This is a genomic window from Frigoribacterium sp. VKM Ac-1396 (assembly GCF_015350895.1).
Taxonomy (GTDB): Bacteria; Actinomycetota; Actinomycetes; order Actinomycetales; family Microbacteriaceae; genus Frigoribacterium.
The window spans coordinates 617,252-731,392 of record NZ_JADKSD010000002.1 but is presented as its reverse complement, the minus strand read 5'-3'; the positions used below and the strand labels follow the sequence as shown (position 1 = coordinate 731,392).

100 protein-coding genes, 2 tRNA genes and 1 pseudogene (2 of these 103 only partly in view) are annotated in these 114,141 nt (G+C 71.8%); 43 read left to right on the top strand and 60 right to left on the bottom strand.

What is annotated here, in order from left to right; genetic code table 11:
* From ITJ55_RS10480 to ITJ55_RS10465, 5 genes are all read left to right on the top strand, one after another.
* Positions 1 to 1,213, top strand: the 3' portion of a protein-coding gene (locus ITJ55_RS10480; protein ID WP_194595300.1) for an MFS transporter. Its footprint begins 101 nt before the window's first position; 1,213 of the gene's 1,314 nt are visible here — the last part of the coding sequence; the start codon falls outside the window, past its left edge; it ends in the stop codon at positions 1,211 to 1,213.
* Positions 1,213 to 2,004, top strand: a complete 792-nt coding sequence (locus tag ITJ55_RS10475; protein WP_194595299.1) for an SDR family NAD(P)-dependent oxidoreductase — start codon at positions 1,213 to 1,215, stop codon at positions 2,002 to 2,004. The genes ITJ55_RS10480 and ITJ55_RS10475 overlap by 1 nt, the downstream gene beginning before the upstream one ends.
* Positions 2,005 to 2,019: 15 nt before the next feature.
* Positions 2,020 to 3,048, top strand: coding sequence for a ketopantoate reductase family protein (locus tag ITJ55_RS16030; protein ID WP_228498113.1), 1,029 nt, complete (start codon positions 2,020 to 2,022; stop codon positions 3,046 to 3,048).
* Positions 3,045 to 4,199: a M20 family metallopeptidase gene (locus tag ITJ55_RS16025; protein WP_370544118.1), complete on the top strand. Its 1,155-nt coding sequence runs from the start codon at positions 3,045 to 3,047 to the stop codon at positions 4,197 to 4,199. Before ITJ55_RS16030 ends, ITJ55_RS16025 begins: the two co-directional genes overlap by 4 nt.
* Positions 4,200 to 4,366: 167 nt before the next feature.
* Positions 4,367 to 4,852, top strand: a complete 486-nt coding sequence (locus ITJ55_RS10465) for a DUF1877 family protein (RefSeq protein WP_194595298.1) — start codon at positions 4,367 to 4,369, stop codon at positions 4,850 to 4,852.
* A 193-nt stretch (positions 4,853 to 5,045) separates the two neighbouring features.
* On the opposite strand, the gene ITJ55_RS10460 is transcribed toward ITJ55_RS10465, so the two are convergent.
* Positions 5,046 to 5,627, bottom strand: a complete 582-nt coding sequence (locus tag ITJ55_RS10460) for an LON peptidase substrate-binding domain-containing protein (protein WP_194595618.1) — start codon at positions 5,625 to 5,627, stop codon at positions 5,046 to 5,048.
* 87 nt (positions 5,628 to 5,714) lie between these two features.
* Entirely contained in the window at positions 5,715 to 6,788 is a 1,074-nt protein-coding gene (gene ychF, locus ITJ55_RS10455) for a redox-regulated ATPase YchF (protein WP_194595297.1), read from the bottom strand.
* 119 nt (positions 6,789 to 6,907) lie between these two features.
* Between ychF and ITJ55_RS10450 the strand changes: the two genes are divergently transcribed.
* A complete protein-coding gene (locus ITJ55_RS10450; protein ID WP_194595296.1) occupies positions 6,908 to 7,537 on the top strand; it encodes an exonuclease domain-containing protein in 630 nt (209 codons plus the stop codon).
* Between the two features lie 101 nt (positions 7,538 to 7,638).
* The gene (gene rmuC / locus ITJ55_RS10445) at positions 7,639 to 8,907 is read left to right on the top strand and encodes a DNA recombination protein RmuC (protein ID WP_194595295.1); all 1,269 of its coding nucleotides are present in this window, start codon (positions 7,639 to 7,641) and stop codon (positions 8,905 to 8,907) included.
* A gap of 145 nt (positions 8,908 to 9,052) precedes the next feature.
* On the opposite strand, the gene glpX is transcribed toward rmuC, so the two are convergent.
* Positions 9,053 to 10,051, bottom strand: coding sequence for a class II fructose-bisphosphatase (glpX, locus tag ITJ55_RS10440; RefSeq protein ID WP_056262104.1), 999 nt, complete (start codon positions 10,049 to 10,051; stop codon positions 9,053 to 9,055).
* Positions 10,052 to 10,143: 92 nt separating this feature from the next.
* On the opposite strand from glpX, the gene ITJ55_RS10435 reads away from it, so the two are divergent.
* Positions 10,144 to 13,527, top strand: coding sequence for an SdrD B-like domain-containing protein (locus ITJ55_RS10435; RefSeq protein ID WP_194595294.1), 3,384 nt, complete (start codon positions 10,144 to 10,146; stop codon positions 13,525 to 13,527).
* A 107-nt stretch (positions 13,528 to 13,634) separates the two neighbouring features.
* Complete coding sequence (gene fbaA, locus ITJ55_RS10430) at positions 13,635 to 14,663, top strand: class II fructose-bisphosphate aldolase (protein ID WP_194595293.1); 1,029 nt, start codon at positions 13,635 to 13,637, stop codon at positions 14,661 to 14,663.
* Positions 14,664 to 14,757: 94 nt separating this feature from the next.
* On the opposite strand, the gene ITJ55_RS10425 is transcribed toward fbaA, so the two are convergent.
* Complete coding sequence (locus ITJ55_RS10425) at positions 14,758 to 15,327, bottom strand: DUF6264 family protein (RefSeq protein ID WP_194595292.1); 570 nt, start codon at positions 15,325 to 15,327, stop codon at positions 14,758 to 14,760.
* Positions 15,324 to 16,397: a 4-hydroxy-3-methylbut-2-enyl diphosphate reductase gene (locus ITJ55_RS10420; RefSeq protein ID WP_194595291.1), complete on the bottom strand. Its 1,074-nt coding sequence runs from the start codon at positions 16,395 to 16,397 to the stop codon at positions 15,324 to 15,326. Before ITJ55_RS10420 ends, ITJ55_RS10425 begins: the two co-directional genes overlap by 4 nt.
* Positions 16,398 to 16,532: 135 nt before the next feature.
* Here ITJ55_RS10420 and xseA point away from each other — a divergent pair, with 135 nt between their 5' ends.
* The 5 genes from xseA to ITJ55_RS10395 all read left to right on the top strand — a co-directional run bounded on the left by xseA (position 16,533) and on the right by ITJ55_RS10395 (position 20,940).
* A complete protein-coding gene (xseA, locus tag ITJ55_RS10415) occupies positions 16,533 to 17,822 on the top strand; it encodes an exodeoxyribonuclease VII large subunit (RefSeq protein ID WP_194595290.1) in 1,290 nt (429 codons plus the stop codon).
* A 9-nt stretch (positions 17,823 to 17,831) separates the two neighbouring features.
* The gene (locus ITJ55_RS10410) at positions 17,832 to 18,062 is read left to right on the top strand and encodes an exodeoxyribonuclease VII small subunit (protein ID WP_194595289.1); all 231 of its coding nucleotides are present in this window, start codon (positions 17,832 to 17,834) and stop codon (positions 18,060 to 18,062) included.
* Complete coding sequence (locus tag ITJ55_RS10405; protein ID WP_194595288.1) at positions 18,059 to 18,751, top strand: DUF4245 domain-containing protein; 693 nt, start codon at positions 18,059 to 18,061, stop codon at positions 18,749 to 18,751. Before ITJ55_RS10410 ends, ITJ55_RS10405 begins: the two co-directional genes overlap by 4 nt.
* A gap of 112 nt (positions 18,752 to 18,863) precedes the next feature.
* Positions 18,864 to 19,454, top strand: a complete 591-nt coding sequence (locus ITJ55_RS10400) for a carbonic anhydrase (protein WP_194595617.1) — start codon at positions 18,864 to 18,866, stop codon at positions 19,452 to 19,454.
* Between the two features lie 85 nt (positions 19,455 to 19,539).
* Entirely contained in the window at positions 19,540 to 20,940 is a 1,401-nt protein-coding gene (locus ITJ55_RS10395) for a class II fumarate hydratase (protein WP_370544117.1), read from the top strand.
* A 393-nt stretch (positions 20,941 to 21,333) separates the two neighbouring features.
* Here the strand turns inward: ITJ55_RS10395 and ITJ55_RS10390 are convergent, their stop codons facing one another.
* The 5 genes from ITJ55_RS10390 to ITJ55_RS10370 form a co-directional block, all read right to left on the bottom strand.
* Complete coding sequence (locus tag ITJ55_RS10390) at positions 21,334 to 21,984, bottom strand: hypothetical protein (RefSeq protein ID WP_194595287.1); 651 nt, start codon at positions 21,982 to 21,984, stop codon at positions 21,334 to 21,336.
* Between the two features lie 236 nt (positions 21,985 to 22,220).
* Positions 22,221 to 23,324, bottom strand: a complete 1,104-nt coding sequence (locus ITJ55_RS10385; protein ID WP_194595286.1) for a hypothetical protein — start codon at positions 23,322 to 23,324, stop codon at positions 22,221 to 22,223.
* Positions 23,325 to 24,302: 978 nt separating this feature from the next.
* Positions 24,303 to 25,646 carry a PhoH family protein gene (locus tag ITJ55_RS10380; RefSeq protein ID WP_370544153.1) on the bottom strand — a complete coding sequence of 448 codons (1,344 nt, stop codon included), beginning with the start codon at positions 25,644 to 25,646 and terminating at the stop codon, positions 24,303 to 24,305.
* Between the two features lie 283 nt (positions 25,647 to 25,929).
* On the bottom strand, positions 25,930 to 27,057 hold the full coding sequence (locus ITJ55_RS10375; RefSeq protein ID WP_194595284.1) for an aminotransferase class V-fold PLP-dependent enzyme: 1,128 nt from the start codon (positions 27,055 to 27,057) through the stop codon (positions 25,930 to 25,932).
* A 198-nt stretch (positions 27,058 to 27,255) separates the two neighbouring features.
* Positions 27,256 to 28,044 carry an isoprenyl transferase gene (locus ITJ55_RS10370; RefSeq protein WP_370544116.1) on the bottom strand — a complete coding sequence of 263 codons (789 nt, stop codon included), beginning with the start codon at positions 28,042 to 28,044 and terminating at the stop codon, positions 27,256 to 27,258.
* 85 nt (positions 28,045 to 28,129) lie between these two features.
* Between ITJ55_RS10370 and ITJ55_RS10365 the strand changes: the two genes are divergently transcribed.
* Positions 28,130 to 28,870 (top strand): hemolysin III family protein, encoded by a 741-nt coding sequence (locus ITJ55_RS10365; RefSeq protein ID WP_194595282.1) that lies wholly within the window; start codon positions 28,130 to 28,132, stop codon positions 28,868 to 28,870.
* Positions 28,871 to 28,928: 58 nt separating this feature from the next.
* Here the strand turns inward: ITJ55_RS10365 and ITJ55_RS10360 are convergent, their stop codons facing one another.
* Complete coding sequence (locus ITJ55_RS10360) at positions 28,929 to 29,324, bottom strand: hypothetical protein (protein WP_194595281.1); 396 nt, start codon at positions 29,322 to 29,324, stop codon at positions 28,929 to 28,931.
* Entirely contained in the window at positions 29,321 to 30,211 is an 891-nt protein-coding gene (gene mca / locus ITJ55_RS10355; protein WP_194595280.1) for a mycothiol conjugate amidase Mca, read from the bottom strand. The genes ITJ55_RS10360 and mca overlap by 4 nt, the downstream gene beginning before the upstream one ends.
* Before the next feature lie 69 nt (positions 30,212 to 30,280).
* Here mca and ITJ55_RS10350 point away from each other — a divergent pair, with 69 nt between their 5' ends.
* Positions 30,281 to 30,703, top strand: a complete 423-nt coding sequence (locus ITJ55_RS10350) for a DUF4307 domain-containing protein (protein WP_370544115.1) — start codon at positions 30,281 to 30,283, stop codon at positions 30,701 to 30,703.
* A gap of 142 nt (positions 30,704 to 30,845) precedes the next feature.
* On the top strand, positions 30,846 to 31,337 hold the full coding sequence (gene greA / locus ITJ55_RS10345) for a transcription elongation factor GreA (protein WP_194595278.1): 492 nt from the start codon (positions 30,846 to 30,848) through the stop codon (positions 31,335 to 31,337).
* Positions 31,338 to 32,059: 722 nt separating this feature from the next.
* Here the strand turns inward: greA and ilvA are convergent.
* Together ilvA and ITJ55_RS10335 are read right to left on the bottom strand one after the other, a co-directional pair.
* Positions 32,060 to 33,298: a threonine ammonia-lyase gene (ilvA, locus tag ITJ55_RS10340; RefSeq protein WP_194595277.1), complete on the bottom strand. Its 1,239-nt coding sequence runs from the start codon at positions 33,296 to 33,298 to the stop codon at positions 32,060 to 32,062.
* Positions 33,291 to 34,472, bottom strand: coding sequence for an AI-2E family transporter (locus tag ITJ55_RS10335; RefSeq protein WP_194595276.1), 1,182 nt, complete (start codon positions 34,470 to 34,472; stop codon positions 33,291 to 33,293). Before ITJ55_RS10335 ends, ilvA begins: the two co-directional genes overlap by 8 nt.
* 132 nt (positions 34,473 to 34,604) lie before the next feature.
* Between ITJ55_RS10335 and ITJ55_RS10330 the strand changes: the two genes are divergently transcribed.
* Positions 34,605 to 35,876, top strand: coding sequence for a winged helix-turn-helix domain-containing protein (locus tag ITJ55_RS10330; RefSeq protein ID WP_370544114.1), 1,272 nt, complete (start codon positions 34,605 to 34,607; stop codon positions 35,874 to 35,876).
* Here the strand turns inward: ITJ55_RS10330 and ITJ55_RS10325 are convergent.
* Together ITJ55_RS10325 and ITJ55_RS10320 are read right to left on the bottom strand one after the other, a co-directional pair.
* Complete coding sequence (locus ITJ55_RS10325) at positions 35,873 to 36,781, bottom strand: M48 family metalloprotease (RefSeq protein WP_194595274.1); 909 nt, start codon at positions 36,779 to 36,781, stop codon at positions 35,873 to 35,875. The two genes, ITJ55_RS10330 and ITJ55_RS10325, sit on opposite strands and share 4 nt — an antisense overlap.
* Positions 36,782 to 36,810: 29 nt before the next feature.
* Complete coding sequence (locus tag ITJ55_RS10320) at positions 36,811 to 37,392, bottom strand: LemA family protein (protein ID WP_194595273.1); 582 nt, start codon at positions 37,390 to 37,392, stop codon at positions 36,811 to 36,813.
* A gap of 353 nt (positions 37,393 to 37,745) precedes the next feature.
* Here ITJ55_RS10320 and ITJ55_RS10315 point away from each other — a divergent pair, with 353 nt between their 5' ends.
* Complete coding sequence (locus ITJ55_RS10315) at positions 37,746 to 39,854, top strand: hypothetical protein (protein WP_194595272.1); 2,109 nt, start codon at positions 37,746 to 37,748, stop codon at positions 39,852 to 39,854.
* Positions 39,855 to 40,129: 275 nt separating this feature from the next.
* Here ITJ55_RS10315 and ITJ55_RS10310 read toward each other — a convergent pair.
* From ITJ55_RS10310 to ITJ55_RS10250, 13 genes are all read right to left on the bottom strand, one after another.
* Positions 40,130 to 40,203, bottom strand: a tRNA-Leu gene (locus tag ITJ55_RS10310).
* A gap of 97 nt (positions 40,204 to 40,300) precedes the next feature.
* On the bottom strand, positions 40,301 to 41,812 hold the full coding sequence (locus ITJ55_RS10305) for an FAD-dependent oxidoreductase (RefSeq protein WP_194595271.1): 1,512 nt from the start codon (positions 41,810 to 41,812) through the stop codon (positions 40,301 to 40,303).
* A gap of 39 nt (positions 41,813 to 41,851) precedes the next feature.
* Entirely contained in the window at positions 41,852 to 43,099 is a 1,248-nt protein-coding gene (locus ITJ55_RS10300; protein ID WP_370544113.1) for a S8 family serine peptidase, read from the bottom strand.
* 5 nt (positions 43,100 to 43,104) lie between these two features.
* Positions 43,105 to 43,662, bottom strand: coding sequence for a DUF501 domain-containing protein (locus tag ITJ55_RS10295; RefSeq protein WP_194595270.1), 558 nt, complete (start codon positions 43,660 to 43,662; stop codon positions 43,105 to 43,107).
* Positions 43,659 to 44,216 (bottom strand): septum formation initiator family protein, encoded by a 558-nt coding sequence (locus ITJ55_RS10290; RefSeq protein ID WP_194595269.1) that lies wholly within the window; start codon positions 44,214 to 44,216, stop codon positions 43,659 to 43,661. Before ITJ55_RS10290 ends, ITJ55_RS10295 begins: the two co-directional genes overlap by 4 nt.
* Positions 44,217 to 44,301: 85 nt before the next feature.
* On the bottom strand, positions 44,302 to 45,582 hold the full coding sequence (gene eno / locus ITJ55_RS10285) for a phosphopyruvate hydratase (RefSeq protein ID WP_194595268.1): 1,281 nt from the start codon (positions 45,580 to 45,582) through the stop codon (positions 44,302 to 44,304).
* A 101-nt stretch (positions 45,583 to 45,683) separates the two neighbouring features.
* Positions 45,684 to 46,925, bottom strand: a complete 1,242-nt coding sequence (gene hisS, locus ITJ55_RS10280; RefSeq protein ID WP_194595267.1) for a histidine--tRNA ligase — start codon at positions 46,923 to 46,925, stop codon at positions 45,684 to 45,686.
* Positions 46,926 to 47,127: 202 nt separating this feature from the next.
* Positions 47,128 to 47,709: a TetR/AcrR family transcriptional regulator gene (locus ITJ55_RS10275; RefSeq protein ID WP_194595266.1), complete on the bottom strand. Its 582-nt coding sequence runs from the start codon at positions 47,707 to 47,709 to the stop codon at positions 47,128 to 47,130.
* Between the two features lie 345 nt (positions 47,710 to 48,054).
* Complete coding sequence (locus ITJ55_RS10270; protein ID WP_194595265.1) at positions 48,055 to 48,954, bottom strand: MazG nucleotide pyrophosphohydrolase domain-containing protein; 900 nt, start codon at positions 48,952 to 48,954, stop codon at positions 48,055 to 48,057.
* A 2-nt stretch (positions 48,955 to 48,956) separates the two neighbouring features.
* The gene (mfd, locus tag ITJ55_RS10265) at positions 48,957 to 52,568 is read right to left on the bottom strand and encodes a transcription-repair coupling factor (RefSeq protein WP_194595264.1); all 3,612 of its coding nucleotides are present in this window, start codon (positions 52,566 to 52,568) and stop codon (positions 48,957 to 48,959) included.
* A gap of 90 nt (positions 52,569 to 52,658) precedes the next feature.
* The gene (gene pth / locus ITJ55_RS10260) at positions 52,659 to 53,249 is read right to left on the bottom strand and encodes an aminoacyl-tRNA hydrolase (RefSeq protein WP_194595263.1); all 591 of its coding nucleotides are present in this window, start codon (positions 53,247 to 53,249) and stop codon (positions 52,659 to 52,661) included.
* 60 nt (positions 53,250 to 53,309) lie between these two features.
* Entirely contained in the window at positions 53,310 to 53,945 is a 636-nt protein-coding gene (locus ITJ55_RS10255) for a 50S ribosomal protein L25/general stress protein Ctc (RefSeq protein WP_194595262.1), read from the bottom strand.
* 276 nt (positions 53,946 to 54,221) lie between these two features.
* Positions 54,222 to 54,755 carry a gluconokinase gene (locus ITJ55_RS10250; protein WP_370544112.1) on the bottom strand — a complete coding sequence of 178 codons (534 nt, stop codon included), beginning with the start codon at positions 54,753 to 54,755 and terminating at the stop codon, positions 54,222 to 54,224.
* Positions 54,756 to 54,898: 143 nt separating this feature from the next.
* Here ITJ55_RS10250 and gndA point away from each other — a divergent pair, with 143 nt between their 5' ends.
* Entirely contained in the window at positions 54,899 to 56,356 is a 1,458-nt protein-coding gene (gndA, locus tag ITJ55_RS10245) for an NADP-dependent phosphogluconate dehydrogenase (protein ID WP_082486811.1), read from the top strand.
* Positions 56,357 to 57,327: 971 nt separating this feature from the next.
* Here gndA and ITJ55_RS10240 read toward each other — a convergent pair.
* From ITJ55_RS10240 to ITJ55_RS10225, 4 genes are all read right to left on the bottom strand, one after another.
* Positions 57,328 to 58,305, bottom strand: coding sequence for a ribose-phosphate diphosphokinase (locus ITJ55_RS10240; protein ID WP_056262005.1), 978 nt, complete (start codon positions 58,303 to 58,305; stop codon positions 57,328 to 57,330).
* A 41-nt stretch (positions 58,306 to 58,346) separates the two neighbouring features.
* Positions 58,347 to 59,780: a bifunctional UDP-N-acetylglucosamine diphosphorylase/glucosamine-1-phosphate N-acetyltransferase GlmU gene (glmU, locus tag ITJ55_RS10235; protein WP_194595260.1), complete on the bottom strand. Its 1,434-nt coding sequence runs from the start codon at positions 59,778 to 59,780 to the stop codon at positions 58,347 to 58,349.
* Between the two features lie 126 nt (positions 59,781 to 59,906).
* Positions 59,907 to 60,398 (bottom strand): DUF4126 family protein, encoded by a 492-nt coding sequence (locus ITJ55_RS10230; RefSeq protein WP_194595259.1) that lies wholly within the window; start codon positions 60,396 to 60,398, stop codon positions 59,907 to 59,909.
* Between the two features lie 90 nt (positions 60,399 to 60,488).
* A tRNA-Gln gene (locus ITJ55_RS10225) sits at positions 60,489 to 60,560 on the bottom strand.
* 127 nt (positions 60,561 to 60,687) lie between these two features.
* On the opposite strand from ITJ55_RS10225, the gene ITJ55_RS10220 reads away from it, so the two are divergent.
* The gene (locus tag ITJ55_RS10220) at positions 60,688 to 61,182 is read left to right on the top strand and encodes a MarR family winged helix-turn-helix transcriptional regulator (RefSeq protein ID WP_056261994.1); all 495 of its coding nucleotides are present in this window, start codon (positions 60,688 to 60,690) and stop codon (positions 61,180 to 61,182) included.
* Between the two features lie 134 nt (positions 61,183 to 61,316).
* On the opposite strand, the gene ITJ55_RS10215 is transcribed toward ITJ55_RS10220, so the two are convergent.
* From ITJ55_RS10215 to glp, 6 genes and pseudogenes are all read right to left on the bottom strand, one after another.
* The gene (locus ITJ55_RS10215) at positions 61,317 to 62,651 is read right to left on the bottom strand and encodes an ABC-F family ATP-binding cassette domain-containing protein (RefSeq protein WP_370544152.1); all 1,335 of its coding nucleotides are present in this window, start codon (positions 62,649 to 62,651) and stop codon (positions 61,317 to 61,319) included.
* 11 nt (positions 62,652 to 62,662) lie between these two features.
* Positions 62,663 to 63,065: pseudogene (locus ITJ55_RS16535) on the bottom strand (ATP-binding cassette domain-containing protein); the annotation flags it as partial.
* A 120-nt stretch (positions 63,066 to 63,185) separates the two neighbouring features.
* On the bottom strand, positions 63,186 to 63,737 hold the full coding sequence (locus ITJ55_RS10210) for a molybdenum cofactor biosynthesis protein MoaE (protein WP_194595257.1): 552 nt from the start codon (positions 63,735 to 63,737) through the stop codon (positions 63,186 to 63,188).
* On the bottom strand, positions 63,734 to 64,309 hold the full coding sequence (locus ITJ55_RS10205) for a molybdenum cofactor biosynthesis protein B (protein ID WP_194595256.1): 576 nt from the start codon (positions 64,307 to 64,309) through the stop codon (positions 63,734 to 63,736). The genes ITJ55_RS10210 and ITJ55_RS10205 overlap by 4 nt, the downstream gene beginning before the upstream one ends.
* The gene (gene moaC / locus ITJ55_RS10200; protein ID WP_255521276.1) at positions 64,306 to 64,731 is read right to left on the bottom strand and encodes a cyclic pyranopterin monophosphate synthase MoaC; all 426 of its coding nucleotides are present in this window, start codon (positions 64,729 to 64,731) and stop codon (positions 64,306 to 64,308) included. Before moaC ends, ITJ55_RS10205 begins: the two co-directional genes overlap by 4 nt.
* 134 nt (positions 64,732 to 64,865) lie before the next feature.
* Positions 64,866 to 66,143: a gephyrin-like molybdotransferase Glp gene (gene glp / locus ITJ55_RS10195; protein ID WP_194595254.1), complete on the bottom strand. Its 1,278-nt coding sequence runs from the start codon at positions 66,141 to 66,143 to the stop codon at positions 64,866 to 64,868.
* 38 nt (positions 66,144 to 66,181) lie between these two features.
* Here glp and ITJ55_RS10190 point away from each other — a divergent pair, with 38 nt between their 5' ends.
* Together ITJ55_RS10190 and ITJ55_RS10185 are read left to right on the top strand one after the other, a co-directional pair.
* Positions 66,182 to 67,096: an MTAP family purine nucleoside phosphorylase gene (locus ITJ55_RS10190; RefSeq protein WP_370544111.1), complete on the top strand. Its 915-nt coding sequence runs from the start codon at positions 66,182 to 66,184 to the stop codon at positions 67,094 to 67,096.
* 89 nt (positions 67,097 to 67,185) lie between these two features.
* Positions 67,186 to 68,241, top strand: a complete 1,056-nt coding sequence (locus ITJ55_RS10185; RefSeq protein WP_194595614.1) for an NAD(P)-dependent oxidoreductase — start codon at positions 67,186 to 67,188, stop codon at positions 68,239 to 68,241.
* A 102-nt stretch (positions 68,242 to 68,343) separates the two neighbouring features.
* On the opposite strand, the gene ITJ55_RS10180 is transcribed toward ITJ55_RS10185, so the two are convergent.
* Positions 68,344 to 68,763 carry a type II toxin-antitoxin system VapC family toxin gene (locus tag ITJ55_RS10180; protein ID WP_194595252.1) on the bottom strand — a complete coding sequence of 140 codons (420 nt, stop codon included), beginning with the start codon at positions 68,761 to 68,763 and terminating at the stop codon, positions 68,344 to 68,346.
* Positions 68,760 to 69,074 (bottom strand): hypothetical protein, encoded by a 315-nt coding sequence (locus ITJ55_RS10175; protein WP_194595251.1) that lies wholly within the window; start codon positions 69,072 to 69,074, stop codon positions 68,760 to 68,762. The genes ITJ55_RS10180 and ITJ55_RS10175 overlap by 4 nt, the downstream gene beginning before the upstream one ends.
* A gap of 112 nt (positions 69,075 to 69,186) precedes the next feature.
* On the opposite strand from ITJ55_RS10175, the gene ITJ55_RS10170 reads away from it, so the two are divergent.
* From ITJ55_RS10170 to ITJ55_RS10160, 3 genes are read left to right on the top strand one after another with little or no spacing between them, the layout of a single operon-like run.
* Positions 69,187 to 69,855, top strand: coding sequence for a glycosyltransferase family 2 protein (locus ITJ55_RS10170; RefSeq protein ID WP_194595250.1), 669 nt, complete (start codon positions 69,187 to 69,189; stop codon positions 69,853 to 69,855).
* Entirely contained in the window at positions 69,852 to 70,553 is a 702-nt protein-coding gene (locus ITJ55_RS10165) for a DUF2064 domain-containing protein (protein ID WP_194595249.1), read from the top strand. Before ITJ55_RS10170 ends, ITJ55_RS10165 begins: the two co-directional genes overlap by 4 nt.
* On the top strand, positions 70,550 to 71,260 hold the full coding sequence (locus ITJ55_RS10160; RefSeq protein WP_194595248.1) for a bifunctional 2-polyprenyl-6-hydroxyphenol methylase/3-demethylubiquinol 3-O-methyltransferase UbiG: 711 nt from the start codon (positions 70,550 to 70,552) through the stop codon (positions 71,258 to 71,260). The genes ITJ55_RS10165 and ITJ55_RS10160 overlap by 4 nt, the downstream gene beginning before the upstream one ends.
* Here the strand turns inward: ITJ55_RS10160 and ITJ55_RS10155 are convergent.
* Positions 71,209 to 71,715 carry a hypothetical protein gene (locus tag ITJ55_RS10155; protein WP_194595247.1) on the bottom strand — a complete coding sequence of 169 codons (507 nt, stop codon included), beginning with the start codon at positions 71,713 to 71,715 and terminating at the stop codon, positions 71,209 to 71,211. The two genes, ITJ55_RS10160 and ITJ55_RS10155, sit on opposite strands and share 52 nt — an antisense overlap.
* Entirely contained in the window at positions 71,712 to 73,070 is a 1,359-nt protein-coding gene (locus ITJ55_RS10150; RefSeq protein WP_194595246.1) for a molybdopterin-dependent oxidoreductase, read from the bottom strand. The genes ITJ55_RS10155 and ITJ55_RS10150 overlap by 4 nt, the downstream gene beginning before the upstream one ends.
* Positions 73,071 to 73,136: 66 nt before the next feature.
* Here ITJ55_RS10150 and ITJ55_RS16530 point away from each other — a divergent pair, with 66 nt between their 5' ends.
* A complete protein-coding gene (locus ITJ55_RS16530) occupies positions 73,137 to 74,594 on the top strand; it encodes a glycosyltransferase 87 family protein (RefSeq protein WP_194595245.1) in 1,458 nt (485 codons plus the stop codon).
* Between the two features lie 37 nt (positions 74,595 to 74,631).
* Here ITJ55_RS16530 and ITJ55_RS10140 read toward each other — a convergent pair whose 3' ends face one another.
* Genes ITJ55_RS10140 through ITJ55_RS10125 form a run of 4 tightly spaced genes read right to left on the bottom strand, consistent with a single transcriptional unit; the run spans position 74,632 to position 77,758 of the window.
* Positions 74,632 to 75,696 carry an ATP-binding cassette domain-containing protein gene (locus ITJ55_RS10140; protein WP_194595244.1) on the bottom strand — a complete coding sequence of 355 codons (1,065 nt, stop codon included), beginning with the start codon at positions 75,694 to 75,696 and terminating at the stop codon, positions 74,632 to 74,634.
* Positions 75,693 to 76,538: an ABC transporter permease gene (locus ITJ55_RS10135; protein WP_370544110.1), complete on the bottom strand. Its 846-nt coding sequence runs from the start codon at positions 76,536 to 76,538 to the stop codon at positions 75,693 to 75,695. The genes ITJ55_RS10140 and ITJ55_RS10135 overlap by 4 nt, the downstream gene beginning before the upstream one ends.
* On the bottom strand, positions 76,535 to 77,350 hold the full coding sequence (gene modA / locus ITJ55_RS10130) for a molybdate ABC transporter substrate-binding protein (protein WP_194595243.1): 816 nt from the start codon (positions 77,348 to 77,350) through the stop codon (positions 76,535 to 76,537). Before modA ends, ITJ55_RS10135 begins: the two co-directional genes overlap by 4 nt.
* A 3-nt stretch (positions 77,351 to 77,353) precedes the next feature.
* A complete protein-coding gene (locus tag ITJ55_RS10125; protein WP_056261950.1) occupies positions 77,354 to 77,758 on the bottom strand; it encodes a molybdopterin-binding protein in 405 nt (134 codons plus the stop codon).
* Positions 77,759 to 77,943: 185 nt separating this feature from the next.
* Here ITJ55_RS10125 and ITJ55_RS10120 point away from each other — a divergent pair, with 185 nt between their 5' ends.
* From ITJ55_RS10120 to ITJ55_RS16525, 5 genes are read left to right on the top strand one after another with little or no spacing between them, the layout of a single operon-like run.
* Positions 77,944 to 78,369 (top strand): lactococcin 972 family bacteriocin, encoded by a 426-nt coding sequence (locus ITJ55_RS10120; protein WP_194595242.1) that lies wholly within the window; start codon positions 77,944 to 77,946, stop codon positions 78,367 to 78,369.
* A 35-nt stretch (positions 78,370 to 78,404) separates the two neighbouring features.
* On the top strand, positions 78,405 to 80,306 hold the full coding sequence (locus tag ITJ55_RS10115) for a hypothetical protein (protein ID WP_194595241.1): 1,902 nt from the start codon (positions 78,405 to 78,407) through the stop codon (positions 80,304 to 80,306).
* Positions 80,303 to 81,028 carry an ABC transporter ATP-binding protein gene (locus ITJ55_RS10110; RefSeq protein WP_194595240.1) on the top strand — a complete coding sequence of 242 codons (726 nt, stop codon included), beginning with the start codon at positions 80,303 to 80,305 and terminating at the stop codon, positions 81,026 to 81,028. The genes ITJ55_RS10115 and ITJ55_RS10110 overlap by 4 nt, the downstream gene beginning before the upstream one ends.
* A gap of 9 nt (positions 81,029 to 81,037) precedes the next feature.
* Complete coding sequence (moaA, locus tag ITJ55_RS10105; protein WP_157490248.1) at positions 81,038 to 82,132, top strand: GTP 3',8-cyclase MoaA; 1,095 nt, start codon at positions 81,038 to 81,040, stop codon at positions 82,130 to 82,132.
* A 1-nt stretch (position 82,133) separates the two neighbouring features.
* Positions 82,134 to 82,526, top strand: a complete 393-nt coding sequence (locus ITJ55_RS16525; protein ID WP_370544109.1) for a MoaD/ThiS family protein — start codon at positions 82,134 to 82,136, stop codon at positions 82,524 to 82,526.
* A gap of 50 nt (positions 82,527 to 82,576) precedes the next feature.
* Here ITJ55_RS16525 and ITJ55_RS10095 read toward each other — a convergent pair whose 3' ends face one another.
* Complete coding sequence (locus ITJ55_RS10095; protein ID WP_370544108.1) at positions 82,577 to 83,788, bottom strand: ThiF family adenylyltransferase; 1,212 nt, start codon at positions 83,786 to 83,788, stop codon at positions 82,577 to 82,579.
* A 94-nt stretch (positions 83,789 to 83,882) separates the two neighbouring features.
* Here ITJ55_RS10095 and ITJ55_RS10090 point away from each other — a divergent pair, with 94 nt between their 5' ends.
* The gene (locus ITJ55_RS10090; RefSeq protein WP_194595238.1) at positions 83,883 to 85,556 is read left to right on the top strand and encodes a glycosyltransferase family 39 protein; all 1,674 of its coding nucleotides are present in this window, start codon (positions 83,883 to 83,885) and stop codon (positions 85,554 to 85,556) included.
* Between the two features lie 144 nt (positions 85,557 to 85,700).
* On the opposite strand, the gene ITJ55_RS10085 is transcribed toward ITJ55_RS10090, so the two are convergent.
* From ITJ55_RS10085 to rsmI, 7 genes are all read right to left on the bottom strand, one after another.
* Positions 85,701 to 86,639, bottom strand: coding sequence for a 4-(cytidine 5'-diphospho)-2-C-methyl-D-erythritol kinase (locus ITJ55_RS10085; protein WP_194595237.1), 939 nt, complete (start codon positions 86,637 to 86,639; stop codon positions 85,701 to 85,703).
* A 13-nt stretch (positions 86,640 to 86,652) separates the two neighbouring features.
* Positions 86,653 to 87,297, bottom strand: coding sequence for a hypothetical protein (locus tag ITJ55_RS10080; protein WP_194595236.1), 645 nt, complete (start codon positions 87,295 to 87,297; stop codon positions 86,653 to 86,655).
* 3 nt (positions 87,298 to 87,300) lie between these two features.
* Positions 87,301 to 88,203: a 16S rRNA (adenine(1518)-N(6)/adenine(1519)-N(6))-dimethyltransferase RsmA gene (gene rsmA, locus ITJ55_RS10075; protein ID WP_194595235.1), complete on the bottom strand. Its 903-nt coding sequence runs from the start codon at positions 88,201 to 88,203 to the stop codon at positions 87,301 to 87,303.
* On the bottom strand, positions 88,203 to 89,207 hold the full coding sequence (locus tag ITJ55_RS10070) for a TatD family hydrolase (protein ID WP_194595234.1): 1,005 nt from the start codon (positions 89,205 to 89,207) through the stop codon (positions 88,203 to 88,205). The genes rsmA and ITJ55_RS10070 overlap by 1 nt, the downstream gene beginning before the upstream one ends.
* Positions 89,204 to 90,772, bottom strand: coding sequence for a methionine--tRNA ligase (gene metG, locus ITJ55_RS10065; protein ID WP_194595233.1), 1,569 nt, complete (start codon positions 90,770 to 90,772; stop codon positions 89,204 to 89,206). The genes ITJ55_RS10070 and metG overlap by 4 nt, the downstream gene beginning before the upstream one ends.
* A 96-nt stretch (positions 90,773 to 90,868) precedes the next feature.
* Positions 90,869 to 91,861 (bottom strand): NADP-dependent oxidoreductase, encoded by a 993-nt coding sequence (locus ITJ55_RS10060; protein WP_194595232.1) that lies wholly within the window; start codon positions 91,859 to 91,861, stop codon positions 90,869 to 90,871.
* Positions 91,862 to 91,968: 107 nt separating this feature from the next.
* A complete protein-coding gene (gene rsmI, locus ITJ55_RS10055; protein ID WP_194595231.1) occupies positions 91,969 to 92,796 on the bottom strand; it encodes a 16S rRNA (cytidine(1402)-2'-O)-methyltransferase in 828 nt (275 codons plus the stop codon).
* A gap of 46 nt (positions 92,797 to 92,842) precedes the next feature.
* Here rsmI and ITJ55_RS10050 point away from each other — a divergent pair, with 46 nt between their 5' ends.
* The 4 genes from ITJ55_RS10050 (at position 92,843) to ITJ55_RS10035 (ending at position 97,632) form a co-directional block, all read left to right on the top strand.
* The gene (locus ITJ55_RS10050; protein ID WP_194595230.1) at positions 92,843 to 94,570 is read left to right on the top strand and encodes a dolichyl-phosphate-mannose--protein mannosyltransferase; all 1,728 of its coding nucleotides are present in this window, start codon (positions 92,843 to 92,845) and stop codon (positions 94,568 to 94,570) included.
* A gap of 152 nt (positions 94,571 to 94,722) precedes the next feature.
* Positions 94,723 to 96,015 (top strand): O-acetylhomoserine aminocarboxypropyltransferase/cysteine synthase family protein, encoded by a 1,293-nt coding sequence (locus ITJ55_RS10045; RefSeq protein WP_194595229.1) that lies wholly within the window; start codon positions 94,723 to 94,725, stop codon positions 96,013 to 96,015.
* Between the two features lie 6 nt (positions 96,016 to 96,021).
* Positions 96,022 to 96,588 (top strand): CoA-binding protein, encoded by a 567-nt coding sequence (locus ITJ55_RS10040; RefSeq protein ID WP_370544107.1) that lies wholly within the window; start codon positions 96,022 to 96,024, stop codon positions 96,586 to 96,588.
* A gap of 141 nt (positions 96,589 to 96,729) precedes the next feature.
* Complete coding sequence (locus tag ITJ55_RS10035; protein ID WP_194595228.1) at positions 96,730 to 97,632, top strand: sulfurtransferase; 903 nt, start codon at positions 96,730 to 96,732, stop codon at positions 97,630 to 97,632.
* Between the two features lie 12 nt (positions 97,633 to 97,644).
* On the opposite strand, the gene ITJ55_RS10030 is transcribed toward ITJ55_RS10035, so the two are convergent.
* The 4 genes from ITJ55_RS10030 to ITJ55_RS10015 all read right to left on the bottom strand — a co-directional run bounded on the left by ITJ55_RS10030 (position 97,645) and on the right by ITJ55_RS10015 (position 103,575).
* The gene (locus tag ITJ55_RS10030; protein WP_194595227.1) at positions 97,645 to 99,681 is read right to left on the bottom strand and encodes a thioredoxin domain-containing protein; all 2,037 of its coding nucleotides are present in this window, start codon (positions 99,679 to 99,681) and stop codon (positions 97,645 to 97,647) included.
* Between the two features lie 17 nt (positions 99,682 to 99,698).
* Positions 99,699 to 100,883: a bifunctional 2-methylcitrate synthase/citrate synthase gene (locus ITJ55_RS10025; RefSeq protein WP_194595226.1), complete on the bottom strand. Its 1,185-nt coding sequence runs from the start codon at positions 100,881 to 100,883 to the stop codon at positions 99,699 to 99,701.
* Positions 100,884 to 100,969: 86 nt separating this feature from the next.
* Positions 100,970 to 101,932: a DMT family transporter gene (locus ITJ55_RS10020; RefSeq protein WP_194595225.1), complete on the bottom strand. Its 963-nt coding sequence runs from the start codon at positions 101,930 to 101,932 to the stop codon at positions 100,970 to 100,972.
* A gap of 47 nt (positions 101,933 to 101,979) precedes the next feature.
* On the bottom strand, positions 101,980 to 103,575 hold the full coding sequence (locus tag ITJ55_RS10015; RefSeq protein WP_194595224.1) for a long-chain fatty acid--CoA ligase: 1,596 nt from the start codon (positions 103,573 to 103,575) through the stop codon (positions 101,980 to 101,982).
* 98 nt (positions 103,576 to 103,673) lie between these two features.
* On the opposite strand from ITJ55_RS10015, the gene hrpA reads away from it, so the two are divergent.
* From hrpA to ITJ55_RS09985, 6 genes are all read left to right on the top strand, one after another.
* Positions 103,674 to 107,567, top strand: a complete 3,894-nt coding sequence (gene hrpA, locus ITJ55_RS10010; protein WP_194595223.1) for an ATP-dependent RNA helicase HrpA — start codon at positions 103,674 to 103,676, stop codon at positions 107,565 to 107,567.
* Between the two features lie 26 nt (positions 107,568 to 107,593).
* Positions 107,594 to 108,622 carry a LacI family DNA-binding transcriptional regulator gene (locus ITJ55_RS10005; RefSeq protein WP_194595222.1) on the top strand — a complete coding sequence of 343 codons (1,029 nt, stop codon included), beginning with the start codon at positions 107,594 to 107,596 and terminating at the stop codon, positions 108,620 to 108,622.
* Between the two features lie 204 nt (positions 108,623 to 108,826).
* The gene (locus tag ITJ55_RS10000; RefSeq protein WP_194595221.1) at positions 108,827 to 110,197 is read left to right on the top strand and encodes an extracellular solute-binding protein; all 1,371 of its coding nucleotides are present in this window, start codon (positions 108,827 to 108,829) and stop codon (positions 110,195 to 110,197) included.
* Between the two features lie 70 nt (positions 110,198 to 110,267).
* On the top strand, positions 110,268 to 111,242 hold the full coding sequence (locus ITJ55_RS09995) for a carbohydrate ABC transporter permease (protein ID WP_194595220.1): 975 nt from the start codon (positions 110,268 to 110,270) through the stop codon (positions 111,240 to 111,242).
* Positions 111,239 to 112,150: a carbohydrate ABC transporter permease gene (locus ITJ55_RS09990; protein ID WP_194595219.1), complete on the top strand. Its 912-nt coding sequence runs from the start codon at positions 111,239 to 111,241 to the stop codon at positions 112,148 to 112,150. The genes ITJ55_RS09995 and ITJ55_RS09990 overlap by 4 nt, the downstream gene beginning before the upstream one ends.
* Before the next feature lie 72 nt (positions 112,151 to 112,222).
* The gene (locus ITJ55_RS09985) at positions 112,223 to 113,758 is read left to right on the top strand and encodes an alpha-N-arabinofuranosidase (protein WP_194595218.1); all 1,536 of its coding nucleotides are present in this window, start codon (positions 112,223 to 112,225) and stop codon (positions 113,756 to 113,758) included.
* Between the two features lie 99 nt (positions 113,759 to 113,857).
* Here the strand turns inward: ITJ55_RS09985 and ITJ55_RS09980 are convergent, their stop codons facing one another.
* A protein-coding gene (locus ITJ55_RS09980) for a hypothetical protein (RefSeq protein ID WP_194595217.1) crosses the window boundary here: on the bottom strand, positions 113,858 to 114,141 show its 3' portion. The gene runs 145 nt beyond the window's last position; the window shows 284 of its 429 coding nt (coding positions 146-429); the start codon falls outside the window, past its right edge; its stop codon occupies positions 113,858 to 113,860.

The following is a 114,141-nucleotide window of genomic DNA, read 5'->3' as shown; positions in this document are numbered from 1 at the left end:
CGACTGGGCGTTGTACTCGACGTTCTCGTCGATCTTCGCCCATCACTTCTTCCCGCCGGGCGACGACGTCGCCGCCCTGCTCTCGACCCTGGCGATCTTCGCCGTCGGCTTCGTCATGCGGCCCGTCGGCGCGGCCGTCATGGGCAGCTACGCCGACCGCCACGGTCGCAAGAAGGGCCTGCTGCTGACCATCACCCTGATGGCTGTGGCGACCCTCGTGATCGGCATCTCGCCGACCTTCCAGCAGGTCGGCTACCTCGCGCCGGTGATCCTCGTGCTCGCACGTCTGGTCCAGGGGTTCGCGGCCGGCGGCGAGTTCGGCTCGGCGTCGGCGTTCCTCGTGGAGTCCGCCGCCCCTCGTCGCCGGGCCTTCGCCGGTTCGTGGCAGCAGGTGTCGGTCGCCGCCGGCGTCCTCATCGCCTCGGCGCTCGGGTTCGTCATCACGACGGCACTGCCCGACGACGCCGTCGACAGCTACGGCTGGCGCCTGGCGTTCGTCTTCGCCGCGTCGCTCGGCTTCGTCGGGCTGTGGCTCCGCCGCTCCGTCGAAGAGACGACGTCGTTCACCACCGGCAAGGACCGCGTCGAGGGCTCCGACCTGGCCACCCGTCGCAACCCCTTCGTCCGCATGATCAAGGAGCACCCCCGGGCGACCCTCCGGGTCTTCGGCATCACGATCGCCGGCACGTTGCTGTACTACCTGTGGGTCAACTTCATGCCGACCTACGCGGCGGTGACGACCGGCATCCCGCTGAACCTGGCCCTGCTCGCGAACGTCATCGCGATGGTCGTCTTCATCTGCCTGCTGCCCTTCGGCGGCATCCTCTCGGACACCATCGGCCGCAAGCCGACCATGGCGGCCTTCGCCGGCGGGTTCCTGCTCTTCGCCTGGCCCGCCTTCACCTTGCTGAACGGCAACTTCTGGACCCTCCTCGCCATCGAGCTCGTCGGGATCGTCCTGCTCGTGGGGTACTCGGCGAACTGTGCCGTCATCATGGCCGAGCAGTTCCCGCCCGAGGTGCGCGCCACCGGAATCGGCCTGCCCTACGCCCTGGCGGTCGCCATCTTCGGCGGCACCGCGCCCTACATCACGACCTGGATGAACACGAGCGGCCTCGGCGGATGGGTCTGGGCCTACGCCGCGGCGGCCGCCGCGGTCGGCCTCGTCGTCTACCTCACGATGCCCGAGACCAAGGGCAAGGTGCTCGACTGATGCGGCACGTGCTCGTGACGGGCGCCGGGTCCGGCATCGGCCGGGAGGTCGCGCTCACCTTCGCCCGGGCCGGTGACGCGCTCACCCTCGCCGACCTGCACGCCGAACCGCTCGAGCAGACCGCCTCGCTCGCCCGGTCGGTCGGAGCCCCCGCCTGCGGCACGACGACGATCGACCTCCGCCGCGACGACGCTCACGAGACCCTGATGGCCGCCGCCTGGGCGACCGCGCCCGTCGACGTCCTGGTGTCGAGCGCCGGCGTGTACCCGGCGACGCCCTTCCTCGACCTCGACGCGACCACCTGGGACGTCGTCCTGGACGTCAACGCGCGAGCACCCGTCCTGCTCACGGTCGCCCTCGCCCGCCGTGCGATCGCGGCGGGTCGAGGCGCGAGCGTCGTGAACATCTCGTCCGGGGCCGCGCTCCGGGCCCGCCCGGGAGCGGCACCCTACTCGACGTCGAAGGCCGCCCTCGAGGCCGCCACCCGCGCCTCCGCGCTCGAACTCGGTCGCCACGGCATCCGCGTCAACGCCGTCGCACCCGGATTCGTCACGGTCGACTCGGCCGTCAACCCGGTCACCGACGAGTACGCGGATGCGGTCGGTGACAACCCCCTGGGCCGTCGCGGCAGCCCGGCCGACGTCGCCCGTGCCGTCGCGTGGATCGCCGGCACGGACGCCGACTGGATCACGGGCGAGGTGCTTCGCGTCGACGGAGGTTCGTCGACGGGCGCCTGGAACCTGCCCCAGCACTGGACCGCCACGACGTCGACAGACGTCCCCGCCACCTGACGAACGGAGAACCACATGATCCCGACCTACACCGTCGTCGGCGCCGGAGCGATCGGCGGCACCCTCGCCGCGCACCTCCACCTCGCCGGGGTCGACGTCCACCTGGTCGACACCGACCCCGAGCACGTCTCCGCGATCCGCGAGCACGGCCTGCGGATCGAGCACCCGGACGGCGAGCTCACCGCCCGCCTGCCGATCTCGACCCCCGACGAGGCACCCGGGCAGCTCGGGGCGGTCGTCCTCGCGGTGAAGGCACAAGCGACGGACGGCGTCGCCGCGTGGATCGCGCCCCGCCTCGCCGCCGACGGCTGGGTGGTCTCGATGCAGAACGGCCTCAACGAGGCGACCATCGCCCGGCACGTCGGCGCCGAACGCACGGTCGCGGCGTTCGTCGACCTGTTCGCCGACGTCGTTGCGCCCGGCGTCGTCAGGGACGGGGGCATCGGCGACATCGCCCTCGGCGAGTACTCCGGAGGCACGAGCGAGCGCGTGCGCACCCTGGCCGACGACCTCCGGCACTGGGGCCGGCCGGTGGTCTCCGACAACGTCCAGGGCTTCCTCTGGTCGAAACTCGGCTTCGGCGCCATGCTCGTGGCATCGGCCCTGGCCGACGACGACATGGGCGACCTCGTCGACCGTCACCGGACGGGCATGCATGCGCTGGTCCGCGAGGTGCTGACGGTCGCCCGGGCCGAAGGCGTCACGCTCGAGGGCTTCGACGCCTTCACGCCGGACGCCTACCTGACCGCGACGCCGGGCGATGCCGGCGCCGCTGACGCGACCGACGCTGCCACCGACGGACTCGTCGCGTGGCTCGCTCGACAGACGAAGAAGCGATCGGGCATCTGGCGCGACATCGCCGTCCGTGGGCGTCGCACCGAGGTGCCGACGCAGTACGCCCCGGTGCTCGCCGCAGCCGAGCGTCACGACCTGCCCGTGCCCTTGACCCGGTGGCTGGTCGAGTCGATCGTCGAACTCGAGACGGGGCGCATCACCATGAGCGAGGACCACCTCGACGAGCTCGACCGACTGGCCGTCGCGTGAACCCCCTGGTCGAGGCGGCCGAGGCGCGTCGCCGAGCACTCGTCGACGATCTCACCGCCTACGTGCAGCTCGAGACGCCGTCCGACGACCGGGCGGCCCTCGACGAGGGGCTCGCCTGGGTGCGCACGTACCTCGAGGCGCACCTGGGAGCGCCCGAGGCCGAGCGCGCCGTCGACGGCGCGCCGCACGGCGACGTCGCCGTCCTCGACTGGGCTGCCGTGAACGGTGGGTCCGGGGCCGTGGCCGTGCTCTGCCACTACGACACGGTCTGGCCCCTCGGCACCCTGGTCGACTGGCCGGTCTCGATCGACGGCGACCGGTTGACCGGGCCGGGCGCCTTCGACATGAAGGCCGGCCTCGTGCAGGTGGCGCACGCCCTCGCCATCGCCCGTGAGCAGGGCCTGCCCCTGCCTGCCGTGCGCTTCGTCCTGAACGGCGACGAAGAGATCGGCTCGCCCGCGTCGCGTCCCGTCATCGAGGCGTCAGTCGCTGGCCACGACGCGGTCCTCGTGTTCGAGGCGAGCGCAGGAGGCGCGCTCAAGACGGCGCGGAAGGGCGTCGGTCTCTTCACGGTCACCACCGAGGGCGTCGAGGGGCATGCCGGACTCGATCCCGAGAACGGCGTGAGCGCCGTCGACGAGATGGCACGGGTGATCGTGGCGCTGCACGACTCGGCCGACCTGGCCGCCGGGACGAGCGTCAACGTGGGCACGATGTCGGGCGGTTCGCGGGCGAACGTCACGGCGGGCAGTGCTCGCGCACTCGTCGACGTCCGCGTGACCGACGTCGACGAGATGCGTCGGATGGACGCCACCTTCGCGGCCCTGAGACCTCGCCGGGAGGCCGCCGGCATCGAGGTCGACGGCGGCTGGAACCGCCCCGTCATGTCGCGGGGGCCCGGGACGGCCGCGCTCTTCGCCATCGCCCGGGAGGTCGCCGCCGAGCAGGGTCTCGTCGTCGAGGAGACCTCCGTCGGAGGCGCCAGCGACGGCAACTTCGCCGCGGCCCTGGGGCTGCCCGTCCTGGACGGCCTGGGGGCCGTCGGCGACGGAGCCCACGCCCGGCACGAGTGGATCTCGATCGACGGCCTCGTCGAGCGGACCGCCCTCGCGGCAGGCCTCCTGTCGCGGCTCGGCGGCGGCACCGCCTGAGCGGTGTCACCAAGCCACGGGATGCCTCATGTCGAGATCGCGAGAAGGAGGGCGCCGCTGGTGATCGCCTCCAGAGGTTTCCTCCCCACGTTCCAGGTCGGCCCCGTTCTCCCCAGCCTCGGGTTCCAAGGGACGAGCAGCAGGGTGGTGTCGCGAGGATCGTCTCCATGGGAATCAGATACAGCGCCTGTCCGGTAGCACCCGCGGATCTCGAGCTCGCTCGCGCCGCTCCTCTTGCGTACATGAACGATCACTGTCCCGACGCACCCTGGGACGATCCGTCGTGGACCCGTTCCTGGCTCGACCTCGACAAGTCGTGGCGAGACCTCCAACGACTCTTCGTCATGCCGAATCAGTCACCGGCCGAGATGGGTCTCGACCTCGTGAGAGGCGACGTTCGGTATCCGAGGGGCGTGATCCACGGGTACGAATGTCACTACGAGGTGCTCGATCCGAACCAGGTCGAGGTCGTCGCGAGACACATAGCGCGGTACGACAAGGCTGACGTACTGGCCCTCTACATCGCCAGCGGCCGCCTCGACGACAGGCTGAGAGGCGACGTCAACTACGTCGGGCACTACCTCGCGGCCGCACAAGAGTTCACGGCACGCCAGGCGGAGGCCGGCAACGGCCTGGTCTATCGGATCGGCTGAGCGCCACCCGGTCGCTTCATGACGAAGCCCGAGAAATCGGCCAGCGACCCCGACTAGTTGTTGAAGCGGAACTCCACCGAGTTCCGACCATCCGAAGCATGACCTGTGAATGTCCTTGCGAAGCATGAACACCTGGGCCGACCAGCATGAGTTGCCGCGGAACCCCGGAGGTGGTGAACGGTGGTGACAAGCCTCACTCGGCGGACCAGAGCTCCTCGGCCTCGAGGACCAGATCGATCAGTTGACGCAGGAGACCCTCCAAGGTCGTCGACCTCAACAGGGTGTAACTGTCGTAATCACCCAGCGGGGCGATCGCCGCCAGTTGCCAGACGGCTGCGACTGGATCGTCCGACAGCTCGATGTCGTCATCCGACTGGGGCCCCGCGGCGCGAACGATTAAGCGGCGGACAGCTGCTTCGGCCTGGTCCCGAAGGGGTGCGAGCTTCTCGGACCATTCGAGATCCGGCAGCATCGAGAGCTCGGCCCGCGGGAACGGATCCTCGTCGACCCAACGTTCGACCGTGAACCGCCGGGTCCCCAGGCCGACGATGAACAGGTCGTCGGCGCCCGCGGCGGCGCTCACGAGACGCGCCATCGTCCCGACCGAGGCACGCTGGTCGCCACCCCCGGCTTCTGATCCGCGCTCGATGAGGACGACGCCGAACTCGGGCTCATCCTCGTCGAGCAAGCGGCCGACCAACGTGAGGTACCGAGGCTCGAAGATACGCAGCTGGATGGGCACGAACGGGAACAGCACTGATCCCAGCGGGAACATCGGCGAGACGGCCATAACCCAGTGAAGCACCGCGGACAAAAAGTTCACAGGTGCCCAGAGAGCACTCGTCCACACCGCGAAGAACGCCTAGTTGTTGAAGCGGAACTCCACCACGTCGCCGTCCTGCATGACGTACTCCTTGCCCTCGATGCGGGCCTTGCCTGCCGAGCGAGCCTCGGCGATGGAGCCGGTCTCGACCAGGTCGTCGTACGAGATGACCTCGGCCTTGATGAAGCCCTTCTCGAAGTCGGTGTGGATGACACCGGCCGCCTGAGGGGCCTTCCAGCCCTTGCCGATCGTCCAGGCGCGGGTCTCTTTCGGGCCAGCCGTCAGGTAGGTCTGCAGGCCGAGCGTCTCGAAGCCGATGCGGGCGAGCTGGTCGAGGCCGGACTCGTCCTGCCCGAGCGAGGCGAGCAGTTCGGCGGCGTCGTCGTCGTCGAGGCCGATCAGCTCGGACTCGACCTGTGCGTCGAGGAAGATCGCCTCGGCCGGCGAGACGAGGGCCTGCAGTTCGGCCTTGCGCGCCTCGTCGGTCAGCACGGCCTCGTCGACGTTGAAGACGTAGATGAAGGGCTTCGCGGTGAGCAACCCGAGTTCGCGGATCGGCTCGAGGTCGATGCTGGTGGCCGAGAGGGCCTCGCCTCGTTCGAGCGCCTCCTTGGCGGCGACGGCCGTCTCGTGCACGATCGGCTCGACGCGTTTCAGGCGCAGCTCTTTCTCGTAGCGGACGAGCGCCTTCTCGACGGTCTCGAGGTCGGCGAGGATGAGCTCGGTGTTGATCGTGCCCATGTCGCTCTCGGGGTCGACCTTGCCGTCGACGTGCACGACGTCGGGGTCGTCGAAACCACGCACGACCTCGGCGATGGCGTCGGCCTCGCGGATGTTCGCCAAGAACTTGTTGCCGAGCCCCTCGCCCTCGCTCGCGCCCTTGACGATGCCGGCGATGTCGACGAACGACACCGGTGCCGGCAGCGTCTTCTCGCTGCCGAACAGGCCCGCCAAGACCTGGAGGCGCGGGTCGGGCAGGTTGACGATGCCCACGTTGGGTTCGATGGTCGCGAACGGATAGTTCGCCGCCAGCACCTGGTTCTTGGTCAGGGCGTTGAACAGGGTGGACTTGCCGACGTTGGGCAGTCCGACGATCGCGATAGTGAGAGCCACGAGGGTCAAGCGTACCGGGCCTGTCGAGCCGTGCCGTCGGGGCCGCGTCGCCTGGGGACGGAACGGTGCGCGTCCGCGGCCGTGGAGGCGGTGTCGGAGGCGCGTGAGAGCATGAGTCAATGCCCATCGACTTCACCGCGATCGACTTCGAGACCGCGAACTCGAGCAGCGCCAGTGCATGCTCCGTCGGCCTCGTCAAGGTCCGCGACGGCGTCGTCGTCGACAAGGTCGGCTGGTTGATCTCTCCCCCGGCCGGGCACGACGAGTTCTCGGAGTGGAACACCCGCATCCACGGGATCGTCGCGAGCGACGTGGTCGGCGCCTTCGGCTGGGCCGAGCAGTTCGAACTGCTCGCCGACTTCGCCGGCGACGACGTCTTCGTCGCGCACAACGCGGGCTTCGACATGGGCGTCATCAAGGCCGCCTGCGCGGCGACCGGGCTCACCCCTCCCCCGTGGTCCTACCTGTGCAGCCTGCAGGTCGCCCGCAAGACCTACTCACTCGACTCGTACCGACTGCCCGTCGCCGCGACCGCCGCGGGCTTCGACGCCTTCTCGCACCACGACGCCCTCGCCGACGCCGAGGCGTGCGCGGCCATCGTCGCCCACGCGGCCCTCTTCCACGGCGCAGCCGACGTCGCCGAACTCGCGTCGATCGCCGCCGTCAAGGTCAAGGTGCTGCAACCCGCCACCACGCCCGTGGTGCCGGGCGTCGCCCGGGTCGACCGTCGCCCCATGGCTCTCGGCTGACGTGATCCGCCCCCAGGGGCGGCTCGAGGGGCGGCGCTGGGGGCTGCCCGAGGGGCAGGGTCGCGACGCACGCTGTCGGTGGTCGCTGCCACACTCGCCCCATGTCGTCATCGGTGGCCCTGTTCCTCGCCCTCTTCCTCGGTCTCGTCATCGGTGCCCTCGTGGGCGGGATGGTCGCACGCTCCCGTTCGATCGAGACGTCGTCCCGACTGGCCGCCGACCTGGCTGCCGCCCGCGCCGTCGCCGACGGCGCCCGTGAGCGCCTCGACGCCCAAGACGACCAGTACCGGCGGCAGATCGCCCAACAAGAAGACCGCCTGCGCGAGTTCCAGGACCGCCTCCGCGACGTCCGCATCGCCGAGGCCGAGAGGGCCCGGTCGGACGGCCAGGTGCTCGTCGCTCTCAGTCCGGTGGCCGAGAGCCTGCACGCCGTCCAGCAGAAGGTGGCACAGCTCGAGGCCGAACGAGCCCGGCAGTACGGCGCCATCAGCGAGCAGCTCCGCGCCACCGCCGAGTCCGGCGAGCGCCTGCGCGGGACGGCCGAGACCCTCGCGTCGGCACTGAAGGCGAACAACACACGCGGCGTGTGGGGCGAGACGCAACTGCGCAACGTCGTCCAGGCGGCCGGCCTGATCGAACGGGTCGACTTCGACGTCCAGAGCTCCGTCACGTCGGACGCCGGGTCCGGTCGGCCCGACATGGTCGTCCACCTCCCGGGCGGCAAGAACATCGCGGTCGACGCCAAGGTGCCGTTCTCGGCCTACCTCGAAGCCAGTGCGATCCCGTCGTCCGCCACCGGAGACGAGGGGGCCCGGCGTGATCAGCTCGTCCGCCGGCACGTCAAGGCCCTGCGAGCGCACGTCGACGCCCTGGCGGGCAAGACCTACTGGGCCGGGCTCGACTCGTCACCCGAGTTGGTGATCGCGTTCATCCCGAGCGAGTCGCTCGTGTCGTCCGCACTCGAAGCCGATCCGTCGCTGATGGACTACGCCTTCCAGAAGCGCGTCGCCCTCGCCTCACCCGTGACCCTCTGGTCGGTGCTCAAGACCGTGGCGTTCAGCTGGCAGCAGGACGTCGTCACCGCCGAGGCGAAAGAGCTCTTCGACCTCAGCCGCGAGTTGTACGGCCGCCTGTCGACCATGGCCGGACACGTCGACAAACTCGGCCGGTCGCTGAGGGCGGGTGTCACCGACTACAACCGCTTCGTCGGCTCGCTCGAACGGACGGTCCTGCCGTCGGCCCGCCGGCTCACCATGCTCGACGAGTCGAAGGTCCTGGCGAGCCCCACGACGATCGACGAGACCCCTCGCGAACTCACCGCCCCCGAACTGGCCTCGGCGTTGGCCGACGGCGAGGCTCGCGGCGACTGAGGTCACGGCTGCGCCAGGCCGTGGCCTCTTCGGTTCGCGACCCTGGGGGTCACGGCCGCACGACGGTCACCCCGGCTGAGCTCTGCTCACGGCGCGACGACGAACGCCCGGCCGAAGCCGGGCGTTCGTCGTCGTCTCGTCGGGGTCAGGCCTGTTCGCCGTACCACTTCGAGACGAGGTGGTCGGCCTCGACCCGGCGGATGGTGCCCGAGTGCGACCGCAGCACGATGCTCGACGTGCGGATCATGCCCTGCTTGCGCGTGACGCCCGCGACGAGGGCACCGTCGGTGACGCCGGTGGCGACGAAGTACGCGTTGTCGCCCGTGACGAGGTCGTCCTGGTCGAGCACGCGGTCGAGGTCGTGACCGGCGTCGATCGCCTTCTGTCGTTCGGCGTCGTCCTTGGGTGCCAGACGGGCGAGGATGAGACCATCGAGGGCCTTGACCGCGCAGGCGGTGATGATGCCCTCGGGGGTGCCGCCGACGCCGACGCACATGTCGATGCGCGAGTCGGGGCGCGCCGCGTTGATGCCGCCTGCGACGTCGCCGTCGAGCAGGAGGCGCGTCGAGGCGCCCACGGCCCGGATCTCGGCGATCAGGTCGGCGTGACGCGGGCGGTCGAGCACCGCGATCTGCATGTCCTCGACGGCGATGCCCTTGGCCGCCGCCAGGGCGGTGATGTTCTCACCGATCGGACGGTCGAGGTCGATGATGCCCTTGCCCTCGGGGCCGGTGACGATCTTGTCCATGTAGAACACGGCGCTGGGGTCGTACATGCTGCCCCGGTCGCTGACCGCGATGACCGAGAGGGCGTTCATGCGACCCGCTGCGGTGAGGCTCGTGCCGTCGATCGGGTCGACGGCGATGTCGCAGGCCGGGCCGAAGCCGTTGCCGACGTGCTCGCCGTTGAAGAGCATCGGCGCTTCGTCCTTCTCGCCCTCGCCGATCACGACGACGCCGTCGAAGGCGACCGTCCCGAGGAACTTCCGCATCGCGTCGACGGCGGCCTTGTCGGCGGCGTTCTTGTCACCCTTGCCGATGAACGGCGCCGACCGGATCGCCGCAGCTTCGGTGGCCCTCACCAGCTCCATGCCGAGGTTGCGGTCGGGGTGCGCGTACAGGGTTCCAGAAGACGAGTCGGCCATGTCCACGAGCTTAGCCCCCGGGGTTGTCCAGACGGATGTCATGCGATATGTTTCATGACCAACAGTGCATTTATGCACGAAGAGAGGTGCTCATGAAACCAAACACACGGCTCCGCCGACCAGTGGCCGTCGCCCTGGCACTCAGCGCGAGCCTCTCCCTCCTCGCCGTCGACGCCGCGAACGCCGCGCCCGAAGCCCCCACGTCCGACAACCTGAGCCTGTCGGTGCGGCTGGCGTCCGACGGCATCGGCCCGTTCACCCCGAACGACGTACCCGGTGGCGACAGCGGGCCACAGAACGGCATCGTCAGGACGAACGACGCCGTCGTCTACGGCGTCACCGTGGGCACGACGACGGGTGACGCCGTCGGGGGCGAGATCATCGCGACGGCCCCCGACGGCCTGACCTGGTCGACGCTCCCCGGCGAGTGCCTCCCCGGCTCGGCCGTGACGGGGCAGACCCTGCGCTGCTCGCTCGCCCCTCTGTCGACCGGCGTTCGCACCCTGAGCATCGTCGCCTCCGTCGACCGTGACGTCCCCGCGGGCAGCATGCTGCGACCCACGTTCCAGCTCGAGGCGCCCGATCGAGACCCCGTCACCGCCCCCGTGTCCGACGTCAGGGTCTCGGCCGTGCCACGCTTCAACGTCTCCATGAACCGGACCGTCACGTCGTTCGCTGCCGCGACGGGGCCGGACGGCTCCACACCCGGCTTCCGCATCGTCTACCCGCTGCAGATCGACTGGCAGTCGCTCGTCCCGGGCGACGGCCTCCTCGGCTACGAAGGCCTCCAGGGCGACATCACGCTGATCGACGACGTCTCGGCCATGTACGGCGGCGAGCCGAGCCCCGCCGTCCTGTTGGCAACCGACACCGACGCCGCGTGCGGGGTCAACACGGGCCAGATCCCCGCGGCACCGGGCGGGGTCGGCGGAGGCGAGCGCAACGTCGTCGACTCGGGGACGATCACCTGCACCCAGAACGCTCCGGGCGAGCCCGTCGGCATCACCATCTCGGGAGCCGACACGAGCCTGTCGTCCATCCCGACCCGGAGCGTCTCGGGCGGACAGATCACCGGTGGCGTGTCCCCCTACGTCGTCTCGGCGTACGTCAGCCTGTGGGTGCCCACTCCTCCCCTGGGTCAGTCCCTCACGACCCGCAACACCTACCGCGATCTCGCGGCCACCTCGGTCAGCGGGCAGGCCAACTACGACGGGGCATCCGAGCCGACCGAGGACAACTCCGCCGACCGGAACATCCTCGAGAGCGCGGGCGTGAGCGGTTCCCTCCGCTACCTGGGCTGGAACGACGAGACGATGACGTCGTTCACGATGTCGGGCAAGTACGACGAACCGTACGTCACCCCCGCGCAGACCCTCTTGAGCAGCACGTCGCTGAACAACCGCGGGTTGTCGACGTGGTCGGGTTCGCAGGTGTGCGCCGTGTTCGACAACACGACGCAGACCCTCCGCGAGAACACGCCGGGGACGTGGGCGTCGTCGAACCGATCCGGCGTCACGGGCCGCCCCCAGTACGCGGCCTTCGACGGGTCCGACCCCGAGGTCGCACGTGACGCCACCTGCGACGACGCTCTCGGCTGGTACGACGACCCCCGCGACGTCCCCGGAGGGCCCTCGGCCGTCGGGGCGGTCCGGTGGAGCTACGACCACCCCGGCAACACGAGCATCACGTTCAACGTGCACCTGACCGCCGTCGACCGTCTCGCCAACGACACGCGCCTCCGCATCTTCTCCAGCGTCCGGCGCGACCGGGCGAGCCGGTGGACGCACGACACGGGCGACCCCGTCGCCGCGAACGGCAACTGGGCCGACTTCCTCAGCGTGACGAGCAACGCGGCCCGCATCACCAGTGCCGTCGTCGACCCCGGGCACGACGCATCCGACACCCCCGACGAGACGACGTACGTGACCGCTGGCGGAACCCTCACCTACGCCCTCTATCCCACCCTGACCAACGCATCGGACGACCGCGTCCCCGAGAAGCTGATGATCCGCGACCTCCTGCCCGTCGGTTCGATCTACGTCCCGGGCTCCGCGTCGACGGAGCCCGTCATCGACGAGATCGTGGTCGACGGCGTGACTCGCCAGCGCCTGACCTGGTCGTTCGATCCCGTCGAGGTGAACGACGCGCTGGCCCCCCTCACGTTCTCGGCCCGCTTCACGACGGCGACGCCGGGGATCGACGCGACGAACTCGGCGACCATCGAGTCGCTGCGCGACGTGTCCTCACCCGACCGACGCGTGACCGACCGTGCGGTGCACGTCCTGGCCAGCAGCGGCTTCGACGTGGACGAGACGGTCGACCACGACGTGCGCATCGTCGGCGACCAGGCGACCTTCCGACTGACGTACACGAACATCGGGTCCGAGTCCCTGACCGACACCTCGCTCATCACGACCCTGCCGCACGACGGCGACGACCGCGGCACGGAGGCGACGGTCCGACCGGTCCTCACCGCGCCGGTCGCGACGGTCCACGACACCGAGGCCGTCCTGTACACGAACACGCCCCCGACGTCCGTCGTCGAGGACCCCGACGACGCCTCGAACGCGCCGGGCGGCTCGACCCGCTGGTGTGCGCAGGGCGACTTCGGGTCGACGGGCTGCCCGGGCGCTCTCGCCGAGGTCACGGCCGTCCGCATCGATCGCGGTTCAGCCGTCCCCGCCGGAACGGCCGTCAGCCACGAGCTCGTCCTGGCCGCCGACGGGCTGGACGGTGCCGGCGACGTCTGGGCGTCGTCCTTCGGCATGCGGGCCCGCGGCATCGACTGGCTCGCGCACTCCCCCGTCGCCCGGACGACTGCCGTCGGGGGCAGCATCGGTCGCATCGTGTGGCAGGACGCGAACTCCGACGGCGTCCGCCAGGACGACGAGGCCGGCCTGGCCGACCACCCCGTCCGACTGACCGGGTCCGACGACCGAGGCGAGCCGGTCGCGAGAGCCGTCTCCACCGACGCCGACGGGGTCTACCAGTTCGACTCGCTGCGCCCCGGCGACTACGTCGTCGACTTCGGAGCCGTCGAGGGCGGATGGACGACTCCGCACGTCGGCGACGACCCGAGTCGCGACTCGGACGCCGGAACCGACGGCGACGCCGAGGCCGAACTGACCCGCGTCGACGACGCCGGCGGTGCGCTCGTGGGCGTCTCCGACGTCGATGACGTCGACGCCGGCGCCCTGCCGGCCCCGGAGGTCGTCGACCCGCCCGGCGAAACCGTCGATCCGCCCGTCCAAGGCGGTTCGACGCCAGGCGGCGACCAGGGCACCGACCCGGCAGCCGACTCCGCCGACGGCCGCCCGCGTCTCGCCTTCACCGGGGCGGCACCGGCAGCCGCCGTGGCCGCAGCCCTCGCCGTGCTCGCTCTCGGCCTCGTGATGGCCCGGCGACGACGTCGACTGGACGACACGGTCGTCCCGGCCCCCGGGTCTCCGGACTCGGGCGGTCCCGGCACGGACTGACGTGACGGCGGGGCCGCCCCCGGGCGGCCCCGCCCTCACGGCACGCGCCCGTCGAGCCCTGACTAGGCTGATCGGAGCAGACCGCAGTCGTGATCGAAGGAGATGCCATGCCCGTCGCAACCCCCGAGCAGTACGCAGAGATGCTCGACAAGGCGAAGACCAAGGGCTTCGCCTACCCCGCCGTCAACGTGTCGTCGTCGCAGACGATCAACTCCGTCCTGCAGGGCCTCACCGAGGCGGGTAGCGACGGCATCATCCAGGTGACCACCGGCGGCGCCGACTACTTCGCCGGCCACACGGTCAAGAACCGCGCCGCCGGTGCCATCGCGTTCGCGAAGTTCGCGACCGAGGTCGCCAAGAACTACCCCGTCACGGTCGCCCTCCACACCGACCACTGCCCGAAAGACGCCCTGGACGGCTTCGTCCTCCCCCTCATCGCGGCCTCCGAAGAAGAGGTCCGGGCCGGTCGCAACCCGCTGTTCCAGTCGCACATGTGGGACGGTTCTGCCGTTCCCCTCGACGAGAACATCTCGATCGCCCAAGACATGCTGAAGCGCACCAAGGCCATCAACGCCATCCTCGAGGTCGAGATCGGCGTCGTCGGCGGCGAAGAAGACGGCGTTCAGCACGAAGGCACCAACGACGCGCTGTACACCACGGTCGGTGACGTCACCCGCGTCGTCGAGGCCCTCGGCCTCGGTGAGCACGGTCGCTACATCGCCGCCCTGACCTTCGGCAACGTCCACGGCGTCTACAAGCCCGGCAACGTGAAGCTGCGCCCCGAACTGCTCGGCGAGATCCAGCAGGGCATCCGCGAGAAGTTCGGCACCGCCGAGAAGCCCCTCGAGCTCGTGTTCCACGGCGGCTCGGGGTCGTCCGACGCCGAGATCGCCGAGGCCGTCTCGAACGGCGTGGTCAAGATGAACCTCGACACCGACACGCAGTACGCCTTCAGCCGGTCCATCGCCGACACCGTGCTCAAGAACTACGACGGGTTCCTCAAGGTCGACGGCGAGGTCGGCAACAAGAAGCAGTACGACCCCCGCGCCTGGGGCAAGGTCGCCGAGACGGCGATGGCCGCCCGTGTCGTCGAGGCGACCAAGCAGCTCGGGTCGTTCGGTCAGTCGGCCAGCTGACCCGCGCCTCCTGCAGGTACGACGAGACCCCCGGGCGATCGCCCGGGGGTCTCGTGCGTGGGGGCACGCTGACGTGGTGCGGACGCGGCACGGACTACGAGAAGAAGCTGTCGGTGATCTTCTGCATGGACGCGGCGAAGGCCGGGTCGGACATCAACACGGCGGCCGCGCCGAAACCCTGCACGAGGCTGAACACGACACCGGCGACGAGGGGCACGACGAAACCGAGCCGGCCCGCCCGGAGGCGACGCAGCGTCCACCAGGTCGAGAACGCGAAGAGCGCCACGGCGAAGACCGCCATCACGACGCCGAAGGTCTGCAGGGCACCCGACGACGAGAACCCCGACAGGTCGGCGTCGAACTGCGCGAACTGGGCGAGCTGGTCCTCGGCGTAGCGAGGCGCCCGGGCGACGGCCTGGATCGCTCCGAAGGCTCCGAGCCCGATCAGGGCGAACGTCGCCACCCGGTCGACACGGCGACCGGTGGTGAGGGCGGGAGGCGCGGTGAGGGTCCCGTCACCGGAGCGGGCGTCGGCCGTGACCGTGGGCCGTGCGTCCTGTTCGGCGACCCGCGCCTCCTGGGCGGCGTCGTCGGTGGCGACGGGGTTGACCCAGCCCTCGGGGGCGTACTCGCCGTAGCGGGGCCGGGGCCGATCGTCGGTCATCGGGTGCGACCGCCCAGGCCACGGGCGTCGACCTGGCCCGTCGCGTCCTTGCGGAGCTCTTTCGGCAGCGAGAACATCAGGTCTTCTTCGGCCGTGACGACCTCTTCGACGTCGACGTAGCCGGCGTCGGACAGGTCGGCCAGCACCTCGTCGACGAGGACCTCGGGCACGGAGGCACCCGAGGTGACCCCGACCGTCTCGACGCCGTCGAGCCACTCTTGACGGATCTCGTTCGTGTAGTCGACCCGGTAGGCAGCCTTGGCGCCGTGCTCGAGGGCGACCTCGACCAGGCGGACGCTGTTCGAACTGTTCGCCGACCCGACGACGATCACGAGGTCGGCACCCTGGGCGACCTTCTTGATGGCCACCTGGCGGTTCTGCGTCGCGTAGCAGATGTCGTCGCTCGGGGGGTTCTGGATGCTCGGGAACCGTTCGCGGAGGCGGCGCACGGTCTCCATCGTCTCGTCGACGCTGAGGGTGGTCTGCGACAGCCAGACGAGGTTCTCGGGGTCGTCGATCACGAGGTCGTCGACCTCGCCGGGGTTCTGCACGAGCGTGGTGCGATCGGCCGCGTGGCCCATCGTGCCCTCGACCTCTTCGTGACCGGCGTGGCCGATCAAGATGATGTGACGGCCCTGGTTGCCGAAGCGCACGGCCTCGCGGTGCACCTTCGTGACGAGAGGGCAGGTCGCGTCGATGGCCTGCAGCTCGCGGTCCGCCGCGCCCTTGACGACCGCCGGCGAGACGCCGTGGGCACTGAAGACGATGTGCGAGCCCTGCGGGACCTCGTCGACCTCGTCGACGAAGATCGCGCCCTGGCTCTCGAGGGTCGCCACGACGTGGACGTTGTGCACGATCTGCTTGCGGACGTAGACGGGCGCGCCGTAGTGCTCGAGCGCCTTCTCGACGGCGATCACGGCACGGTCGACGCCTGCGCAGTAACCGCGGGGCGCTGCGAGCAGCACCCGCTTGCGTCCGGTGACGGGGGTATCCTTTAGCCTGTTCCGCACCGCAGGAACACGCGGTGTCGGCAGGTCGATGGCGAGGGCGCCGTTGGTGATGTGGCTCACCCGACGAGTCTAGGTGCGACGGACTGGTCGCGTACTGAGAGCGGTCGCCCGGGCCGTGGATCACCCGGCCCACCGGGCCCACGGTGGCCCTGCACACCGCCGCCTGTCGCCGACGACCACCACGAACGGAGCCCCATGACGATCGTTCCCCCACCGCCCACCGCCGAGGCCCCGTGGCCGGTCGGACTGCTCGCCAGCAAGGTGCGTGACTGGATCGACCGCCTCGGCACCGCCTGGGTCGAGGGCGAGATCACGCAGTGGAACGTCTCGGGGGGCAACGTCTACGGCAAACTCCGCGACCTCGAGCAAGACGCCACGGTCTCGTTCTCCATCTGGTCGAGCGTCAAGTCGCGCGTTCCGGCCGACCTGAAGCAGGGCGACCGGGTCATCGCCGCCGTCAAGCCCAACTACTGGGTCAAGGGCGGCAGCCTCACGATGCAGGTGTTCGACATGCGTCACGTGGGCCTGGGCGACCTCCTCGAACGACTCGAACGGCTCCGTCGCCAGCTCACGTCCGAGGGGCTCTTCTCGGCCGATCGCAAACGTGCGCTGCCGTTCCTGCCCGGGTGCATCGGCCTCGTCACCGGCAAAGACAGCGACGCCGAGAAAGACGTGCTGCGCAACGCCCAGCTGCGCTGGCCGTCGGTCTCGTTCCGCGTGGTCCACGCCGCGGTGCAGGGCGACCGCATGGTGGGCGAGGTCACGGCGGCGATCCAGCGTCTCGACGCCGACGACGAGGTCGACGTGATCATCGTCGCCCGGGGCGGCGGGGACTTCCAGAACCTCCTCGGCTTCAGCGACGAGGGCCTGGTCCGCGCCGTCGCGGCCTGCACCACCCCCGTGGTGAGCGCCATCGGCCACGAGGCCGACCGGCCGTTGCTCGACGACGTCGCCGACCTCCGCGCGTCGACGCCGACCGACGCGGCCAAGCGGGTCGTCCCCGACGTCACCGAAGAACTGTCGCGCGTGCAACAGGCCCGCACGCGCATCGGCGTCCGCCTGACGTCGCTGGTCGCCACCGAGATCGACCGGCTCGAGCAGATCCGCAGCCGCCCCGTCCTTGCCTCTCCGCAGACCCTGGTCGACGTGCGGGCCGACGAGGTCGTCCGCGCCGTGGCCCGTGGCGAAGAACTCGTCGGGCGGGCCGTCGAGCGGGCTCACACCCGGGTCTCAGAGCTCACGGCCCAGCTGCGCGCATTGTCGCCGCAGGGCACCCTGCGGCGCGGTTACGCGATCGTCCAGCTCCCGTCGGGCAGCGTGCTGCGCTCGCCCGACGAGGCGCCGGCCGAGACCCGTCTGCTGGTGACCACCGACGGAGGCGCGGTGGGCGCCGTCAGCACCGGCGCCTCCTCCCCAGGCTCCGCCCCGTCCGATCCGTTCCCGGCCGCCAGTTCTGCGGCGACCTCTGTCAGCGCCCGTCGTTAGGATCGTCCCGTGGACAGCACCTCGACCAGCACCCCGCCCGACGTCGCCTCGCTCAGTTACGAGCAGGCCCGTGACGAGCTGGTGTCCGTCGTGTCCGAGCTCGAACAGGGTGCGTCGACCCTCGAGCGGTCGCTCGCGCTGTGGGAACGCGGCGAGGCCCTCGCCCGCCGGTGTGAAGAGTGGCTGATGGGCGCGCGTGAGCGGCTCGAGGCGGCACGTCGTCAGGCGCCGGCCGAATGACCACCCCCTCCGATCCCTCAGGCGGCGGCACCCGCGGGGCACGTCGTCCCCGCGAGCCCCGGGTCGTGGCCGAACTCGGCAGGCCCGAGACGCCCGACGAGACCGCCGCCCGCAAGGCCGAGAACACCCGCAAGCACTACGCGAACCAGACCGCGATCAACCTGACCCTGTCGATCGTCGCCTCGCTCGGCATCGTGCTCTTCCTCGTGCTCGTGGTCGTCCGTCCGAACGGCACCGTCAACCGGCAAGAGATCGACTACGTCCAGGTGGCGTCGCAGGCGCAGGCGAGCGTCGACGCCCCCCTCGCCGCGCCTCCCCTGCCCAGCGGCTGGACGTCGAACGCGGCCGAGGTGCGCTCGTCGACCCGAGACGACGTGCCGACCTGGTACGTCGGGCTCATCACGCCCGACCAGCAGTTCATCGGGCTCGAGCAGGGCATCGACGCCAACCCGACCTGGGTCAGCCTGCAGGTGCAGAACGCGGCGGCGACGTCCACGCGATCGATCGCCGGCCTCACCTGGGACGTCTACGACCGACGCGACGCCGACGACCCGGGCAACTACGCCTACGCCCTGACCACCACCGTCGGCCGCAGCTCGTACGTGCTCTACGGCACGGCGGACGACGCCGAGTTCGACGTCCTGGCCACCTCGCTGGCCCAGCAGATCGCCAGTCAAGAAAGCGAGTGACGTGACCCGACACGACTCGGCAGCCGACACCCCGGCCGCGACCGTCCCCTCCACCTCGGCCCCCACCTCCGGCTCCGTCGACGGCTCGGCCCCAGGCACCGCCTGGAACCGCATGGTCGAGGGCAACCACCGCTTCGTCGACGGCGCCCCCCGTCATCCCCATCAAGACAGCGATCGCCGCTCGTCGCTCGCTGCCGGTCAAGAGCCCGTCGCCGCCTTGTTCGGGTGCGCCGACTCCCGCCTCGCGGCCGAGATCATCTTCGACGTCGGCCTCGGCGACCTCTTCGTCGTGCGCAACGCCGGGCAGGTGGTCGGCGACACGGTCATCGCCTCGCTCGAGTACGCCGTCTCGGTGCTGCACGTGCCCTTGATCGTCGTGCTCGGCCACGACAGCTGCGGTGCCGTCGCCACGGCCATCGATTCCATGGCCTCCGATGCCGCCCCGGGGTCGGCGTTCCTCGGCGGCCTGATCGACATGATCATGCCGTCGGTCGAACGCGCTCAGCTCGACCTCGAGAACGGCGCCGACCTCGATCCGCGCGCCGTGGGGCAACTGCACATCGAGGCCTCGGTGCGAACGCTCGTCGAGCGGTCGGCCCTCATCTCGTCCGCCGTCGAGGACGGTAGGTTGGCCGTGGTCGGCGCGAACTACGACCTCGCCAACGGGCGGGTCGACCGTTCGGTCGTCGTCGGCCGACTCTGAACCGAGTCGGGGCGCACGCTCCGACGCCCCGCGCCCTCGACGGGCGCAGCAGCCCGGCAGGGCCCGAGGAAAGGACCACGACGTCGTGACCACATCCGAGACCGACTACCGCATCGAGCACGACACCATGGGCGAGGTGCGCGTGCCCGCGTCGGCTCTGTACCGCGCCCAGACGCAGCGTGCCGTCGAGAACTTCCCGATCAGCGGGGCCGGGCTCGAGCCGGCCCAGATCGTCGCGCTGGCCCGCATCAAGCGGGCGGCGGCCGTCGTCAACGGTGAGATGGGCATCATCGGGCAGCCGATCGCCGACGCGATCGTCTCGGCCGCCGACCAGATCATCGGCGGCAGCCACCACGACCAGTTCCCGGTCGACGTCTACCAGACCGGCAGCGGCACGTCGTCCAACATGAACATGAACGAGGTGCTCGCCACGCTGGCCGGCACGGTCGACGGGGTCGCGGTCCACCCGAACGACCACGTCAACGCCTCGCAGTCGTCGAACGACGTGTTCCCGACGTCGGTCCACGTCGCCGTCACCGGGGCCCTGCTGCACGACCTCGTGCCTGCCCTCGACCACCTGGCCGCCGCCCTCGAGGCCAAGGCATCCGCCTGGTCGGACGTCGTCAAGGCCGGCCGGACGCACCTGATGGACGCGACCCCGGTCACCCTGGGTCAAGAGTTCGGCGGCTACGCCCGCCAGATCCGCCTCGGCATCGAGCGGGTGCAGAGCGCCCTGCCCCGGGTCGCCGAAGTCCCCCTCGGCGGAACGGCCACGGGCACCGGCATCAACACGCCCCTCGGCTTCCCGCAGCGGGTGATCGCCGCCCTCGCCGACGACAGCGGCCTGCCGGTGACCGAGGCGCTCGACCACTTCGAGGCCCAGGGGGCGCGTGACGGGCTCGTCGAAGCCTCGGGGGCCCTGAGGGTGCTCGCCGTCAGCCTGACCAAGATCAACAACGACATCCGGTGGATGGGCTCCGGCCCCAACACGGGCCTCGGCGAGCTGCACATCCCCGACCTGCAGCCGGGCTCGTCGATCATGCCGGGCAAGGTCAACCCGGTCATCCCCGAGGCCGTGCTGATGGTCTCGGCCCGCGTCATCGGCAACGACGCGACCATCGCCTGGGCTGGTGCGTCCGGCGCCTTCGAGCTCAACGTCGCGATCCCCGTCATGGGCACGGCGTTGCTCGAGTCGATCCGCCTGCTCTCCAACGCCACACGCGCCCTGGCCGACAAGACCGTCGACGGGCTCGAGGCCAACGTCGAGCACGCCCGTGCCCTGGCCGAATCCTCACCGTCGATCGTCACGCCCCTGAACCGGGTCATCGGTTACGAAGCCGCGGCGAAGGTCGCCAAGCACGCCGTCGCCCAGAAGCTGACCGTCCGCGAGGCCGTCGTCGACCTCGGGTTCGTCGAACGGGGCGAGGTCACCGACGAGCAGCTCGACACCGCGCTCGACGTGCTCAGCATGACCCACCCCGGCTGAGTCAGCCTCACCGGCCGACCTGGGTCGCGCGCTCGCGATCCACCCGATGCATCGCTTCGGGGGCCCTCGAGGAGGCGCAAATCCGTTGCTGACGGACGCGCGCCTCCTCGTCGCCCCAGCTGACCAAGTCCATCGCCAGGTCGTCACCTGGCCGGAAACGCGGCCGCCCCGGCTCGGCTCGACGCCGTCGAAGACTCCGACCTGGTCGTCAGCCCCGAGACGGTGACCAGCTCCGATGCAGACGCCAGCTCCGATCTGGTCTCCGACCCCGAGCCGGTGGCCAGCTCCGACCGGTCGCCAGTCCCGATCCGGCCGCCAGCACCGAGCCACGGCGGGCTCGGCCCACCCCGCGGCGTCGCCTGCTCGGCTTCAGGACTCGTCGCCTGGCAGGTCTCAGGACGGTGTCGAGCCACCGACGAGCGTCGCCAGCACCGGACGAGCGACGACCACCGCCCAGTAGGCCCCGAGCAGGCACGGCCCGAAGGGCACCCCCGCGGCGACCGAGGTCGGTTCAGCACCCGGCTGCGGGCGACGCAACCTGATTCGCACCGTCCTGGCCATGGCCGACACCACGCCCGACGCCCCTGCGAGTCCCCACAGACCGAGCAGGGCGATGCCGCCCCACGGCGAGACGAGGCCGGTCAGCAAGGCCCCGAGCTTGACGTCGCCCATGCCCATGCCCCCGGCGAGCGCCATGACGACCCCAGCCAGCGCCGTGACGGCCACGAAGCCGATGCTCCTGACGGCCAGGCCGACGTCGCCTACGGCCAGCGACACGACGATCGACGCTACCCACGCCACGGCGACGACGCCGACCAGGACGTTCGGAAGACGGCGCTGCCCGACGTCGATCCGGACCAGCGCCGGCGTCACGGCGGCGACACCGAAGCACCCCATGAGCGTCGCCGCGGCCGGATGCGGAATCAGGTCGGCGTCCATGTGGAGCGGGCCGCCGCCACCCGCAGTCACGCTGCACGCCACGACGGCCGACGCCGTCAGCCCGATGACGATCAGGGCTTCGCGGGCCTGGTCGTGCTCGGTCACGTGGCCGACGCTCGGGGGCGCCCCGTGCCGTGCTCGCACCGCTGCGTCGACGGATGCCGCCTCGCCCGTCTCGGACGCCTTGCCCGTCCAGGACACCTTGCCCGTCCCGGACGCCCGGCCTGGCTCGGACGCCCCGCTCGTCCCAGACGAGCGGCCCGTCTCGGACGCCCCGCTCGTCCCGGACTCCCCGCTCGTCCCGGACTCCCCGCCCGGCGTGCCCGGCTCGCCCGTCACGCTCACGGGGCCTCAGGCGCCCGGAACGGTCGCTCGACAGGCCCACGGACCTCTCCGATCGTCGACGTCTTGCCGACGGCAGTCGAGACCGCACGAGACGACGTCACCCTGGTCGGTCGGACGAGGTGCCACGGACGTCGCCCGCGTGCACGGCGGACGCCAGGATGGTGGACCTGTCCGCGGAAAACCAGCACGCGCCTCCGGGGACGTCTCGCCTCGTCGAGCACGGTTCGGACGGCGGCGACGAGGAGCGGCCGATGATCGCGCACCATCTCGTAGCTCGCCCGGAGGGCCGTTCGGCCCCGGATCGTGATCGCGAGGTCTTTCATCCGGTCGGCGTCGAACGTGTCACCATGCCAGCTGCGACCGTCGAGCTCGAGTGCGACGACGCCGTCGACGACGAGGTCGATGCGACGGCGGTCCCCCGGGCCGACCCGCACCTGACTGTCGACGTGATGCCCCAGGCGGGCGAAGGTCACGCGCACCACGCTCTCGATGAAGCTCTCGCATCGGGGGTCCACCCATTCGACGATGCCTCGGACGTCCGAGGGCGCCGCAGCGAAGGCGGCGTGCAGACCGGGCATCGAGAAGTGCCCGGTCGCGAGGGCCCAGTCGAGGAGCGCCACGGCCTCGTCGAGCGGCGCCGCCACGACGGCGTCGACGAGGGCCGTGCGGAGGGGCACCGCCCAGGCCGACCGCATCGCGTCCTCCCCGGCGTGCTCGTCGTCGCCGTCGAGTGGGGACGCCGGTCCGTCCAGCGGACGCGGCGGCACGAGCCCGTCCGCCCGCCAGAGCACGCTGGCTCCGCGCCGCGGCCGCAACCGGGACGCCGTCGGAGCCACGACGACGGTGACCGGCGGCACCGACCACATCCAGGCCCCGAGAAGTGCCAGGAGTGCCGCCCCGGTCAACCTCCCTCCGATGCGCACGGCCTCGTGCCGGGCGTCACCGGGCGGGAACGTCGTGTACCAACCCCGCCGCGGGCGGTGCAGGTGCGCCGACCGCACGGCTGCGGTCAGCATCCGGTCGGTGGCCCCGAGGGCGACCAGATCGCGTTTGTGCAGGACTCCGCCTGCCTGTCGGACGTGGGTGGCGATCTGCTGCATGTCGACACGATGACTCGACCCGCACCTCCTCCGGGGCCCGTACCGACGCTTCGTGGAGAACAGCGCCCCTCCGCGGCCTGAGGACGAGTCGTGACGGGTGCCGGCCGCTCCCGCGGCAGCCGCCCCGACCCAGGACTCGCAGCAGCGGCCCCGACCCCGAACTCGCGGCGGCTTCCCCGACCCCGGACCCACTGTCGCCTTGATGCACCCGCCGTCGCCACGCCCGCCCCACCTGCGCCCGCCCCTGCGCCCGCCCCTGCCCCTGTTCGTGTTCGTGTCACTGCCGGCAAATCAGGAGATCGCCCTCCTCGGGGGGCGCCTGCATCCACGGACGAGGTCGATCTCCTGACTTGTCGGCGCATCGGACTCCGACCGTCTCGTGCGTGCTGTCGTCGAAACCTCGCTGCGAGGGCGCGTCGAGCACTGATGTCATCCCGGCCTCGAGCTCGTCCCGACGTCGGAAAGTCAGGAGAAAGACGGCGTCATCGGGCGGTCGACGCCGCGAGCGTGCCGATCTCCTGAGTTGCCGACGACGCCGGGTCGGTCAGCGGACAGGTGGGCCGTGGGGGCGCGCGAGCCTCGGGCAGCGGTCAGCTGTCAGCTGTCAGCTGTCAGCTGTCAGCTGTCAGCGAGCCTCGGGCAGCGAGCCAGCGGTCAGCAGGCAGCGAGCCAGCGGTCAGCAGGCAGCGGTCAGCGGGCAGCGGGCAGCGGTCGGATGGTGCAGGGACGCGTGGGCCAGGCGCGGCGGGCCCTGCAGACGCCGGGACCGACACCAACGCCGACGCAGAACAACAGGGAGCGCACACAGGAGGCGCGGGCCGGGCAGCCCGTTCTTCCGTCGGACACGCAGGAGGCGCGGCCCGGGCAACCCACGCTTCCGGCGGACACGCAGGAGGCGCGGGCCGGGCAACCCGCGCCTCCAGGCCGTCCGCACGCAGGAGGCGCGGGCCAGGTGACCCGCGCCTCCTGCGGCATCGGCTAGGCCAGGTCGTTCGACTCGAGCATCTCGGTGACGAGTGCCGCGATGGCCGACCGCTCGGAGCGGGTCAGGGTCACGTGGCCGAAGAGCGGGTGGCCCTTCAGCGTCTCGATGACCGAGGCGACCCCGTCGTGACGACCGACGCGCAGGTTGTCGCGCTGGGCCACGTCGTGGGTCAGCACGACGCGCGAGTTCTGGCCGATGCGGCTGAGCACGGTCAAGAGGACGTTGCGCTCGAGCGACTGGGCCTCGTCGACGATGACGAACGCGTCGTGCAGCGACCGACCGCGGATGTGCGTCAACGGCAGCACCTCGAGGATGCCCCGCTCGACGACCTCGTCGAGGACGTTCTGCGACACGATCGCCCCCAGGGTGTCGAAGACGGCCTGCGCCCAGGGGTTCATCTTCTCGCCGGCGTCACCGGGCAGGAACCCGAGGTCTTGACCGCCGACGGCGTAGAGCGGCCGGAACACCATGATCTTCTTGTGCTGCTGCTTCTCGAGCACGGCCTCGAGCCCCGCGCAGAGCGCCAGTGCCGACTTGCCGGTGCCCGCACTGCCGCCGAGCGACACGATGCCGACCTCGTGGTCGAGCAGCAGGTCGATGGCCAGCCGCTGCTCGGCAGAGCGACCGTGCAGCCCGAACACGTCACGGTCGCCGCGGACGAGGCGCGCCTCGCCCCGCGCGACGACGCGTGCGAGTGCCGACCCTCGCTCGGAGTGCACGACCACGCCGGTGTTCACGGGCACGTCGCCCAGAGCCCGGCTCGACAGTCTCTCGGTCTCGTAGAACGAGGCCATCTGCTCGCTCGAGACGTCGATCGAGGTCTGCCCCGTGTAACCGCTGTCGACGACCTGCTCGGCCCGGTACTCTTCGGCCGCCAGGCCGATGGAGGCGGCCTTGACCCGCAACGGCAGGTCTTTCGAGACCACCGTGACGGCGAGCCCGTCGGCGGCCAGGTTGGAGGCGACCGCCAGGATGCGCGAGTCGGCGTCGTTCAGCTGCAGGCCCGAGGGCAGCACGGACATGTTCGAGTGGTTGAGCTCGACGCGCAGCGACCCCCCGTCGCCGACCGCCACGGGGAAGTCGAGTCGGTCGTGTTTCACCCTGAGGTCGTCGAGCAGGCGGAGGGCCTGGCGGGCGAAGTACCCCAGCTCGGGGTCGTGACGTTTGCCCTCGAGCTCGCTGACGACGACGACGGGCAGAACGACGTCGTGTTCGGCGAACCGGAAGAGCGCCTGGGGGTCGGACAGCAACACCGAGGTGTCGAGCACGTAGGTGCGTTGGGCGACCGCCTGGTCACCCCCCGTGGCTGATGCGGTGTTGCGTTCGGTTGAGGTGATGTTCGACGCGGTCACGACCACTCCGTCCTCGGGCGACTGGGCACCCGGGTACCTTCGGCAGAGACGGCCGCGGAGCAGTTGCGAGGCGAACTTTCGTGGCCGGCTCGATCGGGCGCCTTGCCCGATGTGACGAACCTACGACGCCCCTCCGACATCCGCATCACCGACGCGACCGTGTCGTGTGACGATCAGGTGAACGACCCTCAGGTGCTTGTCGAAGGTCGACGCGGCAGGGCACCGCGGCACCGCAGCACCGCAGCACCTAGGCCGCCCTGGCCACCCCTCAGTAGAAGACGGTCGTCCCGAACGAGGTGAACGCCCCTCGCAGCATCTCGAACGACTCGTCCCCCGTCGAGACGTGGACGCTCAGCCGCACGGTGGTGTCGCGCACGGTCGCGGTGACCCCGTGGTTGATCAGGGCGGCCGTCAGCGTCGTCATCTGGTCGAGCGCGGGTTCGAGGACGACGATGCCTGCGCGTTCCGACACGTCGCGGGGCGAGACGACCGGCACCGCGAACTCGTCGGCGAGGTCGATGACGCGCGTCGCCCGCTCGGCCACGGCTCGGGAGACGGCGGCGACCCCCACCTCGGCGATGTCCTCGAGCGCCGTGGCGAACCGGGCCTGAGCGATGGGGTCGGGGTTGGTGACCTGGAAGGCGGCCGCGCCGGGCCGGGTCGGCTGGCGACCGTGGTACGACCCACCGAGGACGAGGTCGCTGCCCGCGACGCCGCTGAAGACGGGCGTCAGCGCGGACAGGGCCCGGTCGCTCAGCGCCAGGAACCCCGTGCCCCACCCGGCGCGGACCCACTTCTGGCCGCCCGAGGCGACGACGTCGGCCACGGCGTAGGGCGCGTCGACCACGCCGAAGCCCTGGATCGCGTCCACGATCAGCAGCCGGTCGCCGATGACCTGGCGGATGCCGTCGAGGTCGACGAGGTAGCCCGTCCGGTAGTCGACCAGGCTGACGGCCACGGCCGTGACCGAGTCGGTCAGGTGTCGCTGCACGACGGCCGGCGTGACGACGTCGTGGTCGAGGTCCATCCACACGGGCTCGAGCACGCGCAGGGCCTCGGCCGAGCGGGTCGCGGCGACCGGCATGCTCGGGTAGTCGCGCGGTGACATCAGCACCTGTCCGGTGAGGCCGAAGAGCGTGTGCGTGAGCCCTTCGCTGGTGTTGGGCTGGAAGACGACGTGGTCGGGAGCGAACCCCACGAGCGACGAGATGGCCCGGCCGACCCTCCCCGACTGCTCGGTCAGGGCGATCTCGGAGCCGAACCGCGCCCTGGCCTGGACCTCGACCAGCGACCGCTGCTCGTCGGCGACGGCGGTCGAGATCGGGCCCCACTTCGCGAAGTCGAAGTATCCGGGTTCGTCGGAGTACCCCGAGGCGAGGTCGTCGATGGTCTTCACGGTGTTCTCCTAGGCGGCGGTGACTGCACCCACCGTAGTGCCGTCCGCGGGCTGCCGACCCGCGCCTCCTCGTCCGCGGCGGCCGGCGACTGCGGAGGACGGCACGCCTGGCGCCGTCAGGAGGCGCGGGTGCGGTCGGACTCCTGAGTGGCCGACACCGGCGCGGTCACCACGACCGCGACCGGCTCCGAGCCGGCGTCAGCTGCCGTAGCGGCGGTGTCGCAGCGCGAAGTCGCGCACCGCCCGGAGGAAGTCGACCTCGCGCAGGTCGGGGTAGAACGCCTCGACGAAATAGAACTCGCTGTGGGCGCTCTGCCACAGCATGAAGTCGCTCAGCCGCTGCTCGCCCGACGTACGGATGACGAGGTCGGGGTCGGGCTGGCCGCCGGTGTAGAGGTGGTCGGCGATGAGTTCGGGGGTGAGCACCTCGGCCAGTGCGTCGAGGGTGCCCCCGGCGGCGTCGTGCGCCCGGACGATGCTGCGCATGGCGTCGGCGATCTCGCGGCGACCGCCGTAGCCGACCGCGAGGTTGACGTGCAGCCCGCCCTTGTCGGCCGTCCGGGCCTGCGCCTCGCGCAGCGCCGAGCACAGGGCCGGGGGCAGGTCGTCTGTCGCGCCGACGTGCTGAACGCGCCAGTCCCGCTGGTGCGAGAGCTCGTCGGCGACGTTGCCGATGATGCCGAACAGTTCGGTCAGCTCGTCGGACTGCCGGTTGCCCAGGTTGTCGGCCGAGAGCAGGTAGAGGGTCACGACCTTGATGCCGAGGTCGTCGCACCAGGTGAGGAACTCGCTGATCTTCGCGGCACCGGCCCGGTGCCCGTGCGCCGCCGTCTCGAGCATGCGCTGCTTGGCCCACCGGCGGTTGCCGTCGACGATCATGGCGACGTGGTGCGGCAGCTCTTGACCGTCGAGGCTGCGGCGAATGCGGTTCTGGTAGAGGCCGTACAGGACTCCCCTGGCGAGGGGGGAGGGACGACGCTTTTTCACAGGGCTACGGTAGCCCACGGTCGGCCTTCCACCGAGCCGTCGATTCTCAGCCAGCCCTCTCGGCCGCTCCCCTAGGCTCGGCCCCATGAGCAGCCCCACCGACGGTGATCGCTCGACCCTCGGGGCCGACGAACCCGAGATCCCGAACCTGCCGTTGCTCGACGACGCCCTTGCCTACTCCTCGATCGAGCGCAAGCCGACGTGGCGCGGCTGGATCCACGCGGCCACGTTCCCGGTGGCGATCGCCACGGGCGTGGTGCTCGTCGTCCTCGCCCAGGGCGTCGCGGCGACCTGGGCCTGCGCCGTGTTCATGACGACGTCGCTGCTGCTGTTCGGCATCTCGGCGACGTACCACCGGTTCCCGTGGAGCCCGAACGCCAAGCGCTTCCTCAAGAGGCTCGACCACGCCAACATCTTCCTGTTGATCGCCGGCACCTACACGCCGATCGCCGTCATCGCCCTGCCGCCCTCGAAGGGCTTCACCCTGCTCGTGCTGGTCTGGACGGGTGCCGTGCTGGGCATCCTGTTCCGCGTGTTCTTCCTCAACGCGCCGCGGTGGCTGTACGTGCCGCTGTACGTGCTGCTCGGGGTCGGAGCGCTGGGCTTCGTCGTCGACCTGCTCAAGGCGAACGTCGCGATGATGGTGCTCGTGCTCGTCGGTGGTGCGCTCTACATCGCCGGTGCTGTGTTCTACGGCATCAAGAAGCCGAACCCCGTGCCTGGGCACTTCGGGTTCCACGAGCTGTTCCACACCATGACCGTGCTGGCGTATCTCTGCCACTGGACGGGCATCCTGCTCGTCACCCTCGACCCGCCGACCTTCTAGACCGCGGTCGTCCGAGCCGAGGAGGCACGGGTCGCCACCCCGGCGCCGGTCACCCCGGTCACGAGTCGCGGTCGCGCCTCCTGCGGTCGGCGTCGTCGTCGTCGTGGGGGTGACCGTTGTCGCCGTAGCCGTCGCCGTCGCCAGCCCGACGGTCGGCGTCGCCGGGCAGTTCTTCGTCGTCGAGAGCCGCGGCGGCGAGGGCCGCCTCGTCACGCTCGGCCTGGATGCGTTCACGCACCTCGCCGCGGTAGCGGGTGCGGCGGACCCGGCGGGTCATGTCGACCACGATCAGCACGGTCGCGATCGCCACGAAGGCGATGGCCACGAAGCCCCACACGCCGGGCGTGACGGCCTCGTCGGGGATGGTCGACGGCGGCAGGGTCGGGTCGGGCGTCTGCGGCTGGGCCAGCAGACGGGTCGTGACCGTCAGCACCGAGTCGGTCAGGGCGCTCATCGCTGCACGCCCGTGAGACCGGTGTCGGGGTCGGTGACCCCGGCGAAGAGGTCGTCCTCCGGCAGCTCGGACCCGACGGTCGACTCGACCAGCTGGAAGTCCTCGGTGGGCCAGGCGGCCACCTGCAGCTCGTGCGGCCAGAAGAAGAACGCGCTGTCGAGCGGCACCTGGCTGGCGTGGGCCCGCAGGGCGGCGTCGCGCACGGGGAAGAAGTCGGACACCGGCACCCGGGTCGTCGCCAGGTCGGGCCGGTCGCTGAACCGGGCCAGCATCTCGGTCAGCGACTCGATCAGCGGAGACTCAGGGTCGCTCTCGCGCAGGTGCGTGATCATGGCGCCGATGCGGCCGGCGCTGAACATGCGGTCGTAGTAGACCTTCTCGATCTGCCAGGCGTCACCCGTGGCCGGGTAGCGCGCTGGGTCGGAGGCGTCGCGGTAGGCGGCCATCGAGATCTCGTGGGTGCGGATGTGGTCGGGGTGCGGGTACCCGCCGTTCTCGTCGTAGGTCACCAGCACCTGCGGCTTGAACCGTCGGATGATCGCGACGAGCGGCTCGGCGCTGATCTCGAGCGGGATGGTCGCGAACGAGTTGACCGCGACCGACTCGCCCTCGGCGGGCAGCCCCGAGTCGGCGTAGCCGAGCCAGAGGTGGTCGATGCCCATGGCCACCTTCGCCGCCGCCATCTCGTGCACGCGAAGCCCGGCGATGTCGCGTTCGGCGTGGCTGCGGGCCGCGAGCTGCTCGTTCAGGATCGACCCCTGCTCGCCACCCGTGCAGCTGACGACGAGGACGTCGACGCCGAGGCTGCGGTAGTAGGCGTAGGTCGCCGAGCCCTTGCTGGACTCGTCGTCGGGGTGGGCGTGGACCGCCAGCAGGCGCAGGGTCAATTCTTCCTCGCAATGTGTGCCGGGCAGACGTTGCTACCCTGAGGACAGCTTAATCGGACGGAGATCCGCGTGACGTCCACGCCCCGTGTCACCCCACCCTCTGCGCGCCTCGACGCCCGGTACGGGCGCTCCCCGCGTGGGCGGCGGCGCCGTCTGGTCGTGAGCCTCTCCGTCGCCGTGGCCTTCGTGGTGGTGTTCGCCGCATGGGTCGTCTTCGCCGCGTTCGACGGCACCTCGTCACAGCTCGAGTCGGCGGACGTCGGCTACCAGGTGACCTCCGACCGGGCCGTCGAGGTGCAGTACACCGTGACCGCCGACACCGGCCGGGCCGTCGACTGCGCCGTCGAGGCCCAGAACAGCGGCTTCGCCGTCGTCGGCTGGAAGATCGTCCACCTCCCCGCGTCCGAACGGCGGTCGGTGACCTACACGACCTCGCTCGCCACCTCCGAGCGGGCCGTCACGGGCTTGATCTACCGGTGCTGGCTTCCCTAGACTGCTCGGAATCGCACGACGAGACCGGCCACTCGGCCGGTCTCCTTTTTTCGGTGGGCGACCTCGCCCCGGCTCCCGGCACCGCGCCTCCTCGGCTCCACGTGCCCGTCCGGGTACGACCGCCGCACGAAACGGAGACACCATGAGCACTGACAACGAGACCACCTGGCTCACCACCGACGCCCGCGACCGTCTTCGGGCCGAGCTCGACACCCTCAGTGGCGAGGGGCGTCGAGAGATCGCATCGCGCATCGAGGCCGCCCGCGAAGAGGGCGACCTCAAGGAGAACGGCGGCTACCACGCCGCGAAAGACGAGCAGGGCAAGATGGAGGCGCGCATCCGCACGCTGACCAACCTGCTGAAGCACGCGACGGTCGGCGACTCGACGGCGGCCGACGGAATCGTCGGGCCCGGCACCGTGGTCACGGCGACCATCGCCGGCGACGAGAGCACGTTCCTCCTCGGCAACCGCGAGATCATCGCCGCTGGCAGCGACCTCTCGGTCTACAGCGAGACCAGCCCGCTCGGCCAGGCCATCAACGGGGTCAAGGTCGGCACGACGACCAGCTACACCGCACCCAACGGCAAAGACATCTCGGTCTCGGTCACGAAGGTCGAGACCTACCAGCCGTAGGTCACGTGACGAAGGCCCCCGCTCGACAAGGGCGGGGGCCTTCGTCGTCCTCCGGGCGAGTGCCCAGCGACGGGCCGCGGCCGGACAGTGCCCGGCAGCGGCCCGCGGACCGTTCGGGCGTCCTAGCGTCCCGCCGTGCGGCCGCCCGGCCGCCCCGCCGCCCTGGACTGACAACTCAGGAGAACGACGCGACCGCCGGACCCCCTGCGCCCGCAGTGCGCCGTCCACCTGAGTTGCCGACGCGACCGACGTCCCCCGAGCTCCCGCCAGGTGACGAGTCGTCCCCCGGCACCTCGCGCCGGGCCCCTCCGACAACTCAGGAGAACGACGCGACCGCCGGACCCCCTGCGCCCGCAGTGCGTCGTCCACCTGAGTTGCCGACGCAGACCGACGCCCCCCGAGCTCCCGCCAGGTGACGAGTCGTCCCCCGGCACCTCGCGCCGGGCCCGTCCGACAACTCAGGAGAACGACGCGACCGCCGGTCCCCCTACGCCCGCAGTGCGTCGTCCACCTGAGTTGCCGACGCAGACCGACGTCGCCTTTCCTCGCACTGCGGCCATCAGCCGGAGGCGCGGGCCAGGTGGGGAGGTGCGAACAGGGTCACGCGGCGCGAGCAACGTCACGAGGCGCAGGCAGGGTCACGCGGCGCACGCAGCGTCAGGAGGCGCTGGCCGGGTCACGAGGAGCGGTCGCCGTCGCGGTCGCGGTCGCCCAGGGACGGCTCAGAAGTCGACGTTGGGTTCGTACCCGGCGTCGCGTAGCCGCTGCAGCACCTCGTCGACGTGGTCGGGCCCGCGGGTCTCGATGCTGAGCTCGAGTTCGACCTCGCTGATCTGCAGCCCCCGGCCGTGGCGGGTGTGCAGCACCTCGACCACGTTGGCGTTGGCGTCGGAGAGCACCTCGCTGACCCGCGTCAGTTGACCCGGGCGGTCGGGCATGCCGATGCGCAGCTTGACGTACCGGGCGGCGGCCGCGAGGCCTCGGCCGATGACGCGCTCCATCATCAGCGGGTCGATGTTGCCGCCGCTCAAGATCACCACGGTGGTGCCCAGGTCGCGCACCTGCTCGGTGAGGATCGCGGCGATGCCCACTGCTCCGGCTGCCTCGACGACGAGTTTGGCGCGCTCGAGCAACACGAGCATCGCGCGGGCGGTGTCGTCGTCGCTGACCGTCACGATCTCGTCGACGGTCTCGCGGATGATCTCGAAGTTGAGCACCCCGGGCCTCGCGACGGCGATGCCGTCGGCGATCGTGGGCTGCGCGTCGATGTCGGTGCGGACGCCGAGCTTCATCGAGACGGCGTACGGGGCGGCGTTGGCGGCCTGCACGCCGATGATGCGGACGTCGCGACCCGTGAGCGCGGCGCTCTGCTTGAGGGCGCTGGCCACACCGGCCGCGAGCCCACCCCCGCCGACCGGAACGATCACGGTGTCGACGTCGGGGACTTGCTCGAGGATCTCGAGGCCCAACGTGCCCTGGCCTGCGACGACATCGGCGTGGTCGAACGGCGGGATGAACACGGCGCCGGTGGTGTCGGCGAACTCTTGCGCGGCACGGAGGGACTGCTCGACCGCGTGCCCGCGCAGCACGACCTCGGCACCGTACTGCCGGGTCGCCTGCAACTTCGGCAGGGCGACGCCCACCGGCATGAAGATCGTCGCCGTGATGCCCAGTTCGCGGGCGGCCAGGGCGACGCCCTGGGCGTGGTTGCCGGCCGAGGCGGCCACGACGCCGCGGGCCTTCTCGTCGTCGGACAGCTGCGTCAGGCGGTTGTAGGCCCCGCGGATCTTGTACGAGCCGGTCCGTTGCAGGTTCTCGCACTTGAGGTGCACGGGTGAGCCGAGCACGTCGGCGAGGTACTGCGAGGTCTCCATCGGGGTGACGCGGACGACCTGCGAGACGCGTTCACGCGCCTCCTCGATCTCGGTCAGGGTGGGACCTGCCAGGGTGCGGTCAAACATCGGTGAGGCCTCCGGGTCGGGTGACGTCGTTCTCGACGGGGCGAGGCGTCTCGCGCCAGGTACCCCTCGCGACGTAGGTGATCATGACGTTCAGCACGGCCACGAACGGCACCGCGAAGAGGGCCCCGGGGATTCCGGCGACCAGGGTGCCGGCCGCGACGGCGAAGACGACGGCCAGCGGGTGCACCTTCACGGCGCTGCCCATGACGAACGGCTGCAGCAGGTGCCCTTCGATCTGCTGCACGACGATGACCACGGCGAGCATGAGCAGGGCGACGACCCAGCCGTTGTAGACGAGCGCGATGACGACGGCGATCGCCCCGGTCGCCACGGCACCCACGACGGGCACGAACGACCCCAGGAACACCGCGATCGCGATCGGGGCCACGAGGGGCAGCCCGAGGAAGAACGCCCCCAGCCCGATGCCGACGGCGTCGACGAACGCGACGAAGATCTGCACCTTGACGAAGTTCGTCAGGGTGAGCCAGCCGGCGCGACCCGCGCCGTCGACGGCAGGACGCGACGCCCGGGGGAAGAGCCGGACCACCCAGCGCCAGATCTCGGCACCACCCACCAGCAGGAAGATCGTCGCGAAGAGGGCGAGCACGAGCCCTGCCCCCACGTGGCCCGCGGTGGACCCCACCGACAGGGCACCCCGCACGAGCGGCTGGCTGTCTTGCTGCACCGCAGCCACCGCGTCGGACAGGTAGCCGTTGATCTGCCCCTCGGTGAGGTGCAGCGGCGACGTGAGAAGGAAGTCCTTGAAGTCGCCGTACGACGCGACGGACCGGTCACGCAGGGACGGCCAGCCGTCGACGATCTGCAGCACCACGAGCACGACGAGGCCGGACACCACGACGAGGAACCCGACGAGGACGGTCACGATCGCGAGCCCCTTCGGCCACCGGTGGCGCTGCAGCCAAGCCGACAGCGGCACGAGCAGGGCCGAGACGAGCAACGCGACCAAGAACGGGATGACGATGACCCGCAACTGCGTGACCAGCCAGACGAGCACGCCGGCCACGGCGACGAGCAGCAGGATGCGCCACGACCAGGCCCCCGCGATGACCATGCCCCGGGGCACCGACGGGTCGGCGACGGGGCCGGCCGTGCGGGTGCCCGCCACGTCGCCCCGCGTCTCAACGCCGCTCGTGGGGCGGTTCCGCCAGATCATCGCGTCAGTTTATGGCCCAGGAGGGCGCCTCACCTACCCGTCCACATGCCCTCACGGGCATGCGACACCTGGGGGCGAGACGTCGACCAGGAGGCGCGGCGCGCGTCGGTGGCCGTCACTACAGTCGTCCGCGTGCCCCGTCAGCAGCTCTCCCCCGCCCAGGCCCGCCGTGTCGCCCTCGCGGCGCAGGGGTTCGGCCGTCCCGTCGACGCCGTGTCGCGTCCGGGCACCCGCCAGCTGAACGCCCTCGTCGACCGACTCGGCCTGCTGCAGATCGACTCGGTGAACGTCTTCGAACGCAGCCACTACCTGCCGGCGTTCGCCCGCCTGGGCTCGTACGACCGGGCCACCCTCGACCGCCTGACCTTCGCTCCCCGGGGCCGGTACGTCGAGTACTGGGCCCACGAGGCGGCCATCGTGCCCGTCTCGACCTGGCCCCTGTTCCGCTTCCGGATGCACGACTACGAATCGAAGTGGCGGGGTGACGCCTCGTCGTGGCTGTCGACGAGCCCCCGCATGGAGCGCTGGCTGCTCGACGAGATCCGCGACAAGGGCCCCCTCCCCGCCAGTCTGGTCGAGGCCGACGCCGCGGTGTTCCCGCGGCCCGACCGCACCGGCCCGTGGTGGGGCTGGGGTGACGTGAAACGCGGTCTCGAGTCCCTGTTCCGGACGGGTGCCCTGGTCAGCGCGGGGCGGCGACGGTTCGAGCGGGTCTACGCCCTGCCCGAGCAGGTGCTCCCCGCCGACGTGCTGGCCGTGGACGTCGACCGCCACGAATCCCACAGGCGCCTCGTGGCCCACGCGGCCCGGGCTCACGGGGTCGCCACGTCCGCCGACCTCGCCGACTACTTCCGGTTGAAGTCCGCCGACGTGGTGCCGGCCCTCCGTGAACTGCACGACGAAGGCGTGGTCGAACCCGTCGTCGTCCCCGGTTGGGGTTCGACAGCGTGGCTGCACCGCGACGCGCGCGTGCCCCGGGCCCTCGAGTCCGACGCCGTTCTCTCGCCGTTCGACCCGGTCGTGTGGCATCGACCACGAGCCGAGCGGCTGTTCGGATTCCACTATCGGATCGAGATCTACACCCCACGCGAGAAGCGCGTCCACGGGTACTACGTGCTGCCCGTCCTGCAGGGCGATCAGCTCGTCGGGCGGGTCGACCTGAAGAGCGATCGTCAGGCGGGGGTCCTCCGGGTGCAGTCCGCCTGGCGTGAACGCGACCTCGCCGTCGACGTCGACCTGTTGGCCGCCACCCTGCGTCGTGCCGCCGACTGGCAGGGGCTCACCTCGATCGAGGTCGAAGGCCGCGGCGACCTCGCCGACGCCCTCCGACCAGCCGTCGCCGGCCCCGTCGAGGCCACCGGGGCCTCCTCGGGCTCCGTCGCCGACGTCGACGCTGCCGGCTAGAACGTCCCGGCGTTCTGTCGCAACCGTGCGATGCGGTCCTGGAGCGGCGGGTGGGTGCTGAACAGGCGGTCCATGACGCCGGGCTTCATCGGGTCGCTGATCCAGAGGTGCGACATCGAGGTGTTCTGCTGACGCATCGGCCGTCCGGACGACCCGACCTTCTCGAGGGCCCGGGCGAGACCCTCGGGGTAGCGGGTCGTGAGGGCGCCGGTGGCGTCGGCGAGGTACTCACGCTGACGCGAGACGGCTGCCTGGACGGCCGCGGCCGCGAGGGGAGCGATGATCATGGCCACGAGGCCCAGCACCAGGAAGACCGGGTTGCCGCCGCCCCCGCCACCACCGTTGGCGTTGTTGCGGTTGCCGCCGGTCAGGGCACTGAAGAACGACATGCGCAGCAGGACGTCGGCGAGGAACCCGACGGCGACGACCAGGCCGAAGACCATCGTCGAGACGCGGATGTCGTAGTTCTTGACGTGTCCGAGTTCGTGGGCCATCACGCCCTGCAGCTCGGCGTCGTCCATGATCTCGAGCAGTCCGGTCGTGGCCGCCACGACGGCGTGATCGGGGTCTCGCCCCGTGGCGAAGGCGTTCGGAGCCGGGTCGACCACCACGTACACCTTGGGCATCGGCATGCCCATGGTGATGCTGAGGTTCTCGACCGTCCGGTACAGCCGCGGCGCCGTCGTGCCGTCCACCTGCTGGGCGTTGCTCATCGACAGGGCCTGACCGCTGGCGGCGAAGTACTGGACGAGTGCGTACACGGCCGCGCCGCCCAGGACGAAGAACCCGATCGACGCGTTGTTCCAGATCGCACTCGCCGCGAAACCGAGGGCCCCGACGATCACGAGGAAGATCAGGACGATGAAGACGGTGTTGCGCTTGTTGCGTGAGATCGCTGAGTACATGGTCTCGACGGGACGCTACGACGTCCGGGTCAGAACTGGACGCGGGGCGGTTCGGCGATCGCCGAGGGCTCGGAGACCTCGAAGAAGTCGCGCTCGGTGAAGCCGAGCCTCTTGGCGAACAGCGAGTTGGGGAAGACCCGGTTCTTGGTGTTGAACTCCCGGACTCCCCCGTTGTAGAAGCGGCGGGCGGCCTGGATCTTGTCCTCGGTGTCGACGAGCTCCGACTGCAACTGCAAGAAGTTCTGGCTGGCCTGCAACTGCGGGTACGCCTCGGCCACGGCGAAGATGCTCTTCAACGCGGTCTGCATGTGCCCCTCGGCGGCCGAGGCCTCGGCCGGCGTGCCGGCGCCGATGGTCTCGGCGCGGGCAGCGGTCACGTTCTGGAACACCGACGACTCGTGCGAGGCGTAGCCCTTCACGGCTTCGATGATGTTGGGGATCAGGTCGGCGCGGCGCTTGAGTTGCACCGTGATGTCACTCCAGGCCTCGTCGACGCGCACCTTGAGCGTCACCAACGAGTTGTAGGTGGCCCAGAGGTAGATGCCGAAGATGACCGCGAGCAGGACGATGATGCCTGCCGCTACCAAGATGCCGATCGTGGCCGGTTCCATGACGTGTCACTCCTAGGTGGTGGGCCGGTGGCGCCGGGGCGCCGGAGGGTCGCGCGCCACCTGGGTCGGGTGGTCGGTGGTCCGAGGGACACTATAAATGCGCCGCATGTGGGGTCCCTGCCCTCCGGCTGATCTCTGAGCCAACTCACGACGACGACGGATCACGGCACGTCCTCCTCGCAGCCGATTGACTTGTACCCCGAGACCGTGCTGAATGGGTGACAGTGTTCGAGTCACCGACCCCGCGATCGACGCGTCCGCCGGCCCCCGTCGCCGGACGCACGCTGGTCGCGCCCGCGCGGCGTGGGCGGCGCGCGGTCTCGACGCTCGTCGCCGTCCTGCTCGGACTCTCGATGGCCTTTTCCGCGGGCGCGGTCGCCCGGGCGGCGGGCGATCCCACCGGCACGCCGACGCCCGAGCCGTCGCTCGGTCAGCCCGGGCCCCGGCCGGTGGCTCCGACCATCCGCGACGTCGGCGACCGAGACGTGAACGACGTCGTGGTCGGTGGCAGCGCGACACCCGGGTCCACCCTCCGGGTGCTCGACCCCCGCGTGCCCAGCCGCGCCCTGTGCGAGGTCGCCGTGCCCACGGGCGGCACGAGTGCCGTCGAGTGGTCGTGCCCGGTGACGCTCGAGGACGGCGCCGACCAGACCCTCACGGTCCGGGACGTCACGAACTCCGCCGTGGTCGACGACGGGGTGAGCGCCGCGTTCTCCGTGCTCGGCCCGCCGACCGTGCGGGGCGGGCCCGCCCTCGGCGGCAAGGTGGGCGGAACCGCGCATCCGGGCGCCCGGGTCACGATCGACGGAGGCGCGGCGCCGGTCTCGGCGACGGCCGACGGAACCGGCGCCTGGTCGGTGGTGCTCCCCGCCTCCTCCTGGCCCACCGGGCGCTACACGGTGCGAGCGACGCAGAGTTCGGCGTCCGTGCCGGCGGTCCCACGCTCGACGGCCTCGGCCGGCGTCTCCGTCTCGATCGACCGCGATGCCCCCGGTGCACCCGTCCTCCTCTCCCCTCGCGACCGCGACCGCATCTCGGTGCAGCCCCTGAGCTTCAGCGGGACGGGAGAGGACGGCGCCACTGTGACCGCATACGTCGACAGCGCCCCCGTCTGTCAGGCGTCGGTGGTCGGCGGTTCGTGGCGCTGCGCGTCGTCCGACGCCGCCCTCGCCGAGGGCGCCCACCTCGTGCAGGTCGCCCAGATCGACTCGGCGGTCAACGTCGGGCCGCCCAGCGCGGGCATCTCGATCACCGTCGCGTCGTCGGCGACGTCCACCGCGCCTCCCGGGTCGTCGGCGGCACCGGTGCCGCCGGCCGGCCCGGGCGCGACGTCGAGTCCGGGCACCCCGGCTGACCCTGGTGCCGGGCCGTCCGGCACCCCCGTTCCCGGTGAGGGGTCAGGAGGCGCTCCCGGCGGCACCGGCGACGGTGGCGGTGGCGGTACAGGAGGGGCGAACACCCCGGCCGTGACGGGATCGTGGGCCGCGGCGACGACCTTCGGCCGTGACCTGCCGACCCTCGGGCAGGCGATGACCGGCGCGGGGCTGCTGCTCGCCGTCGGACTCGCCGCCGCGTTCGTCCTGCTCGTCGTCGCGCCGGCCCGACTGCTCGCCACCGCCCTGCGGGGCCGTCTCCCCCGTCGTGGCCCGCGGCTGACCGGCCGCAACCGGCGCCTCGCACCGCCCACCTCGTTCTCGACCGGGCAACTCGACCCTCGTCTGACCGCCGCCCTCACGATCGCAGCCGGCGCGGCCGTCGTGGGACTCGCCGCCGGCCTCGACGGCCAGGTCCGCTCCGCACGCCTCTTCGCCGGCATCGTCGTCGGGGTCGCACTGGTCAACACCCTCGGCGTCGTGGTGCCGACCCTCGTGACGTCGCGTCTGCTGGGACGCGAGTCGCGGGTGCGGATGTCACCGCGCCTCCTGCTCGTCGCCGTCGTGGCGTGCGCCGTCACGCGCGTGCTCGGCCTGGACCCTCCCCTCGTCCTCGGGGTGGTGCTCGTGGGCGGTCTGGTCGCGTCCTCCACCTCGCGTCACGGTCGCGCCGGCCAGCCGAGCGGCCGTGACGACGGCCTCGTGGCTCTCGCGCAGGCCGGAGCCCTGGTGGTCGTGTCGGCTGCGGCCTGGGCGGCGCACGGGGCCCTGCCGGGCACCGGTGGATTCGCGACCGAGCTCGCCCTCGAGACCAGCGCGACGGTGTGCCTGACGGGGCTGGGATCGCTCGTCCTCGCCCTCGTTCCGGTGGGTTCGCTGCCGGGTCGACGCCTGTGGGCCTGGTCCCGGCCCCTGCACGTCGGACTCACCGTGGTGGGAGTGGGCACGGCCGCCGCGGTGTTCGCGGGCGACCCGTCGTCGTCGTTCCCGGTCGGCGGTGCGGTCACGGCTGCCGTCGTGGTCGCCGGCCTCTGCCTCGCCGTGTGGCTCTGGACGACCTTCGTCGAGGACGATCCGGCCGGCGCCTGACACCCGGCCGACGCGTCGCCTCGCCGCCGACGAGCTGCTGCCGCAGTCGGCAACTCCGGAGAACGACGCGCCCCCGCTCCGATCCGGCACGAGAGACCGCCGATCGCCGGAGTTGCCGTCACCAGCGCGGCGAGTGCCGGTGTTGCCGTCAGCAGCGCGGCGAGTGCCGGAGTTGCCGTCACCAGCGCGGCGAACGCCGGTGGACGAGCACCTCACGGCACCGCATCAGGACGATGCCGGTGGACGAGCACCTCGCCCCGATGCATCAAAGGGAGTGCCCCCGCAGGGACTCGAACCCTGACTGAGGCGATTTTAAGTCGCCTGCCTCTGCCGATTGGGCTACGGGGGCCCGGAGCGACCAGCCTACGAGACGCGGACGCCCGCCGCGCTGCGGGGCAGCGGGCGGGCGTCCGGGTCGTGCTCGACCATCGGTCGGCGAGGAGTGCCTACTTGACGGCGGGCTTTCGGGCGGGAGCCTTGCGAGCCGGCTTCGACGCCGCGTCGCCCCCCTCGGCGGTGCCCTTCTTGGCCGTTCCGTCGTCTTCGACCGGGTTCGCGTAGGCCGGGCCGGCCTCGCCGGCCGGCTGGCCCGCGCCGGCACCCACGGCCGCCGCCGGAGCCTCGGCGGGCGTCTCGACGGCGGGCTTCGGCCGCGAGGCGAACTCTTCGAAGGCCGCACGAGGGCGCTCGCGGTTGTCGAGCGAGACGATGTCACGGCCCAGCCAGAAGTTGTTCCACCAGCCGCCGACGACGCGGAACTTGCGCTCGAACGAGGGCATCGCCATGCCGTGGTAGCCGCGGTGGGCGGCCCAGGCCGGGAACCCCTTCATGGCGAACTTGCCGCTCTGGAAGACCCCGACGTTCAGGCCCAGGCCGGCGACGGCGCCGAGGTTCTCGTGCTTGTAGTCCACGAGCCCCTCGCCGCGGAGCGACGCGACGATGTTCTTCGCGAGGCGCTTGCCCATGCGGACGGCGTGCTGGGCATTGGGGACGCAGAAGCCGCCGACGCCCTTGCCGGTGAGGTCGGGGGTGGCGGCGACGTCACCGCAGGCCCAGGCGTCGGGGACGACGGTCTCGCCGTCGACGATGCGCAGGTCGGCCTTGACGGTGATGCGCCCGCGCTGCTCGAGCGGGAAGTCGGTGCCCCGGACCATCGGGTTGGCCATCACCCCGGCCGTCCAGACGATCAGGTCGGACTCGAAGGACTCACCGGTCGAGAGCTCGATCTTGCCGCCCACGGCCGACTGCAGCTGTGTGTCGAGGTGCACGGTGGCGGCACGCTCGGCGAGGTTCTTCAGCACCCAGTGGCTCGTCTCGAGCGAGACCTCGGGCATGATGCGGCCCATCGCCTCGACGAGGTGGAAGTGCGTGTCGTCGATGGTGAGGTCGGGGTAGTTCTTCAGCAGGTCGCTGGCGAAGCTGCGAAGCTCGGCGAAGACCTCGATGCCGGCGAAGCCGCCACCCACGACGACGACCGTCAGCAGTCGGTCCCGCTCGGGCCCGGCGGGCAGGTTGGCCGCCTTCTGGAAGTTCGTCAGCACCTTGTCGCGGATCGCCGCGGCCTCTTCGATGGTCTTGAGGCCGATGGCCTCGTCGGCCACGCCCGGGATCGGGAAGGTGCGGGACACGGCACCGGCCGTCATGACGATCTGGTCGTACTCCATCGTCCACGCGTCGCCCACCTCGGGCGTGATGGTGGCGGTCTTCGAGGCGTGGTCCACGCCCGTGACCTTGGCCGTGACGACGTTCGTCTTCTTGAGGTGACGACGGAGGGCCACGACGGCATGACGCGGCTCGATCGAGCCCGCCGCGACCTCGGGCAGGAACGGCTGGTAGGTCATGTACGGCAGCGGGTCGACGATCGTGACCTCGGCCTCGCCCGCACGCAGCCACTTCTCGAGCTTCCAGGCGGTGTAGAAACCGGCGTAGCCGCCGCCGACGATCAGGATTTTGGGCACGGCGAATGTCTCCTTGAGGTGGGGGTGTCGCAGACGACCTTACCCCGAGCGCCGTGCCCGCCTGAACTGACGGACCGCCCCGAGGGCGACCAGGGTCGCCGCCCCGCCGAAGACCGTGAAGACGATCAGGGGGATGCCGGTCGAGCGCATGGTCTCGACGGTGGGCAGCAGCACCGCGAGGGGTTGACCCGGATCGGGCACCGGCGTCGGGACGGGAGCCTCGTCCGTCGGGTTCGTCGCCTGCGCCGAGGGCTCGGGCGCGTCGGCCCGACGGTGCACCCTGATCCACTCGGAGAGGTCGCCCATGGGGTTGGCCGTGACCGCGGGCACGGAGGCCGTCACGGCGGCGGCGGCGTCGACGAGCCCGTAGCCGTAGAGGGGATCGGGGGTCGAGTCGCCCTTCGGGGTGGCCGTGGCCACGACCCTGTTGATGACGTCGTCGGCGTCGAGCTCGGGGTGCGCGCTGCGGACCAGGGCCACGATGCCGGCCACCAAGGGGGTCGCGCCGCTCGTGCCGCTCCAGCTGTAGTGGACGTCACCCGGGCCCACGCCGACGAGGTCCTCGCTCGGGGCGGCCACGCCGATCGTGATGCCCTGGCTCGAGGCGTCGAAGCTCGCCGTGCCCTGCCGGTCGACGCCGGCGACGGTGAGCACCCCGGGCATCGTCGCGGGTGCACCGACCTCGGTCGTGCCGCTGCCGCGGTTGCCCGCGGCCGCGACGACGACGACGTCGTGGTCCATGGCGTAGAGGAAGGCGTCGTCCCAACTCGTCGGCCAGTCGAGCGTGTTGCGGGTGAGCGACATGTTGATGACGTCCGCCCCCGCGTCGACCGCCCACCGCACGGCACGGGCGATCTGGTCGTCGGAGTCCACGGCCGACGACCCGAAGCCGACCGAGACCGACAGCAGGTCGGCCTCGGGTGCGACGCCGATGACGCCGTCGCCGGGCCCCGTGCCGCGGCCGGCGACCATCGAGCCGACCAGGGTGCCGTGGTTCGGGTCGTCGCCGACCGGTGTCTGGCCGTCGGCCGAGCCGAGCCCCGACACGTCGGTGCCCCCGACGACGGCGCCCTGCAGTTCTCTGACCGACGAGTCGACGCCCGTGTCGATCACGGCCACGGTCGTCCCCGCACCCCTCGTCGTCTGCCAGGCCCGCTGGATGCCGTAGTCGGAGAGCCAGTACTCGGCGTCACGCACCTGGTCTGCCGAAGCCGACGAGGCGGGCACGACGGCCGCCACGAGCGCCGCCAGGACGGCAACGGCAACGAACCCCCCGGACCGTCGCACGCGCGTCAGGCTCCCCCGCCGATGCCGTCCACGGAGGCCGTCGCCGGCTCGTCGGCGACGTGGTCGGGGCAGCGGCACACGTCGGGGCTCCACGTCGCGCGCTCGAGGGCCAGGTCACCGAACGGGTTGACGCCGGGCCCGGCCGCCAGGGAGTGACCGACGAGCGCGTGCAGGCACTTGATCCGCTCGGGCATGCCCCCGGCCGTCACGTGGTCGATCTCGTCGACGTGTTCGACGCTCTCGCGGTCGGCGAGATAGGACTCGTGGGCGGCGAGGTAGCGTGCCCGCAGGTCGGGGTCGGTCTCGAGCATCGCCGTGAACTCGGCCATCACACCGGTCGCCTCGAGGGTCGACACCGCGGCCGTGGCACCGGGGTGGCACAGGTAGTAGAGCGTCGGGAACGGCGTGCCGTCGGTCAGGCGGGGCTTGGTGGCCACGACGGTGGGCGCGCCGCAGACGCAGCGTGCGGCGATGCCGATGACGTCGCGGGCCGGACGGCCGAGCTGGGCCGTCACCACGCGGACGTCGTCGTCGGTCACGGGGTCGAAAGGGGGCCTGGTCACGGCGTGCCGCCTGTCTGGTCGGAGGTCGCGGCAGGCACCTGGCTGCCGCTGATGTCGGGGGCGACGAGTTCGGTCGCGGGTTCGTCGCTCAACCCGGCGTCGAGGACCGAGGCGGTCATCGCCGCCACCCAGTCGACCTGGGGGGTCTGCAAGGAGTCGCTGATCGTCGTGCCGGTGCCCGGAGCCGTGCCCGGGGTCTCTGCCGCGTCGTCGCCCATGACGAGGTAGCTGTACTCGCCGGGGTAGACGTAGAGGAGGCGATCTCGGGCCTGCGCCTCGATGTACGCCGGGTCGCTCCACCGGGCGACGTCTTCTTTCAGCTCGTCCACCGACTGCTCTTGCTGCTCGACGTCGTCCTGCAGGGCGGCGATCTGCTGCTGCTGCTGGATCAGGGTGCGCAACGACGGCGCCAGGATGACGACGAACATGACGAGGATCACCAGCATGAGCACGCTGAAGCCCGAGAACCGGATGCTGCGCAGCCAGTGGCCCGTCGGCGTCTCGCCGGTCGGCAGGGTCACCGGCACACGGCGGTTCGAGGTCTCACGGGGCATGCCACGAGCCTAAACGACGTCTCTGGGGAACGACGGAGGCCCGCCCCGCGCGAGCAGGACGGGCCCCGAGGAGGCGCGGGTGGCGTCAGGCGGAGAAGCGCGGGAACGCGCTGTACCCGGCGTACACGGCGGCGTCGCCCAGCTCTTCTTCGATGCGGAGGAGCTGGTTGTACTTGGCGACCCGCTCGCTGCGGGCGGGCGCGCCCGTCTTGATCTGGCCGGCGTCGGTCGCGACGGCGAGGTCGGCGATCGTCGTGTCTTCGGTCTCACCCGAGCGGTGCGAGAGCACCGTCGTGTAGCCGCTGCGCTGCGCGAGCGCCACGGCGTCGAGCGACTCGGTCAGCGTGCCGATCTGGTTGACCTTGACCAGGATCGAGTTGGCGGCACCGGCCTTGATGCCCCGGGCGAGACGCTCGGGGTTGGTGACGAACAGGTCGTCGCCGACGATCTGCGTCTTCGACCCGATCTCGCTCGTGAGGTGGGCCCAGCCCTCCCAGTCGTCTTCGTCGAGGGGGTCCTCGATGGTCACGAGGGGGTACGAGGCGACGAGGTCGGCGTAGTAGTTCGCGAGGAACGCCGAGTCGCGCTTCTCTCCCTCGAAGGTGTAGCTGCCGTCGGCGTAGAACTCGCTCGACGCCACGTCGAGGCCGAGGGCGAGGTCCCTGCCCGGGGTGAAACCGGCCTTGGTGATGGCTTCGACGAGCAGGTCGAGGGCGGCACGGTTGCTGTCGAGGTTCGGTGCGAAGCCGCCCTCGTCGCCCAGACCGGTCGACAGCCCCTTGGCCTTCAGCTCGCTCTTCAGGGCGTGGTACGTCTCGGCACCCCACTGCAGGGCCTCGGCGAACGACGACGCACCGACGGGGAGGATCATGAACTCTTGGATGTCGACGTTGCTGTCGGCGTGCGAGCCGCCGTTGATGACGTTGAGCATCGGCACCGGCAGGGTGTGGGCGTTGGGCCCGCCGATGTAACGGAAGAGGGGCAGGTCGGCCGAATCGGCCGCGGCCCGGGCGACGGCCAGCGAGACGCCGAGGATGGCGTTCGCCCCGAGGCGCTTCTTGTTGTCGGTGCCGTCGAGCTCGATCATGGCCTGGTCGATCAGGCGCTGGTCGGTGGCGTCGAGGCCCTCGACCTCGGGGCCGATCTCGTCGATGACGGCGGCGACGGCCTTGAGCACGCCCTTGCCGAGGTAACGGCTCTCGTCGCCGTCGCGCAGCTCGTAGGCCTCGAAGGCCCCGGTCGATGCACCAGAGGGGACGGCCGCACGCGACACCGTTCCGTCTTCGAGCAAGACCTCGACCTCGACGGTGGGGTTGCCCCGCGAGTCGAGGATTTCGCGGGCGCCTACGGCGTCGATTGCTGCCACTGGAGAGCTCCTTAGTAGTCGTTCGTCTGGGGACGCGAGGTCCGCTGACCAGCTTAGCCGCGCCTACTGCCCTGGTTCGTGGTGAGACGCCGCGGCGACGGTCAGCCGATCGTGCGGACCTCGAGGTCGGCGACCGATTCGCCGCCCCGCACCGTCACGAACCGGCCGAAGCCGGCGGCGGCCAGGCCGTCGAGCTGGTTCGTGAAGTTCTTAGCCCGCTTCTCGAGGCGGACGCGTCGCTCGCCGCCCGCGAGCAGTTCGCGTTGCAGGCCGAGCAACCGGGCGGGCTCGACCTTCTTGTCGTAGACCAGCGCGAGGCCCACGTCGTCGTCGGTCTCGAGCGTCACCAGGTCGACGAGGCGCTCGAAGCCCAGCGAGAAGCCGGCCGCGGGCACGTCGCTGCCGAGGAACCGCCCGATCATGCCGTCGTAGCGACCCCCGCCCCCCAGCGAGTACGGCACGTCGGGGTGGGCGATCTCGAAGATCGTGCCGGTGTAGTACCCCATGCCGCGGACGAGGGTCGGGTCGAACTCGAGGGTGGACCCGGGCAGGGCGTCGCGCAGGGCGACCAGGTCGGCGAAGGCCTCTCGGTCGAGCCAGGCGGGGGCGTCGCCCTCGCCGGTCCGCCACGAGGCACCCGCCAGGTCGGTCAGTGCCTCGGCGAGGCCGGCGGTGGTCACGCCCAGCTCGACGAGCTCGGCCACGACGCCCTCGACGCCGATCTTGTCGAGCTTGTCGACCACGATCAGGGCCGGGTCGGTCAGCGCCTCGGGCACGGACCAGTGCGCCAGCAGGGCGAGCAGGATGCGCCGGTCGTTCACCCGGATGGTCGTGCCGGTGAGCCCCAACGCGTCGAGCACGGAGGTCGTCGCCTGGATCAACTCGATCTCGGCGAGCGGACCCGCTTCGCCCAGCACGTCGATGTCGCACTGGACGAACTGGCGGTACCGCCCCTTCTGCGGACGCTCGGCCCGCCACACCGGCGCGATCTGCACGGACCGGAACACCGTGGGCAACTCGGCCCGGTGCGAGGCGTAGAACCGTGCGAGCGGCACCGTCAGGTCGAAGCGGAGGCCGAGGTCGGCGAGCCCGAGGACGCTCTCGGCCGACCGGAGGTCGTCGAGGTCGAGCCCCCGCTTCAGGACCGCGAAGACCTGCTTCTCGTTGTCGCCGCCGAGACCCGAATGGAGGCGCGAGCTCTCTTCGACGACGGGCGTCTCGATCTCGTCGAAGCCGTAGGACCGGTACACCCCACGAATGACCGAGAGGACGCCCTCTCGACGCCTCTTGTCGGCAGGGAGGTGGTCGCGCATGCCGCGCGGCGGGGTGACGGGATTCGGCATGGAGACATTCTCCCAGAGACGACCGACCCTGCACGCCCCTACCGGGTTGCAGGCATGTCACATTCTACGTTATGGTTCTTGTGGGTGGTCGGCACGAATCGGGTTGCGTGTCGGTCACACCTCGAGGCCCTCCCTTCCCTGCGGCGAGGGCCCGGGCCGGGCCGGGCGCACTGCGCTCGGCCCGGTTCCGTCTCGATCGAGGTCAGCCCTCCGTGACGTTCGTGACGAACGCCTCGACCGCGTGCTTGTAGGCGGCCGACGCACGACGACCCTCGCCCGAGACGATGGCGTCGTACTGCAGCCCGAACAAGGCGTCCACGAAGACACGGGCCCCGACCTTGGCTTCCGCCGGGGTCGAACCGTTCGCGGTCGCCCAGGCGGCGACGTGCTCGACCCAGCGCCCGACCGCCTTCTGCGCGGTGCCCCCCGTCTCGCCGGCGACGGTCTCGAGCAATGCGGCCTCGAGCTCGAGCCGGTGCAGGTCACGGCCACGCTCGGTGGAGACGTCGTGCCACACCTTCGAGAGGTGCTTCGAGAACGCCTCACGATCGAGTTCGGTGACCTCGACGGCGAGCAGTGCGTCGTTGCGGGCCACGACGGCGCGGACGATCTCCGCGATGAGCTCGGCGCGGTTGCCGAAGTGGTAGACGAAGACGTACGTGCTGACCCCGAGGGCCTCGGCCAGCGTACGGAACGACACGGTGGCGAGCGATCGACCGCGAAGGTGTTCGAGGATCTGCCCGAGGAGTTCGGGCTTGCGGGTGGGGTCGGGTTTGCGAGGCATGGTGCCGCTCCTTCGTGCAGACGAGTCGGACTCGCCCTGCGCGGTCGCCGTCGTCGTAGTGGACCATAACAGACGTCTGTCGTGGCCGACCGGCGGAACCGGAACGGCTCTCGCACCCTGCCCGAACGCCCCGTGCGGTACCCCGTGCGGCGCCTCGTCGGGCACCGCGGTGGGCACCCGTCCGGCAAACCGACATGTCTGCTTTTGACATGTCAACACGCGTCCTCTACATTGAGGACACCACTCGCACACCGGCCGGGTCGAAGCCCCCGCGCCTCGTAGGCCGGTGGTCGAGCGTCGGCTCGCCGCTCATTCGGGTTGAGCAGGCGACGCCGAGGTGCCCCCTCATTCGGGTTGAGGGGGCACCTGCTCGTTCGCGTCGACACGGTCGACGGCGATCACCTCGGTGACGGTCCCGTCGACCCGTGACAGTGCGGTGCCGGCACCGGCGCCGGCACCGGCGTCTGCTTCGTCGCGCCGGAGCGTGGTCTCGCGCTCGCGGACCGCAGCCCGCAGCGCGCGCTCGGCGTCGATGCCCCGATCGGTCGCCTCGTCGACCTGTGCGAGCAGCGCACGCCCCCACGCCAGCTCGGTCGCCGACGACGGCGCCGCCACCGACGCCGACGGCACCGCCGACGCCGACGCCGACGCCGACGGCACCGCCGACTGCGCTGCCGCCCCCTCGCCCTGGCCGCTCGACGGCCGGGCCGCACCGATCGCGGCCCGCTTCGAGTCGAGCTTCTGGGCCCGGGCGAGGGCCGGTTGCCCCGCGGGAACGCCGTCGTAGGCACTCGACCGACCGGCCTTCTCGCGCGCCTTGGCCGCCGAGTACAGCCGGACGATGTCGTCGAGGTCGGCGGTCTGGTCGGCTCCGAAGACGTGGGGGTGCCTTCGAACGGTCTTGTCGGTGACGTCGAGCACGACGTCACTCAGGTCGAACGAGCCCGAGGAGGCGCGCGCGGCGAGCGCGCTGTGCAAGACCACCTGGTAGAGAACGTCCCCGAGCTCTTCGCGCACGTCGCCCGGAGCTCCGTCCTCGATGGCCTCGACGAGCTCGGAGGTCTCTTCGACGAGGTAGGCCACGAGCGATTCGGGGGTCTGGGCCCGGTTCCAGGCGCAGCCGCCCTCGTCGGCGAGGAGGGCGTCGACCACGCCGACGAGCTCGTCGAGCGCGGCACCCGCCCCGGGCTCGAGACCGTCTCGCGCCTCCTGGCCCGACGGGCCCCGACCCCGGTCGACCGACACCGTCAGCTCGCCGCCGCCGTGTCGGTCGCAGGCCGGGCGACCGGTGCGGAGTAGATCGCCGACAACAGCTGCTCGACCCAGACGATCAGCTCGTCGTCGGTCGGCGCCTGGCCGTGCGACCGGGGCAGCGGGACGCTGACGGCGTTGGCCTGGGCGAACCAGCGCGCGCCCGGGTACATGCGCTGCAGCCGCACCTGCATGCTGTCGGGCAGGTCGATGCCCGCGACCCTCAGGTTGCTGCCCATCACCACGACCTCGCTGAGCCCGGCCTTCTGGGCGGCGCGTCGCAGACGCGACACCTCGATCAGGGCCAGGACGGGGGCCGGGGGCTCGCCGTACCGGTCGGTGAGCTCGTCGAGGACGGCGTCGATCTGGTCGTCGGTCGACGTTGGCGAACTCGCCGTCGAGAGCTTCTGGTAGGCCTCGAGACGCAGGCGCTCGCTCTCGACGTACTCTTCGGGCACGTGGGCGTCGACCGGCAGTTCGAGCCGCAGCTCGGTCTGCCCCTCGGCCACGTCACCACGGAACGAGCTGACGGCCTCGCCGATCATGCGCAGGTAGAGGTCGAAGCCGACGCCGGCGATGTGACCGGACTGCTCGCCACCGAGCAGGTTGCCTGCCCCGCGGATCTCGAGGTCTTTCAGGGCCACCTGCATGCCCGCACCGAGTTCGTTGTTCGCCGCGATGGTCTCGAGCCGGTCTTGGGCCGTCTCGCTGAGGGGCTTGTCGGCGTCGTAGAGGAAGTACGCGTAGCCGCGCTCGCGACCGCGACCGACGCGACCGCGCAGCTGGTGCAGCTGGCTCAGACCGTACTTGTCGGCCCGGTCGATGATCAGCGTGTTGGCGTTCGCGATGTCGAGGCCGGTCTCGATGATGGTGGTCGAGACGAGGACGTCGAACTTGCGCTCCCAGAAGTCGACCATGACCTGCTCGAGCGTCGACTCGGCCATCTGGCCGTGCGCGACGGCGACACGGGCCTCGGGCACGAGCTCGGCGATCTGAGCGGCGACGCGGTTGATGCTCGACACCCGGTTGTGGACGTAGAACACCTGCCCCTCGCGCAGCAGTTCGCGTCGGATCGCGGCAGCCTTCTGGCGGTCGCTCTCGGGGCCGACGAACGTGAGGATCGGGTGCCGGTCTTCGGGCGGCGTGGCGAGCGTCGACATCTCGCGGATGCCCGTGACGGCCATCTCGAGCGACCTCGGGATCGGCGTCGCCGACATGGCGAGGATGTCGACGTTGGTCTTGAGCTTCTTCAAGGCGTCTTTGTGCTCGACGCCGAAGCGTTGCTCTTCGTCGATGATGACCAGGCCGACGTCTTTGTACGAGATGCCCTCGCTGAGCAGCCGGTGCGTGCCGATCACCATGTCGACGGTGCCGTCGCCCAGACCCGCGATCGTCTCTTTCGACTCTTTCGCGGTCTGGAACCGGCTCAGGCTGCGCAGGTGCACCGGGAACCCGGCGAACCGGTCGCTGAAGGTGTCGAAGTGCTGCTTGACCAGCAGGGTCGTCGGCACGAGCATGACGACCTGCTTGCCGTCTTGGATCGCCTTGAAGGCCGCCCGGACGGCGACCTCGGTCTTGCCGTAGCCCACGTCGCCCGAGAGCAGGCGGTCCATCGGGATCGGCCGCTCCATGTCGGCCTTGATCTCGTCGATGGTCGTGAGCTGGTCGGGCGTCTCGGCGAACGGGAAGGCCTCTTCGAGCTCGCGCTGCCACGGGGTGTCGGGTGGGAAGGCGTGACCCTTGCTCGCCATCCGGGCGGAGTAGAGCTTGACGAGCTCGACGGCGATGTCGCGGACGGCCTTTCGGGCCTTGCCCTTGGCGGCCGCCCAGTCGCCGCCGCCCATCTTGCTGAGCGACGGCGCCTCGCCGCCGACGTAGCGGCTGAGCAGGTCGAGCTGGTCGGTCGGCACGTACAGCTTGTCGCCCGGGTAGCCGCGTTTCGAGGGCGCGTACTCGAGGACGAGGTACTCGCGCGAGTGCTTGACGGCGTTCTTGCCACCGCTCGACACCTCGCGGCTGGTCAGCTCGAGGAACTTGCCGATGCCGTGGGTGGAGTGCACCACGACGTCACCCGGCTTGAGCTGCAACGGGTCGACGACGTTCTTGCGTCGGGTCGCGAGCTTCTTGACCTGACGGGAGTCGTAGTTCGCCGAGCGCCCGTAGAAGTCGGATTCGCCGAGGACGGCGATCTTGGACGCGATCAGCTCGAACCCGGCCTCGACCCCGCCTGCCACGAGGTGCACGACCCCGGGTTCGAGGGTCTCGGGCAGGTCGTCTTCGAGGCGGGCAGCGACCTCGCGCTCGGCGAGGACGTCGCGCGCCCGTTCGACGAGGCCGATGCCCCGGGCCGTGACGACGACGCTCCACCCGTCGCGGACGCGCTCGACGACGTGCTCGAGCGCTCCCTCGGCGTGGCCGCTGAAGCTCGGCACGACGGCGGCGTCGACGCGCACGTAGTCGCCGGCCGAGGCAACCGCCTCGTCGTCCGAGAGCACCTCGCCCGAGTCGAAGCCGCTCATCGTGAACCAGGCCCGGTCGCCCGCGGCCTCTCGAAGGTCGCGCAGGCTGAGGAAGTCACCCGAGTCGAGGTCGATCGGGGCCTCGGCCCCGGCCGTGGCGGCGTTCCAGGCGGCGGAGAGGAACTCGCGGTTGGTCTCGGCGAGGCTCTGCGCCCGCGACACGACGCGCTCGGGAGACAGCACCGCGATGGAGGCGCCCGCCGGCAGGTAGTGCGTCACCGGCACCAGCCGGTGGACGAGGGCCGGTGCCAGGCTCTCCATGCCCTCGACCGGGATGCCCTCGGCGATCTTCGCGAGCATCTGCGACAGGCTCGGGAACTCGTGCTGCATCTCGCGGGCGCGCTGTCGCACGGCCTCGGTCAGCAACATCTCGCGGCTCGGCGGCAACTCGACCGAGGTGACCTCGCCGTCGAGGCTGCGCTGGTCGGCGACCGAGAAGCGTCGGATCTGGTCGACCTCGTCACCGAAGAAGTCGACGCGGACCGGGTGCTCTGCCGTGGGCGGGAAGACGTCGAGGATGCCACCGCGGACGGCGAACTCGCCTCGGCGGGTCACCATGTCGACCCGGGCGTACGCCAGATCGACCAGGCGCACGGCGATGCCCGACAGGTCGTGACCCCTCTCACCGACGGTGAGCTGGACCGGGTCGAGCTCGGCCAGGTTGTCGCTGAGGGGCTGGAGGGCGGCCCGGACTCCGGCCACGACGACGATCGGACGGACGGTCTCGGGTGAGGCGGCCGCCTCGACCTGCCAGGTCGCGAGACGTCGGAGGGCATGGATGCGCCGACCGACGGTCTCGGCGCTCGGGCTGAGGCGTTCGTGCGGCAGGGTCTCCCACGCGGGGAACTCGATGATCTCGGCCTCGGGCAGGTAGCTGGCGAGAGAACCTCGCACCGCCTCGGACTCGCGACCGGTCGCCGTCACGACGAGCATGGCCTGCGGCCCCTCGCGACGATCGAGCAGACCTGCCAGCAGCGGCACGCGGAGGCCGTCGACCACCGAGAAGTCGGTGCTGCGTGCGGCCCGGTCGAGGGCGCCGGAGAACGTGGAGGCGCGCGAGAGCGCCTTGATCAAGCCCGCGAGTATCACCCGCACGATGTTACGCGGCACCACCGACACCGTGGCCGGGGTTCGCTGACGGCGACACCCGGCGACGGCCCGTCGAGGTGAGGGGTCTGCTCAGCTCTTGGCGGTGTGGAACTTGAGCTGCGCCGCCGTCAGCCCGTCGGTGGCGATCATCTCGACCGCGTCGGCTGCGTCGCCGATCAGGAACGGTAGCTCTTTGCGTTCGGTGGAAGAGAAGTCCTTGAGGACGAAGTCGGCGGCGGGCTGGCGGCCGGGGGGACGGCCGATGCCGACCCGCACCCGGGTGAACTCGTTCGAGCTGGTCGCGGCGATGATGTCGCGGATGCCGTTGTGACCACCGTGGCCGCCGCCGTGCTTCAGCCGGACGACGTCGAAGTCGATGTCGAGCTCGTCGTGGACGACGATCAGCCGCGAGACGTCGAGGTCGTAGTAGCGCAGCAACGCCTGCGTCGGGCCGCCCGAGACGTTCATGAAGGTGGCGGGCTTGGCCAGCACGAAGCGAGGGCCGCCGGGGGCGGTGCGCCCCTCGGCGACCGTCGCGTTCGTGCGGTGGTTCTTGAAGCCGGCGGAGAGACGGTCGGCCAGTTCGGCCAGCACCATCTGCCCGACGTTGTGCCTGTTGCCGGCGTAGCCGGGCCCGGGGTTGCCGAGCCCGACCACGAGCCACTGGTCGTCGAGTGCCATCGTCGTGGTCGTCGTTCTCTCAGTGGGTCTGCGCCGGCAGGGTGTTCGGGGTGTGCCGAGTTACTCGGAGCGCTCTTCGTCCTCGATGGACTCGACGTCGCCCTCGGCCTCGGCGGCTTCGCCGTCCTCGTCCGAGACGGCGTCGGTCGTGAGGTCGAGCTGGGGCACCGAGACGGCGAGCACGAGGGTCTCGGGCTCGCTGACCAGGGTCGCGCCCTTGGGCAGCATGAGGTCGGCGGCGGAGACCTGCGCGCCCTCTTCGAGGCCCTCGATCGAGACGACGACGTTCTGGGGGATGTGCGTGGCCTCGACCTCGAGCTCGACGACGTTGAGCTCGACGACGTGGATCGTGCCGGGAGCCGACTCGCCCTCGATGTGCACGGGGACCTGGACGGTCACCTTCTCGCCCTGGCGGACGACGATGAGGTCGATGTGCTCGATGGTCTGCTTGACCGGGTCGCGCTGGATGTCCTTCACGAGGGCGAGCTGGTTCGTGCCCTCGATGTCGAGCGTGATGACGGCGTTGGCACGACGCGTGATGAGCATCGTCTCATGGCCGGGCAGAGTGACGTGCTGGGGGTCGGTGCCGTGGCCGTAGATGACCGCGGGGATCTGGTCCTTCGCGCGGATCTTGCGGGCAGCGCCCTTGCCGAAGCTGGTGCGCACGAGGGCGCTGAGGGTGTTCTGGTCGGACATGTCGTCTCCTTGCAGGGGCCCGCGAGGGCCCGGGGTGTGTGGTCGGTGTCAACTCGAACGCGAATCGCGTGAGGAAGGACCCGCAACCCGAGGGGCGCCGCCCGAAGGACGACCACCGCTGCACGAGTGGTGCCTGAGCACCGAGCGCCTGCCTACCGCGTCGATCACGGGTGCCGGAGCACCCCTCGCCGAGGTTCAGCTGCCCAGGTTACACGTCGGCCGGGCGTGTCGCCAACCCGCGCCTCCTGGGCTCGACCGCCCGCGAGGGCGCCCCGGTCAGTGCTCGAGCTCGCCGCGCCGCACGGCCCGGAGGTGGGCCACGACGGCCGCGACGACGTCGTCGGGCCCGGGCCGGACGTCGACCTCGAACCCGGCCTCGTCGTCGGTCAACGGCTCGAGGGTCGCGAACTGCGACTCCATCAGGCCCGCGGGCATGAAGTGCCCCTTTCGCTCTCGCTGCCGGCGCGCGACGAGGTCGCGGACGCCCGTCAGGTGGACGAACCGGAGGCGCGGGTCGCCCTCGCGCAGGACGTCGCGGTACGCCTTCTTCAGCGACGAGCACGCCACCACGACCGAGTCGTCGCCCGCCGCGGCGATGCGGTCGGCGACGATGCGCAACCACGGCCAGCGGTCGTCATCGTCGAGCGGGTGCCCCTCGGCCATCTTGAGCCGGTTGGCCTCGGGGTGCAGGTCGTCCGCGTCGACGAAGGGCACGCCCAGGGTCTCGGACAAGAGTTCGCCCACGGTCGACTTGCCCGAGCCGGACACCCCCATCACGACGACGGGTGGGAAAGGGGCTTCTTCGGTCACGGGGTCCTCGGGTCGTCTCGGGGCGGGTCGCGGTGCGGGCGGGCGTCCCTCCGACCCTACCCAGGACCCCCGACGCCCCACCTGGACGGTCGTCGGGCCGGGCGGCATATGGTCGGTCCGTTCCCTACCGACAAGGAGGCACCGTGGCTGAACACGGAGGACCACAGGCAAACATCGGAGTCGTCGGCCTGGCCGTCATGGGCTCGAACCTGGCACGCAACCTGGCCAGCCGCGAGGGCAACACCGTCGCGGTCTACAACCGCTCGCCCGAGCGCACCGACACCCTGATGGACGAGCACGGCGACGCGGGCTTCATCCCGTCGAAGTCGATCGAGGACTTCGCGGCCTCACTGCAGAAGCCGCGGACCGCGATCATCATGGTGCAGGCCGGACGCGGCACCGACGCCGTGATCGACCAGCTCGCCGACGCGTTCGACGAGGGCGACATCATCGTCGACGGCGGCAACGCGAACTTCCAGGACACCCGTCGCCGCGAGGCCGCCCTCAAGGAGCGCGGCCTCAACTTCGTCGGGGCCGGCATCTCGGGCGGTGAAGAGGGTGCGCTGAAGGGCCCGTCGATCATGCCCGGCGGCTCGAAGGAGGCCTACGAGACGCTCGGCCCGATCCTGGCGTCGATCGCCGCGGTCGCCGAGGGCGAGCCCTGCGTGACGCACGTCGGTGCCGACGGCGCAGGTCACTTCGTCAAGATGATCCACAACGGCATCGAGTACGCCGACATGCAGTTGATCGCCGAGTCGTACGACCTGCTGCGTCGGGTCGGTGGCCACGAGCCCGCCGCCATCGCCTCGGTCTTCGAGGAGTGGAACAAGGGCGAGCTCGAGTCGTACCTGATCGAGATCACGGCCGAGGTGCTCCGTCAGACCGACGCCAAGACCGGCGGACCGCTCGTCGACTCGATCGTCGACCAGGCCGGCTCGAAGGGCACCGGGGTGTGGACGGTGCAGAACAGCGTCGGACTGGGCGTGCCCGTCGGCGGCATCGCCGAGGCCGTCTTCGCCCGCGCCGTGTCGTCGAAGCCGACCCAGCGCGCAGCCGTGCAGAAGACCCTCGAAGGTCGACCCGAGATCCAGGAGGCCGGTGACGGCTTCGAGGACGACGTGCAGAAGGCGCTCTACGCCTCGAAGATCGTGGCCTACGCCCAAGGCTTCGACGCGATCATCGCCGGCGCCGACGAGTACGACTGGGACATCGACAAGGGCGCCATCGCCAAGATCTGGCGGGGCGGCTGCATCATCCGCGCGCAGTTCCTCAACCGCATCGTCGACGCCTACGAGAAGGACGCGACGATCGCGACCCTGCTCGAGGACGACTACTTCGCGGCGGCGGTCCGCGACGGCGAGGACGCCTGGCGTCGCATCGTCGCCAAGGCGGCGCTCTCGGGCATCCCCGTCCCCGGGTTCGCCTCGGCGCTGTCGTACTACGACTCGCTCGCGTCCGAACGTCTGCCCGCCTCGCTCATCCAGGGTCAGCGCGACTTCTTCGGAGCACACACCTACCAGCGCGTCGACGACGAGGGCACGTTCCACACCCTGTGGTCCGGGGACCGCTCCGAGATCGAGACGGAGCCGTCGACCCACTGACGCACTCCCCCGGAGCGCTCGCCGCGCCTCCCGGGTCCCGACGGGCGCGCCCGTCGACGTGCCGCCCTCGGGCGGTCCATGTCGGCGAGCGCGCCCGTTCGACGTGGCTCTGCTCTGCTCTGCTCGGCTCTGCTCTGCTCTGCTCTGCTCTGCTCTGCTCTGCTCTGCTCTGCTCTGCTCTGCTCTGCTCTGCTCTGCTCTGCTCTGGCGTGTTGTGCCACGACGGCGGCAACTCAGGAGAACGGTGGTCAGAACGGCTCGTAGGAGGCGCGAGGCAGCACATTTCCTGACTTGCCGACCGCAGGGGGCAGGCTGCGCCGGCGGGAGCACGACCGGACGGGTGCAAGTGCAGCGCACACGTGCACACGTTCCGTTGCCCGTCGCCGCGCCCCGCACGGCGGCAACTCAGGAAAACGGTGGTCAGAACGGCTCGTAGGAGGCGCGAGGCAGCAGATCTCCTGACTTACCGACCGCAGGGGGCAGGCTGCGCCCGCGGGAGCACGACCGGACGGGTTGCAAGTGTGGCGGACACCTGCGCACGCTCCGCTGCCCGTCGCAGCGCCCGCACGGCGGCAACTCAGGAGAACGGCGGTCAGAACGGCTCGCAGGAGGCGCGAGGCAGCAGATCTCCTGACTTACCGACCTCCAGGGGCAGGTGAGGCCGAGGAAACAGCGATCGGGTAGAAAACGGGCCGGGCGGGAGCGAGGCCAGGCGGATGGAGAGTGGACGACGACGCGTGCCCGTGCGGCTGACACCGAGCCGGGCCCGCGTGAGCGGCAACTCCGGAGAACGGCAGCTTTAACCGCCCGCAAGGAGGCGCGAGGCAACAGATTTCCTGAGTTGCCGACCGCAGGAAGGGACGAGGCCGGGAGCGGCGGGGTCAGGCGCCGGACGGCCGGGAGCGGCGGGGGCAGGCGCCGGACGGCAGGGAGCGGCGGGGTCGGGCGGCGGAGGGCCGGGAGGGGCTGGGTCAGGCGGCGCCGTCGAACATCGAGGTGACCGAGCCGTTGTCGAAGACCTCGTGGATGGCGCGGGCGATGAGCGGGGCGATCGGGAGGATCTCGAGCTTGTCGAACTTCTGGTGCTCGGTGAGCGGCAGCGTGTCGGTGACGACCACCGAGTCGATGAAGTCGCTGTTGAGGATCTCGGGAGCCGGGTCGCTGAACACCGCGTGGGTGGCCGCGACGACGACGCCGATCGCGCCACTCGCCTTGAGCGCCTCGGCGGCCTTGACGATGGTGCGACCGGTGTCGATGAGGTCGTCGACGAGCAGGCAGACGCGGCCCGAGACGTCGCCGACGATCTCGTGCACGGTGACCTGGTTCGGCACGAGCGGGTCGCGACGCTTGTGGATGATCGCCAGGGGGGCGTCGAGCTTCTCGCTCCAGATGTCGGCCACGCGGACGCGGCCCATGTCGGGCGAGACGACGGTCAGGGTCGTGTTGTCGAGCTTGGCGCGGAAGTGCTCGAGCAGCACGGGCATCGCGAAGAGGTGGTCGACCGGGCCGTCGAAGAAGCCCTGGATCTGCGGGGCGTGCAGGTCGACGCTCATGATGCGGTGGGCGCCGGCGGCCTTGAAGAGATCGGCGACCAGGCGGGCCGAGATCGGCTCGCGACCGCGACCCTTCTTGTCTTGGCGGGCGTACGGGTAGAACGGCGCGACGACGGTGATGCGCTTGGCCGACGCACGCTTGAGCGCGTCGACCATGATCAGCTGCTCCATCAACCACTCGTTGATGGGGGCCGAGTGCGACTGGATGACGAACGCGTCGGAGCCGCGGACGCTCTCGTCGAACCGCGCGTAGAGCTCGCCGTTGGCGAAGGTGCGGGCGTCGGTCGGGATCAACTCGCTGCCGAGCTCGGCGGCGATCTGGTTGGCCAGTTCGGGGTGCGCACGCCCCGAGATCAGGACGAGTCGGTTCTCGCCGGTGATCTTGATTCCGGACACGTCACTCGCTCTCCGGCCCCGAGGGGCCAACCCGACCGGGTTCAGTCGGTCGTTCGTTCGGCGCGAGCGGCGGCCTCGGCAGCCGCCGAGCCGGGGCGGTTCGCCTCGACCCATCCGCTCGCATTGCGCTGTGGAGCGATGCTCAAGGCCAGGGCACCGGCCGGCACGTCTTTGCGGACGATGGTGCCGGCGCCTGTGTACGCTCCGTCGCCAATCCTAACGGGGGCGACGAAGACGTTGTGCGACCCGGTGCGGACGTGCGACCCGACCTCGGTGCGGTGCTTGTGCACGCCGTCGTAGTTGGCCGTGATGGTGCCGGCGCCGATGTTCGACCCCTCGCCCACCTCGGTGTCGCCGACGTAGCTGAGGTGCGGCACCTTCGAGCCCTCGCCGATCTGCACGTTCTTCGTCTCGACGAAGGTGCCGATCTTGCCGTCGGCCGAGAGCAGCGTGTTCGGCCGCAGGTACGCGAACGGCCCCACGGAGGCGCGGGCACCGATCACCGCGAGGGTGGCGTCGGTCCGCTTCACCGTCGCCCCCTCGCCGACCTCGGTGTCGACGAGGGTGGTGTCGGGGCCGACGACCGCGCCCGCGGCCACGTACGTCGCACCGCGCAGCTGCGTGCCGGGCAGCAGTTCGACGTCGGGGCTGAGCGAGACGTCGCGGTCGATCCAGGTGGTCTGCGGATCGACGATCGAGACCCCCTCGCGCTGCCAGTGCTCGACGATGCGGTCGTTGAGCCGACGGGCCGCGGCGGCGAGCTGGACGCGGTCGTTGATGCCCTCGAGGCGCCAGGTCTCGTCGATGGCCCGGGCGCCGACGACCTCACCGGCCCCGGTCAACAGGCCCACCATGTCGGTGACGTACTTCTCGTTCTGGGCGTTGGCCGACCCGATGCGCGGCAGGTGGGTGCGCAGGGCGGCGACCGTGAAGGCGTAGGTGCCCGAGTTGATCTCGCGCACGGCACGCTCGTCGTCGGTGGCGTCCTTGTGCTCGACGATGCGGTCGACGTCGCCCGAGTCGCGGCGGACGACCCGCCCGTACCCGGTGGCGTCGGGCAGCACGGCGCTGAGCAGCGTGGCCGAAGCGGACGCGGACCGGTGCTGGTCGAGCAGGGCCTCGAGCGTCGCGTGGTCGAGGAAGGGCACGTCGGCGCTGACGACGACGACGTCGCCGGTGAACTCGGCGGGCAGCGCCTCCACGGCCTGTTCGACGGCGCGGCCCGTACCGGGCACGTCGTCCTGGTCGACGACGAGCGCGTGCGGGGCGGTGTCGAGGACGCTCGCCACGACGAGGTCGCGTTCGTGCCGCACCACGGTGACGAGGTGGTCGGGCTGCAGCGCGCCGGCGGTCTCGAGCACGTGCTGGATCAGCGGCAACCCGGCCAGCCGGTGCAGCACCTTCGGGGTCGAGGACTTCATGCGGGTGCCCTGCCCTGCGGCGAGGACGACGACGGCGAGCTGACGTTCGGGCATGGTGCTCCTTGGTGAGGGGTGGCGCGTGATCTCCGCCGATCCTCCCACGGGAGGTGGCGGGCCCGCGGGACACCGGCCCGGCGTGGGGACTTCACCAGGGGACGTCGCGCCTGGGGACGAGTCGACTCAGCGCGACCGGACGACGGCGACCGAACCGCCGACCGCGACAGCGTCCTCGGCGAGGGCGACGACCACGTCGGGCAGGCCGGTCTTCTCGACGAGGGCCTTGCGTGCCCCGGCGAACGCCCAGCTGCCGACGAGGGCGCCGAGCGCACCGGCGACGGCGCCCGCCACCGGACGGCCGCCGCGCCCCGTTCCGCCCATCGCGACGCCCGCCACGGCGCCCGAGACGACGCGCCCGACGAGGGGCCCCGGAGCGAGTCGGCTCGGTGTCGCGGGCAGCTTGTCGCCCACGAGCTCGCCGAGGCCCGCGGCCACGAAGACCGCGCGACCGACCGGCGAACGGAACGCCCGCCAGTGCTGCCACGAGCCGCGCGCCTCGTCGGCGCCCTGGTTCACGGCGAGCACGGCCAGGGGCGTCGCCGAACGAGAACCACTGAGCGCGCCGAGCAGGGCGGCGCGGACGAGCGGTGGGAGGGAGGCGGTGGTGGTCGACATGGCGGGGTCCTCGTCGTGGGGCGGACGCCGAGGCGCCGCGGTCGGATCGGGACGGAGCCGTCGAAGCGGCGCGGCCTGCGTCGCTCGGGGCTCCGCCACCAGGATTCGAACCTAGACCTAACAGCTCCAAAGGCTGTCGTGCTGCCGTTACACCATGGCGGACCGCGCGTGCGCGCCGGACCATTCTGCCAGACCGTGGCCGGGACGCGGTGCCCCGAGGAGGCGCGGGCAGGCTGGGTGCGGCACCGCGCCTCCCGCGTCCGGCCCCACCCTCGGGCATGATGGGCGGATGCCCGAGCAGGACGAGGTCGACCGCATCGTCGAGGCGTGGCGCCACGAGCGACCCGACCTCGACTTCGCGCCGCTGCACGTGCTCTCGCGCGTGGGGCGACTCTCGAAGCACCTCGACCGCGCACGCCGCGAGGCGTTCCAGGCCAGCGACCTCGAGTCGTGGGAGTTCGACGTGCTCTCGGCCCTGCGCCGGGCCGGCGAGCCGTACCAGCTCAGCCCCAAGACCCTGCTGCAGCAGACCCTCGTCTCGAGCGGCGCGATGACCAACCGCATCGACCGGCTCGTGAGCCGCGACCTGGTCGAGCGTCGCACCGACCCGAACGACGGCCGGGGCATCCTCGTCACGATGACGATCGAGGGCCGCCGAGCCGTCGACGCCGCCATCGAACGACTCGTCACGGCCGAGGACGCCCTGCTCAGCGACCTCAGCGACGACGACCGTCGCCGGCTGACCGACCTGTTGCGCACGCTGAGCCTGACGCTCGGCGGCTGACGCCTGACGGCTGGGGATTGGCGGCACACATCGCACCGCGTTTCGTGCACCGCACCAGGACTAGACGGGGTGCCGTGAACGAAACGCGGTGCGGAGCGGACAGGCCGGGCCGGGACAGGCCGGGCCGGGCCGGGCTAGGCCAGCAGCTCGCTGAGCTCGAGCCAGCGCACCTCGAGCTCACCCGTCTTGTGGTCGAGCGCGGTCAGCTTCGCCTGCAGGGCCGCGAGGCCGTCGAAGTCGGACTGGTCGAACGAGGCGAACTGCGCGAGCAGGCCCTCGCGTTCGCCCGACGCCTTGGCGAGCTTGCGGTCGATCGACCCCAACTCCTTCTCGGCGTTGCGCTTCTCGGCACCGGACAGCCCCGACGCGGCGGCCGAGGCCGCGACCGACGCCGATGCCCCCTGGACTGCCGTCGGGCGGTCGGTCGCGCCTCCTTGGTTCTGGGTCGCCTCGCGACGCAGTTGCAGGTACTGGTCGACGCCGCCGGGCAGGTGGCGGAAGCGCCCCTCGAGCACGGCGTACTGCTGGTCGGTGACGCGCTCGAGCAGGTACCGGTCGTGCGACACGACGAGCAGGGTGCCCGGCCAGCCGTCGAGGAGGTCCTCCATCGCGGCGAGCATGTCGGTGTCGAGGTCGTTGGTGGGCTCGTCGAGGATGAGCACGTTCGGCTCGTTCAGCAGGATCAGCAAGAACTGCAGGCGACGCTTCTGCCCACCGGACAGGTCTTTGATCGGCGTCTGCAGCTGGGCGCTGGTGAAGCCGAGGCGCTCGAGCAGCTGCCCCGGCGTCATCTCTTTGCCGCCCGTGACGTACGAGGTGCGCTGCCGCCCGATGACGTCGTTCACCCGCTCGTGCGCGACCTCGTGGAGGTCGGCGAGCTGCTGGTCGAGGATCGCGAACTTGACCGTCTTGCCCTGCTTGACCCGGCCCTCGGTGGGCGCGATCGCGCCGGTGACGACCTTGAGCAGCGTCGACTTGCCGGCGCCGTTCACGCCGAGCACGCCGGTGCGCTCCCCCGGGGCGATGCGCCACTCGACGCCCTGCAGCACGCGCTTGTCGCCGAACGAGACGCCGACCTCGACGAGGTCGACGACGTCCTTGCCGAGCCGCGCGGTCGCCATCTGCGACAGCTGCACGGCGTCTCGGACGGGCGGCTCGTCGGCGATCAGCTCGTTGGCGGCGTCGATGCGGAACTTGGGCTTGGTCGAGCGCGCCGGGGCGCCGCGACGCAGCCAGGCGAGCTCTTTGCGCATGAGGTTCTGGCGCTTCGCCTCGGAGGCCGACGCCATGCGGTCGCGCTCGACGCGCTGCAGCACGTACGCCGCGTAACCACCTTCGAAGGGTTCGACGATGCCGTCGTGGACCTCCCACGTGTCGGTCGAGACCTCGTCGAGGAACCACCGGTCGTGGGTCACGACCACGAGCGCACCCGAGTTCGACGACCACCGGCGCGAGAGGTGCTGGGCCAGCCAGGCGACGCCCTCGACGTCGAGGTGGTTGGTGGGCTCGTCGAGGAACAGGACGTCCCAGTCGCCGACCAGCAGGGTCGCGAGGGCCACGCGCCGACGCTGGCCGCCCGAGAGGTCCTCGACCCGCGCCTCCCACGGGATGTCGGTGGCGAGCCCCGAGATGACGTCGCGGATGCGCGCGTCGCCGGCCCACTCGTGCTCGTCGCGGTCGCCGACGATCAGGCTGCCGACCGTGGCGCCCTCGGGCAGCACGTCGCGCTGGTCGAGCATGCCGATGGTCAGGCCCCGGCGGGTCGTCACGCGACCGTCGTCGGGTTCGAGCCGGCCGGCGAGCACCGACATGAGCGTCGACTTGCCGTCGCCGTTGCGGCCGACGACCCCGATGCGGGAGCCCTCGTCGATGCCGAGGGTCACCCCGTCGAGGACGACCTTGGTCGGGAATTCGAGACGGAGGTTTTCTGCGCCGAGTAGATGAGCCACCTAGGAAGCGTAGACGGCCCGGGCTGGGCACCCGACTCGGTGGCTCGCAGCGCGTCAGCCGAGCGACGCCACCCACTCGTCCGAGCCGTCGGTGAACTCCTGGCGCTTCCAGATCGGGGTGCGGGCCTTGACCTCGTCGACGAGCGCGGCGCAGGCGGCGAACGCTTCGGCACGGTGGGCCGACGCCACGGCGCAGGCCAGCGCGACGTCGCCCACGACGAGGTCGCCGTACCGGTGCTCGACCGCGATCGCGACCTCGGGGTGCGCCTCGGCCACGGTCAGTGCGACCTCGCGGATCACGTCGGTCGCCGTCGGGTGGGCCTCGTAGTGCAGCGCCTCGACCCCGCGCCCCTCGTCGTGGTCGCGGACGACCCCCTCGAACGTCACGACCGCCCCGGAGGCGCGGCTCGTCACGAGCGCGGAGCACTCGGCCACCGACACGGTCGCGTCCACGACGCGCGCGAGCAGCACGCGATCGACGGCCGGCACGACGCCACCCGGTGTCGCCGCCCCGGAGGGTGTCGCCGCCCCGAAGTCGGACGGGCCGCCGGGGGCACCGTCGTGGGCTCCGCCGGGCAGGTGGGTCGGGTCGTCGTTCCAGGTCATGCTGCCCCTCCGGGGTGCGGGTGGCGGTTCTGGGCGTGGTCGACCCCGTGCAGCTGGTCGACCACGTGGTCGAGGACGTCGTCGAGCACGGCGAGCCCGTCGCGCACCCCGCCCCGCGAGCCGGGCAGGTTGACGACGAAGGTCGTGCCGGCGACCCCGGCGAGCCCCCTCGAGAGCACGGCCAGCGGCGTCGAGGCCGCGCCGCGCCTCCTGAGCTCTTCGGCGATGCCGGGCAGCTCGCGGTCGAGCAGGGGCAGGGTCATCTCGGGCGTCGCGTCGGTCGGCGAGACGCCCGTGCCGCCGGTGGTGACGACGGCGTCGACGCCCCACTCGAGTGCGGCCTCGAGCACCGCACCGACGGGTTCGCCGTCGGCCACGACGACAGGGCCCTCGACCAGCCAACCGCGCGCCTCGAACCAGTCGCGGATGACCGGCCCGGTCGTGTCGTCGGCCGTGCCGGCGGCCGCGCGGGTCGAGGCGACGACGACGACGGCCCGGCGCCGGTCGGGCGCGTCCGTCGGGGTCGAGCCGTCGGCCGAGAGGGAGCCCGGCCCGGGTGTGGCGTCGCTCATCGCGACCAGTCCCCCGACTTGCCGCCCCGCTTGTCGAGCACCTTGATCTCGCCGATCACCGCGAGCGCGTCGACCGCCTTGATCATGTCGAACAGGGTCAGGGCGGCCACCGAGGCGGCTGTCAGGGCCTCCATCTCGACCCCGGTGACGCCGCGGGTCGAGACGCGCGCGATCACGGTGACCTGCGCCTCGGCCGTCTCGAAGTCGACGGTGATCGCGCCGAGCGGCAGGGGGTGGCAGAGCGGGATGAGGGTCGGGGTCTGCTTGGCGGCGAGGATGCCGGCGATGCGGGCGGTGCCGAGTGCCTCGCCCTTGGGCAGCGAGCCGTCGACCAGCCGTGCGATCACGTCGGGCCGGGTGGTCAGCACGGCCTGCGCCGTCGCGACGCGCTTCGTCTCGGACTTGCCGGTCACGTCGACCATGTGGGCGGTGCCGTCGTCGCGGACGTGCGAGAGCGGGGCACCGGAGAGCGGGGCGCCGGAGAGCGGGGCGCCGGAGAGCGGGGCGCCGGCGGGCGGGGCGCCGGCGGGCGGGGCGTCGGGCGGGGGCGTGTCGGTCATCGGTCGGCCTTCTCGTGGCGGGTGGGCTCGTCGAGCGCCCAGACCTCGACCTCGTCGCCCTCGTCGACGCGGTCGACACCGACGGGGATCGAGACGAGCACGGTGGCCTCGGCGTGGGCGGCGAGCAGGTGCGAACTCGGACCGCCGACGAGGTGGGCGCGGCCGTCGACGTCGACGCGCCCGCGACGCAGCTGGTGCTTGCCGACCGGCGAGTCGGCGGCGTGGGCCATGGGGACGGTCCACCGGGCACGGGGCGTGCCCACGCCGGTGACGGCCTGCAGGGCGGGCCGGAGGAAGGCCTCGAACGACACGAGCGAGCTGACCGGGTTGCCGGGGAAGCACACGACGGGCAGGTCGCGGTCGTGGACGCCCACGGCACCCCACCCCTGCGGCCCGCCGGGCTGCATCGCGACCGAGCCGAACGTGACGCCCGAGCCCTCGAACGCGTCGCGGACGACCTCGTAGGCGCCGGCGCTCACCCCGCCGCTGGTCAGCACGAGGTCGACGTCGTCGGCGTGCCGGGCGACGACGGCGAGCAGCGCGGCCGCGTCGTCGGTCACCCGGGCGACCGTGACGTCGACGCCGACCTCGGCGAGCGCGGCGGCGAGGGCGGCCCCGTTCGCGTCGTGGATCTGGCCGGGCCCGAGCGGGGCGCCGGGCGCGGCGAGCTCTTCACCGGTCGACACGAGCAGGAGGCGCGGGCGGCTGCGCACCTCGACCGCGTCGAGCCCGGAGGCGGCGAGCACCCCCCACCGGGCGGACGTCAGTCGCGTCCCGGCCGCGAAGAGCACCGAACCGGCGGCGACGTCGCTGCCCGCGTCGCGGACGAAGGCGCCGGCGACCACGCCGGCGGGCACCTCGACGACGGCGTCGACCCCGGCGGGCGGGAACGAGTCGGGGGTGACCTTCTCGATCGGCACGATCGCGTCGGCCCCGACGGGGACGGCGGCGCCGGTCATGATCGGGGCCGCGGCACCGGGGAGGAGGTCGGGGGCCGCCCGCCCGGCGGGGATGCGCTCCGCGACCCGGAGAGCGGTGGGGCCCGACGGGTCGAGCCCGGTGGTCGAGACGGCGTAACCGTCCATCTGCGAGTTGGCGAACGGCGGCAGGTCGATCGGGGCGACGACGTCGGCGGCGAGCACGCGGTCGCGGTAGCGGTCGGGCCGGGCCGCGAGCGCCTCGGGCGTGACGACGAGGGGTTCGACGGGTCGTGACCGGACGGCGGCCTCGACGAGCGCCGTGACCTCGGCGAGGTGGGTCTCGATGGTGCGCACGCGGTTCCTCTCGGGCGATGGTCAGTAGCGTATCGGGGGTGACCGACCCAGCGACCGAGACCACCGCCCCACCGCCGACCCGCGCCTCCTCGGGGCCGCCCCGCGTCGACGTCGCCGTCATCGGCGGCTCGGGGCTCTACTCGCTCTTCGCCGAGGGCGAGGCGACCCGGCACGTCGTCGAGACGCCCTACGGCCCGACCTCGAGCGAGGTGACGATCGGCGAGCTGGGCGGCAAGCGCGTGGCGTTCCTGACCCGGCACGGCGCGGGCCACGCGGTCGCGCCGCACCTGATCGACTACCGGGCGAACGTCTGGGCCCTGGCGTCGCTCGGCGCGAAGGCGATCGTGTCGTCGTCGGCGGTCGGCGGGGTCAGCCCCGACGTCGCCCCGGGCACGATGGTCGTCACCGACCAGTTCGTCGACCGCACCTGGGGGCGTCGCGACACCTTCTTCGACGTCGAGGGCCAGGTGCAGCACCTGATCGCCGCCGACCCGTTCGACCCGGTGCTGCGGGCCGCCGCGATCGAGGCCCTCGAGGCCCAGGGCGAGCCGTTCGCCGCGACCGGCACCTGCGTCGTGATCCAGGGGCCGCGCTTCTCGACCCGGGCCGAGTCGCTCTGGTTCCGGGCCGCCGGGGCCCACACGGTCAACATGACGATGTACCCCGAGATCCCGCTCACCCTCGAACTCGGCATGGGGGCCGTCAACCTCTCGTACGTGACCGACAGCGACGCCGGCCTCGCGCCGACCGAGGGCGACGCCCCCGACGCCGACGCCGTCAGCGCCTCGCTCGTCTTCGAGCGACTCGCCGCCGCCCAGCCGCGCATCGTCGCGGCCATCGAGTCGATCGTCGCCGCGATGCCGGACGACTACGCCCCGCGCGAGCTGATGTCGCCCGAGGCGGTGGCCGAGGTGCTCGCCCGGCCCGTCTCGGGGCGGAGGGCCGCGCTGTGAGCGCGACCCGCGCCTCCTCGACCGCCGCCACCGACGCGGCCGCGGCCCCCGGCGCAGCCGCAGCCACCGACGCGACCGCGGGCCCCGGCCTGCTGCTCGTCACGGGCGGTGCCGGCTTCATCGGCTCGGCGATCGTCGACCTCGCGCTCGAGCGCGGCTGGCGGGTGCGCGTGCTCGACTCGCTGCGGCCGGACGTCCACGGCGGCGAGCCGACGATCGACCCTCGCGTCGACTTCGTGCACGGCGACGTCCGCGACGCCGAGACGGTCGACCGGGCCCTCGTGGGCGTCGACGCGGTCTGCCACCAGGCGGCCAAGGTCGGGCTGGGCGTGGACTTCCAGGACGCGCCCGACTACGTCTCGTCGAACGAGCTCGGCACGGCCGTCGTGCTGGCGGCGATGGACCGGGCAGGCGTCGACCGGCTCGTCGTGGCGTCGTCGATGGTCGTCTACGGCGAGGGCAGCTACCGCACCTCGTCGGGCGCGACCGAGCGACCGGCGCCCCGCCGCATCGCCGACCTCGACGCGGGCGTCTTCGACCCCCGTGACGAGGCGGGCGAGCTGCTCGAACCGCAGCTGATCGGCGAGGAGGCCCCGCTCGACCCGCGCAACGTCTACGCCATCACCAAGCTGACGCAGGAGCACCTCTCGACCTCGTGGGCGCGCAGCACCGGCGGTCGCGCCGCGGCCCTGCGCTACCACAACGTCTACGGCCCGGGCATGCCGCAGAACACGCCCTACGCGGGCGTCGCCTCGCTGTTCCGGTCGGCGCTCGAACGCGGCGAGGCACCGCGCGTGTTTGAGGACGGCGCCCAACGCCGCGACTTCGTGCACGTCCGCGACATCGCCTCGGCCAACCTCGCGGCCCTCGACTGGACGGCCGACCAGCCCGCCGACGCGTTCCGGGCGTTCAACGTCGGCAGCGGCGCGGTGCACACGATCGGCGAGATGGCCGAGGCGCTGGCACGCGAGGCCGGCGGCCCGGCGCCCGTCGTGACGGGTGAGTACCGGGCGGGCGACGTCCGCCACGTGACGGCCTCGTCGGCCCGGTTGCAGGACGAGCTGGGCTGGCGGCCGAGCGTGAGCTTCGAGCAGGGCATGCACGAGTTCGCCACGGCACCGTTGCGCGCCGCGGTCGCCCGCTGACCGGAGGCGCTGACGGGAGGCGCTGACGGGAGGCGCTGACCCGAGGCGCTGACCGGGCAGGGCGTCCGACGTCCGGAGCGCCGGACGGCGGCCGCCTCGAGGTCACCGGGCCCAGGGGTCGACGAGCTCGAGACCGAGGCCCTCGAAATCCCTCGTGTTGCGCGTGGCGAGGGCGGCACCGCCGACGAGGGCGTGTGCCGCGATCATGGCGTCGGCCGTCGCGATCGGTCGACCGGCGGCCCTGCGCCGCGCCAGCACCGTCGCGTACTCGATCGCCGCGTGCGCGTCGAACGCCAGCACACGACCGTCGAACTGGTGCTCGAGGATGTCGATGACGCAGTCCTCGACGCGGTCACGGCGGAGGCCCTCGGGCATGGCCAGCAGCCCGGCCAACATCTCGGCACCGGTGACGACGCTCAGGTAGAGCCCGTCGAGCCGTTGCCGCTCGAACCAGCTCACCACTTCGGGGCAGGGACGGGGACGCGCGAGTTCCGACACGACGTTCGTGTCGACGACGATCACCGGAGATCGGCCGATCTCGCCGGGGCCTGCGCCCGCCGATCGCGGTCGAGGCCCTCGACGAACTCGTCGTCGAGGAAGGAGCCTTTCTCCGCCAACCGGCGGCGGAAGACGTGGACCCAGTTCTCGGGCGTCGGTGCCGCCCCGACGGCCGCCACGGCCGACGGATCGTCGACCGGCACATCGGCCCCATGGGCGAGTCGCGTCACCATCAGCCGCGCCTCGGCCTCCATCGACCGCCCGTGGCGTGCGCTCAGGGCCTTGAGCCGCTCGATCACCTCGGGATCGAGACCCCGCACCGTCAACGTCGCCATCCTGGCCACCTCCGAACACCGACGCTAGCAGAATGACAGCACTCCCCCCGTTCGGGGCGCGGACCACCCGCTCCCATCACTCTCATGGGATCGCATCCGTATTGTCGAGAGGATGAGCAATCCCTTGGTAGACGTCGTGCTTCCGTGTCTCGACGAAGAAGGCGCGTTGCCCTGGGTGCTCGGGAGGCTGCCAGAGGGCTGGCACGCGATCGTCGTCGACAACGGTTCGACCGACGACTCGGCCAGCGTCGCCGCCGCGCACGGTGCGACCGTCGTCCAGGAGGCGCGGCGCGGCTTCGGCAGCGCCGCCCACGCCGGCCTCGAGGCGGCCACCGCGCCCTACGTCGCGTTCTGCGACGCGGACGCGTCGATGGACCCCGCCGACCTCGTCGCGCTCGCGGCGCCCGTCATGGCCGGTGACGCCGACCTCGTGCTCGGTCGTCGGCGTCCGACGACCCGGGGGGCCTGGCCGGTGCACGCCCGGCTGGCGAACCTCGCCCTGTCGCACCTCATGCGCCGCGCGAGCGGGGTCGCCTTGCACGACCTCGGCCCGATGCGCGTCGCCCGCCGTCAGGCCCTGCTCGACCTCGACCTGAAGGACCGTCGCAGCGGCTACCCGCTCGAGATGGTGCTGCGCGCCAGCGAGGCCGACTGGCGCATCGTCGAGCAGGACGCCCCGTACTCGCCGCGCGTCGGTCGCAGCAAGGTGACCGGCACGATCCGAGGCACCTGGGTGGCCGTCAACGACATGTCACGACTGCTGCGGGAGGCGGGCCGATGACGACGCTCGTGGTGATCGCGAAAGAGACGATCCCGGGCAAGGTGAAGACCCGGCTGCACCCGCCCCTCAGTCTCGAACAGGCCGCCGACGTCGCGGCCGCGGCCGTCCAGGACACCCTCGACGTCGCCCGTCGACTGCCGGCCACGCGACGCGTCCTGTTGTTCGACGGCAACCGTCGGCCCGTCGGCTCCGAAGACTTCGATGTGATCCCTCAGATCGGTGGCGACCTCGACGCGCGACTCGGCGCCCTCTTCGACGAGGTCGACGGCAAGACCGTGCTCATCGGCATGGACACCCCGCAGGTGACCGTCGAGGCCCTCCGGCCCGTCTTCGCCGAGTGGACCGACGACGTCGACGCCTGGTTCGGCCCGGCGAACGACGGCGGGTTCTGGGCCCTCGGCCTCGCCCGTCCGACGGGAGACCTGCTGCGAGGCGTGCCGATGTCGCGTGACGACACCGGCGCGCACCAGCTGCGTCGGCTCGCCGACGCCGGTCTCACCGTCCGCAAGCTGCCCGAGCTCGTCGACGTCGACACCATCGACGACGCCCGCCTCGTGGCCGCGGCCGCGCCGGGCAGCAGGTTCGCCTCGGCCCTGCGCGACGCCGAGTCCGCCGACGAGAACGCGACCACCCACACGACCACCACGAACGGCGTCACCCGAACGACCGATCCCGCCACAGAAGGGGTCACCTCATGACCATCGCCCCCGAACAGCCCGCCACCTTCGGTTCAGGAGGCGCGGAGCCGTACGCGCGCGCCCTGCGTCACGAGGGCCTGCTGCAGCTCGTCCGCGCGGCGGGCGCCGTCGGGCGCCCCGCGTCGCCCCCCACCGCCCGCGACCGCGACGCCGACGAGCCGTTCGACGTGGCCCGGTGGAGCGCCGACGCCGACGCCGCCGATCTGACGACCCTCGACGCCGAGACGGGCCCGGTGCTCGACATCGGCTGCGGGCCCGCCCGCATGGTGCGGGCCGCCGTCGACCGGGGCCTGACGGTGCTCGGGCTTGACGTCTCGCCGACGGCCGTGGCGATGGCCCGCGAGGCCGGCCTCCCCGTGGCCGGCGGCTCGGTCTTCGACCCGCTGCCCCGCGAGGGCGAGTGGAACCTCGCCCTGCTGCTCGACGGCAACGTCGGCATCGGCGGAGACCCGACGGCCCTGCTCACGCGCTGTGCCGAGATCTTGACGGCGACCGGCTCGGTCGTCGTCGAGACCGCCCCCGACGCCTCGCTCGACGACAGCTACGAGGCCCACGTGGTCGACGACCTGGGGCACGCGAGCGCGACCTTCCCCTGGGCCGAGGTCGGCCGCGAGGCCCTGCACCGCCACGCCCGACGCTCGGGCCTGCGGGTCGCTCAGACCTGGTCGGTCGACGGGCGCACCTTCTGCCGGCTGCGCGCCAGGTAGAGCGCCACCACGGCGGCGGTCGCCAGCGCGATCACGAGCCAGAGCACCCCGAGGCGCACGCCGTAGTCGAACGGCAGCACCGTGTCGTTCTTCGGCCCCTTCGCCTTCGCGACGATCTCGGGCACGACGACCAGCGAGAAGATCGCGCCGACGACGACGGCGCCCTGCACGATCCAGAGGACGGCCGGACGCACGCGCCGGCCGGTCCGTCGCACGACGAGCGAGACCGCGGCCACGACCGGCGCGAGCACGGCGTCGTGCAGGACGACCGAACCGATCAGCCAGATCAGCAGACCCCCGTAGCGGTTCGGGTTGACGGTGTCGGTGAGGACCCAGCCGCCGAGGCCCATCAGGCCGACGCCGAGGGCGACCAGCACCCCGCGGACGACGCGGACGGAGCGCGACGTGCCCGCGCCTCCTGCGCTCGCGGTCGTCGCCGGGACGCGCGCGGTCACGAGAGCACCTCGATCGAGCTGAGCCACTTCGTCTGCAGGACGCCGGGACGGCCCGGGGCGATCATGCGCGCCGGGTAGCCGTGGTCGATGCTGAGCGGCTCGCCGTTCAGCTCGAGGGCGACGAGGGTGCGGGGGTCGGAGGCGTACTCGGGGCCCATCTCGGTCACGCGATAGCCGCCCTTCTTCTCGAGGCTGGTCAGTCGCAGGCGACGGTCGGTCGGGGCGCCGGCCGCGGCCAGCAGGTCGACGAGGCGCACCCCCCGCCAGGCGCCGGTCTGGCTCCACCCCTCGACGCAGGCGATCGGCAGGCGTTCGTCGGCACCGTCGAACCCGCGCAGCGTGTCGAGGGTGAACGCGGTGGCGACGCCGCCGACCACGACGTCGAGGCGCCAGTCGGGGTCCATCGCCGTCTCGAGCACCTGGGCGGCCGCGGCCGTCCGGTTGATCGGCAGGTCGTTCGGGCCGAGGCCGCGCTGCCGGGGCGCGAAGGCGTTGAGGGGGGCCAGCGGGGTGAACGACTGCCCGGCAGTGAGGACGACCACCCCGCCGGTGGCGACCCCGACGGCGGTGAAGAAGCCCCGACGCGACACCCGGGCACGGCCCGGTTCGCGATCGACCTCGTGGGCGGTGTCGATCCAGTGCATGACGCGGCCGGTGAGGCCGCGAGCGGGGGCAGGAGGCGCGGCGTGCGGGTCGCGGTCGCGTCGCGTCGCGTCGGCGTCGCGCTCGGCACGGAACCGGGCGAGCTCGGCCGTCGCCTCGGTCTCGGCGACGAACGAGGCGCGGGCCGCGTCGAGTTCGGCCGACGGCTCGACGAAGCGCCCGTCGGCGTCGTAGCTGTCGCGGGCCCGCCAATAGCGGGTGATCAGCGGCAGCTTGACGGCGATGTGCACGGCCAGCGACCCGATGATGACGAACGACAGGGCGAAGTGCACCTGCTTGAACGGGAACGGCCAGGGGTAGTACTGGTAGGTGTTCAGCAGCCCGGTGACGAGCTGCAGGATCGAGGTCGCGACGAACAGGGCGATGGAGGCGCGCTCGAGGACGTCGATCGGGTGCTTGATCGGCGGGTGCTGGAAGAGCTGCGGGAAGACCGAGTGCAGCTTGGCGAGCAGCAGGGGGATGCAGGCGATGCCGGCCGTGATGTGGACGCCCTGGCTGACCTGGTAGAGCCACACCGGGCTCGTCGGGAAGCGCATCCACCCGAGCGGCTCTTGGAGGAAGTGGCTGTAGAGGCCCGTCAGCAGGCAGATCACGAACGCGAGGCCGAGCAGGCGACCGAAGACGGTCGCCGACCGTGCGTTGCGCGTCGGAGACGAGACCGCTCGTCGCGCGTCGTGCAGGAGTCGTCTCATGGCTGCATCATTTCAGATATGCCGCGACTCGGGGACTGCACCGGCGGATTCCGCCACACTGGTCACGTGCGTACTGTGTTCGCGGCCGTGGCCGTCCTCGGATTGGCCGCGGCCGTCGCGTGGGGCGTCGTGAACGTCGGCTTCTTGATGAAAGAGCTGCGGACCGACTTCGTCGTCTGGACCGGCATCTGCTGGGCCCTCTTCGCCCTGGCCGTCGTGCTGCTGCGCCGGGTGCCCGTGCGACACGTCACGGCCCTCGTGATCGCGGGCACGGCCCTCGTCGGCGGAGCGGGCCTGACCGGCGTGCCCAACACGAGCACCGACCCGGCACGCTACGCCTGGGACGGCATCGTGCAGACCGCCGGCGTCTCGCCCTACGAGTACACGCCCGACGCAGGCGAGCTGCGCGACCTGCGGCCGGCGTGGATCTTCCCCGAGTCGACGCCGTTCACCCGCGACGACGGCACGATCGGCGAGCGCTGCGGCGAGCCCGACCGCCAGGTGCACCGCGCGTACGACAGCCAGACCGGCGACGTCGTCTGCACCCTGATCAACCGGCCCGACGTGCCGACCATCTACCCCCCGATGGCCGAGCTGTACTTCTGGGCGGTGTCGGCGGTCGTCGGCCCGGACGCGGGGTTCTTCCCGCTGCAGGCCACCGGCTTCGTGCTCGTGCTCGGCACGACCGTCGCCCTGCTGGCCACCCTGCGCCGTCGAGGCCTCGACCCGCGCTGGGCGGCGCTCTGGGGCTGGTGCCCGCTCGTGGTCGGCGAGGGCATCACGAACTCGCACGTCGACCTGCTGGGCGCCGTGCTCGTCGTGGCGGCCTCCCTGCTCGTCGCGACCGGCCGACGCTGGCGCGGTGGCATCGCGCTCGGGGCCGCGATCGCGACCAAGCTCATCCCGGTGATCGCGGCGCCCGCCCTGCTGCGCGGGCAGCCCTGGAAGGTCATCAGCGCCTCCGTCGTCACCTTCGCCGTGCTCTACGTGCCGTACGTGGCCACGACCGGCTGGCAGGTGCTCGGGTACCTGCCGGGCTACCTGACCGAAGAAGGTTACGAGGACGGTTCGCGGTTCGTGTTCTTGTCGGCGTTCCTGCCCGGGGCCTGGACGACGCCCGCCGCCGTGCTGATCGTCGGGGTGACGGCCGTGCTGGTCTGGGTCAAGACCCCGTCGCACGACCCGTGGCTGGGGCAGCTCGTGATGATCGGCGTGACGCTCGTCGCCGTCAGCCCGCGCTACCCCTGGTACGCCCTGCTGCTGGTGCCGTTCGTCGCGCTGACCGGGCGGGTCGAGTGGCTGGCGATCCCGCTCGCGCTGCTCGTGCGTCAGCTCGAACCGAGCGCGGCCCTGCAGCGGTCGTCGCTCGCCGCGGCCGTGCTGGTGATCCTGATCGTGACGTTGTGGCGGGCAGGGCCCGGGTTCACGGACCGGCTGCTCGACGGGGTCGACGACGACCTGCGGCGCTTGCGCGCGCTCGCCGGCCGGAGGCGCGGGTCACGGTCGCCGACGGAACGCGCCTGACGCCTCGGCGGCGGGCCGTGCGGCCCCAGGCCTGCCCTCAGAGGGGGTAGGCGACGGCATCGTCGGGGTCGAACGAGAAACGGACCGGGGTGCCCGGCGCGAGGTCGAGGGCGGCGACGACGCCCGGCGGGACGTCGGCCGACACGTCGCCCGCGCGGACGCGGACGAGGTCGCCTCGGGGTTCGAGGTCGGTGACGACCACGTCGAGGACGTTCGCGGTCGACCCCAGGCCCGCGACCCCTCCCGTGGTCACCCGCACGGCACTCGGCCGGACCGCCACCGCCGCGGCCGCACCCGCGACGAGCCCGTCGGTGGAGCGGGCCTCCACGACCGCTCCGTCGGCGAGCCGGACTCCGCCGTCACCACTGACCGCCGTGCCGGTCAGCAGGTTCAGTGCCGCGAGCCCGGCGGCGAACGGCGTGGTGGGGCGTTCGAGCACGGCGCGGGTGGGGCCGGCGTCGACGACGCGGCCGCCCTCGAGCACGACGACGCGGTCGGCCAGCGTGAAGGCGTCGAGGACGTCGTGCGTGACGACGATGGCCGTGCGATCGGCGAGGACGTCGCGCAGCGTCCGTCGCAGGGCGGGCGCGACCGACACGTCGAGGGCGGCCATCGGCTCGTCGAGCAAGAGCAGGTCGGGGTCGGCCGCCAGGGCGCGGGCGACGGCGATGCGCTGCGCCTGACCGCCCGAGAGCTGCGCCGGCCGACGACCGGCGAGGGCCGTGGCGTCGACCCGCGCGAGCCAGTCGTCGGCTCGCCGGCCGGCCTCGCGACGCGTCACCCCGGCACTGCGCGGGCCGAACGCGACGTTGTCGAGGGCGCTGAGGTGGGGGAAGAGCAGGGCGTCCTGCGCGAGCATCGAGACGCCGCGCTCGTGCGGTCGCAGCGCGGGGCCGCGCCCGCGGACGTCGACGTCGAACAGCACGCGGCCGCCCAGGCGGGCCGTGCCGTGGTCTGGTCGCAGCAGGCCGGCGATCAGGGCCAGGAGCGTCGACTTGCCGGCACCGTTCGGACCGAGGACGGCCAGGGTCTCCCCCTCGGCCACGGTCAGCTGCACGTCGAAGCCGCGGGACTCGACGACGGCGGCGAACTCGAGGGTCACGACCCGCGCCTCCTCGTGGCCTGCGGCCGGAGGGCCGGGAGCTGCCGGGCCTGCGGCCGGAGGGCCGGATCGCCCGCCTGCCCGGCCTGGTGCGCGAGCGCGACGACGACGACCGCCACGACGACGAGCACGAGCGACAACGCCACGGCCGCGTCGGGGTCGGTCTCACGCTGCAGGTAGATCTCGAGCGGCAGGGTGCGCGTGACGCCCTGCAACGACCCGGCGAAGGTGAGCGTGGCACCGAACTCGCCGAGGGCCCGGGCGAACGACAGCACGGCCCCCGAGACGAGGGCGGGCAGCACGAGCGGCAGGGTGACCCGGCGCAGCACGGTCGTGGGCCGGGCCCCGAGGGTCGCCGCGACGGCCTCGTAGCGGGTCCCCACCGTGCGCAGCGCACCCTCGAGGCTCAGCACCAGGAACGGCAGGGCGACGAACGCCTGGGCCAGCACCACCGCCGTGGTCGAGAACGCGATCGTCACGCCGAGCGCCTCGAAGATCTGCCCGAGCAGGCCGCGACGGCCGAAGGTGTAGAGCAGCGCGATGCCGCCGACGACGGGCGGCAGCACGAGCGGCAGCAGCACGAGCGACCGCAGCACCTTCTGGCCCCAGAACTCGGTGCGCGCCAGCACCACGGCCATGGGCACCCCGAGCACGACGCAGATCAGGGTCGCCGAGACCGACGTCCGGAGGCTCAGCCAGAACGCGTCGACCGACGACTCGGACGTGACGAGCGGCACGAACTCGGGCCAGTCCACCCGCGACACCATGGCGACGAGGGGCAACAGCACGAATGCGGCGCCGAGCGCGGCGACCACCACGACCCAGGCCGGGACCGACCTCACGGTGTGCCGAAGCCCGCGTCCTGCAGCACGCGCTGCCCGACCTCGCCGGTGACGGAGGCCACGAACGCCTCGGCCACCGCCGGATTCGCCGTGTCGGCCACGGGGGCGATGGGATACGTGTTGACCGCCTGGTCCGCCTCGGCGAAGTCGATGCCCTCGACGCTGTCGCCGGCGGCCTCGACGTCGGTCACGTAGACCAGCCCGGCGTCGGCCTCACCCGAGGTGACCTTGCCGAGCACGTCGGTGACCGAGGACTCCTCGCTGACCGGCGAGATCGTGACGCCCGTGGCCTGCTCGACCGTGACCGTCGCCGCCCCGCAGGGCACCTGGGCCGCGCAGATCACGGTCTTCACCCCGGGCTTCGCGAGGTCGGCGAAGTCGGTGACGCCGGCCGGGTTCGACGGAGGCACGGCGATCGTGAGGACGTTGGTCGCGAAGTCCTCGGGTGACGACGACTCGACGAGACCGGCGTCGGTCAGCTTGGCCATGTTCTTCTCGTCGGCCGAGGCGAAGACGTCGGCGGGGGCGCCCTCGGTGATCTGCGTGACGAGGTCGGACGAGCCCGCGAAGGTCAGCTCGACCGTCGTGCCGGGGTTGGCCCTCTCGAACTCGTCGGCCAGCTCGGTGAACGTGGTCTTGAGTGAAGCAGCGGCGTACACGGTGATGGACCCGTCGAGCGCCGAGCCGGATGCCGTCGGGGTCGCGCTGGTCGCGGGGTCGACGGTCGCGCCCGAGCAGCCCGTCAGGCCGAGCGAGGTCGCCAGCGCGACGGTTCCGGCGAGCGCCGCGACGATCGTGGGGGTTCTTCTCATGGGTCAGGCCTTGCCGCCGGGAGTCTCGATGATGACCGTCGTGGCCTTCACGACGGCGACGGCCACCGAGCCGGGCTCGAGCCCCAGCTCGCGGACGGCTTCGCTACTCATCAACGAGACGATGCGGTGCGGTCCGCACTGCAGTTCGACTTGAGCCATCACGCGGTCTGCGGTGACCTCGGTGACGATGCCGACGAGCCGGTTGCGTGCCGAGCGGCCGATCTCGGACGGGTCGGCCGGCAGCACGGCGTTCTCGCGGGCGAGGCGGGCGAGGGACAGGCCGTCGACGACACCGCGGCCGGCCGCGTCCTTCTCGCTCGCGAGCAGACCCAGGTCGACCCAGCGCCGGACGGTGTCGTCACTGACGCCGAGGAAGGCTGCGGCGTCCTTGATCCGTATCTGCGACATGCAGCCCACCCTAGCTCCGCAAAGGCGGTGTCGCTCGCGTCACACGACGAGCGGACCATACGTGTTATCGGATATCGGGATCATGGATTCTGCATGCATACAGTCGTATTGCAATGCGTCGTTTTTAATGCCATCGTCATGTGATCGTCCGACGGACGAACGATCATGACGAACGGAGAGAGACCATGTCCACACCTTTCGACTCGCCTGCGGTCCGTCGCCTGTCGGCCACGGCCGCGAGCCTCGCCGTCGCCGCCGCGTTGCTCGGCGCCGGTGTCGCGCCGGCCACGGCGGCGGCCCCCGCACCGGCGGCCGCCTCCTCGGCCGCCGACGAGGCGGCTGCCGACGAGGCGGCCGCGTCGGGCTCCGCCCCGGCCGACGGCCCCTCGACGCGCGGCTCCGGGTACGTCGGGGGCGGGTACTGGCAGTACGGCGTCACGAACTCGACGGTGTACTCGAAGTACCAGCACGCCTCGCGTCAGCACAGCGCCACGGCCTGCGCGCGTGATGGCCGATGCGTCACGTCGGGGTGGAGGGCACCGGGCTACCTCGCGGTCGCGACCCGCGCCAAGACCTCCAGCGGCAACACCGCGTTCTGGAACGTCCGCTGAGCCCGCGGCTCGCCGCCACGACCGTCCTCGGGGTCGTGGCGGCGGTCGCCGCGGCGGCCGTCGTGGGGCTCCACGCCCTCGCCGAGAGCGAGGCGTTCGGGTCGCGCCCCCTCGGCAACGCCTTCGTGCTGGCCGCCGTACCGCCCCCCACCGTCGACCCCGACCCCGTCGCGACCCTGGGTCGGGTGGCTGACGAACTCGGCGTCGACCTCGCCCACGTCGAGGCCGACCCGTGGGCCCCCGAGACCGTGACGCACGCGTACCCGCTCCGGGGTGCCGTCGAGCAGCCCGTCACGCCGTGGTTGTCTCACGTCGTGCACCCTGGCGCCGACCTCGGGGACCGCGAGCTACGAGGCTCGTACACGACCGACGCCACGGGTGCCGACTACACGAGGCTGCTCGACCGCCTCGACGACGCCGGGTTCGCACCGCAGGACGCGCGGCAGTCCCTGGCCGGGACGGTGCCCGCCGTCCTGCGCAGCAGGCCCGTCGCACTCGTCACCGTGGGCGTCGCCGTCCTGCTGCTCGCGACGGCCGCCCGCCAAGGGCACCGACGGCGAGCGTCCACCGCACTCCGCACCGTGATCGGCTGGCCCTCGTGGCGCTCCCGGGGACGCGACCTGGCGCCCGTCGCCGTCGCGACCGGCGCCGTGCTGCTGGTGGCCACCGGCGTCGTCCTCGGAGCCTGGGTCGTGGTCGCCGACCACCGGCGACCCGAGGTGGTGCTGCCCCTGTGGTCTGCCCTCGCCGCCGTCACGACGGCCGGGGTGCTGGCCGTGCACCTGCTCGCGCTGCCCGCCGCCGCGCCACGGCGTCTGGTGGCGACCACGGTCGGTCGTCTCGACGCCCTCCGTCGCGAGGCGCTGCCGATCGCCCTGCACGCCGGCCTGGTCCTGGTCGTCGTCGCGGGCGTCGGCGTCGCCACGACCGCCCTCGACGCGACGCGGCAGGTCGAACGGACCGTGGCGGCCGACCCCGACGCCTCGCGGTGGTGGTCGATGTGGGTCGGGGTCGCCGGCGCCACCGAGGAGGAGTTCCCGCGGCAGCTCGGCCCGATCGCGCGTCACCACCTCGCGACCGGGCACGCCCGGCTGGCCGACCCCACCATCGTCCCCGGCATGGTGCTCCACCTGGCGCCGCCGAGCACGACCGCCGGCACCGACCCCGACACCCTTCTCGTCCGCGTCGACGCCCGGCCCGTCGATCGCGAATCGGCGCGGGCCGAGCTGGACCTCGTCCTCGACACGCACTGGGCGGTCGACGGGCAGGCCGGACCTCCCCGGCGGTACGTCTTCCGCGACCTGCCCCGGGACGAGCCCCCGGTGAGCCCTGTCACCTCGGGCCCCTTCGGCATCGACGTGCCGGTCCGAGTCGAGGCCGAGTTGCCCCTGGACGTCGTGCCCGACGAGATGCTCGCGGTCTCGGCCTTCAACGGCTGGATCGGCTTCGACGACCCCCGTGCCGTCGAGCGCGACCTCGCCCGGGCCGGGATCGGCGGGCTGGTCTCCGCCTGGAAGAACGTCGCCGACGACCAGCAGGAGGTCCTGCGAGCGAGCCGGCGGGAGACCCTGCTCGCGGTGGTGCTCGCCTCGACGACGGGGCTCGTGCTCGTGCTCGGCACCGTCACCACGGCCCTGGCCACGGCGGCCCGGCGACGTCCGCGGACCGATGCCCTCGCCCTCGCCGGACGCCGCCCCGGGCGGGCCTCCGCGGCCGACCTCGCCGTCGGTGCCGCCTTCACCGCGACGGCCGCCCTCGTGGCGGTCGCGGTGGTCCCCGCCGGCTTCGTGGTCAGCCCCCTGGCCCCGGCGGCGGCGGCCCTGCTCGTCCTGGGCCTGACGGCGACCGACCTCACCACGCGATTCGCGAGCCTGTCGTGGACGCGACGCGCGTGGGCACGCCGCCCGCGCCTCCTGACCCCGAGAGAAGACGAATGACCGACATCGACCGACTGGCCGTCCACCGGCTCGGCATCACCGTGGACGGACGCCCGCTCTGGACGGGCGTCTCGACGACGCTCGACCGAGGCTCGACGCTGGCCGTCGTCGGGCCGAACGGCAGCGGCAAGTCCACCCTGCTGGCGTGCCTCGCCGGCCTCCGCGCACCCGACGAGGGACGCGTGACGTTCGGCGGCACCGACGTGACCTCGCTCGGGCGGGCCCGGCTGCGGGCGTACCTCCGCACCACCTGCGGCGTGCTGCTGCAGCGCGGGACCCTCGTGCCCGACTGGACCGTCGCCCAGAACGTGGGGGTCGTCCGGCCCGCCGGCCTCTTGCGACGGGACCGCGCCGCGGCCGTGCACCGGGCCCTGACGATGCTCGACCTCGACGACCGGGCGGGCAGCCGCGTCGGGCCACTGAGCGGGGGCGAGCAGCAGCGGGTCGGCCTGGCCCGCCTCGTCGCGCAGGGGCCCCGCCTGGTCGTCGCCGACGAGCCCACCTCGGCACTCGACGACCGGGCCCGCGGCCTCGCGCTCACCGCCCTGGCGGCGCTGCGCGACGCCTGCACGACCGTCGTCGTCGCCACGCACGACCCGGTGGTCGTCGACTGGTGCGACGCCGTCCTCGACCCGTCGCGGCCGGGCGACGGTGCGCCACGGAACGAACGGAGGCGCGGGTCGCCGGCCACGGACACCGCGCGCACGGCCCCGCGGGCTTAACCTCGACAGATGACCGTCTCGCTCGGACTGCCCACCATGCCCGGGAGGGCCTCCGCCGACGCCCTGCTGCCGCCCCGGCCGTCGAGCGATGCCGCACCGGGACTGCTCGACCGCTTCGGCCGCACCGCGACCGACCTGCGCGTCTCACTGACCGACAAGTGCAACCTGCGCTGCACCTACTGCATGCCGGCCGAGGGTCTGCCCGCCCTGCCCCGCGAGCAGGCGCTGGACGCCGACGAGATCGTGCGGCTGGTCGGCATCGGCGTGCGGTCGCTCGGCGTCCGCCAGGTGCGGTTCACCGGCGGCGAGCCGCTGCTGCGCGCCGACCTGATCGACATCGTGCGCCGCGTCGCAGCGATCGAACCGCGACCCGAGGTCTCGCTGACGACGAACGCCATCGGCCTGGCGCACCGGGCGCAGGCCCTCGCCGACGCCGGGCTCGACCGGGTCAACGTGTCGCTCGACTCGCTGCACGCCGAGACGTTCATGAAGGTGTCGCGACGGCCGTTCCTCGACAAGGTCCTCGCCGGGGTCGACGCCGCGGCCGCGGCCGGCCTCACCCCGGTCAAGATCAACGCCGTGCTGCTGCCGGGCGTCAACGACCACGAGGCACCCGACCTGCTCGCCTGGGCGCTGCGCGGCGGCCACGAGCTGCGCTTCATCGAGCAGATGCCCCTGGACGCCGACCGCAGCTGGGACCGCGCCTCCTTCGTCACGTCTCGCGACATCCACTCGCTGATCGCCACCCGCTTCGACCTCAGCCCTGCCGACGTCGAGCGTGACGGCGCGCCCGCCGAACTGTTCGACGCCGTGGGCCGCGGTGACGACGCCGGGCTGACCGGCCGCGTCGGCATCATCGCCTCGGTCAGCGAACCGTTCTGCGCCGACTGCCGTCGCACGCGCATGACCGCCGAAGGGGGCATCCGCAGCTGCCTCTTCAGCGGAGGCGAGACCGGGCTCCGCGACCTGCTGCGGGGCGGCGCGAGCGACGACGAGCTGGCGGACGCCTGGCGCGGCGCCATGTGGGCCAAGCCCTCGGGGCACGGCATCGACGACCCCGACTTCGTGCAACCGGAACGCACCATGAGCGCCATCGGAGGCTGACGTGACGACCACCGAACCCCACCCCACGACCGCCCCGCACCCCCCGACCGACGCCGCCCCAGCCGATGTCGCACCGACCGGCGCGGCACCGACCGGCGTCTCGGCGACCGGCGCCGCACCGACCGGCGTCTCGGCGACGCTGCGGTTCTTCGCGGCCGCCCGCACGGCCGTGGGTCGCGACGACCAGCGCGTCGAGGTGCCCGCGGGCGAGCGCCCCACCGTCGGCCGCCTGCTGACCGAGGTCCGGCCCGTCGAGGGCACCTCGGCCGCGGACTTCCGTGACGTGCTGCTGCGCTGCTCGTTCTTGGTCGACGGCCTGACCACCCGCGACCGTGAACAACTCGTACCCGACGGCGCCGTCATCGACGTCATGCCACCCTTCGCCGGAGGCTGAGCCCGGTCCGGTCGGGAGCCGAGGCGTCTCTCTCTCGGTGACGTGACCGATCAGGAGCCGAGTGCCGGCGTGCCCTGCGCCAGCTGCCACCCGAGCATGCCCCCGTGCAGCACCGACACCTCGAAGCCGTCGCCGGCCAGCAGGTCGGCGGCCGCCCGGGCCCGCGGACCCCGGGCGCAGTACACGACGACCGGCTGGGCCGGGTCGAGGTCGGGCCGCTGTCGCGTGCGCGTCCCGTAGCCGGCCGCGAGCACGTCGCCCCGGATGTGCGCGAAGTCGTGCTCGTCGACCTCTCGCACGTCGAGCAACGTGAAGGCGGTGTCACCGGCCGCGCGCGCCTCCAGCAGGCCTGCCAGCCGATCGGCGTCGACGTCGGGGCCCACGCTGCGGCCCGTGGGCGTCACGCCGTCGGCGGGGCCCTCGGCGCCCTCGGCACCCGACGTCGAGGACTCGGACGGCGACGAGGAGGCGCGGCGCGCGGCGTTCACCGTGGCCCGGGCCTCGGCCCGGTGCGGGGCACGGGCCAGGCGGCTCTCGCGCCAGGTGCCGCCCAGGGCGTCGATCGTCACGACCCGGCCGAGCAGCGGCTCACCGAGACCGGTCAGCAGCTTGACCGCCTCGCTCGCCATGCCCGTGCCGACCGTGCCGCAGAGTGGCCCCAGCACGCCGACGTCGGCGCAGGACTCGTCCCAGCCCGAGGCGGGCGGGGCCGGGTGCAGGTCGCGGTAGTCGACCGCCCGGCCGTCGGGGGCGTCGTCCCAGAACACGCTGAACTGGCCGTCCCAGCGGTTGACGCTGCCCCAGACGACGGGCAGCCCGCGGGCCGCTGCGGCGTCCGCGACGAGGTAGCAGGTGTCGAACGAGTCGCTGCCGTCGACCACCAGGTCGTAGTCGTCGAGCAGGTCGACGGTGCGCTCGCCGAGGCGGAACGGGTGGGCGACGACGGTCACGTCGGGGTTCGCGGCACGCACCCAGTCGGCCGCGGCACGCGCCTTGGGGAACCCCAGCTGGTCGGGCCGGAACAGCACCTGGCGCTGTAGGTTCGACAGGTCGACGGCATCGTCGTCGACGATTCCCAGGGTTCCCACACCCGAGGCTGCGAGATATTGGATGACCGGCGCGCCCAGCCCGCCGGCCCCGACCACGAGCACCCTCGACGTCGCCAGACGCCCCTGGGAGCCCAGACCGAACCCCGGCAGGCGCACGCTGCGCGAGTAGCGCTCGCCCTCGGCGGGGTCGCCGCCGTGTCCACCGTCGCGCACGTCGGCACCGTGCGTGCCACCGCCGCGCGCGGCCATTGCGTGCGCGTCACCACCGCGTCGCGCGCGAGATCCGCCGAGAGGGGGAAGAGACGACATGACGAACCTCCAGAACCGGGACGACGGTCGATCGACCGCGCCCACTGTATCCGCGACGCCCGACACCGGGCGGGGCACCACCCTCGCGCGCCTCCGGCACTGGCGTCATCTCGACGCCCTGCTGATCGGCGTGCTCGCGGCCGTCGTCTCGGGCGCCTTCCTTTGGGTGCCGTCGGTCTGGTACGACGAGGCGGCGACGGTCATCTCGGCGACCCGCAGCTGGGGCCAGCTCTGGCAGATGGTGCAGAGCGTCGACCTGGTCCACGCCACCTACTACGCCTTCATGCACCTGTGGTTCGACGTGTTCCCGTACTCGCCCGTCGCGCTGCGGGTGCCGAGCACCATCGTCACGGGTCTCGCCGCCGCGTTCACGGTGGTGCTCGCCCGCACGCTCGCCGACCGGCGCACGGCCGTCGTGGCCGGCCTGCTGTTCTGCCTGATCCCCCGGGTGACGTGGATGGGCGGCGAGGGCCGCTCGTACGCGTTCTCGGCGATGTTCGCCGTCGCCCTGACCCTCGTGCTCGTCACGGCGGCCAGGCGCACCGCCGAGGTGGGCGAGACGCGCACCCGCGCGTCGGCCGTCCGCTGGTGGGTGGGCTACGCCGTCCTCGCCGTCGTCTCGGTGCTGTTCTTCCTGTACGTCGCCTTCGTCGTGGTCGGCCACGGCGTCACGATGCTGCTGCAGTGGCGCCTCGAGCGCCGACGCCGGGCCGACGCCGAGCGGATCGGTGCCTCGGTGCCCGGGTCGGCGACACACCCGTCGGCCGAGGGTCGGCGACCGCACGGGGCCCGGGGCTCGTTCGTCGGCTGGTTCTGCGGGGCCGCCGTCGCCGGTCTCGCGAGTCTGCCGGTGGTGTACTTCACGTCCGAGCAGAGCGGCCAGGTCGGTTGGCTCGACCGACCGAGCTTCGCCACGATCAACCAGGTGCTCACGACGCAGTGGTTCTACCAGAACGACCGCTTCGCGGTGTTCGGCTGGATGCTCGTGGTCGCCAGCCTCGTCGTCGTCGCCGCCGGTCTCGTGCCGCGGGCCCGCGGACTCGTCGCGGTCGTCCTGCCGTGGATGATCGTGCCCACGATCGGACTCGTCGGCGTCTCGCTCGTCACCGAACCGCTGTACTCACCCCGGTACCTGACCTTCGGCACCCCCGCCGTGGCGATCATGATGGCCGTCGCGGTGGCTGCCGTGCCCTGGCGTCGCGTGATCGCCCTGGTGGTGCTGCTCGCCCTCGTGCTCACCGCCCCGACCTGGGAGCGCCAACGCCAGCCCGAGGCGAAGGACAGCGCCGCGTGGAACCAGGTCGCCGACCTCGTCGCCGAGCAGCGGGCGCTCGAACCGGCCGGCACGGCCGAGGGCGTCGTGTTCGGCCCGGTCCGCCGGCACCCCAAGGCCACCTCGCGCATCATCGAGAACACCTACCCCGCCGCGTTCGAGGGCATGTCCGACTTCACGCTCGAGACGCCCGCGGCCGAGACCGGGGGGCTGTGGGAGACCCAGTACCCGCTCGAGGACGTCATCGACCGCACCGACGACCTCGACGTGGTCTGGCTCGTCACGAGCGACAAGCAGGACTGGCGCCCCCGCGTCACGGCCGACCTCGCCGCGAAGGGCTTCCACGTCGCGGACGAGTGGCACCTGACCCGCACGAACGTGCTCAAGTACGAGCGCTGACCCCGGCTGGACGCCCGCCCGTCGCCGAGACCCCGGAAAGTCGCCGAGACCCTTATGCGCGCGCAGGGGTCTCGGCGACTTCCTGGGGCGTCGGGGCCTGCGGCAGCGGCAGCAGCCGCGGCCACGGCCACGGCCGCGGCGGAGTCAGTCGGTGACGACGCGGGCGCCGTGCACCGGGCCCGTGGCCCGGACGACCGTGAGGCGCGCGGCGCTCAGGGCGATCTGCAGCTCGAGGGCTCCGTCGAGGTCGGGCGCGAGGAACGCCACGGTCGGCCCCGAGCCCGAGACGACGCCGGCCAGGGCGCCGTTGCCCTCGCCGAGCTCGAGCACCTCGGCCAGGCCCGGCTGCAGGTGCAGTGCGGGGGCCTGGAGGTCGTTGTGCATCGCGTCGGCCAGCATGCCGGGGTCGCCGGCCCGTAGGGCCTGCAGCACGCCGGCGTCGACGACAGGGTGTCGCACCGACCGGATCTCGCCCTGGTGGCGCAGGCGGTGGGCGTCGAGCTCGTCGTAGACGCGGGGCGTCGAGAGGCCGACGTCGGCGACGGCGAGCACCCACTGGAACTGCCCCTTCGCCAGGGCGGGGCTGAGCTCGTCCCCGCGGCCGGTGCCGATCGCGGTGCCGCCGGCGAAGGCGAACGGGACGTCGGCACCGAGCCGCGCCGAGAGCCGCAGCAGCTCGTCGCGGCCCACGCCGGTGCCCCAGAGGGTGTCGCAGGCGAGCAGGGTGGCGGCCGCGTCGGCCGATCCGCCGCCCATGCCGCCGGCGACGGGGACGGCCTTGTCGATGGTCAGCGCGACTCCCCCGGCGTAACCGGTGGTCTCGGCCAGCAGGCGGGCTGCCTTGATCGCGAGGTTCGACTCGTCGGTCGGCACGCCGGACACGTCGATCGACGGGCCGCCGGTCACCCCGACGGTGAACCCGTCGGCGTGACGCGCGCGCACGTCTTCGTAGAGCGAGACGGCCTGGTAGGCGGTCGCCAGGTCGTGGTATCCGTCGTCTTGCAGGTCGCCGACGGCGAGGAAGACGTTGATCTTTCCCGGCGCACGCGTGTGGACCACGGTGGGGGCGGCCACGGACGTCATGGTTCCAACCTAGTCAGTTCTGGCGATCGCCCATGACGCCGAAGGCCCGCGTCAACCCCTCTTTCACGGGCTGGACGCGTTCGGGCAGGCGCAGGCTGCCCTGGGTCAGCGTGACCGAGCACTTCGGCCCCCCGGTCGGCACCACCCGCAGGTGCAGGGTGTCGCCGTGCGCGAGGGCCCACACGGCCGTCGGCTGCGTCGCCGACCGGGCCACGGCGTCGGGCCGTCCGCCGGCGTATCCGGCGAAGCGCTCGATCGCCAGGTCGAGCAACTCGAGGGGCGCGCCACGGAGGCTCCGCCCGACGGTGACCGCGTAGCTGCCGTCCGGCTGACGCCCCGGCGGCTCGACGCCGCGTTCTTGCTCGTACCGCACCGTGATGCCCTCGGCCCACCAGGGCACGACCTCGAACTCGTCGACCAGGAGGCGCGAGATCTGTTCGTGCGACAGTCGCGTCGCCCCCGCGGCGTCGAGCCGCGCGAACCACTCGGCCGCACTCCGCCCCGTGCCCGACCCGAGCCGTGCGTCGCTGAGCCGCTGCTCACCGCGCCCTCGATCGGCACCGCCCGAACCCGAACCCGCGCCCGCACCGGCGCCCGACCTCTGACCGGAACCCGGGCCCCGGGCCCCGTCGCGGTGATCGTCCTTGCGTCGGGGCACGGCTCAGCCGGCCTCGCCCTCGTCGGCATGCAGGACGGCCGCGACCGAGGCCCCGGCGAGGGCGTCGACGTCGCTGGCCCGGGCCACGGCGAGGAAGTCGTCGACGGTCAACTGCTCGCCCCGCTGCGTGGGCGCGAGGCCGGCACGTTCGAGTGCCGCGGCCGCGGCGGACGACGAACCGTAGAGGGACGACAGCGACTGTCGGAGCATCTTGCGTCGCTGCTGGAAGGCCGCGTCGACGAGGGCGAACGTCGCCCGGCGCTCGAGCTCGTCACCGCGGGCCTGCTTGCGGTCGAATCCGACGAGGATGCTGTCGACGTTCGGCACCGGCCAGAAGACCTGGCGGCTGACCTGGCCCGCGGCCCGGAACTCGCCGTACCAGGCCGCCTTGATGCTCGGGCCGCCGTAGACCTTCGACCCCGGCTCGGCGGCGAGCCGCAGGCCGACCTCGGCCTGGACCATGACGAGACCGTGCTCGAGCCCGTCGAAGTGCTCGAGGAAGTGCAGCAGCACCGGGACGCTGACGTTGTAGGGCAGGTTGGCGACGAGGTGGGTCGGCTGGTCGGGCAGCGTCGTGACCCGCAGGGCGTCGTCGACCACGACGGTGAGGTCTGCGGCCGGCTGCAGCATCGCGACGGTCTTCGGCAGTTGCTCGGCGAGGCGCTTGTCGATCTCGACGGCGACGACCTTGGCACCCGCCTCGAGCAGTCCGAGGGTGAGCGAGCCGAGCCCGGGGCCGATCTCGACGACGGTCATGCCGGCCGAGACGCCCGAGGCGGCGACGATGCGCCGGACGGTGTTGGCGTCGTGGACGAAGTTCTGACCGAGCTTCTTGGTCGGCTGGACGCCGAGCAGGTCGGCGAGGTCGCGGATCTCGGCTGGGCCGAGCAGGGTGGCGCGCGACATCAGCCCTCGACCGTCACGGGCTCGCTGTCCCAGGTGCCGTAGACCAGCTCGGTCGTCGACGAGATCTGGGCGGCGAGCATCGAGACGTCGGTGCCGATCGTCTCGGCCATCGAGCGCAGCGTGAAGGGGATCAGGTACGGGGCGTTGGGCCGCCCGCGGTAGGGCACCGGCGTCAGGTAGGGCGCGTCGGTCTCGACCATGATCAGGTTGCGCGGCAGCTGCACGAGCGCGTCGCGCAGGGGCTGGGCGTTCGTGAAGGTCACCGTGCCGGAGAACGACGCGTACCAACCGTTCTCGGCGAGGATGCCGGCGAGCTCGGGGCCGCCGCTGAAGCAGTGGAAGACCGTGCGCTCGGGCGCGCCCACCTCGAGCAGCAGATCGACGACGTCGTCGTGAGCGTCGCGGTCGTGGATCTGCAGGGCGAGGCCGTGTCGCTTGGCGATCTCGATGTGACCGCGGAACGCCTCGAGCTGCGCCGCCCGGCCGTCGTCGCCGGTGCGGAAGAAGTCGAGGCCGGTCTCGCCGACGGCGCGCACGCGGGGGCGGGCCGCGAGCTCGTCGATCTCGGCCAGGGCGTCGTCGAGGGTGCCCGCGGCGGCCAGGGCCGGGGCCTCGTTCGGGTGGATCGCGACGGCGGCGAGCACGCGCGGCTCGCGGCTGGCGATCTCGGCCGACCAGCGGGAGGTCTCGAGGTCGGTGCCGACCTGGACCACGCCGCGAACGCCGACGGCCGAGGCCCGGTCGAGGTGCTCGCGGTAGTCGAGGGGACCGTTGCCGTCGTCACCGACGCCGTCGGCGATCTCGAGGTGCGTGTGGTTGTCGTAGACCGGGACGACGAGCGGCTGGGGAGGCGCGGGGTACGTCAGGTCGCGCTTCTGGTCGCCGCCGGACGAGCGGTGCCGGACGTGCGTCGCGGGCCCGCCGCCGGTCGAGCCGTCACCGGTCGCGTCGCCACCGGTCGTGCCGTCACGGGTCGGGCCACCCCCGGCCGCGTCGCCGCTCATGCGGCCGGCTCGGGCTGCTCGATGCGGGGGAAGAGCCCGGCGGCGAGCGGCTGGACGGCGGGAGCGCTCGACCACTCGGCGGCCCGGTCGACGGGCTGGCTGGTGAGCTCGCCCTGCCCGATGGACTGCCACAGGGTGTGGGTGGCCGTCGGGACGAACGGCGACAGCAGCACCGTCAGCGTGCCGAGGCCGCGGAGGGCCGTGGCGAGCACGGTGCCGAGGCGCTCGCGCTGCGACGCGTCTTTCGCGATGGCCCACGGCTCTTGCTCGGTGATGTAGCCGTTCAGCTGGTCGACGAGCTGCCAGATCGAGGCGAGGGCCTCGTTGATGGCGAACCGGTCGATCGCGGCGTCGGCCTCGGCGGTGACGCGCAGTTCGGTCTCGCGGACCGCGAGGTCGGCCTCGGTCAGGTCGCCCGCGACGGGCACGACGCCGTCGAAGTACCGGGTGATCATGGCGACGACGCGCGAGGCGAGGTTGCCGAAGCCGTTGGCCAGCTCGGCCTGGTACCTGGCCGCGATGTCTTCCCAGCTGAAGTTGCCGTCTTGGCCGAAGGTGATGGCGCGCATGAAGTAATAGCGGAACGCGTCGGCGCCGAAGACGTCGGTGATCTGCTGCGGGGCGATGCCGGTGAGCTTCGACTTCGACATCTTCTCGCCGCCGACGAGCAGCCAGCCGTGGCCGAAGACGTTCTTGGGCACGGGCAGCCCGGCGGCCATGAGCATGGCGGGCCAGATGACGGCGTGGAACCGCACGATGTCTTTGCCGACGAGCTGCACGGCCGGCCAGCGGCGCTCGAACTCGTCGTCGTCGACGCCGTAGCCGATCGCGGTGACGTAGTTCAGCAGGGCGTCGAACCACACGTAGACGACGTGCTTCTCGTCCCAGGGCACCTTGACGCCCCAGTCGAAGCTCTGCCGCGAGATCGAGAGGTCGCGCAGGCCCTGCTTGACGAACGAGACGACCTCGTTGCGGACCGAGTCGGGCTGCACGAAGTCGGGCTGCGACTCGTAGAGGTCGAGCAGGCGCTGCTCGAAGTCGCTCATGCGGAAGAAGTAGTTGCTCTCTTGCAGCACCTCGACCGGGATGCTGTGGATCGCGCAGACATGCTCGCCCTCGTAGGCGCCGGTGCCGGGCACGAGGTCGCTCGGCTGCTTGTACTCTTCGCAGCCGACGCAGTAGAAGCCCTCGAACTCGCCCTGGTAGATGAAGCCGTCGTCGTAGAGCTTCTGCAGGAACTTCTGCACGCCGGCCTCGTGCCGGGCGTCGGTGGTGCGGATGAAGTCGTCGTTGGCGATGTCGACGGTCTCGAGGAGGGGCTTCCAGGCCTCGGTGACGAGCTTGTCGGCCCACTCTTGCGGCGTGACGCCGTGGCTCGTGGCGGTGCGCAGGATCTTCTGGCCGTGCTCGTCGGTGCCGGTCAGCAGCCAGGCGTCGTCGCCCCGCTGACGGTGCCACCGGGCCAGCACGTCGGCTGCGACCTCGGTGTAGGCGTGGCCGATGTGCGGCACGTCGTTGACGTAGAAGATGGGCGTTGCGATGAAGAAGGAGTCGCCGGCGGGCATGGTGACCATCTTAGGTGGGGGCACCGACGGTGTGACGCGACCCGCGCCTCCTGCGTCCGCCGCCGGGGACGAGGAGGCGCGGGCCGCGTCGACCGGTCAGGTCGCGGGGTGCTCGTCGGTGCGGTCGTCCGAACCCGCCCGCTCGCCCGCGTGTTCGCCCGGGTACTCGACGACGTCCATGCCCAGCACGTACTTGCCGCGGGCGTGGCCGTCCTCGAGGTCGCGGTAGGCGTCCTTGACGTCGTCGAGGGGGAAGATGCCGTCGATCGGCACCATGATCTTGTTCGTCGAGATCAGCTCGAGCAGCTCGGACAGGACGGCCTGGCTCGTGGCCTGGGCGCTGCCCTCGGCCTTCACGCCGTGCTCTTCTGCGGCCGCGAAGTCGATGATCGTGTCGATGCGCTGCGGTGCCACGCCCAGCTCGAGCGCGTAGCCGACGTTGCCGTGGCCGAAGCAGTCGACGTAGGCGTCGACGCCCTGCGGCGCGGCCTCGCGGATGCGGTCGACGACGCCGTCGCCGTACTCGACGGGCGTCACGCCGAGCTGACGCAGGAAGTCGTGGTTGCGCTCGCTGGCGGTGCCGATCACGGTCAGGCCGCCGAGGACGGCGAGCTGCGACACCATCACGCCGACGCCGCCGGCCGCGGCGGAGACGACCACCGTGTCGCCCTCGGTCGCCTGCACGGCACGCAGGGCGGCGTAGGCCGTCGGACCGGTGACGCTGATGCTGCCGGCGACCTCCCACGGCACGTTCTCGGGCTTGGCGACGAGCTCGTCGTGGTCGACGACGACGAACTCGGCGTGGGACGACCGGTTCGCCCAGCCGACGACCTCGTCGCCGACCGACCACTCGTCGACGCCCGTGCCCACCTCGTCGACGACGCCGGCGAAGTCCGTGCCCTGCCCCGACGGGAACGCCGCGGGGAACGCGTCGTGCATGAGCCCCGCGCGGATGGCCGCCTCGCCGGGGTTGAGGCCGGCCGCCTTGACCGCGACCACGACCTGGCCCGGGCCCGCCTCGGGCTTCGCCACCTGCTCGACCTTCAGCTCGTCGATGTCGCCGTACTGCTCGAAACGGACCGCCTTCATGCCGTGCCTCCTGCTCGTGGGGGGCCGCGCCTCCGGCGGGCGCGCACCTGCGTCGAGCTTGCACCCGTCGCGCTGCGAGGGGTACGTGGCGCCTGACGCGCGGAGCCCTACGCGCGGGGTGGGCGGGCGGCGAGGGCGGCCTGGTAGAGATCGCGCCTCGACAGGCCCGTGGCGGCGGCCACGTCGGCGGTGGCCTCTTTGAGGCGGGTGCCGTCGGCGACGAGCGCCTGCACCTGCACGAGCCCGGCCGCGAGGTCGACGACGCGCTCGGGGGCACCGTCGACCACGACACAGATCTCACCGCGGACGCCCTCGGCGGCCCAGGCGGCGAGCTCGGCCGCGGTGCCGCGGCGCACCTCTTCGTGCAGCTTCGTCAGCTCGCGACAGACGACGACGCGACGCGACGCCCCGAGGGTCGTGACGAGGTCGCCCAGGGAGTCGGCGAGGCGGTGCGGCGACTCGAAGAACACCATCGTGCGGCGCTCGTCGGCGAGCGCGCCCAGCACCCGAAGCCGGTCGCCCTGCTTGCGCGGCAGGAAGCCCTCGAAGCTGAAGCGGTCGGTCGGCAGCCCCGACACGGCGAGCGCCGTGAGCACGGCGGACGGGCCCGGGACGGACGTCACCGTCACGCCGGCGGCCGCCGCGGCCTCGACGAGCGGGAACCCCGGGTCGCTGATGGCGGGCATGCCGGCGTCGGTCAGCACGACCACGTCGGCGGTGCGGGCCAGCTCGACGATCTCGCCCGCCTTCTCGCGCTCGTTGTGCTCGTGCAACGCGATGAGGCGAGGACGGTTCTCGACGCCCAGGGCGCGCATCAGGTGGATGGCCGTCCGGGTGTCTTCGGCGGCGACGACCTCGGCGTTCGAGAGCGTCTCGATCAGACGGCGGCTGGCGTCGCCGAGGTTGCCGATGGGGGTGGCGGCGAGGACGATCACCCGCCCATTGTCCCCCGGCATCGAGGCGCACAATTACGATGGCCCGATGACGACCGGGGCCGAGCGAGAATTCGACGCGCTCGTCGAGACCGACACCGCGCCTCCTGCCCGTCCGACGGTCGGTGAGCCGGCCGCGCCGCCCGACGCCTCGACGGCGGTGACGATCGGCGGGGCGACCGTCGTCGACCCGCCGTCGACCCCGCGCCGCGAGGCGCCCGCGACCCGTCTCGACGCCTGGTGGGGACGCGTCCTGCGCACCCCGGCCAGGAGGCGCGCCTGGGCCTGGGCGGGCCCGCTCGCGGTCACCCTGCTCGCCGCCGCGCTGCGGCTGTGGCACCTGAACACGCCCGCGACCCTCGTGTTCGACGAGACGTACTACGTCAAGGACGCCTGGTCGTTGGTCAACCTCGGCTACGAGGGGTCGTGGCCGGCCGACTACGACCCGACGTTCGCCGCGGGCGGGGTCGACGGGTTCCTCGCGGCACCGTCGTTCGTGGCGCACCCGCCCCTCGGCAAGTGGTTGATCGGCCTCGGCATGGCCGCCGTGGGCCCCGAGGACCCGGCGAGCTGGCGCATCAGCACGGCGGTCGTGGGCATCCTCGCGGTCGCCCTGGTCGCGGTGATCGGCTCTCTGCTGCTGCGCTCGACGCTGCTCGGCACGCTGGCCGGGTTCTTCCTCGCGATCGACGGGCACGCCATCGTCATGTCGCGGGTGGCGCTGCTCGACAACTTCGTCATGTTCTTCGGCCTGCTGGCCTTCGGGGCGGTGCTGCTGGACCGACGGCAGAGCGCCCGGCGGCTCGAGGCCTGGCGGGCGAGGAGGCGCGGCGCCGGCCGCGACATCGCCTGGGGCCCCGCCCTGTGGGCGCGTCCCTGGTTGGTGACCGCCGGGCTGATGTGCGGCCTGGCAACGGCCGTCAAGTGGAACGGCCTGTACTTCTTGGCGTTCTTCGCCGTGTACACCGTCGTGGTCGACATGCTCGCGCGTCGCCGCGCCGGCGTGGAGTTCTGGCTCTCGGGCACGCTCTTCAAGCAGGCACCGGTGAGCTTCGTGCTGACCGTGCCGATCGCGGTCGTGGCCTACCTCGCGAGCTGGACCGGCTGGTTCGTCACCTCGGGTGGCTACTACCGCGACTGGGTCGCCGACGGAGGCACGCGCTGGACGGGCGCCCTGGCCTGGGTGCCCGACGTGGTGCAGAACTTCTGGCACTATCAGGCGGGCGTCTACGGGTTCAACGTCGGGTTGCACACGCCCCACGCGTACCAGGCGAACCCCCTGACCTGGCTGCTCATGCTGCGGCCGACGAGCATGTACTACCAGGGGTTCGACGAGGGCCAGGGCGGCTGCGACGTGGCACGCTGCGGCGAGGCCATCACCTCGATCGCCAACCCGCTCATCTGGTACGCGGCCGTCGCGGCCTGCCTCTACCTCGTCTACCGGGTCGTGCGCTACCGCGAGTGGCGGTACGGGGCCATCTTGGTCGGCGTGGCCGCGGCCTATCTGCCGTGGCTGGCGTTCACCGACCGCACGGTGTTCCAGTTCTACACGATCGCGTTCGAGCCCTACCTCGTGCTCGGCCTGGCCGCGGTGCTCGGCATCGTCCTCGGTCGGCGCACCGACGACCGGTCGCGGCGGCTCAGCGGCATCGGCGTGACGGCGATCGTGGTCGTGGTCGCGGTGGCCGTGACGGTCTTCTTCTACCCGCTCTGGACGGCCCAGGTCGCCGACTGGGAGTTCATCCGGCTGCACTACTGGATCCCCAGCTGGAAGTGAGGCCCCGGCGTCGTCGGCTCGCGTCCGCGCCTCGCCCACGCCGTGCCCACGCCGCGCCCACGTCTCGTCCCCAGCAGGAGGCGCGGGCCGGTTCTGTTCCGCCGTGTGACGCGGCGAGTCCCCGCGTGACGACCAACGGCTAGCGTGGGCTCATGGCAGATCGTGAGTACGGCTTCCGCACGCGGGCGATCCACGCGGGCAACATCCCCGACGCGGCGACGGGGGCGCGGGCACTGCCCATCTACCAGACGAGCGCGTTCGTGTTCGACGACACCGACGACGCCGCGGCGCGGTTCGCCCTGCAGAAGTACGGCAACATCTACAGCCGCCTCGCCAACCCGACCACCGCCTCCTTCGAAGAGCGCGTCGCGAGCCTCGAGGGCGGGCTCGGCGCCGTCGCCACGGCGAGCGGGCTGAGCGCCCAGTTCGTCACCTTCGCCTCGCTCGCCGGCGCGGGCGACCACATCGTCGCCAGCGCGAACCTCTACGGCGGGTCGATCACCCAGCTCGACGTCACCCTCCGCCGCTTCGGCGTCGAGACGACGTTCGTGCAGTCCTCCGACCCGGCCGACTACGCCGCCGCGATCCGGCCCGAGACGAAGGTGCTGTTCGTCGAGACCGTCGCCAACCCGTCGGGCGAGGTCGCCGACCTCGAGGGCCTCGCCGACGTCGCGCACGCGCACGGCCTGCCCCTGATCGTCGACTCGACCATCGCGACGCCGTACCTCAACCGGCCGATCGAGTGGGGTGCCGACGTCGTCGTGCACTCGGCCACGAAGTTCCTCGGCGGGCACGGCACCACGCTCGGCGGCGTCGTCGTCGAGTCCGGCCGCTTCGACTGGGACAGCGAGCGGTTCCCGCTCTTCGACCAACCCGTGCCGAGCTACGGCGGGCTGAACTGGTCGGGCAACTTCGGCGAGTACGCGTTCCTCACCCGCCTGCGCGCCGAGCAGCTGCGCGACATCGGCCCGGCGCTCGCCCCGCACTCGGCCTTCCTGCTCGCACAGGGCGTCGAGACGCTGCCGTTCCGCATGCAGGCCCACGTCGACAACGCCCGCCAGGTGGCCGAGTGGCTCGACGCCGACCCGCGCATCGAGCGCGTGCGCTGGGCCGGACTGCCCGGGCACCCGCACCACGACCGCGCGGCCAAGTACCTGCCCAAGGGCCCCGGCTCGGTCTTCACCTTCGAGCTGAAGGGCGGCCGACCGGCGGGCAAGACCTTCATCGAGTCGGTCGAGCTCGCCAGCCACCTCGCCAACATCGGCGACGCCAAGACCCTGGTGATCCACCCCGGCTCGACCACCCACGCCCAGCTCAGCGAGCAGCAGCTCGTCGACGCCGGCGTGCTGCCCGGCTCGGTGCGCATCAGCGTCGGCATCGAAGACGCCGACGACATCATCCACGACCTCGACCAGGCGCTGGCCGCGGCGACGAAAGGCGAGTGACCCGACGTGACCGACACCGTCACCACGCAGCTGACCAACGGGCTGACCTGCGAACTGCCCTCGTCGTCGCCCCTGGCCAAGCTGCTCAGGTCACAGCGCACGTGGGTGGGGCCCACGGCCCGCGAGCGCCAGGCGATCCTGCGCGGCGCGACGAGCGTCGCCGTCGTCGGCGCCTCTCCGAACCCGAGCCGGTCGAGCTCGTTCGTCGGCACCTACCTGCAACAGTCGACCGACCTGCGCGTCTACTTCGTCAATCCCCGCGCCGACACGATCCTCGGCCAGAAGGCCTACCCCGACCTGGCGTCGCTGCCCGAGGTGCCCGACATCGTCGACGTGTTCCGCAAGGCCTCCGACATCCGGTCGGTCGTCGACGACGTGCTGGCGATCGGCGCGAAGACCATCTGGGTGCAGCTCGGCATCTACGACGAAGAGGCTGCGCGGTACGGCGAGGAGAACGGCCTGACCGTCGTGATGGACCGCTGCATGAAGGTCGAACACGCCCGGTTCAACGGCGGCCTCAACCTGATGGGCTTCGACACCGGGGTGATCAGCGCCAAGAAGGCCGGCCGCTGAGTCGTCCCCCGGCTCGAGCGCCCCTGCCGACGGGCGCGCGCCCGGGCGTGCGGAGGTCGGCGCGAGTGCGGCCGACGACGTCGTGACGTTTCATTGCTGGTGCACTGGTCGATGTCACCGGCCGCCGTTACCGTGGGCGCCATGGCACCCGTCCTCACCTCACCCGTCGTCTCGACGCAGTGGCTCGCCGACCACCTCGGCGCCGACGACCTGACGATCGTCGACGCCACCGTGCTCGTCGACGCCACCGTGCTCGTCGACCTCGGCCACGACGGGCACGCCGATCCCTCGTCCGTCTCGTACGAGACCGGCCGCGACCGGTTCGAGCGCGACGGCCACGTGCCCGGTGCCGTGCTGGCCGACCTGCTCGCCGACTTCAGCGACCCGGCGTCCGACCTGCCCTTCACCCGCCCGGGCGTCGACCGGTTCGAGGCCGCGACGGCCGCGCTGGGCATCTCGAACGACAGCACCGTCGTCGTCTACGACACGCTCGACGGCCGCTGGGCGTCTCGCCTCTGGTGGTTGTTCCGTGCCTACGGCCACGACGCCGTGGCGGTCCTCGACGGCGGATGGTCGCACTGGCTGGCGCAGGGCAAGCCCTACGACCTGGGCGAGGTGACGCCGACGCCGGCCCGGTTCGTCGCGACCGAACGGCCAGGGCACTGGGTCGACAAGGCCTTCGTCGAGTCCGTGGTGGCAGGCGACGAACGCGCGGCCCTCGTCTGCGGTTCGCCCCGCGACGAGTACGACGGCGTCTCGGGCCCGTTGGCACGGGCCGGGCACATCCCCGGCAGCGTCAGCATCCCCTCCGAGTCCCTCCGGGCCGACGACGGCACCCTCGCCCGAGAGTCGGTGCTGCGCGATCGCCTCGCGCTCGTGCCCGACGAGCCACGGACGGTCGTCTACTGCACCTCCGGGGTGTCGGCGAGCGTCGACGCCCTCGCCTTCGCCGTCCTCGGTCGCCACGACGTGTCGGTGTACGACGGCTCGCTGGCCGAGTGGGTCACCGACCCCGCGGCGCCCCTCGTCCCCGTCGCCGCCTGAGCGCCCGCCCGTTCAGTCGACCTCGAGCAGGCCGTCGAGCGCTTCGGCGTCGGTGACGGGAAGGCGGCAGACGAAGTCCCGGCACAGGTAGGCGGTGGGCACGCGCCCGGGGGCCGTGCGACCGGCGAACAACTCGAAGCCCGCGTGTGCGAAGGCGACCAGCGCCTCCTCGTCCAGCACCGCGGCGACGCTGCCGGGCCGCACGAGATCGCGTGCCCGCCGTGCGAGGCCGTGGTCCGCGCCGGGCGCCGCGGCGCCCGCCGGCTCGACGACGACCAGCTGCGTCAGCGGCGCCTCGAGCGAGACGAGCAGCCCGAACGTGGTGCCGTGGGCGAGCGGGGCGTCGAGGGCCGAGCCGGCCACCTCGGCGACGAGACGCTCGGCGACGGACCGGTAGCGCGCCTCCCCCGTCAGCTGATGGAGGGTCAGGGCCGCCGTCGCGATCGCGCTCCGCCCCGAGGGGTAGGCGCCCTCGCTCGGGTCGCTCGTGAGCGCGACGCCCTGCGCGACGAGCACCGGGTCGCCGCCCGACGGTGCTGCCACGACGCGCGGGTCGGCCTCGTCGAGCAGGCAGTCGTCGACGAACCGCCGGGCGGCGATCGCGTACCGGGCCTCGCCCGTCGCCAGCGCGAGGGCCAGCAGGCCCGAGGCGAACAGGCCGTGGTCCTCGAGGGTCGCCACCGCGTCCGACACGGCCGACCCCACGGAGGCGCGCAGCAGTCGACCGTCGCCCATCACGTGCCGCGAGAGCAGCAGCTCGGCCGCAGCCGTCGCGGCGTCGATCCACTCGGGGCGGCCGTGCCGCGCACCGGCCTCGGCGAGCGCGGCGATCGCCAGGCCGTTCCAGCCGGTCAGCACCTTGTCGTCGACGGGGGGCGGGTCGAGTGCCGCACGGCCCGCGGCGTCGCGCCCGTAGTAGCCGCCCTCGTCGCGGACGCCGTCGATGGTGCTCTCGCTGTCCTGGGCCGAGCCGAAGGCCCCGTCGGCCGTCCGCAGTCGCGAACTCAGGAAATCGGCGATGCCGGCGGCCACCCGAGCTGGATCGGCGGCGATCTCCTGAGTTGCCGACCTCGGGACAGCGCCCGGGTCGGCAGCAGCGCCGAGGTCGGCAGCAGCGCCCGGGGCGGCAGCAGCGCCGGGGTCGGCGACAGCCGCGTCGGCGGGGCCCGGGTCGAGCACGGAGAGCCGTGAGTACGCCAGCAGCAGCTGCGCGTTGTCGTAGAGCATCCGCTCGTAGTGCGGCTCGGACCAGTCGCGTCGCACCGCGTAGCGGAAGAACCCGCCCTCGACGGGGTCACGCAGCGGCGACGCGGCCATGCGGGTGAGGGTCCGCGACACGAGTTCGAGCGCCCCGTCGTCACCACCGGCCCCGAGGGCGAGCAGCGCCAGCTGGGCCGGGGCCGTCGGGAACTTCGGCGCCCCGCCGAAGCCGCCGTGCTCGCGGTCCTCGTGGGCGGCGAGGCGGGCGACGGCGTGGGCGAACTCGGGTCGTCCCGGCAGGACGACCCCGGCGTCGAGGCCGGGAGGCGCGGTGCCGGTGACCGACGCCGGCCCCGCGGCCAGCGCCTCCTGGACGGCCGACGCGGTCGCGTCGACCTCGCCGCGACGCGACGTCCACGCGTCGGTGACGGCGTCGAGCACCTGGCGGAACGACGGACGGCCCTGCACCGGGACCGGCGGGAAGTACGTGCCGGCGTAGAACGGCCGCCCCTCGGGCGTGACGAACACCGTCAGCGGCCAGCCGAGCCCCTCGGTGAACGCCGACGCGGCCGCGAGGTAGCTCGAGTCGACGTCGGGGTGCTCCTCACGGTCGACCTTGACCGAGACGAACCCGGCCGACAGCTGGGCCGCGACCTCGGGGTCGCCGAAGCTCTCGCGCGCCATGACGTGGCACCAGTGACAGGTCGAGTAGCCGATCGAGACCATCACGGGCACGTCGCGCTCCGCCGCCTCGGCGAACGGGCCCGGCCCCCAGGCCCGCCACTCGACGGGGTTGTCGGCGTGCGAGCGGAGGTACGGGCTGACGGCGTCTCGCAGCTGGTTCGGCATGCGGGCCACGGTAGGCGTCAGGCGGCGGGGACGTCCCTCAGCGCGGCTCCGTCGTAGTCGCTCAGCGGCCGGATGAGCGAGTTCGCCTCGCGCTGCTCGATGACGTGGGCGCTCCAGCCGAGCACGCGCGACGCGACGAAGAGCGGCGTGAACACCGGCGTCTCGAAGCCCATCAGGTGGTACGCGAGACCGGACGGGTAGTCGACGTTGGGCTTCAGGCCCTTGCGCTCGAGGACCGTCGCGGCGACGACGTCGTACGTCTCCTTGAGCCCGTCGACGCGCTCGTCGCCCTGCTCGCGGGCGCGGTCGACGAGGCGCCCGAGGGCGTCCTCCATCGTGGGGACGCGGCTGTCGCCGTTCTTGTAGACCCGGTGCCCGAAGCCCATGATCTTCTCCTTGCGGGCGAACGCGTCGTCGAGCCAGGCCACCGCGCCGTCGGCGGGGCCGACCCGGTCGAGCAGCTCGAGGGCCGCCTCGTTGGCGCCGCCGTGCAGCGGGCCCTTGAGGGCACCGATCGCTCCGACGATCGCGGAGTGCAGGTCGGACAGCGTCGAGGCGATCACCCGCGCGGTGAAGGTCGAGGCGTTGAACGAGTGCTCGGCGTAGAGCGTCATCGAGGTGTCGAACGCGTCGACGTCGAGTGCGTCGGGCTCACGGTCGAAGACCTGGTGGAGGAAGTCGGCGCTGTAGCCCAGGTCGTCGCGCGGAGGCACCGGCGGCAGGTCGCGCCGACGACGCTGGTCGTACGCGATGACGGCCGGCAGCACGGCGAAGAGGTGCGTGGCGAGTCGACGGGTCTCGTCGGCGTCGTAGGAGCCCGCACCCGTCGTCGGCTCGGGCCGGGCGGCCCCGATCGCGCTGACCGCCGTGCGGACGACGTCCATCGGGTGGGCCGAGGTCGGGATCAGGTCGATCAGGTGCTGTAGGCCGGGGGCGAGCGCGCGGTGCGACCGCAGCTCGGCGTCGAAGTCGCGACGTTCGGCGGCGGTGGGCAGTTCGCCGTGCAGCAGCAGCCAGGCGACGTCCTCGACGTCGCGCCCGGCGGCGAGCTGCTGCACCGGGTACCCGCGGTAGAGCAGCGAGTTGCTGGCCGCGTCGACCTTCGAGACCGCCGTCCGGTCGACCGTGACGCCGGCCAGGCCCTTGTGGATCTCGGGCCCCTCGGAGGCGGCCGGGGCGGGGGCGGTGATGGTGTCGCTCATGTCACTCCTTCGTGATGAGACGGGCCCGCCGCGGCGGACCGGTCGCGCCGGGCACGGGGCAGCGGCACGGACGTCGAGGCTCCACTCTAGGCGGCGACGGCCCCGGGGCGGGAGGGGCGCGGGGGTCGGGCCAGCACGACCGACACGACGCCGGCGAGCACCAGGGCGAGGCCGAGCCAGCCCGGCGGGCCGAGCCGCTCGCCCACCACGAGCACCGCGAGCAGGGTCGCGACGAACGGTTCGAGCAGCGTCACCGTCGTCGCCCGCGAACTCGACACAGTGCGGAGACCCCGGCCGAAGAGCAGGTAGGCGACGAACATCGGGCCGAGCGCGAGGTACGCGGCGGCCCCCACGGAGGCGCCCGACCCGAGCAACGGAGCCCCGGTCGCCAGCAGCACCGGCAGCAGCAGCACCGCGCCCAGGCCGAACTGCGCCGACATGGCCCCCCGCGACGGGTGGCCCTCGGCGATCAGGCGGCCCGCCGTGTACGTGTAGGTGGCGTAGGCCAGACCCGCCAGCACGCCCAGCGCGATGCCGAGCGGAGCCGACGCGCCCGACGCGGTCGCCGCGGTCGCCGCGTCCGCGCTTCCGACGACCTGCGCGGTGGCCTCCGGGCCCGCCGGGTGCTGACCGGTCGCGGCGAGCAGGGCGACGCCGACGACGGCGAGGGCCGCGCTGGCCACCCAGCGCGCCTCCAGGGGCCGCCTCCGGGCGGGCGGGTCGAGCGTCCTCTCGAGCAGCGCCGCGAAAACCGGTGCCGTGCCGAGCGAGACAACGTTGCCCACGGCGACCCCGGCGAGCGACATCGACGAGTAGAACGCCAGCGGGTAGACGACGACGCCGAGCGCGCCGGGGACGAGCCACCGCCACGACGCCGCACCACCGTTCAGCACGCCGCGGGTGAGGCGCGGCGCGGTGAGGGCGAGCAGCAGACCACCGACGCACATCGTCGCGGCGCCCACGGCCAGCGGGCCCACGTCGGGTGGGACGGTGCTCGCCACCGTGCCGGTCGTGCCCCACAGCAGGGCGGCCAGCACGATCGCGATCATGGCTGGTCATCGTAGCGGCGTGACCGCCCGACGACGGCGACCGACCGTCAGCTGCCCGAGCGCGCCTCCTGCGGGGTGCCGAAGCGGTCGACGAGCTCGCGCTTCAGCACCTTGCCGCTGGGCCCGAGCGGCAGGGCGTCGAGCACGTGCACGACGCGCGGGAACTTGTAGGCCGCGATCTCGTCGGCGACGAACGCGACGAGTTCGTCGGGGCTGACGGCCGCGCCCTCACGCAGGACGACGGCGGCCTCGATCTCTTGCCCGTGCAGCTCGTGGGGCACGCCGAAGACGGCGGCCATCGTGACGTCGGGGTGCTGGGCCAGCACCTCCTCGACCTGGCGCGGGTACACGTTGTAGCCGTTGCGGATGATCATGTCCTTCGTGCGGTCGACGATCGTCAGGTAGCCGTCGTCGTCCTTCGTGCCGAGGTCGCCGGTGCGGAACCAGCCGTCGACGATGGCCTTCGCCGTGTCGTCGGGGCGGTCGAGGTAGCCGTTCATCAGGTTGTGCCCGCGGATCACGAGCTCGCCGATCTCGCCGTGCGGCAGCAGGACGATCGAGTCCTCGACGTGCTGGTCGGCGACCTCGACGTCGACTCCCCAGATCGGCGTGCCGATCGTGCCGGGCCGAGGCGGCACCCCGACGTGGTTGAAGGTCGCGACGGGCGAGGTCTCGGTCAGGCCGTAGCCCTCGTGGATCGGGGCGTCGAAGACCTGCTGGAACTTCTCGAGCACCGCGAGCGGCAACGACGCACCGCCCGAGACGGCGTAGCGCAGCGGCGGGCGCGCCTCGCTGCGCCCGGCGGCGGCGATGAGGGCCATGTACATCGTCGGCACCCCCATGAACACCTCGCAGCGGTGCTCGACCATGGCGGCCAGCGCGGCGTCGCCGTCGAACTTCGGCAGCATGACGATGGTCGCTCCGACCCGGAACCCGGTGTTCATCGTGCAGGTCTGCCCGAAGGTGTGGAACAGCGGCAGCGCCCCGAGCAGGACGTCGCCCCGGTGCATGTCGAACGTCGTCATCAGGTTGGTGTTGACCTGCTCGATCAGCGCGAGGTGCGAGCCCTCTGCACCCTTCGGCTGCCCGGTCGTGCCACTGGTGTAGAGGATCGTCGCCGTGTCGAACGGATCGCGCGGCACGTAGGTGTCGAGCGGTTCGGCGGCGGCGGCCAGGTCTTCGAGGCGGTCGGGCGTCGTGGTCGCGGCGTCGCCGGCAGGAGGCGCGAGCACGGTCAGCACGTCGACCCCGGCCAGCTGGGCTCCCGCGGCTCCTTCGCCGAGCAGGGGGGCGGCGCAGACGAGCAGCCGGGAGCCGCTGTCGTTCAGCACGTACTCGATCTCGTGGCGCTTGAGCAGCGCGTGCACCGGCACGGCGACCGCGCCGAGGGCGAGCGTGGCGTAGTACACGCGGGGGAAGTCGGCGACGTTCGGGACGAGCATGGCGACCCGGTCGCCGGGGCCGATGCCGCGGGCCCGGAGGGCGCCGGCGTAGGCCAGCGTCTGCTGCCAGAGCTCGGCGTAGGTGGTCGAGGTGGTCCCGACGATCACGGCGACGTCGTCGGGGTGGCGGGCGGCCGATTCGGCGAGGATGGCCGCGACCGACGCGGTGGCGTGACCTCGGGGGCTGGGTGCAGATGGCATCGTGTCTTCTCCGTCTCCGTTGACGAGCAGTCTGTCGTGATCCTACGACGGACCGCCCGACGACCCGCCCAGCCCGGGCGGCTTACGATGGAGGGCTCATGATCCCCACCATCACGTATCCCGCCGAGCTGCCGGTCAGCCAGAGGCGCGACGACATCGCCGCCGCGATCCGTGACAACCAGGTCGTCATCGTCGCCGGCGCCACCGGCTCGGGCAAGACCACGCAGCTGCCGAAGATCTGCCTCGAGCTCGGGCGCACCAAGATCGGCCACACGCAGCCGCGCCGCATCGCCGCGCGCACCATCAGCGAGCGCATCGCCGAAGAGCTCGGCGACGAGGTCGGCGGCGTGGTCGGCTACCAGGTGCGCTTCACCGACAAGGTCGGCGCCGACACCCAGATCAAGCTGATGACCGACGGCATCCTGCTCAACGAGATCCACTTCGACCGCGAGCTCGAGCGCTACGACACGATCATCATCGACGAGGCCCACGAGCGCAGCCTCACGATCGACTTCCTGCTCGGCTACCTCAAGCAGCTGCTGCCCCGCCGACCCGACCTCAAGCTGATCATCACGAGCGCCACGATCGACCCCGAGTCGTTCTCGAAGCACTTCGGCGACGCCCCCATCGTCGAGGTGTCGGGTCGCACCTACCCGGTCGAGGTCCGCTACCGGCCGCTCGTCGCCGACGACACCACGAGCGACGACGACGGCGACCTCGACGACGACGACCGCCCCTCGGGCCGGCCCGGCGACCGCCAGGAGGCGCGGGCCGGCGACCGCAGACAGCGCGCCGACGACAAGGACTACCTCCAGGGCATCAACGAGGCACTGGACGAACTCGCCCGCGAGTCGAGCGGTGACGTCCTGGTCTTCCTCAGCGGCGAGAACGAGATCCGTGACGCCGAAGAGAGCATCCGGGGCCGCAACCTGCCGCACACCGAGGTGCTGCCGCTCTACGGCCGGCTGAGCGCCGCCGACCAGCACAAGGTCTTCCAGCCCAGCACGACCGCGGGCACCCGACGCCGCATCGTCCTGGCCACGAACGTCGCCGAGACGAGCCTGACCGTGCCCGGCATCAAGTACGTGATCGACGCCGGCACGGCCCGCATCAGCCGCTACTCGACCCGGGCCAAGGTGCAGCGCCTGCCGATCGAGGCCATCTCGCAGGCGAGCGCCAACCAGCGGTCGGGCCGCTCGGGTCGCACCAGCAGCGGCATCGCGATCCGCCTCTACAGCGAGGCCGACTTCGACAAGCGACCCGAGTTCACCGAGCCCGAGATCCTGCGGACCAACCTCGCCGCGGTCATCCTGCAGATGATCTCGCTGAACCTCGGCGACATCGCGGCCTTCCCCTTCCTGCAGCCGCCCGACTCGCGCGGCATCAAGGACGGCCTCGACCTGCTGCGCGAACTCGGCGCCGTGACGCAGGGCGGCCAGATCACCCGCATCGGCAAACAGCTCACCCGGCTGCCGATCGACCCCCGCCTGGCGCGCATGGTGGTCGAGTCGAAGACGCAGGGCACCACGCGCGAGGTGCTCGCCATCGTCTCGGCCCTGAGCATCCAGGACCCTCGCGAGCGCCCGCTCGAGCGACGCGCGCAGGCCGACGAGAAGCACTCACGCTTCCGTGACCCCAAGGGTGACTTCCTCACCCTGCTCAACCTGTTCGAGTACCTCGAGGACAAGCAGCGAGAGCTCAGCGGCAACGCCTTCAAGCGTCTCTGCCGCGACGAGTTCCTCAACTACCTGCGCATCCGCGAGTGGCAGGACGTCTACCGCCAGCTCAGCCGGGCGGCCCGCCCCCTCGGCCTGCACATCGGCGAGCGCAGCGCGAACCCCGACGGCGTGCACCGCAGCCTGCTGGCCGGCCTGCTCAGCCAGATCGGCCTCTTCGACCCGCAGAAGAAGGACTTCGTCGGCGCGCGTCAGACGAGGTTCTCGATCTTCCCGGGCAGCAGCCTGGCGAAGAAGCCGCCGGCGGCCGTGATGACCGCCGAGCTGGTCGAGACGAGCCGACTTTTTGCCCGCGTCGCCGGGTCGATCGACCCGGCCTGGGCCGAACCGCTCGCGCCCGACCTCGTCAAGCGCAGCTACGGCGAACCGCACTGGGAGAAGAAGCAGGGCGCCGTCGTCGCCTACGAGCGCGTCACGCTCTACGGGGTGCCGATCGTCGAGCGCCGACGCATCCAGTTCTCGCGGATCGACCCCGCCTACGCCCGCGAGCTGTTCATCCGGCACGCGCTCGTCGAGGGCGACTGGGAGGGGCGTCAGGCCTTCGAGGAGAAGAACCGGAAGCTGATCCGCGAGCTGACCGAGGTCGAGGAGAGGACGCGCCGCCGCGACATCCTCGTCGACGGCGACGCCGCGTTCGAGTTCTTCCAGCGTCGCATCCCGGCCGACGTCGCCAGCATGCGCGACTTCGAGGGCTGGTGGCGCAAGGCGAAGGTCGACACCCCCGACCTGCTCACCATGACCGCAGCCGACCTGCTCGGCGACGACGAACCCGACGTCGACGAACAGGGGTTCCCGAGCACGTGGCAGCAGGGCGACCAGACGCTGACCCTGCGGTACAAGTTCGAGCCGGGAGCCGACGACGACGGCGTGACCGTGATCGTCCCGCTGCCGCTGTTGCCGCGCCTCCGTCCGGTCGGCTTCGACTGGCAGGTGCCGGGGCTGCGTGACGAGCTCGTCACGTCGCTGATCAAGTCGCTGCCGAAGCAGATCCGCAAGAACGTCGTGCCCGCCGCCGACTGGGCGTCGAAGATCACCGCCGAACTGCCCGACGCCCCGCCCGCCGACGCCGCCGAACCGTTCACGGCGACCGTGGCCGCGGCGATCAAGAAGCTCACCTACGCCCCCGTCACGGCCGACGACTTCGACCTGCACCGCGTGCCCGCCCACCTCAGGGTCACGTACGCCGTCGTCGACGAACGCGGCCGCACCGTGGGCGCCGACAAAGACCTCGACGCGCTGCAGCACCGCCTGCGCGACGCCACCCGCGACAGCGTCGCCCGCGTCACGCAGGGCGGCGGTCGTGACGACCGCGGCCGTGGTCGAGGTCGCGGACGAGGAGGCGCGGGTGGCGACGCCACGCCCGTCGCGCCTCGCCCCACCAGCTCGATCGAGCGCGAGGGCCTGACGTCGTGGGACTTCGACGAGCTCCCCGCCGTCGTCGACACCCGCCACGGCGACACGGTGATCCGGGCCTACCCGGCACTGGTCGACCACGGCGACTCGGTGTCGATCACGCTCATGGCGACGCCGGCCGACCAGGCCCTCGCGACGCCGAAGGGCGTGCGGCGCCTGCTCATGCTGGCGACCCCGTCACCCGTGGCCTACGTGCAGCAGCACCTGACGAGCGCCGAGAAGCTCATCCTCGCGACGAGCCCGTACCAGAACACGGCGGCACTTTTCGCCGACTGCCTCGTGGCCGTCGTCGACGACGTGCTGTTCCGGGTGAAGCCCGACGGCATGGTCATGACGAAGAAGGAGTTCCTCTCGACGCGCGACCGGGTGTCGGGTGCCGTGATGGACCAGATGTTCCAGACCGTGTCGCTCGTCGCCCGCACGCTGACGGCCGCCCGCGACGCCGACAAGGCGATGAAGGGCGCGACGTCGATGACCCTGCTCGCGGCACTGACCGACATGCGTCAGCAACGCGACCGGTTGATCCGCCCGGGCTTCGTGTCGCAGACCGGGCTGCAGCAGCTGCAGCGCGTGCCGGTGTACCTGGTGGGCATCACGAAGCGCACGGCCAAGCTGCTCGAGGCCCCCGGGCGCGACCGCGTCTGGCTGAGCGAGGTGCAGCAGGCGACCGAGCGGTACGAGGCCGCGGGCGGGACGTTCCCGCCCGCCGACACCGCGCCTCCTGCGCTCGTCCGCGCCCGTTGGATGCTCGAGGAGTTCCGCCTCAGCCTGTTCGCGCAAGACCTGCGCCCGAGCGAGAGCGTCTCGCTGCAACGCATCGTGAAGGTGCTCGCCTCCGCCTGAGCGTCGGCTGCCACTAGCCTGAACGCATGCGCGCGACGGTGAAGGACGTGGCGGCACTCGCCGGGGTGTCGCCGAAGACCGTCTCGAACGTCATCAACGGCGTCGTGTTCGTGCGGCCCGACACCCGCCACCGGGTCGAGAGCGCCCTCGCCGAGCTCGACTACGTGCCGAACCTCAGCGCCCGCGGCCTGCGCACCGGGCGGACGGGGTCGATCGCCCTGGCGTTCCCCGACCTGAGCACGCCGTACAGCGCCGAGATGACGCACTGGTTCGTCGAGGTCGCCCACGAGCGCGGCTGGTCGATCCAGCTCGAGCAGACCGGGTCGCGGCCCGAACGCGAGGGCGAGCTGCTCTCGCGCGGCAAGGAGCACCTGGTCGACGGCCTGGTGCTCAACCCCATCACCCTCGACGCCAGCGCCCTCTCGTCGTCGGCCACCGGGGCCGGCACCGACTCGCTGCCACCGGTCGTGGTGATCGGCGAGGTCGAGCAGACCCTCGTCGACCAGGTGCGCGTCGACAGCGTGGCGGCCTCGCGCGACATGACCGCGCACCTGATCGCGGCCGGGCACCGACGCATCGCCACCCTGGGCGACTCGGCCGGCCAGTTCGACACCGCCACGGCCCGCGCCCGCACCCGCGGCTTCGAGCAGGCCATGGCCGAGGCCGGCCTGCCCGTCGACACCTCGCTGCAGTACTCGTGCCCCGACTGGACGTCGGCCGACGCCTTCTCGGTCGTCCGGGCCGCGATCGATCGCGGCGACCGACCCGACGCGATCTTCTGCTTCACCGACTCGCTGGCCATCGGCGCCGTCAGCGCGATCACCTCGGCGGGGCTGCGCGTGCCCGACGACGTCGCCGTCGCCGGCTTCGACGACATCGTCGACGGCCGCTTCTCGGTGCCCCCGCTGACCACGGTCTCGTTCGACAAACGGCTGTTCGTCGACCGCACGCTCGAGCTGCTCGCGGCCCGCATCGCCGACCGGCAGGGCGCGGCCGAGCTCGTGCTGATCCCGCACGAGGTCGTCGTCCGCGACAGCACCCGCGCCCGCGCCTGATCTCGGGCCACCCCGCCACGAGGTGAACACAGCGCCACGCACGAAGGTGGCGGCGGGTGCATTTCGTGGCGGCGGAGGGCTCTGGCACGGCCGGCAGGCCGTCAGGCGGGAACCGAGGAGGCGCGGCTCGCCGACTCGCGCCCCTTGCGCTTCCGTTACAACGATGGAATAGTCGCTCCCGTCACGCATCACAAAGGAGTGAAGATGACCGAGAACCATCGCACCACCCCGGCACCCCGACCGGGCACCCCCTCGCGCGGCCTCAGCCGTCGCAGCATGCTGCTCGGTTCGGCGGCCCTCGTCGGCGGCGCCTTCGTCGCCACGGGCCTCGCGAGCTGCGCACCCGGCGCCGTCACCGGCTCGGGCACCGACGTCGCCCAGCTGAAGTTCTGGCACCTGCTCAGCGGCGGTGACGGCGTCAAGATGTCGGCGCTGATCGACCAGGCGAACGAGGAGAACCCCGAGTTCCACGCGACGCAGACCGTGCTCGCCTGGGGCACGCCGTACTACACGAAGCTCGCCATGGCGTCGGCCGGTGGTCGCGCCCCCGACGTGGCGATCATGCACGCCTCTCGCGTGCCCGGGTACGCTCCGGGCGGCCTGCTCGACCCGTGGGACGTCGAGAAGCTCGCGTCGTACGGCATCCGCGAACAGGACTTCGCCGAAGCCGTCTGGCAGAAGGGGTTCAGCGGCGACGACCTCTACTCGGTCGCCCTCGACTCGCACCCGTTCATCTTGCTGTACAACACCGACATCGCCGCCCAGGCCGGGGCCCTCGGGGCCGACGGCAAGCTCGTCGAGATCACCAGCCCCGAGCAGTTCCTCGAGGTCGCGAACGCGATGCAGCGCGTGACCGGCAAGAACGGCGCCTCGTGGGGGTACCTCAACGACGGCGCCCAGCTCTGGCGCATGTTCTACACGTTCTACAAGCAGCAGGGCGCCGACATGGTGCTGCGTGAGGGCGGCACGGTCGAGTACGACGAAGAGGCCGCCGTCACCGCGCTCGAGTTCATGCAGCAGCTGACCGACGGCACCGCGATGGCCACGGCCAGCGACATCCAGTCGGGCATCGCCCAGTTCGTCAGCGGCGAGAGCGGCATGCTCTTCACCGGGGTGTGGGAGGTCCCGAGCGCCGAGAACGCGGGCATCCCGTTCGACGGCAGCATCATCCCGACGCTGTTCGGCACGCCCGCCGTCTACGCCGACTCGCACGCCTTCGTGCTGCCCCGACAGAGCGTCGTCGACGAGACCAAGCGCGAGGACGTCTACAAGATGGTCTCGACGATCCTCAAGGACTCGATCTCGTGGGCGGCCGCGGGTCACATCCCCGCCTACCTGCCCATCGTCGAGAGCCCCGAGTACGCCGAGCTGCGACCGCAGGCCAACTACGCCGAGGCGGCCGACTACCTCAACTACGACCCGCCGGCCTGGTTCACCGGCTCGGGGTCGGACTTCCAGACGTACTTCCTCGACTCGATCCAGTCGGTGATCCTCGCGAAGGACGACGCGGCCGCCGGCATGCGGGCGTTCGTCGCGCGGGTCAACACGCAGCTCTCGCGTCCCGCACCCGTGTGACCGACATGAGCCGACCGACGCATTCACCCTCCGCACGACCCGACCATCACGACGACGAAGGAGTCGATCTGTGACCTCCACCACGGTCAAGGCCCCCCGGGCCGCCGCCGACCGCACGCGGTCCGACGCCCGCGCGACCGACCGCACCCGCACCTCCCGCAAGCGCCGAGGGCCGTCCGACAACCGCATCGGTTGGGGCTTCGCCGCCCCCTTCACCGTGCTGTTCGCGGTGTTCCTGGTCTGGCCGCTGCTGCACGGCTTCTACCTGAGCTTCACCGGCCAGAGCCTGACCGGCCAGGGCGGCGAGCTGATCGGCATCGCGAACTACGCCGAGGCCTTCGCCGACGGTGACATGTGGCGCTCGATGCTCAACACCCTCTGGTTCACCGTGCTCAGCACGATCCCGCTCGTCGTCGTGGCGCTCGTGCTGGCGATCCTGGTCAACACGGGCCTGCCGGGCCAGTGGCTCTGGCGGCTGAGCTTCTTCCTGCCGTACCTGCTCGCCTCGACCGTGGTCTCGCTGTTCTGGATCCAGCTCTACAGCCCGACCCTCGGCCCGATCAACAACGCCCTCGGCACCCTCGGGCTGCCGCAGCCCGCCTGGCTCCAAGACCCCGACACCGCCATGATCGCCGTCGTCGCGACGACCGTCTGGTGGACGGTCGGCTTCAACTTCCTGCTGTACCTCGCGGCGCTGCAGAACATCCCCGACCAGCAGTACGAGGCCGCGTCGCTCGACGGTGCCGGCCGCTGGCGCTCACTGCTGTCGATCACCATCCCCCAGCTCGGGCCGACCACCGGCCTGATCGTCATCTTGCAGGTGCTCGCGTCGCTGAAGGTTTTCGACCAGATCTACCAGATGACCACCGGCGGCCCGGCGGGCAGCACCCGCTCGGCCGTGCAGTACATCTTCGACACCGGCTTCACCGGGTACCGCTTCGGCTACTCGTCGGCGATCTCGTACATCTTCTTCGCGGTCATCGTCGTCATCTCGATCGCCCAGTTCAGCATCACGGCCCGCAACCGCAAGGGAGCCCAGAAATGACCGCCCCCGCCATCGCCCCCACCTCGACCCTGCGCGCGCCCACGGCCGACCGCGGCCGCAAGGGCCACAAGCCCGGTCAGAAGCCCTTCGGCCCGATGGCCGTCGTTAGCGTGGTGATCCTCGTCGTGCTGGCCGTCCTGTGGCTGCTGCCCTTCTTGTGGTCGCTGGCCACGTCGTTCAAGAGCGAGGCCGACGCCGCCGCCAGCCCGCAGACCTGGATCCCGGCCGGAGGCTTCACCCTCGACGCCTACCGCGGGGTGCTCGAGCAGGGCAACATCCCGGTCTGGCTGTTCAACAGCCTCTTCACCTCGGTCGTGATCACGCTCATCGTGGTGGCGACCTCGGCCCTCGTCGCCTACGCGTTCTCGCGTCTCGACTTCCGGGGCAAGAAGTGGCTGTACGTGGCGACCATCGCGTCGATCATCATCCCGCCGCAGGTGCTCATCGTGCCGCTCTTCTACCAGATGCTCGCCTTCGACATGGTCGACACGTACTGGGGCATCATCCTGCCCCAGGCCATCGCCCCGGCCATGGTGTTCGTGCTCAAGAAGTTCTTCGACCAGGTGCCGATCGAGCTCGAGGACGCCGCCCGCGTCGACGGCGCCGGTCGCATCCGGGTGTTCTTCACCATCCTGCTGCCGCTGTCGCGGCCCATCCTCGGCGCGGTGTCGATCTTCGTGTTCATCGGTGCCTGGAACAACTTCCTGTGGCCGTTCATCGTGACGAACGACGCGTCGTTGCTCACCCTGCCGGTCGGCCTGCAGACCATCGAGAGCGCCTACGGCATCCAGTACGCGCAGAACATGGCCGCGGCGATCCTCGCGGCCCTGCCGCTGATCCTGGTGTTCCTGTTCTTCCAGCGCCAGATCATCAAGGGCATCTCGACCACCGGCTTCGGGGGGCAGTGACCCGCCCGACCGGCCGCACCGCGCCTCCCCGTCCCCACCACACGCACGCCGTTCCCCTCAGCTAGGAGATCCATGTCCACCGCCCGCATCACCGTCGACCGCGAGTTCACCGTCGGCCCCGTGCCCAGACGCCTGTTCGGCTCGTTCGTCGAGCACATGGGCCGCTGCGTCTACACCGGCATCTACGAGCCCGGTCACCCCACCGCCGACGAGAACGGCTTCCGCCGCGACGTCCTCGACCTGACGAAGGAGCTCGGGGCCACCGTCATCCGCTACCCCGGTGGCAACTTCGTGTCGGGCTACAACTGGGAGGACGGCGTCGGCCCGGTCGACCAGCGTCCCCGCCGGCTCGACGGCGCCTGGCACACCGTCGAGACCAACGCCTTCGGCCTGCACGAGTTCGTCGAGTGGTCGAAGCTGGCCGGCACCGAGGTCATGGAGGCCGTCAACCTCGGCACCCGCGGCGTCGACGCCGCGCGAGAGCTCGTCGAGTACGCCAACCACCCCGGCGGCACCGCGCTGAGCGACCGCCGCATCGCCAACGGGGCGAAGGACCCGTTCGACATCAAGCTCTGGTGCCTCGGCAACGAGCTCGACGGCCCGTGGCAGATCGGCCACAAGACCGCCACCGAGTACGGCCGCCTCGCCCAAGAGGCCGCCAAGGCCATGAAGTTCGTCGACGACTCGATCGAACTGGTCGCAGTCGGCAGCTCGGGCCGCGGCATGCCCACCTTCGGCACCTGGGAGCACGAAGTGCTCACCCACGCGTACGACGAGGTCGACTACGTCTCGATGCACGCCTACTACCAAGAGCACGACGGCGACGCGAAGAGCTTCCTCGCGACGGCCGTCGACATGGACGCGTTCATCGACGAGGTCGTGTCGACCATCGACGGCGTCAAGGCCGCCGGCAAGCACACGAAGCAGGTCGACATCTCGTTCGACGAATGGAACGTCTGGTACCAGACCGGCCTCGACAGCGACGACCAGCCGCACAACGTGTCGAAGGGCTGGCGTGAGCACCCCCGACTGATCGAGGACCAGTACAACGTCACCGACGCGGTCGTGGTCGGCACGTTCCTCAACTCGCTGCTGCGGCACGGCGACCGGGTCAAGATCGCCAACCAGGCGCAGCTCGTCAACGTCATCGCCCCGATCCGCAGCGAGGCCGGCGGGCCCGCCTGGCGCCAGTCCATCTTCTGGCCGTTCGCGCGCATGGCGGCCCTGGCCACCGGTCAGATCCTGCGCACCGTCGTCACGAGCGACAAGGTCGACACCGAGAAGTACGGCGACGCCGACCTGGTCGACGTCAGCGCGACCTACGACGAAGAGACCGGCAAGCTCGCGTTCTTCCTCGCCAACCGCGGTCTCGACGAGACGGCCGACGTCGAGCTCGCCCTGCGCGGCTTCGACGGCGGCCGCGTCACCCGCGCCGAAGTGCTGGCCGTGCCCGAGGGCGGCGACCGCTTCTCGTCCAACACCGAGCAGGCGCAAGACACGGTCGGGCTCGTCCCGCTGACCGGCGTCACGGTCGACTCGGGCACGGCACGCCTGCGCCTGCCCGCGCTCTCGTGGGCCGTCGTCGAACTCGAGGTCGGCAAGGCCTGACCCGCCGAGGGCCGTCAGGAGGCGCGGTGCCGGTCGAGACCGGCACCGCGCCTCCTGTGCGTGGTCACGCCGGTCGCGCCGGCAGCCGCAGGGCGGCGGTCAGCCTCGGGGCTTGAAGAGGCGCGCGATGCTGTCGCGGACCGATTCTTCGATGGTGTCGGTGAAGCCGTTCGAGAAGCCCAGGGCGTCGGTCGGCGCCGATGCGGCCGTCATCGACTCGACGACGCGCTGGCCGTGGTGGGCGCGGGCCTCGCGCACCGATGCGAACCCGAGACCGAGGTCGGCGGCCGCGCGGGCGAGCAGGGCCTCACGGGCGTCGTCCTTCGTCGTCAGCGCCTCGGCCAACTCGTGCACGGAGGCGTCGTCGACGCCGTCGGCCACCC

Excerpts from the sequence above, each read along its gene's own strand:
- ITJ55_RS10475 (WP_194595299.1), top strand. The coding sequence starts at position 1,213 with ATGCGGCACGTGCTCGTGACGGGCGCCGGGTCCGGCATCGGCCGGGAG.
- ITJ55_RS16030 (WP_228498113.1), top strand. The coding sequence starts at position 2,020 with ATGATCCCGACCTACACCGTCGTCGGCGCCGGAGCGATCGGCGGCACC.
- ITJ55_RS10465 (WP_194595298.1), top strand. The coding sequence starts at position 4,367 with ATGGGAATCAGATACAGCGCCTGTCCGGTAGCACCCGCGGATCTCGAG.
- ITJ55_RS10460 (WP_194595618.1), bottom strand. The coding sequence starts at position 5,627 with ATGTTCCCGCTGGGATCAGTGCTGTTCCCGTTCGTGCCCATCCAGCTG.
- ITJ55_RS10450 (WP_194595296.1), top strand. The coding sequence starts at position 6,908 with ATGCCCATCGACTTCACCGCGATCGACTTCGAGACCGCGAACTCGAGC.
- rmuC (WP_194595295.1), top strand. The coding sequence starts at position 7,639 with ATGTCGTCATCGGTGGCCCTGTTCCTCGCCCTCTTCCTCGGTCTCGTC.
- glpX (WP_056262104.1), bottom strand. The coding sequence starts at position 10,051 with ATGGCCGACTCGTCTTCTGGAACCCTGTACGCGCACCCCGACCGCAAC.
- ITJ55_RS10435 (WP_194595294.1), top strand. The coding sequence starts at position 10,144 with ATGAAACCAAACACACGGCTCCGCCGACCAGTGGCCGTCGCCCTGGCA.
- fbaA (WP_194595293.1), top strand. The coding sequence starts at position 13,635 with ATGCCCGTCGCAACCCCCGAGCAGTACGCAGAGATGCTCGACAAGGCG.
- ITJ55_RS10425 (WP_194595292.1), bottom strand. The coding sequence starts at position 15,327 with ATGACCGACGATCGGCCCCGGCCCCGCTACGGCGAGTACGCCCCCGAG.
- xseA (WP_194595290.1), top strand. The coding sequence starts at position 16,533 with ATGACGATCGTTCCCCCACCGCCCACCGCCGAGGCCCCGTGGCCGGTC.
- ITJ55_RS10405 (WP_194595288.1), top strand. The coding sequence starts at position 18,059 with ATGACCACCCCCTCCGATCCCTCAGGCGGCGGCACCCGCGGGGCACGT.
- ITJ55_RS10400 (WP_194595617.1), top strand. The coding sequence starts at position 18,864 with ATGGTCGAGGGCAACCACCGCTTCGTCGACGGCGCCCCCCGTCATCCC.
- ITJ55_RS10385 (WP_194595286.1), bottom strand. The coding sequence starts at position 23,324 with ATGCAGCAGATCGCCACCCACGTCCGACAGGCAGGCGGAGTCCTGCAC.
- ITJ55_RS10365 (WP_194595282.1), top strand. The coding sequence starts at position 28,130 with ATGAGCAGCCCCACCGACGGTGATCGCTCGACCCTCGGGGCCGACGAA.
- ITJ55_RS10360 (WP_194595281.1), bottom strand. The coding sequence starts at position 29,324 with ATGAGCGCCCTGACCGACTCGGTGCTGACGGTCACGACCCGTCTGCTG.
- greA (WP_194595278.1), top strand. The coding sequence starts at position 30,846 with ATGAGCACTGACAACGAGACCACCTGGCTCACCACCGACGCCCGCGAC.
- ilvA (WP_194595277.1), bottom strand. The coding sequence starts at position 33,298 with ATGTTTGACCGCACCCTGGCAGGTCCCACCCTGACCGAGATCGAGGAG.
- ITJ55_RS10335 (WP_194595276.1), bottom strand. The coding sequence starts at position 34,472 with ATGATCTGGCGGAACCGCCCCACGAGCGGCGTTGAGACGCGGGGCGAC.
- ITJ55_RS10325 (WP_194595274.1), bottom strand. The coding sequence starts at position 36,781 with ATGTACTCAGCGATCTCACGCAACAAGCGCAACACCGTCTTCATCGTC.
- ITJ55_RS10320 (WP_194595273.1), bottom strand. The coding sequence starts at position 37,392 with ATGGAACCGGCCACGATCGGCATCTTGGTAGCGGCAGGCATCATCGTC.
- ITJ55_RS10315 (WP_194595272.1), top strand. The coding sequence starts at position 37,746 with ATGGCCTTTTCCGCGGGCGCGGTCGCCCGGGCGGCGGGCGATCCCACC.
- ITJ55_RS10290 (WP_194595269.1), bottom strand. The coding sequence starts at position 44,216 with ATGCCCCGTGAGACCTCGAACCGCCGTGTGCCGGTGACCCTGCCGACC.
- hisS (WP_194595267.1), bottom strand. The coding sequence starts at position 46,925 with ATGCCGAATCCCGTCACCCCGCCGCGCGGCATGCGCGACCACCTCCCT.
- ITJ55_RS10275 (WP_194595266.1), bottom strand. The coding sequence starts at position 47,709 with ATGCCTCGCAAACCCGACCCCACCCGCAAGCCCGAACTCCTCGGGCAG.
- pth (WP_194595263.1), bottom strand. The coding sequence starts at position 53,249 with ATGGCACTCGACGACCAGTGGCTCGTGGTCGGGCTCGGCAACCCCGGG.
- ITJ55_RS10255 (WP_194595262.1), bottom strand. The coding sequence starts at position 53,945 with ATGTCCGACCAGAACACCCTCAGCGCCCTCGTGCGCACCAGCTTCGGC.
- glmU (WP_194595260.1), bottom strand. The coding sequence starts at position 59,780 with ATGCCCGAACGTCAGCTCGCCGTCGTCGTCCTCGCCGCAGGGCAGGGC.
- ITJ55_RS10230 (WP_194595259.1), bottom strand. The coding sequence starts at position 60,398 with ATGTCGACCACCACCGCCTCCCTCCCACCGCTCGTCCGCGCCGCCCTG.
- ITJ55_RS10220 (WP_056261994.1), top strand. The coding sequence starts at position 60,688 with ATGCCCGAGCAGGACGAGGTCGACCGCATCGTCGAGGCGTGGCGCCAC.
- ITJ55_RS10210 (WP_194595257.1), bottom strand. The coding sequence starts at position 63,737 with ATGACCTGGAACGACGACCCGACCCACCTGCCCGGCGGAGCCCACGAC.
- ITJ55_RS10205 (WP_194595256.1), bottom strand. The coding sequence starts at position 64,309 with ATGAGCGACGCCACACCCGGGCCGGGCTCCCTCTCGGCCGACGGCTCG.
- moaC (WP_255521276.1), bottom strand. The coding sequence starts at position 64,731 with ATGGTCGACGTGACCGGCAAGTCCGAGACGAAGCGCGTCGCGACGGCG.
- ITJ55_RS10175 (WP_194595251.1), bottom strand. The coding sequence starts at position 69,074 with ATGGCGACGTTGACGGTGCGGGGTCTCGATCCCGAGGTGATCGAGCGG.
- ITJ55_RS10170 (WP_194595250.1), top strand. The coding sequence starts at position 69,187 with ATGAGCAATCCCTTGGTAGACGTCGTGCTTCCGTGTCTCGACGAAGAA.
- ITJ55_RS10165 (WP_194595249.1), top strand. The coding sequence starts at position 69,852 with ATGACGACGCTCGTGGTGATCGCGAAAGAGACGATCCCGGGCAAGGTG.
- ITJ55_RS10160 (WP_194595248.1), top strand. The coding sequence starts at position 70,550 with ATGACCATCGCCCCCGAACAGCCCGCCACCTTCGGTTCAGGAGGCGCG.
- ITJ55_RS10150 (WP_194595246.1), bottom strand. The coding sequence starts at position 73,070 with ATGAGACGACTCCTGCACGACGCGCGACGAGCGGTCTCGTCTCCGACG.
- modA (WP_194595243.1), bottom strand. The coding sequence starts at position 77,350 with ATGAGAAGAACCCCCACGATCGTCGCGGCGCTCGCCGGAACCGTCGCG.
- ITJ55_RS10125 (WP_056261950.1), bottom strand. The coding sequence starts at position 77,758 with ATGTCGCAGATACGGATCAAGGACGCCGCAGCCTTCCTCGGCGTCAGT.
- ITJ55_RS10120 (WP_194595242.1), top strand. The coding sequence starts at position 77,944 with ATGTCCACACCTTTCGACTCGCCTGCGGTCCGTCGCCTGTCGGCCACG.
- ITJ55_RS10110 (WP_194595240.1), top strand. The coding sequence starts at position 80,303 with ATGACCGACATCGACCGACTGGCCGTCCACCGGCTCGGCATCACCGTG.
- moaA (WP_157490248.1), top strand. The coding sequence starts at position 81,038 with ATGACCGTCTCGCTCGGACTGCCCACCATGCCCGGGAGGGCCTCCGCC.
- ITJ55_RS10090 (WP_194595238.1), top strand. The coding sequence starts at position 83,883 with ATGACGAACCTCCAGAACCGGGACGACGGTCGATCGACCGCGCCCACT.
- ITJ55_RS10085 (WP_194595237.1), bottom strand. The coding sequence starts at position 86,639 with ATGACGTCCGTGGCCGCCCCCACCGTGGTCCACACGCGTGCGCCGGGA.
- rsmA (WP_194595235.1), bottom strand. The coding sequence starts at position 88,203 with ATGTCGCGCGCCACCCTGCTCGGCCCAGCCGAGATCCGCGACCTCGCC.
- ITJ55_RS10070 (WP_194595234.1), bottom strand. The coding sequence starts at position 89,207 with ATGAGCGGCGACGCGGCCGGGGGTGGCCCGACCCGTGACGGCACGACC.
- metG (WP_194595233.1), bottom strand. The coding sequence starts at position 90,772 with ATGCCCGCCGGCGACTCCTTCTTCATCGCAACGCCCATCTTCTACGTC.
- ITJ55_RS10060 (WP_194595232.1), bottom strand. The coding sequence starts at position 91,861 with ATGAAGGCGGTCCGTTTCGAGCAGTACGGCGACATCGACGAGCTGAAG.
- ITJ55_RS10050 (WP_194595230.1), top strand. The coding sequence starts at position 92,843 with ATGACGACCGGGGCCGAGCGAGAATTCGACGCGCTCGTCGAGACCGAC.
- ITJ55_RS10045 (WP_194595229.1), top strand. The coding sequence starts at position 94,723 with ATGGCAGATCGTGAGTACGGCTTCCGCACGCGGGCGATCCACGCGGGC.
- ITJ55_RS10035 (WP_194595228.1), top strand. The coding sequence starts at position 96,730 with ATGGCACCCGTCCTCACCTCACCCGTCGTCTCGACGCAGTGGCTCGCC.
- ITJ55_RS10030 (WP_194595227.1), bottom strand. The coding sequence starts at position 99,681 with ATGCCGAACCAGCTGCGAGACGCCGTCAGCCCGTACCTCCGCTCGCAC.
- ITJ55_RS10025 (WP_194595226.1), bottom strand. The coding sequence starts at position 100,883 with ATGAGCGACACCATCACCGCCCCCGCCCCGGCCGCCTCCGAGGGGCCC.
- ITJ55_RS10020 (WP_194595225.1), bottom strand. The coding sequence starts at position 101,932 with ATGATCGCGATCGTGCTGGCCGCCCTGCTGTGGGGCACGACCGGCACG.
- ITJ55_RS10015 (WP_194595224.1), bottom strand. The coding sequence starts at position 103,575 with ATGCCATCTGCACCCAGCCCCCGAGGTCACGCCACCGCGTCGGTCGCG.
- hrpA (WP_194595223.1), top strand. The coding sequence starts at position 103,674 with ATGATCCCCACCATCACGTATCCCGCCGAGCTGCCGGTCAGCCAGAGG.
- ITJ55_RS10005 (WP_194595222.1), top strand. The coding sequence starts at position 107,594 with ATGCGCGCGACGGTGAAGGACGTGGCGGCACTCGCCGGGGTGTCGCCG.
- ITJ55_RS10000 (WP_194595221.1), top strand. The coding sequence starts at position 108,827 with ATGACCGAGAACCATCGCACCACCCCGGCACCCCGACCGGGCACCCCC.
- ITJ55_RS09990 (WP_194595219.1), top strand. The coding sequence starts at position 111,239 with ATGACCGCCCCCGCCATCGCCCCCACCTCGACCCTGCGCGCGCCCACG.
- ITJ55_RS09985 (WP_194595218.1), top strand. The coding sequence starts at position 112,223 with ATGTCCACCGCCCGCATCACCGTCGACCGCGAGTTCACCGTCGGCCCC.